The sequence below is a fragment of the Streptomyces populi genome (assembly GCF_002911015.1).
Classification (GTDB): domain Bacteria; phylum Actinomycetota; class Actinomycetes; order Streptomycetales; family Streptomycetaceae; genus Streptomyces; species Streptomyces populi.
In genome coordinates this window covers 1-102,123 of the sequence record NZ_KZ626859.1, presented here as the reverse complement: position 1 = coordinate 102,123, position 102,123 = coordinate 1, and the positions used below count along the sequence as shown (strand labels likewise).

The 102,123-nt window shown below is 71.2% G+C and carries 82 protein-coding genes and 1 riboswitch; of the genes, 59 read left to right on the top strand and 23 right to left on the bottom strand.

Annotated features, from left to right (window positions below):
- The 3 genes from CW362_RS13375 to CW362_RS13365 all read left to right on the top strand — a co-directional run.
- Positions 1 to 530 (top strand): IucA/IucC family C-terminal-domain containing protein (locus CW362_RS13375; RefSeq protein WP_276313664.1); only part of this gene is annotated, 530 nt, incomplete at its 5' end.
- Between the two features lie 57 nt (positions 531 to 587).
- Positions 588 to 1,427, top strand: a complete 840-nt coding sequence (locus tag CW362_RS13370; RefSeq protein WP_103549646.1) for a GNAT family N-acetyltransferase — start codon at positions 588 to 590, stop codon at positions 1,425 to 1,427.
- Between the two features lie 358 nt (positions 1,428 to 1,785).
- A complete protein-coding gene (locus CW362_RS13365) occupies positions 1,786 to 3,801 on the top strand; it encodes an ATP-dependent DNA helicase (protein ID WP_103549645.1) in 2,016 nt (671 codons plus the stop codon).
- A gap of 580 nt (positions 3,802 to 4,381) precedes the next feature.
- On the opposite strand, the gene lexA is transcribed toward CW362_RS13365, so the two are convergent.
- A complete protein-coding gene (gene lexA, locus CW362_RS13360; protein WP_103549644.1) occupies positions 4,382 to 5,158 on the bottom strand; it encodes a transcriptional repressor LexA in 777 nt (258 codons plus the stop codon).
- A 519-nt stretch (positions 5,159 to 5,677) separates the two neighbouring features.
- Here lexA and nrdR point away from each other — a divergent pair.
- From nrdR to CW362_RS13340, 4 genes are all read left to right on the top strand, one after another.
- The gene (gene nrdR / locus CW362_RS13355) at positions 5,678 to 6,229 is read left to right on the top strand and encodes a transcriptional regulator NrdR (protein ID WP_103549643.1); all 552 of its coding nucleotides are present in this window, start codon (positions 5,678 to 5,680) and stop codon (positions 6,227 to 6,229) included.
- Positions 6,230 to 6,391: 162 nt separating this feature from the next.
- Positions 6,392 to 9,289: a vitamin B12-dependent ribonucleotide reductase gene (locus CW362_RS13350; protein WP_103549642.1), complete on the top strand. Its 2,898-nt coding sequence runs from the start codon at positions 6,392 to 6,394 to the stop codon at positions 9,287 to 9,289.
- A 195-nt stretch (positions 9,290 to 9,484) separates the two neighbouring features.
- Positions 9,485 to 10,585, top strand: coding sequence for a hypothetical protein (locus CW362_RS13345; protein WP_206300949.1), 1,101 nt, complete (start codon positions 9,485 to 9,487; stop codon positions 10,583 to 10,585).
- 351 nt (positions 10,586 to 10,936) lie between these two features.
- Positions 10,937 to 11,617 (top strand): DUF6215 domain-containing protein, encoded by a 681-nt coding sequence (locus tag CW362_RS13340; protein WP_103549641.1) that lies wholly within the window; start codon positions 10,937 to 10,939, stop codon positions 11,615 to 11,617.
- Between the two features lie 70 nt (positions 11,618 to 11,687).
- On the opposite strand, the gene CW362_RS13335 is transcribed toward CW362_RS13340, so the two are convergent.
- Positions 11,688 to 12,221, bottom strand: a complete 534-nt coding sequence (locus CW362_RS13335; RefSeq protein WP_103549640.1) for a TerD family protein — start codon at positions 12,219 to 12,221, stop codon at positions 11,688 to 11,690.
- A 154-nt stretch (positions 12,222 to 12,375) separates the two neighbouring features.
- On the opposite strand from CW362_RS13335, the gene CW362_RS13330 reads away from it, so the two are divergent.
- The 4 genes from CW362_RS13330 (at position 12,376) to CW362_RS13315 (ending at position 17,073) form a co-directional block, all read left to right on the top strand.
- Positions 12,376 to 12,981, top strand: coding sequence for a YdbC family protein (locus tag CW362_RS13330; protein ID WP_103549639.1), 606 nt, complete (start codon positions 12,376 to 12,378; stop codon positions 12,979 to 12,981).
- Positions 12,982 to 13,088: 107 nt separating this feature from the next.
- Entirely contained in the window at positions 13,089 to 13,772 is a 684-nt protein-coding gene (locus CW362_RS13325; protein ID WP_103549638.1) for a histidine phosphatase family protein, read from the top strand.
- A complete protein-coding gene (locus CW362_RS13320; protein WP_103549637.1) occupies positions 13,762 to 14,691 on the top strand; it encodes an ADP-ribosylglycohydrolase family protein in 930 nt (309 codons plus the stop codon). Before CW362_RS13325 ends, CW362_RS13320 begins: the two co-directional genes overlap by 11 nt.
- Before the next feature lie 927 nt (positions 14,692 to 15,618).
- On the top strand, positions 15,619 to 17,073 hold the full coding sequence (locus CW362_RS13315) for a DUF4153 domain-containing protein (RefSeq protein ID WP_103549655.1): 1,455 nt from the start codon (positions 15,619 to 15,621) through the stop codon (positions 17,071 to 17,073).
- A 120-nt stretch (positions 17,074 to 17,193) separates the two neighbouring features.
- On the opposite strand, the gene CW362_RS13310 is transcribed toward CW362_RS13315, so the two are convergent.
- Positions 17,194 to 18,741: an MFS transporter gene (locus CW362_RS13310; RefSeq protein WP_103549636.1), complete on the bottom strand. Its 1,548-nt coding sequence runs from the start codon at positions 18,739 to 18,741 to the stop codon at positions 17,194 to 17,196.
- A gap of 187 nt (positions 18,742 to 18,928) precedes the next feature.
- Between CW362_RS13310 and CW362_RS13305 the strand changes: the two genes are divergently transcribed.
- The 3 genes from CW362_RS13305 to CW362_RS13295 all read left to right on the top strand — a co-directional run bounded on the left by CW362_RS13305 (position 18,929) and on the right by CW362_RS13295 (position 21,095).
- Positions 18,929 to 19,552, top strand: a complete 624-nt coding sequence (locus CW362_RS13305) for a TetR/AcrR family transcriptional regulator (RefSeq protein WP_103549635.1) — start codon at positions 18,929 to 18,931, stop codon at positions 19,550 to 19,552.
- A 146-nt stretch (positions 19,553 to 19,698) separates the two neighbouring features.
- Positions 19,699 to 20,400 (top strand): ribonuclease HII, encoded by a 702-nt coding sequence (locus CW362_RS13300; RefSeq protein ID WP_103549634.1) that lies wholly within the window; start codon positions 19,699 to 19,701, stop codon positions 20,398 to 20,400.
- A 68-nt stretch (positions 20,401 to 20,468) separates the two neighbouring features.
- Complete coding sequence (locus CW362_RS13295) at positions 20,469 to 21,095, top strand: hypothetical protein (RefSeq protein ID WP_103549633.1); 627 nt, start codon at positions 20,469 to 20,471, stop codon at positions 21,093 to 21,095.
- A 464-nt stretch (positions 21,096 to 21,559) separates the two neighbouring features.
- Here the strand turns inward: CW362_RS13295 and CW362_RS13290 are convergent, their stop codons facing one another.
- Together CW362_RS13290 and CW362_RS13285 are read right to left on the bottom strand one after the other, a co-directional pair.
- Entirely contained in the window at positions 21,560 to 22,192 is a 633-nt protein-coding gene (locus tag CW362_RS13290; protein WP_103549632.1) for a hypothetical protein, read from the bottom strand.
- 224 nt (positions 22,193 to 22,416) lie between these two features.
- Positions 22,417 to 24,621 carry a RecQ family ATP-dependent DNA helicase gene (locus tag CW362_RS13285; protein ID WP_103549631.1) on the bottom strand — a complete coding sequence of 735 codons (2,205 nt, stop codon included), beginning with the start codon at positions 24,619 to 24,621 and terminating at the stop codon, positions 22,417 to 22,419.
- 132 nt (positions 24,622 to 24,753) lie between these two features.
- Between CW362_RS13285 and CW362_RS13280 the strand changes: the two genes are divergently transcribed.
- From CW362_RS13280 to CW362_RS13250, 7 genes are all read left to right on the top strand, one after another.
- Positions 24,754 to 26,463, top strand: coding sequence for a DUF4192 domain-containing protein (locus CW362_RS13280; RefSeq protein WP_240657772.1), 1,710 nt, complete (start codon positions 24,754 to 24,756; stop codon positions 26,461 to 26,463).
- A 575-nt stretch (positions 26,464 to 27,038) separates the two neighbouring features.
- Entirely contained in the window at positions 27,039 to 28,979 is a 1,941-nt protein-coding gene (locus CW362_RS13275) for a glycogen debranching N-terminal domain-containing protein (RefSeq protein ID WP_338069056.1), read from the top strand.
- 128 nt (positions 28,980 to 29,107) lie between these two features.
- Complete coding sequence (locus CW362_RS13270) at positions 29,108 to 29,866, top strand: NUDIX hydrolase (protein WP_103549630.1); 759 nt, start codon at positions 29,108 to 29,110, stop codon at positions 29,864 to 29,866.
- A 121-nt stretch (positions 29,867 to 29,987) separates the two neighbouring features.
- Positions 29,988 to 31,748: an ABC transporter ATP-binding protein gene (locus CW362_RS13265; protein ID WP_103549629.1), complete on the top strand. Its 1,761-nt coding sequence runs from the start codon at positions 29,988 to 29,990 to the stop codon at positions 31,746 to 31,748.
- Between the two features lie 162 nt (positions 31,749 to 31,910).
- Positions 31,911 to 32,798, top strand: coding sequence for a FadR/GntR family transcriptional regulator (locus CW362_RS13260; RefSeq protein ID WP_206300948.1), 888 nt, complete (start codon positions 31,911 to 31,913; stop codon positions 32,796 to 32,798).
- A 407-nt stretch (positions 32,799 to 33,205) separates the two neighbouring features.
- Complete coding sequence (locus CW362_RS13255; RefSeq protein ID WP_103549652.1) at positions 33,206 to 34,741, top strand: RNA polymerase sigma factor; 1,536 nt, start codon at positions 33,206 to 33,208, stop codon at positions 34,739 to 34,741.
- Between the two features lie 133 nt (positions 34,742 to 34,874).
- Complete coding sequence (locus CW362_RS13250; RefSeq protein ID WP_103549627.1) at positions 34,875 to 35,693, top strand: S1 family peptidase; 819 nt, start codon at positions 34,875 to 34,877, stop codon at positions 35,691 to 35,693.
- Between the two features lie 109 nt (positions 35,694 to 35,802).
- Here CW362_RS13250 and CW362_RS13245 read toward each other — a convergent pair whose 3' ends face one another.
- Positions 35,803 to 36,033, bottom strand: coding sequence for a DUF7455 domain-containing protein (locus CW362_RS13245; protein WP_103549626.1), 231 nt, complete (start codon positions 36,031 to 36,033; stop codon positions 35,803 to 35,805).
- 441 nt (positions 36,034 to 36,474) lie between these two features.
- On the opposite strand from CW362_RS13245, the gene CW362_RS13240 reads away from it, so the two are divergent.
- The 6 genes from CW362_RS13240 (at position 36,475) to CW362_RS13215 (ending at position 43,505) form a co-directional block, all read left to right on the top strand.
- Positions 36,475 to 38,598 carry a DNA gyrase/topoisomerase IV subunit B gene (locus CW362_RS13240; RefSeq protein WP_103549625.1) on the top strand — a complete coding sequence of 708 codons (2,124 nt, stop codon included), beginning with the start codon at positions 36,475 to 36,477 and terminating at the stop codon, positions 38,596 to 38,598.
- 365 nt (positions 38,599 to 38,963) lie between these two features.
- The gene (locus CW362_RS13235) at positions 38,964 to 39,491 is read left to right on the top strand and encodes a DUF1453 domain-containing protein (RefSeq protein ID WP_103549624.1); all 528 of its coding nucleotides are present in this window, start codon (positions 38,964 to 38,966) and stop codon (positions 39,489 to 39,491) included.
- Complete coding sequence (locus CW362_RS13230) at positions 39,488 to 40,639, top strand: sensor histidine kinase (RefSeq protein ID WP_103549623.1); 1,152 nt, start codon at positions 39,488 to 39,490, stop codon at positions 40,637 to 40,639. Before CW362_RS13235 ends, CW362_RS13230 begins: the two co-directional genes overlap by 4 nt.
- Positions 40,636 to 41,322 carry a response regulator transcription factor gene (locus CW362_RS13225; protein ID WP_103549622.1) on the top strand — a complete coding sequence of 229 codons (687 nt, stop codon included), beginning with the start codon at positions 40,636 to 40,638 and terminating at the stop codon, positions 41,320 to 41,322. The genes CW362_RS13230 and CW362_RS13225 overlap by 4 nt, the downstream gene beginning before the upstream one ends.
- Before the next feature lie 105 nt (positions 41,323 to 41,427).
- Positions 41,428 to 41,916: a DUF485 domain-containing protein gene (locus CW362_RS13220; protein ID WP_162684060.1), complete on the top strand. Its 489-nt coding sequence runs from the start codon at positions 41,428 to 41,430 to the stop codon at positions 41,914 to 41,916.
- Positions 41,913 to 43,505, top strand: coding sequence for a solute symporter family protein (locus CW362_RS13215; protein WP_103549620.1), 1,593 nt, complete (start codon positions 41,913 to 41,915; stop codon positions 43,503 to 43,505). Before CW362_RS13220 ends, CW362_RS13215 begins: the two co-directional genes overlap by 4 nt.
- Before the next feature lie 98 nt (positions 43,506 to 43,603).
- Here the strand turns inward: CW362_RS13215 and CW362_RS13210 are convergent, their stop codons facing one another.
- Positions 43,604 to 44,296: a response regulator gene (locus tag CW362_RS13210; RefSeq protein WP_103549619.1), complete on the bottom strand. Its 693-nt coding sequence runs from the start codon at positions 44,294 to 44,296 to the stop codon at positions 43,604 to 43,606.
- Positions 44,297 to 44,458: 162 nt separating this feature from the next.
- On the opposite strand from CW362_RS13210, the gene CW362_RS13205 reads away from it, so the two are divergent.
- The 3 genes from CW362_RS13205 to CW362_RS13195 all read left to right on the top strand — a co-directional run bounded on the left by CW362_RS13205 (position 44,459) and on the right by CW362_RS13195 (position 47,296).
- Positions 44,459 to 45,274 (top strand): ABC transporter ATP-binding protein, encoded by an 816-nt coding sequence (locus CW362_RS13205; RefSeq protein WP_103549618.1) that lies wholly within the window; start codon positions 44,459 to 44,461, stop codon positions 45,272 to 45,274.
- Complete coding sequence (locus CW362_RS13200) at positions 45,264 to 46,127, top strand: ABC transporter permease (protein ID WP_103549617.1); 864 nt, start codon at positions 45,264 to 45,266, stop codon at positions 46,125 to 46,127. Before CW362_RS13205 ends, CW362_RS13200 begins: the two co-directional genes overlap by 11 nt.
- Positions 46,128 to 46,240: 113 nt before the next feature.
- Positions 46,241 to 47,296, top strand: a complete 1,056-nt coding sequence (locus CW362_RS13195; protein ID WP_103549616.1) for an ABC transporter substrate-binding protein — start codon at positions 46,241 to 46,243, stop codon at positions 47,294 to 47,296.
- A gap of 109 nt (positions 47,297 to 47,405) precedes the next feature.
- Here the strand turns inward: CW362_RS13195 and CW362_RS13190 are convergent, their stop codons facing one another.
- The 4 genes from CW362_RS13190 to CW362_RS13175 all read right to left on the bottom strand — a co-directional run bounded on the left by CW362_RS13190 (position 47,406) and on the right by CW362_RS13175 (position 52,339).
- Positions 47,406 to 48,089 (bottom strand): response regulator, encoded by a 684-nt coding sequence (locus CW362_RS13190; RefSeq protein WP_206300946.1) that lies wholly within the window; start codon positions 48,087 to 48,089, stop codon positions 47,406 to 47,408.
- A complete protein-coding gene (locus CW362_RS13185; protein WP_103549650.1) occupies positions 48,086 to 49,771 on the bottom strand; it encodes an ATP-binding protein in 1,686 nt (561 codons plus the stop codon). Before CW362_RS13185 ends, CW362_RS13190 begins: the two co-directional genes overlap by 4 nt.
- Positions 49,772 to 49,970: 199 nt before the next feature.
- Positions 49,971 to 50,915, bottom strand: a complete 945-nt coding sequence (locus CW362_RS13180) for a sucrase ferredoxin (protein WP_103549615.1) — start codon at positions 50,913 to 50,915, stop codon at positions 49,971 to 49,973.
- Between the two features lie 164 nt (positions 50,916 to 51,079).
- The gene (locus CW362_RS13175; protein WP_206300945.1) at positions 51,080 to 52,339 is read right to left on the bottom strand and encodes a citrate synthase; all 1,260 of its coding nucleotides are present in this window, start codon (positions 52,337 to 52,339) and stop codon (positions 51,080 to 51,082) included.
- A gap of 97 nt (positions 52,340 to 52,436) precedes the next feature.
- Here CW362_RS13175 and CW362_RS13170 point away from each other — a divergent pair, with 97 nt between their 5' ends.
- The gene (locus CW362_RS13170) at positions 52,437 to 53,699 is read left to right on the top strand and encodes a citrate synthase/methylcitrate synthase (RefSeq protein WP_376453602.1); all 1,263 of its coding nucleotides are present in this window, start codon (positions 52,437 to 52,439) and stop codon (positions 53,697 to 53,699) included.
- Positions 53,700 to 53,982: 283 nt separating this feature from the next.
- Here the strand turns inward: CW362_RS13170 and CW362_RS13165 are convergent, their stop codons facing one another.
- Both CW362_RS13165 and CW362_RS13160 read right to left on the bottom strand, forming a co-directional pair.
- Positions 53,983 to 54,219: a hypothetical protein gene (locus CW362_RS13165; RefSeq protein WP_103549613.1), complete on the bottom strand. Its 237-nt coding sequence runs from the start codon at positions 54,217 to 54,219 to the stop codon at positions 53,983 to 53,985.
- A 145-nt stretch (positions 54,220 to 54,364) separates the two neighbouring features.
- On the bottom strand, positions 54,365 to 54,919 hold the full coding sequence (locus CW362_RS13160; protein WP_103549612.1) for a DUF6082 family protein: 555 nt from the start codon (positions 54,917 to 54,919) through the stop codon (positions 54,365 to 54,367).
- Between the two features lie 322 nt (positions 54,920 to 55,241).
- Between CW362_RS13160 and CW362_RS13155 the strand changes: the two genes are divergently transcribed.
- The gene (locus tag CW362_RS13155) at positions 55,242 to 56,345 is read left to right on the top strand and encodes a CobW family GTP-binding protein (RefSeq protein ID WP_103549611.1); all 1,104 of its coding nucleotides are present in this window, start codon (positions 55,242 to 55,244) and stop codon (positions 56,343 to 56,345) included.
- An 8-nt stretch (positions 56,346 to 56,353) separates the two neighbouring features.
- On the opposite strand, the gene CW362_RS13150 is transcribed toward CW362_RS13155, so the two are convergent.
- Positions 56,354 to 58,813 (bottom strand): DNA gyrase/topoisomerase IV subunit A, encoded by a 2,460-nt coding sequence (locus CW362_RS13150; RefSeq protein WP_103549610.1) that lies wholly within the window; start codon positions 58,811 to 58,813, stop codon positions 56,354 to 56,356.
- A gap of 354 nt (positions 58,814 to 59,167) precedes the next feature.
- On the opposite strand from CW362_RS13150, the gene CW362_RS13145 reads away from it, so the two are divergent.
- The 4 genes from CW362_RS13145 to CW362_RS13130 all read left to right on the top strand — a co-directional run bounded on the left by CW362_RS13145 (position 59,168) and on the right by CW362_RS13130 (position 63,955).
- Complete coding sequence (locus CW362_RS13145; RefSeq protein ID WP_103549648.1) at positions 59,168 to 60,523, top strand: M16 family metallopeptidase; 1,356 nt, start codon at positions 59,168 to 59,170, stop codon at positions 60,521 to 60,523.
- A complete protein-coding gene (locus CW362_RS13140; RefSeq protein WP_103549609.1) occupies positions 60,520 to 61,908 on the top strand; it encodes a M16 family metallopeptidase in 1,389 nt (462 codons plus the stop codon). Before CW362_RS13145 ends, CW362_RS13140 begins: the two co-directional genes overlap by 4 nt.
- 215 nt (positions 61,909 to 62,123) lie before the next feature.
- Positions 62,124 to 62,283, top strand: a riboswitch (cyclic di-AMP (ydaO/yuaA leader).
- A gap of 12 nt (positions 62,284 to 62,295) precedes the next feature.
- A complete protein-coding gene (locus CW362_RS13135) occupies positions 62,296 to 63,066 on the top strand; it encodes a M23 family metallopeptidase (RefSeq protein ID WP_103549608.1) in 771 nt (256 codons plus the stop codon).
- Positions 63,067 to 63,262: 196 nt separating this feature from the next.
- On the top strand, positions 63,263 to 63,955 hold the full coding sequence (locus CW362_RS13130) for a GntR family transcriptional regulator (RefSeq protein ID WP_103549607.1): 693 nt from the start codon (positions 63,263 to 63,265) through the stop codon (positions 63,953 to 63,955).
- Positions 63,956 to 64,179: 224 nt separating this feature from the next.
- Here CW362_RS13130 and CW362_RS13125 read toward each other — a convergent pair whose 3' ends face one another.
- Positions 64,180 to 64,461 (bottom strand): HPr family phosphocarrier protein, encoded by a 282-nt coding sequence (locus CW362_RS13125; protein WP_103549606.1) that lies wholly within the window; start codon positions 64,459 to 64,461, stop codon positions 64,180 to 64,182.
- A gap of 175 nt (positions 64,462 to 64,636) precedes the next feature.
- Between CW362_RS13125 and CW362_RS13115 the strand changes: the two genes are divergently transcribed.
- The 4 genes from CW362_RS13115 to CW362_RS13100 all read left to right on the top strand — a co-directional run bounded on the left by CW362_RS13115 (position 64,637) and on the right by CW362_RS13100 (position 70,252).
- Entirely contained in the window at positions 64,637 to 67,465 is a 2,829-nt protein-coding gene (locus CW362_RS13115) for a bifunctional acetate--CoA ligase family protein/GNAT family N-acetyltransferase (protein WP_103549605.1), read from the top strand.
- 319 nt (positions 67,466 to 67,784) lie between these two features.
- Entirely contained in the window at positions 67,785 to 68,372 is a 588-nt protein-coding gene (locus tag CW362_RS13110) for a DUF5998 family protein (RefSeq protein WP_206300944.1), read from the top strand.
- A complete protein-coding gene (locus tag CW362_RS13105) occupies positions 68,372 to 69,559 on the top strand; it encodes an alkaline phosphatase family protein (RefSeq protein WP_103549603.1) in 1,188 nt (395 codons plus the stop codon). The genes CW362_RS13110 and CW362_RS13105 overlap by 1 nt, the downstream gene beginning before the upstream one ends.
- Before the next feature lie 45 nt (positions 69,560 to 69,604).
- Positions 69,605 to 70,252 carry a thymidine kinase gene (locus tag CW362_RS13100; RefSeq protein ID WP_103549602.1) on the top strand — a complete coding sequence of 216 codons (648 nt, stop codon included), beginning with the start codon at positions 69,605 to 69,607 and terminating at the stop codon, positions 70,250 to 70,252.
- A gap of 117 nt (positions 70,253 to 70,369) precedes the next feature.
- On the opposite strand, the gene CW362_RS13095 is transcribed toward CW362_RS13100, so the two are convergent.
- A complete protein-coding gene (locus tag CW362_RS13095; protein WP_103549647.1) occupies positions 70,370 to 71,170 on the bottom strand; it encodes a VOC family protein in 801 nt (266 codons plus the stop codon).
- 314 nt (positions 71,171 to 71,484) lie between these two features.
- On the opposite strand from CW362_RS13095, the gene CW362_RS13090 reads away from it, so the two are divergent.
- Positions 71,485 to 72,312, top strand: a complete 828-nt coding sequence (locus CW362_RS13090; protein WP_103549601.1) for a sulfurtransferase — start codon at positions 71,485 to 71,487, stop codon at positions 72,310 to 72,312.
- A gap of 82 nt (positions 72,313 to 72,394) precedes the next feature.
- Here the strand turns inward: CW362_RS13090 and sepH are convergent, their stop codons facing one another.
- Positions 72,395 to 73,447, bottom strand: a complete 1,053-nt coding sequence (gene sepH / locus CW362_RS13085) for a septation protein SepH (protein ID WP_103549600.1) — start codon at positions 73,445 to 73,447, stop codon at positions 72,395 to 72,397.
- A gap of 472 nt (positions 73,448 to 73,919) precedes the next feature.
- Between sepH and CW362_RS13080 the strand changes: the two genes are divergently transcribed.
- The gene (locus CW362_RS13080; protein ID WP_103549599.1) at positions 73,920 to 74,714 is read left to right on the top strand and encodes a hypothetical protein; all 795 of its coding nucleotides are present in this window, start codon (positions 73,920 to 73,922) and stop codon (positions 74,712 to 74,714) included.
- On the opposite strand, the gene CW362_RS13075 is transcribed toward CW362_RS13080, so the two are convergent.
- Both CW362_RS13075 and CW362_RS13070 read right to left on the bottom strand, forming a co-directional pair.
- Entirely contained in the window at positions 74,638 to 75,957 is a 1,320-nt protein-coding gene (locus CW362_RS13075; RefSeq protein ID WP_103549598.1) for a D-arabinono-1,4-lactone oxidase, read from the bottom strand. The two genes, CW362_RS13080 and CW362_RS13075, sit on opposite strands and share 77 nt — an antisense overlap.
- Positions 75,917 to 77,155, bottom strand: coding sequence for an MFS transporter (locus tag CW362_RS13070; protein WP_103549597.1), 1,239 nt, complete (start codon positions 77,153 to 77,155; stop codon positions 75,917 to 75,919). Before CW362_RS13070 ends, CW362_RS13075 begins: the two co-directional genes overlap by 41 nt.
- Positions 77,156 to 77,420: 265 nt before the next feature.
- Between CW362_RS13070 and CW362_RS13065 the strand changes: the two genes are divergently transcribed.
- Both CW362_RS13065 and CW362_RS13060 read left to right on the top strand, forming a co-directional pair.
- Positions 77,421 to 78,548, top strand: a complete 1,128-nt coding sequence (locus CW362_RS13065) for a ferrochelatase (RefSeq protein ID WP_103549596.1) — start codon at positions 77,421 to 77,423, stop codon at positions 78,546 to 78,548.
- A gap of 8 nt (positions 78,549 to 78,556) precedes the next feature.
- Complete coding sequence (locus CW362_RS13060; RefSeq protein WP_103549595.1) at positions 78,557 to 79,372, top strand: inositol monophosphatase family protein; 816 nt, start codon at positions 78,557 to 78,559, stop codon at positions 79,370 to 79,372.
- Positions 79,373 to 79,516: 144 nt separating this feature from the next.
- On the opposite strand, the gene CW362_RS43750 is transcribed toward CW362_RS13060, so the two are convergent.
- Positions 79,517 to 79,690 carry a hypothetical protein gene (locus CW362_RS43750; protein ID WP_167455614.1) on the bottom strand — a complete coding sequence of 58 codons (174 nt, stop codon included), beginning with the start codon at positions 79,688 to 79,690 and terminating at the stop codon, positions 79,517 to 79,519.
- Between the two features lie 413 nt (positions 79,691 to 80,103).
- Between CW362_RS43750 and CW362_RS13055 the strand changes: the two genes are divergently transcribed.
- From CW362_RS13055 to CW362_RS13040, 4 genes are all read left to right on the top strand, one after another.
- Complete coding sequence (locus tag CW362_RS13055; RefSeq protein WP_103549594.1) at positions 80,104 to 80,757, top strand: response regulator transcription factor; 654 nt, start codon at positions 80,104 to 80,106, stop codon at positions 80,755 to 80,757.
- Positions 80,758 to 80,763: 6 nt separating this feature from the next.
- Positions 80,764 to 81,996 carry a sensor histidine kinase gene (locus tag CW362_RS13050; protein ID WP_103549593.1) on the top strand — a complete coding sequence of 411 codons (1,233 nt, stop codon included), beginning with the start codon at positions 80,764 to 80,766 and terminating at the stop codon, positions 81,994 to 81,996.
- Between the two features lie 393 nt (positions 81,997 to 82,389).
- Positions 82,390 to 82,686 carry a DUF4193 domain-containing protein gene (locus tag CW362_RS13045; protein WP_003997302.1) on the top strand — a complete coding sequence of 99 codons (297 nt, stop codon included), beginning with the start codon at positions 82,390 to 82,392 and terminating at the stop codon, positions 82,684 to 82,686.
- Between the two features lie 13 nt (positions 82,687 to 82,699).
- Positions 82,700 to 83,614 (top strand): hypothetical protein, encoded by a 915-nt coding sequence (locus CW362_RS13040; RefSeq protein WP_167455613.1) that lies wholly within the window; start codon positions 82,700 to 82,702, stop codon positions 83,612 to 83,614.
- A 101-nt stretch (positions 83,615 to 83,715) separates the two neighbouring features.
- Here CW362_RS13040 and CW362_RS13035 read toward each other — a convergent pair whose 3' ends face one another.
- Positions 83,716 to 84,195, bottom strand: a complete 480-nt coding sequence (locus CW362_RS13035; protein ID WP_103549591.1) for a DUF3093 domain-containing protein — start codon at positions 84,193 to 84,195, stop codon at positions 83,716 to 83,718.
- Between the two features lie 58 nt (positions 84,196 to 84,253).
- On the opposite strand from CW362_RS13035, the gene CW362_RS13030 reads away from it, so the two are divergent.
- From CW362_RS13030 to CW362_RS12995, 8 genes are all read left to right on the top strand, one after another.
- Positions 84,254 to 84,838 carry a PaaI family thioesterase gene (locus CW362_RS13030; RefSeq protein ID WP_103549590.1) on the top strand — a complete coding sequence of 195 codons (585 nt, stop codon included), beginning with the start codon at positions 84,254 to 84,256 and terminating at the stop codon, positions 84,836 to 84,838.
- A gap of 44 nt (positions 84,839 to 84,882) precedes the next feature.
- Entirely contained in the window at positions 84,883 to 85,374 is a 492-nt protein-coding gene (gene dut, locus CW362_RS13025; RefSeq protein ID WP_103549589.1) for a dUTP diphosphatase, read from the top strand.
- 1 nt (position 85,375) lies between these two features.
- Positions 85,376 to 86,140 carry a DUF3710 domain-containing protein gene (locus tag CW362_RS13020; protein WP_103549588.1) on the top strand — a complete coding sequence of 255 codons (765 nt, stop codon included), beginning with the start codon at positions 85,376 to 85,378 and terminating at the stop codon, positions 86,138 to 86,140.
- Positions 86,141 to 86,410: 270 nt separating this feature from the next.
- Positions 86,411 to 87,631: an alginate lyase family protein gene (locus CW362_RS13015; RefSeq protein ID WP_103549587.1), complete on the top strand. Its 1,221-nt coding sequence runs from the start codon at positions 86,411 to 86,413 to the stop codon at positions 87,629 to 87,631.
- A 316-nt stretch (positions 87,632 to 87,947) separates the two neighbouring features.
- Complete coding sequence (locus CW362_RS13010) at positions 87,948 to 90,491, top strand: sensor histidine kinase (RefSeq protein ID WP_103549586.1); 2,544 nt, start codon at positions 87,948 to 87,950, stop codon at positions 90,489 to 90,491.
- Positions 90,488 to 91,171, top strand: a complete 684-nt coding sequence (locus CW362_RS13005; protein ID WP_103549585.1) for a response regulator — start codon at positions 90,488 to 90,490, stop codon at positions 91,169 to 91,171. Before CW362_RS13010 ends, CW362_RS13005 begins: the two co-directional genes overlap by 4 nt.
- 238 nt (positions 91,172 to 91,409) lie before the next feature.
- A complete protein-coding gene (locus CW362_RS13000; RefSeq protein WP_078943188.1) occupies positions 91,410 to 91,808 on the top strand; it encodes an OB-fold nucleic acid binding domain-containing protein in 399 nt (132 codons plus the stop codon).
- Between the two features lie 3 nt (positions 91,809 to 91,811).
- Entirely contained in the window at positions 91,812 to 92,579 is a 768-nt protein-coding gene (locus CW362_RS12995) for a DUF3159 domain-containing protein (protein WP_103549584.1), read from the top strand.
- Between the two features lie 165 nt (positions 92,580 to 92,744).
- On the opposite strand, the gene CW362_RS12990 is transcribed toward CW362_RS12995, so the two are convergent.
- Both CW362_RS12990 and CW362_RS12985 read right to left on the bottom strand, forming a co-directional pair.
- Complete coding sequence (locus tag CW362_RS12990; RefSeq protein WP_103549583.1) at positions 92,745 to 93,425, bottom strand: potassium channel family protein; 681 nt, start codon at positions 93,423 to 93,425, stop codon at positions 92,745 to 92,747.
- Positions 93,425 to 94,096: a potassium channel family protein gene (locus CW362_RS12985; protein ID WP_103549582.1), complete on the bottom strand. Its 672-nt coding sequence runs from the start codon at positions 94,094 to 94,096 to the stop codon at positions 93,425 to 93,427. Before CW362_RS12985 ends, CW362_RS12990 begins: the two co-directional genes overlap by 1 nt.
- 433 nt (positions 94,097 to 94,529) lie before the next feature.
- Between CW362_RS12985 and CW362_RS12980 the strand changes: the two genes are divergently transcribed.
- The 3 genes from CW362_RS12980 (at position 94,530) to CW362_RS12970 (ending at position 101,748) form a co-directional block, all read left to right on the top strand.
- Positions 94,530 to 96,578, top strand: a complete 2,049-nt coding sequence (locus tag CW362_RS12980) for an APC family permease (RefSeq protein ID WP_103549581.1) — start codon at positions 94,530 to 94,532, stop codon at positions 96,576 to 96,578.
- Positions 96,579 to 96,707: 129 nt separating this feature from the next.
- Positions 96,708 to 98,036 carry a class I SAM-dependent RNA methyltransferase gene (locus CW362_RS12975; RefSeq protein ID WP_103549580.1) on the top strand — a complete coding sequence of 443 codons (1,329 nt, stop codon included), beginning with the start codon at positions 96,708 to 96,710 and terminating at the stop codon, positions 98,034 to 98,036.
- Between the two features lie 211 nt (positions 98,037 to 98,247).
- The gene (locus CW362_RS12970) at positions 98,248 to 101,748 is read left to right on the top strand and encodes a WD40 domain-containing protein (RefSeq protein ID WP_103549579.1); all 3,501 of its coding nucleotides are present in this window, start codon (positions 98,248 to 98,250) and stop codon (positions 101,746 to 101,748) included.
- The last annotated feature ends 375 nt before the right edge of the window (positions 101,749 to 102,123 follow it).

The window sequence follows — 102,123 nt, the reverse complement described above, 5'->3', positions numbered from 1 at the left end:
ACCTCGAGCAGGTCGTACGCCCCGTGCTCTGGCTGGACGGCGAGGCGGGCATCGCGCTGGAGGCGCACCAGCAGAACACCCTGCTCCTGCTGGACACGGAAGGCTGGCCCACCGGCGGCCGTTACCGCGACAACCAGGGCTACTACTTCCGCGAGTCCCGGCGCGCGGAACTCGACGACCGGCTGCCCGGCATCGGGACGCACAGCGACACCTTCGTCCCCGACGAGGTCACCGACGAACGCTTCGCCTACTACCTCGGCATCAACAACGTGTTCGGCCTCATCGGCGCGTTCGGTTCCCAACGGCTCGCCGACGAAGGCCTGCTGCTCTCCGCGTTCCGGCGCTTCCTCGGCGGCGCGGCCACCGGTCCCGCCCGGCTGCGGACGCCGCTGCCCGCGCTGCTGCTCGACTCACCCGTCCTGCGCTGCAAGGCCAACCTGCTCACCCGGTTGCAGGGCCTCGACGAACTCGTCGGTCCCGTCGACACCCAGTCCGTCTACGCCACCATCTCCAACCCCCTCCATTCCTGAGGGCCCCTTCCTTCTTGAGGAACCTGCCCCACCCCGTCTCCCGAGAGGAGCGTCGTCGTGCCTCCCACCGATGAGAGCACCGACGCCGGCACCGCCCGCGCCACCCGGACCGACCGGGGGCCCGGGCCCGGATCCCGTGCGGCCACCGGTCTCGACCCGGGCGCCGGAACGGACTGCGAGGACACGCTCGACCTGCGCCTCTCCGACGAGCTGATCGCGCTGTTCGCAGGGGACACCGGATCCCGGCCCGGGACCGCGGAGGGAACCCGGGACGGGACCGTGGAGGGCGCTCCGGACAGGTCCTCCGAGGGGACCCCGGCCGGGGACGACCTGCTCGACCGCGTCGGCGGCTGGGGGCCGGCCAGGACACCCGCGGGCGTTCTCCTCCTCGTCCCCGTGCGCCCCGGCCGCGACCTCCCCCTCGTCCACCGCTGGATGAACGACCCCGCCGTCGCGGAGTTCTGGGAGCTGGCGGGACCCGAGTCCGTGGTCGAGGAACATCTGCTCCGGCAGCTCGACGGCGACGGACGCAGCGTTCCGTGCCTCGGGGTGCTGGACGGCACCCCGATGAGCTACTGGGAGATCTACCGGGCGGATCTCGACCCCCTGGCGCGCCATTACCCCGCCCGGCCCCACGACACCGGGGTCCACCTCCTCGTCGGCGGTGTCGCCGACCGCGGGCGAGGCCTCGGTTCGACCCTGCTCAGAGCCGTCGCCGACCAGGTGCTGGACAAGCGTCCTTCGTGCGCCCGTGTCGTCGCGGAACCCGATCTGCGCAACACCCCTTCCGTGTCCGCGTTCCTGAGCGCCGGCTTCCGGTTCTCCGCCGAGGTCGACCTGCCCGACAAACGGGCGGCCCTCATGGTCCGGGACCGGGCCCTGCGCGATCTGCTGTAGAGCCGTCGCCCGTGGTCCACCGGTCGACCGCCCCCGATCAGGTCCCCTGCCGAGGAGTCTTGGTGCCCCGACCGTCCGACAGCCCGGACGCCCGAGAGACGCCGGTCCCGCACGTCCCGTCCCTCCCGCACGTCCCGCCCCTCCCGCACGAGGACCGCGCGACCGGGGCCGGACCGCGGCCCGCCATCCCCGGACGGCTGCCGCGAGCGTCCGGCGCGCCCGCGCGCCGCCGCCCACGGCACCGCTTCGGCCCCCCTCCACGGGCCGGGACGCCCCGGCCCGTGCCCCGCTCGACCACACCGTCGGTTCCGGACTTGATCGCTCGGTTGTCAGTGGCGCCCCGTAGGCTGGCAGCGCTATGACGAAGCCCTCACTCCGTGAACTCCTGCACGCTGCCGTCACCGCTGTCGGCGGTACGGAGCGCCCCGGCCAGGTGACGATGGCCGAAGCCGTCGCCGGTGCCATCGACGACAGCTCCCACCTGCTGGTCCAGGCGGGCACCGGTACCGGAAAGTCGCTCGGTTACCTGGTGCCCTCGCTCGCCCACGGCGAGCGGGTGGTCGTGGCGACCGCCACCCTGGCGCTCCAGCGCCAGCTCGTGGAGCGGGACCTGCCGCGTACCGTCGACGCGCTGCATCCGCTGCTGCGCCGCCGCCCCGAGTTCGCGATGCTGAAGGGCCGGTCGAACTACCTGTGCCTGCACCGCCTGCACGAGGGCGTGCCGCAGGACGAGGAGGAGGGCCTCTTCGACCCGTTCGAGGCGGCCGCGCCCTCCAGCAAGCTGGGGCAGGACCTGCTGCGGCTGCGCGACTGGTCGGACGAGACCGAGACCGGTGACCGCGACGACCTCACACCCGGTGTCTCCGACCGGGCCTGGGGCCAGGTGTCGGTGTCCTCCCGGGAGTGCCTCGGCGCCACCAAATGCGCCTACGGGGCGGAGTGCTTCGCCGAGATGGCCCGTGAGCGGGCCAAGCTCGCCGAGGTCGTCGTCACCAACCACGCCCTGCTCGCGATCGACGCCATCGAGGGCGCGCCGGTCCTGCCGCAGCACGAGGTGCTGATCGTCGACGAGGCCCACGAGCTGGTCTCCAGGGTCACCGGCGTCGCCACCGGCGAGCTCACACCGGGGCAGGTCAACCGTGCCGTGCGCCGCGCCGCGAAGCTGGTCAACGAAAAGGCCGCCGACCAGCTCCAGACCGCCGCCGAGGGCTTCGAGCGTCTGATGGAGCTGGCCCTGCCGGGCCGTCTGGAGGAGATCCCCGAGGACCTCGGGTACGCGCTGATGGCGCTGCGCGACGCCGCCCGGACGGTGATCACCGCCCTCGGTTCCACCCGGGACAAGTCCGTCCAGGACGAGGACGCCGTGCGCAAGCAGGCCCTGGCGTCCGTCGAGTCCGTGCACGCCGTGGCGGAGCGCATCGCCAACGGCTCCGAGTACGACGTCGTCTGGTACGAGCGTCATGACCGCTTCGGAGCCTCGCTCCGGGTCGCCCCGATGAACGTGTCCGGGCTCCTCAGGGAGAAGCTCTTCGCCGACCGCTCGGTCGTCCTGACGTCCGCGACCCTCAAGCTCGGCGGTGACTTCAACGGCGTGGGAGCGTCGGTGGGGCTCGCCCCGGAAGGCACGGTGGGCGAGGACCTTCCCCAGTGGAAGGGCGTCGACGTCGGCTCGCCCTTCGACTATCCCCGGCAGGGCATCCTCTACGTCGCCAGGCATCTGTCGCGCCCCGCCCGGGACGCCGACCGGGGCGACATGCTCGACGAACTCACCGAGCTGATCCAGGCCGCCGGCGGGCGCACGCTCGGTCTCTTCTCCTCGATGCGCGCGGCCCAGCTCGCGGCCGAGGAGCTGCGGACCCGCATCCCCGAGTACCCGATCCTGCTCCAGGGCGAGGAGACGCTCGGCGAGCTGATCAAGAACTTCGCGGCGGACCCGAAGACCTGTCTGTTCGGCACGCTCTCGCTCTGGCAGGGCGTGGACGTGCCGGGCCCCAGCTGCCAGCTGGTCGTCATGGACAAGATCCCCTTCCCCCGCCCCGACGACCCGCTGATGAGCGCACGCCAGAAGGCGGTCGAGGAGAACGGGGGCAACGGCTTCATGGCCGTCGCCGCCACCCACGCGGCCCTTCTCATGGCCCAGGGCGCCGGCCGTCTCGTCCGGGCCTCGGGGGACCGGGGCGTGGTCGCCGTGCTGGACCAGCGGCTGGCCACGGCCCGTTACGGCAGCTATCTGAAGGCCTCGCTCCCCGACTTCTGGTACACCACGGACCCGGGTCAGGTCCGCAGGTCCCTCGCGGCGATCGACGAGAAGGCCCGGATGACCGAGGAGTCGGCCCCGAAGGCGGACGACGAAGGGGAGACGGAGGACGCGTAACGCCTCCCGGCCTCCAGATCAGGGGGCCGTCCGCGAGTGCTGGGGAACCTCGGGAGCCGGACGGAGGAGGTCCGACGGGTTTCGGAGCCCGCGCCCCGACTTCCTGGAAGCCCCGGCCTCCCGCACCTCCGGACACCCAGCCCTCCGGGCACCCAGCCTTCCGGACACCCAGCCCTCCGGGCACTCAGGTCTCCGGACTCCCAGGTCTCCGGGCACCCAGGTCTCCGGGCGCTCAGGTCTCCAGGCTCCCGGCCCTCCGGGTACTCAGGTCTCCGGACTCCCGCACCTCCGGCCTTCGAGGCTCCGGGCTTCCAGCCCCGAGACTTTGGGCGCCCAGGTCCCCGCGACCCCGGACTTCCGGGCCGTGACCCCGGACCTCCGGCCCTCGAGGCTCCGGACTTCCGGACCCCTGCTTCCGGAGTTCCGCTCCAGGACTTCGGGTACCCCAAGCCTCCGGCCTGGAGCGGAGGCCGTTCTCCGGTCAAGGCCCCCGGCCAGGAAACGCACAGGACCCCGGAACCGGCGCAGTTGGTTCCGGGGCCCGGTCAGGGGCGGGGGCGGTGGGACGCCCGTCGCGGTGTCACACCCGGCGGAGTACGGCGACGACCTTTCCGAGGATGGTCGCCTCGTCACCGGGGATCGGCTGGTACGCCGAGTTGTGCGGCAGCAGCCACACGTGTCCGTCCTCGCGCTTGAAGCGCTTCACCGTGGCTTCGCCGTCCAGCATCGCGGCGACGATGTCGCCGTTCTCGGCGACCGGCTGGCGGCGGACCGTCACCCAGTCCCCGTCACAGATGGCGGCCTCGATCATCGAGTCGCCGACGACCTTCAGGACGAACAGCTCTCCGTCGCCGACCAGCTGGCGGGGGAGGGGGAAGACGTCCTCCACCGACTCCTCGGCGAGGATCGGGCCACCGGCGGCGATACGGCCGACGAGCGGTACGTAGGACGCGGCCGGCTTGCCCGCCGTGTCCGTCGGCTGCACCGACGACTGGTCGGAACCCCGTACCTCGTACGCGCGCGGCCGGTGCGGGTCTCGCCGCAGGAAGCCCTTGCGCTCCAGTGCCATCAGCTGATGCGCCACGGAGGAGGTGCTGGAGAGGCCGACGGCCTGCCCGATCTCCCGCATCGACGGTGGGTAGCCGCGCCGCTGCACGGAGTCCCGGATCACCTCGATCACCCGGCGCTGCCGGTCCGTGAGTCCCGAGCTGTCGGCCCGGATGCCTGGAGGTCGGCCAGGCAGGGAGCGCTTTGGCCCCTCATGATTCGCGGCTTCGTTCATCACATGCACCGGCTCGAGTCGGCCCTGGGAGCGGTCCTGGGCGGTGATGGTGGCGCTGTCTGCGGTGGTGGTCACGTCGGCCCCTCTCGATGGTCTCCCTGCTGAACAACGGTAGTTGCTTTCGAAAGGTTGCGCCAAACACACGTTCGAGTGAAAAAACGTGAATCGCCTGACGTGAGCATGTGTCTGGGTGTATGGCTGGTGACGCGCCTGGCGGGCGAAAGAGTCCCCTGCTGTACCCTTCACCGCCGGAGGCGGCCGTCGCGCCGGCCGGCCCGAGCCGCCGCCCAGTCTGCCATCCGATGGCCGACCGGCCGGGAACCGGCCTCCTTCCGTGCGTCGACCACGCTATCCCCGTGTGTCCGGGATGGGTATGCCTGTGCGGCACGTGCCCTTACGTGTACGACACGCGCGCCGTGGGAGGAATTCGCGAATCGATCCCCACATCTAGTGGTTGGATTGCGCAGACATCCCAGAAGTTGTGGTCCCCCGGGTCTCCGGGCCCCCGGGCATCGCCTATGCTTGGGGCTGCTTCGAGGGGCCGGTGAGGCCCCGCGAGGTCCCTGAGTCGTGCTGTGAAGGAGGGTTGGAGCCATGCACTGCCCCTTCTGCAGGCACCCGGACAGCCGCGTCGTCGACAGTCGTACGACCGACGACGGCACGTCGATCCGCAGGCGCCGCCAGTGCCCCGACTGCTCCCGTCGTTTCACGACCGTGGAGACGTGCTCGCTGATGGTGGTGAAGCGCTCCGGTGTGACCGAGCCCTTCAGCCGCATCAAGGTCATCAACGGCGTGCGCAAGGCCTGCCAGGGACGGCCCGTCACCGAGGACGCGCTCGCCCAGCTCGGGCAGCGGGTCGAGGAGGCCGTGCGAGCCACCGGAAGCGCCGAGCTGACCACCCACGACGTGGGGCTGGCCATACTCGGACCCTTGCAGGAACTCGACCTCGTGGCCTACATGAGGTTCGCGTCCGTGTACCGGGCCTTCGACTCGCTCGACGACTTCGAAGCCGCCATCGCGGAACTCAGGCAGGTGAATCAGCGCCCCTCCGCGGACGACGACGTCCCGGACGCGGTGTGCCAGGAGACCGACCACGGGCCCGGTGGAACCGCGGAGGTTCCCGTGCCCGCCACCGCCGCCGACTGACCGCGGACCGGACCCTTCGGGGTGTCCGGGCCCGCCCGCGGGCGGCGATCACAGACTTGCAGCGCACGGCCGTACCAGCGGCGCGCGCGGCATCAGACACAGACCGTGCCGCGGGAAGTTCGCGGCACTTGAGCGCGTTTTAGCCTGTTACAGGGAGGCGGCATGACAGAGACGGCGAGCGGTCCGGCACGAGGTTCCCGCGCGAAGAGCGGAGCCAAGGGCAGCAAGGGACTGCGCATCGAGCGCATCCACACCACCCCCGGCGTGCACCCGTACGACGAGGTGGAGTGGGAGCGCCGTGACGTCGTCATGACCAACTGGCGCGACGGCTCGGTCAACTTCGAGCAGCGTGGCGTCGAGTTCCCCGGCTTCTGGTCGGTGAACGCGGTCAACATCGTCACCAGCAAGTACTTCCGCGGTGCCGTCGGCACCCCGCAGCGCGAGGTGAGCCTCAAGCAGCTCATCGACCGCATCGTGAAGACGTACCGGAAGGCCGGCGAGGACTTCAAGTACTTCGCGTCGCCCGCCGACGCCGAGATCTTCGAGCACGAGCTGGCGTACGCCCTCCTGCACCAGATCTTCAGCTTCAACAGCCCGGTCTGGTTCAACGTCGGGACCCCCCAGCCCCAGCAGGTCTCCGCCTGCTTCATCCTGTCCGTCGACGACTCCATGGAGTCGATCCTCGACTGGTACAAGGAAGAGGGCATGATCTTCAAGGGCGGCTCCGGCGCCGGCCTGAACCTCTCCCGCATCCGCTCCTCCAAGGAGCTCCTCTCCTCCGGGGGCAACGCCTCGGGTCCCGTCTCCTTCATGCGCGGTGCCGACGCCTCCGCAGGAACGATCAAGTCGGGCGGCGCCACCCGCCGCGCGGCCAAGATGGTCATCCTCGACGTCGACCACCCCGACATCGAGGACTTCATCGAGACCAAGGTCAAGGAGGAGGAGAAGATCCGCGCCCTCCGTGACGCGGGCTTCGACATGGACCTGGGCGGCGACGACATCACGTCCGTCCAGTACCAGAACGCCAACAACTCGGTCCGCGTGAACGACGAGTTCATGAAGGCGGTCGAGCAGGGCGGCACGTTCGGCCTCCGCGCGCGGATGACCGGCGAGGTCATCGAGGAGGTCGACGCCAAGTCCCTCTTCCGCAAGATGGCCGAGGCCGCCTGGGCCTGCGCCGACCCGGGCATCCAGTACGACGACACGATCAACCACTGGCACACGTGCCCGGAGTCCGGCCGTATCAACGGCTCGAACCCGTGCAGCGAGTACATGCACCTGGACAACACGTCCTGCAACCTCGCCTCGCTGAACCTGATGAAGTTCCTGAAGGACGACGGCAAGGGCCACCAGTCCTTCGACGTCGAGCGCTTCGCCCAGGTCGTCGAGCTGGTCATCACCGCGATGGACATCTCCATCTGCTTCGCCGACTTCCCGACCGAGAAGATCGGCGAGAACACCCGCGCCTTCCGTCAGCTGGGCATCGGCTACGCCAACCTCGGCGCCCTCCTCATGGCGACCGGCCACGCGTACGACTCCGACGGCGGCCGCGCGCTCGCCGGCGCCATCACCTCCCTGATGACCGGTAGGTCCTACAAGCGGTCCGCCGAACTCGCCGCGGTCGTGGGCCCGTACGACGGCTACGCCCGCAACGCGCAGCCCCACCAGCGCGTCATGAAGCAGCACGCCGACGCCAACACCACGGCCGTCCGCATGGACGACCTGGACACCCCGATCTGGGCCGCCGCCACGGAGGCGTGGCAGGACGTGATCCGCCTCGGCGAGAAGAACGGATTCCGCAACGCGCAGGCCTCCGTCATCGCCCCGACCGGCACCATCGGTCTCGCGATGTCCTGCGACACCACCGGCCTCGAACCCGACCTCGCGCTGGTCAAGTTCAAGAAGCTGGTCGGCGGCGGCTCGATGCAGATCGTCAACGGCACCGTCCCGCAGGCCCTGCGCCGCCTGGGCTACCAGGAGGAGCAGATCGAGGCGATCGTCGCCCACATCGCCGAGCACGGCAATGTCGTCGACGCCCCGGGCCTCAAGCACGAGCACTACGAGGTCTTCGACTGCGCCATGGGCGAGCGCTCCATCTCCGCGATGGGCCACGTCCGCATGATGGCCGCGATCCAGCCGTGGATCTCCGGCGCGCTCTCCAAGACGGTCAACCTGCCGGAGACGGCGACCGTCGAGGACGTCGAGGAGGTCTACTTCGAGGCGTGGAAGATGGGCGTCAAGGCGCTCGCGATCTACCGCGACAACTGCAAGGTCGGCCAGCCCCTCTCCGCCAAGACCAAGGAGAAGGAGAAGGCCGAGGTCACGGCCAAGGCCGAGGAAACGATCCGTACCGCGGTCGAGAAGGTCGTCGAGTACCGCCCGGTCCGCAAGCGTCTGCCCAAGGGCCGTCCCGGCATCACCACGTCCTTCACGGTCGGCGGCGCCGAGGGCTACATGACCGCCAACTCCTACCCCGACGACGGTCTCGGCGAGGTCTTCCTGAAGATGTCGAAGCAGGGTTCCACCCTCGCGGGCATGATGGACGCCTTCTCGATCGCCGTCTCGGTCGGTCTGCAGTACGGCGTGCCGCTGGAGACGTACGTCTCGAAGTTCACCAACATGCGCTTCGAGCCGGCCGGCATGACGGACGACCCGGACGTGCGGATGGCGCAGTCGATCGTCGACTACATCTTCCGCCGCCTGGCGCTGGACTTCCTGCCCTTCGAGACGCGCTCCGCGCTCGGCATCCACTCCGCCGAGGAGCGTCAGCGTCACCTGGAGACGGGCTCCTACGAGCCCGCCGATGACGAGGTCGACGTCGAGGGCCTGGCCCAGTCGGCGCCCCGCGCGCAGGAGCTGAAGGCCGTCGCCGCCCCCAGGGCCGAGGTCGTCGCGGCCGAGCCCGCCCCGAGGCAGGTCCACACCAGCGCCGAGCTGGTGGAGATGCAGCTGGGCATCCAGGCCGACGCCCCGCTCTGCTTCTCCTGCGGCACGAAGATGCAGCGGGCCGGCTCCTGCTACATCTGCGAGGGCTGCGGTTCGACGAGCGGTTGCAGCTGATCCCGGGCGCCGTTGAGGCGTAGATGCCTGTTCAGGGCGGTGGAGCCGGTCTCGCGGCTCCACCGCCCTCGGCGCGTGTGACGCCTGGCCGTTGTGTTCGACGCAACGCGCCGCCGCGTCGAGGGCCTGGTACCGCGATCGCCGGCGTGGCATGCTCCGGGTCATGATCAAAAGAATCGAGCCCTCCGTCCGCCGATGAGCGAGACGACCGGGACGGGACTGCCCGGATCACCGACAACGCTGTTCGACCACGCGCTCCGGCTGCATCGGCCGGCTCCCGGAGAGCCGCTTCGTCGCGACGGGGAGCCGTATCCCGACGACGGCTTGCACCGTCATCGGAAAGGCCCGCCGATACCTGAGGACCGGCACTCGGTCGGCAAGGACGCGGCACTCATCCTCGACGCGCATTTCGCGCGGGCCTCCGCCCTTCCCGGTGAATTGGCCGATGCCTTCCACGACGTCCACATCCCGATCCACCCCAACGAGCACATCGCCGCCGCGGCCGAGCGGGCGGACGGGGACCGCGTTCGCCGAACGGGCCGCTGGCTGGTCCGACATGGCACCGACCGATGCTCGGTCACCGTGGGACTGGCCTTGCTCGCCGCCGTGGGAACAGCCGACGACATCCCGTTGATCCGGACGATCGGTCTGCTCTCCAACCGCTTCGGACCACTGGCGGCGCACGCTTTCGAGCGTCAGCCGGCCGGAGTCGAGGCCCTGCTGTGGCTCGCCGAGCGGGTCACCGGCTGGGGACGCGTGTATGTCGTCGAAGCCCTCTGCAGACTCGACGACCCGACTGCCCGGCCGTGGCTGCTTCGCAGGGCCTGCGACGGCGACGTCCTCAACGGGTACTTCGCCGGCACGGTCGCCACGGTCGCGAGGCTCCATGAGGCGCTTGCAGACCTCGACACCGACAGCGAGATGGTCGACCACGTCGGCCGGCTGCTCCATCTGATGAGTGACTGCGGGGGGATGGGGCTCACTCTCGCCCACTACCCCCATGCGGGAGCGGTCCTGGAAGCTCATGCTCGCCGTGCGGGTTCGCTCAGTCCGACCGTCGAGCGCTACTTCACGATCGCGATGCTCGCTCAGCACCTGACCACGGAGTCCTCCGAGGCCGCGGGTTGCACGGTGGCGCAGCAGCAGGCGCTCCGAGAGGCGTATCTCGAAGTCCTCGACCGAGAGGAGTGGATCCGGACCGCACGCGCCGGGCTCGCGGCGGACGACAGCGGGATGCGGTGGCTCGCCGACCACCGGGCGCCGCGGTTGAGGCTGCGTGCGTTCCCCGACGGATAGGCGAACGCCGAGGAACAGCACACGCCGAGGAACAGCGCACGCCAGAACATGGGGTCTCCGCCAGTACGCCGGGCAACGGTTCGGTGAGCGGTCGCGGTTGACACCGGGCGCACTTCGGGCGTGAAGGGCTGGTCAGGGCGGTGGAGCGGGCAGTCGGCTCCACCGCCCTCGGCGTCCTGGGCCAAGGGCGGTCGCGCCCGGAGGCGGGCCCGTCGCGCGGACCGGCTCAGGACGTTCCGCGTGCCGGTGCGCGAAGGCCGCGGACCGTGGTGGAATTCGCCTTTCCCGCGAAACGATCAACGGTTAGTCTCCCTCCGCGCGCACGGAGCGCGACGGGGAGAGCGGGGGGACATGGCCGACAAGGTGGCCGGATCGAGGAGAGGCCTGAACGCGGGGGTCCAGACCTTCGCGGCGGTGGCGCTGGTCGCGGGCGTCGCGGGGGGCGTAGGGGGGCTGTGGCGGATCATCCCGAAGGGCGACGGTGCCGATGGACCGGCCACCTGCGCCGACGGGCACGGCACCCCGCCGGCGAAGCGCGTCTCCGGCGCGCAGTTGTGCCGGGCGCTGAACCGTTCGGACCTGCCGGTCCTCCTCGGGACGCCCGACGAGCACGCGCGGACGGCCGACGGCGACGACGGCTGGATCACCCTCGACGGCGGAACCAGGATCGCCAGCCCCGAAGCGAACGTCACGCTGAAGACCTACTCCGTGAAGCTGTCGGCTTCCGAGGACCGGTTCTCCGTCTCCCAGGGCCTCGATCTGCTGCCGAAGGCCGAGCCGAGGCAGATCCTCGGACACCCGGCGGTCCTCTACTCGGACCGGACGGCCGCCCTCACCCTCGATTCCGGCAAGGCCGGGAGCGGCCCGGGCGGCACCGCCCGCAGCCTGCTGGTCGCCAGGGACGTGAAGGACGGGGGCGGTTCGTTCGAGATCTCCGTCCGGCGTCAGGACGGAGCGGCACCCGACGACGCGGCGCTGTTCCGCGTCGCCGAGCTGGTGCTGCCGACGGTCCCGGGCTGGAAGAGCGGCTGAGGACCCGCCGCCGGGCGAGCCCGCGACCGGGGGCCGGCACGGCGCGGGTACGGAGTCACCCGGCTGGGTCTCAGGCCTCCTGCGGGCTGCCCATGACCCGGGCGAAGGTCGCCGGGTCGGTGTCGTAGCCGCGGACACCCGCGTGGAACGTCCACTCCCCGGAGTGGTCGCGCACGAACTCCCCGATGGTCGCGGCCGTCGAGCCCAGGACGTCGCCGAAGTCGCCCTGGGTCAGCACGGTGTAACCCTCGCGCAGACGGAAACCGGGATTGAGGACACCGGCGAAGGTCCGCGACTCGGTGCGCTGCTGGATGAGGACGCCGACGACCACGCGCGCGTAACGGCCGTCCAGGCGGTCGAGCTCCAGGGTCATGACCTCGTCCCAGCCGAAGCCCTTGCCGTCCTTGCTGTCACGGTTCAGATAGATGGTGCCGTCCGGCGAGCGGCTGCCGAAGTACACCACGTAGTCGGGGTTCCCGTGCGGCGCGGACGCCAGATACGTCGCCGCGACGATGTCGAGATCGGTCGCGGGCTCGCCTGTGGGACTGGGGTCCCACTTGATCGCCAACTCGGCCTTGCGGATCCCCTTGTTGAGACCGTTCACCGGATGTCCCCTCCCCGTTCCTCACCACTTGCCGAGCCAACTCCCCTGATAGCGGGGCAGGTTGTCCATCGTGCCACGCGTGCCGGGACACACGCCCGGATCCACTCCGCCGGAGCGTGACCGGCGCCACGTTCCGGGGCCTTACGATGGCGCGGTGCTGGTCAAGTGGATTCGCTGCACCGTGGTCGACCGCCGCGGTTTCGAACGGGGGCAGCGAAAGTGGGCGGGGCTTCTGGGGGAGCCGGGATTCCGGGGGCAGGGGGGAGGGTGGAGTGTGGGACGGACCGGCGTCGCGCACATCTTCTCCTTCTGGGAGAGCCGTGCCTTCTACGACTCCTTCATGGCCCGGTCCCATGACCGGCTCGCCGCCTCGCAGTCGGGCACCTTCAAGGACTCCCAGGTCAAACTGTTCGACTACCGCTTCGACGTGAAGACCGGCTTCGAGCCGCGCTTCACGGACTCCGACGTGGTCCGGGTCGCGCACTGCCGTGTCCGCGAGGAGCGCGCGGAGCACTTCGCGCTCATGCAGGAGAAGGTCTGGAACCCCGCGATGGCCGGTTCGCCCGGCATGGTGAGGGGCATGTTCGGCGAGGCGCCCGGCAGCGAGTTCCTGGTCCTGTCCATGTGGCAGTCGGCCGCGGAGCACGGAAAATACCGGGCCGAGCGGGTGGAGAGGCTCGCGCTGCGCGCCCAGATCGAGGCCGACATAGCCGCCCTCGCGGGCGACATCGTGCAGCTGGAACCCGGCTGGATCGTCTGACGGCACCCTCCCGCCGAGCGAACTGGCGTGCGAGACGGTGTGTGACCTGCGCCGTATGTGACCCGTACGGCTCCTCGAACGGCGTCGGCACGATCTAGGGTTTTGGCATGGCACGACCACGGCGCATCGTCCTTGTCCGGCACGGCGAGTCGGTGGGCAATGCCGATGACACCGTGTACGAACGTGAGCCCGACCACGCACTGGCGCTCACGGAGACAGGGTGGCAACAGGCGGAGGACACCGGCAAGCGGCTGCGCGAGCTCTTCGGCAGGGAGCGGGTGAGCGTTTACGTCTCCCCCTACCGCCGTACCCACGAGACCTTCCGCGCCTTCCACCTCGACCCGGGGCTCGTCCGGGTGCGCGAGGAGCCCCGGCTGCGGGAGCAGGACTGGGGCAACTGGCAGGACCGTGACGACGTACGTCTCCAGAAGGCCTACCGCGACGCGTACGGGCACTTCTTCTACCGGTTCGCGCAAGGAGAGTCCGGCGCCGACGTGTACGACCGGGTCGGCGGCTTCCTGGAGAGCCTGTACCGCAGCTTCGAGGCCCCCGACCACCCGCCGAACGTGCTCCTGGTGACCCACGGCCTGGCCATGCGGCTGTTCTGCATGCGCTGGTTCCACTGGACGGTCGCCGAGTTCGAATCGCTCTCCAACCCGGGGAACGCGGAGGTGAGGATGCTCGTTCTGGGGGAGGACGGCCGGTACACCCTCGACCGTCCCTTCGAGCAGTGGCGTGATCCGGAAGTCGTTCGGAGCCACCGGATAGAGTGGCAGGGCGATGATCGCTGACACCTCTCCCGACGGGCGCTTCGAGCGCGCCCTCGCCAGCCTGCGCGGACTCGCGGTGGGAGACGCGCTGGGCTCGCAGTTCTTCGTGCCCGCGAACTACCCGCTGCTCAAGCGCCGGGAACTGCCGCCCCGCCCCTGGCAGTGGACCGACGACACCGAGATGGCCTGCTCCGTGGTCGCCGTCCTGGCCACGCACCACCGCGTCGACCAGGACGCACTGGCCCACTCCTTCGCCGACCACCACGACTTCGACCGGGGCTACGGCCCTGCGGTCAACCGGCTGCTGCGGCTGGTCCGCGAGGGCGGCGACTGGCGTGAGCTCGCGTCCGCCCTCTTCAAGGGGCAGGGCTCCTGGGGCAACGGCGCAGCGATGCGGATCGCCCCCCTGGGCGCCTGGTACGCCGACGACCCGGAGCAGGCGACCCACCAGGCGGAGATCTCCGCCTATCCGACACACCAGCACCGTGAGGCCGTGGTCGGCGCCATGGCCGTCGCCGCGGCCGCCGCGCTGGCCGCCGACCCGGCGGGCCCCCCGAGCGCCGAGGCCCTGCTCGACGGCGTCATCGCGCTCGTACCGCGCAGCGCCGTGGGGGCCGGGCTCAGACGCGCCCGGGACATGCTCGACTACGGGGACGCCGCGACCGTGGCCGCCGTGCTGGGCTGCGGACGGCGTACGTCGGCCCACGACACCGTTCCCTTCGCCCTCTGGTCGGCCGCCCGCGCCCTGGGGAAGTACGAGGAGGGCTTCTGGGTCACCGCCCAGGTCGGCGGCGACGTGGACACGACCTGCTCCATCGTCGGCGGTGTGATCGCCTCCGGGAAGGCGGGAGCGCCTCCCGGAGCGTGGCTGGAAGCCACGGAGGCGCTGCCGGAATGGCTGCCGGGGCTCGCGTCCGGGCGTACGGCCGGCGGCGCGTAAGGGCGTACGGCCGGGCAAGGGGGTTCCCGGGCCGTTGCCGGGCCGTGGAGGCGACCCCGGACGGTGAGCGATGGGCAGCCCTCGTGCGGGCGCAGAGGCCCTCGTGCGGGCTCGGGGCCCTCACGGACGGGCTGCCCCAGGCCTTGCGGACCGGCGATGGCTCCGGGCGGGCCGTCGGGGGCCGCGGGGCCGTCACGGCGGTCTCCGCGAAGGGAGCGCGCAGCGGTCGTCGGGAGCTGTGTCACAGGCTTGCTACAGCCCCGCAGCCCCGTCGTGAGCCGCTTTGCCCGTGGATACCCTGTGCGCCACGCCGTCCGTTGATCATGGCGGGCGTGTGCCGACGAGACACCGGACGACAGCCCCTCCGCCGCCGTGGCGCGATCCGGGCTGCCCGGTGACCGGCTGGGAGGGGATCCCTTGTCCGACATACCGTCCAAGCCCGAGCCCGGAGACGAGGCATCGGAGCAGCGGAAGAGTCCGGAGGCGAGCGGGGCGGTCCCGGGATCCGGATCCCGGCTCCCGGAGCCGGCGGACCCGGAGGACTCCACGGATCCGGCCGCACCGGGATTCGCGGGGCGGCGGCCGGACACCACCGGTTCCGGCGCCACGGCGAAGGCGGACGGCCCCGGGGACGCGGACGGCCCCGGGGCCGGGGAAGAGCCAGGGGGCGGCGAGGGGGCCGGGGAAGAGGAAGAGCCCGGGGGAGACGGCGAGGGGACCGAGGGCGGTGACGAGTCCGGCGGTGACGAGTCCGGCGGTGACGGGGGCACCGGTGACACGCGAGGACTCCGCCCGCAGCCCAGGACCGAGGGGGTGACCAGGGCCGACGGCGCGGTGCGCTCCCAGGCCGCCAGGTCACCGCACGCGGACACCGGCAAGGCGTCCCCGCCGTCCGCCTCCGGCTTGTGGTCACCGGAGCTGTGGGCCATGAGGGCCGCCCCGGTGGGCACGTCCACGCTGTGGGCCGTGCTCGCGACCGGAGTGCTGAGCATGCTGCTCCTCGACGGCGGTCTGGCCGTCAACCTCCTGCTGGTCGCGGTCCCCGCCTCGCTCGCCGCGTACTTCGCGGGCCGGGACGCGAGACGCCGCACGCGCGCGTGGAGCCTGGTCTGGGGCATCGGCGGCATCGGTCTGCTGGCCGTGCCCGCTCTGCGCGACGCGGACTGGCCCTCGTTCCTGGCCGTCGTGACGGCGATCGGGCTCGGCTCGCTCGCGCTGAACGGCGGCCGCACCTGGCCCGCGGTCCTGCTCGGCCCCATCGGTGTGGTCAACTCCGTGATCACCGGAGTCGCCTGGGGCTGGAGCGGGCTGCGGGAACGATTCGGCGGTGCCCGTCGCGGGGTGGGTGTCGGGCTGCGCGCGTTCGTGGTGAGCGCGCTCCTGCTGCTGGTCTTCGGGGCATTGTTCGCCGGAGCCGACGCGGCCTTCGCCGATCTGCTCGGCGACCTGGTGCCGGACGCCTCCGTCGCCGACGGGCCCTGGCGCGTGGTGCTCCTGGTGGGGGGCCTGGCCGTGGCACTGGCCGTGGCCCACACGGCGGCCGCGCCCGTCCGGCTGGACCGGGTCGTGGTGCGCCCCGGACGTGCGCGCAACCGCGTCGAGTGGGCCCTCCCGCTGATCGTGCTGATCGTGCTCTTCGCGGCCTTCAACGCGGTCCAGCTCGTCGTCCTCTTCGGTGGCTACGACGCCGTGCTGGAGAAGACCGGCCTGTCGTACTCCCAGTACGCGCGGCAGGGCTTCTGGCAGCTTCTGTTCGTCACGCTGCTGACCCTGCTCGTCGTGGTGTTCGCGCTGCGCTGGGCACCGCGGGACGGGGCGGGCGACCGGAAGCTGGTGCGGAGCGTGCTGGGAACCCTGTGCGCGCTGACGCTCGTCGTCGTGGCATCCGCCGTGCGGCGCATGGACATGTACGTGGATGCCTACGGGCTGACGCGGCTGAGGATCTCGGTGCTGGCCGGGGAGCTGTGGCTGGGCCTGGTCATCGTGCTCATCATGGCGGCCGGTGTGTGGGGCGCCCGCTGGCTGCCCCGCGCCGTCGCGGCCGGCGCGGCGGCCGGCGTCCTCGCGTTCGGACTGATGTCGCCCGACGGCCTGATCGCCGAGCGGAACGTCCAGCGGTACGAGGAAACGGGCAAGTTCGACCTCCTGTACGCCCGTGACCTGTCGGCCGACGCCGTCCCCGCCCTCGACAAGCTCAAGGAGCCGATGCGTTCCTGCGTGCTGAGGTCGATCGCCGACGACCTGAGCCAGGACGACGCGCCCTGGTACGCGACCAGTTGGGGCGAGGTCCGGGCCCGGGACATCCTCCGCGACCACCCGCTGGTCGAGCCCGCCAACGGGAGCGTGTGCGACTCGCTGGCGGGGATCCCCGAGTACCGCTGAGCGGCTCGCTCCGACGTCTCGACGGGGCCGGTCGCCAGCCCCGTGCCGCGGACGGCCGGACCGCGGTCGCCCCGGGTCTTCCCGACCCGGACCGCGCCCCGGCCCTCCGCGGCTCCGCCCTCAGCCCGCGGCCGGTCCCGCCGTGCCGGCGAGAGCCTCCAGGTCGCTCCTGCGGACCCTGATCACCAGCGCTGCGGTGGCCAGGGCGAGCAGGGCCATGCCCGCCGCCGGTACGAAGGCGGTCGAGATGCCGTGGGCGAGCACGTCATGGCCCCAGGGAGCCGGCAGTTGGTGGGTCTTGGCGAACGCCGCCTTCTGCTCGGCCGAGCCGTCCGCCAGGAACTTCGGCACCTGCTTCCGCGCCTCGTCGCGGCTGGCCGAGCCGAAGACCGTGGTGAGGATGGAGAGGCCGAGCGAACCACCCACCTGCTGCGTCACATTGAGCAGACCGGAGGCCGCGCCCGCCTCGTGCTGGGCGACGCCGGAGACCGCGGTCACCGTCAGCGTCACGAAGTTCAGGCCCATGCCGAACCCGAACAGCAGCATCGGGCCGAGAACTCCGCCCGCGTACGAGTCGTCGGGGCTGATGAAGGTCAGCCAGCCGAGCCCGAGGGCCACGAGCGACGAGCCGGTGACCATGAACGGCTTGGGGCCGAGCACCGGCAGGAAGCGCTGCGACAGACCCGCGCCGACCGCGATCGCGACGGTCACCGGGAGGAAGGCCACACCGGCCGAGATCGGGGTGTACCCCAGCACGTTCTGCACGAAGAGCACGATGTAGAAGAACATGCCGAACATCGCGGCCGCGAGACTCAGCATGATCAGGTACGTGCCCGAACGGTTGCGGTCGGCGAACATCCCCAGCGGGGTGATGGGCTCCCGAGCCCGCGTCTCGATGATCCCGAAGGCCAGCAGCAGGGCCGCCGCCGCGCCGAACGACCCGATCGTGAGGCTGTCCCGCCAGCCGTTCTCCGCCGCGCGGATGAAGCCGTAGACCAGGGACGCCATACCGGCCGTCGAGGTGAGCGCGCCCGCGATGTCGAAGCGCCCCGGATGGCGCTGGGACTCGTTGATGTACATCGGCGCCAGAACGGCGATCAGGATGCCGATGGGCACGTTGACGAAGAGGACCCACCGCCAGTCGAGCCACTCGGTGAGCATGCCTCCGGCGAGCAGACCGATGGCGCCGCCGCCGGCCGAGACCGTCGCGAAGACGGCGAAGGCCCGGTTCCGTTCCGGCCCCTCCGGGAAGGTCGTCGTGATCAGGGCCAGCGAGGTCGGCGAGGCGATCGCGCCGCCCACGCCCTGAAGGGCCCGCGCCGCCAGCAACTGCCAGGGTTCCTGGGCGAGTCCGCCGAGCAGCGAGGCGAAGGTGAACAGCAGGATGCCGGTCATGAAGACCCGCCGCCGGCCGAGGATGTCACCGGCCCGTGCGCCGAGAAGCAGCAGGCCACCGAAGGTGAGGGTGTACGAACTGACCACCCATGTCAGGTCGGTCGTACTGAAGTCGAGAGCGTCTTGAATGTGCGGGAGCGCGATGTTCACAATCGTCGCGTCGAGTACCACCATGAGTTGGCAGGCCGCGATGACGGTGAGCGCGATGCCGGGATGCCCCTCCCGGCGGGCCGCACCTGGCTTGCTGTCCTGAATCAACTGAGAGGTTGTCACTATGCTTCCCCCACAAGTGTGTTAGTGAACGCTCGCGTTCACTTCCGCGTCAACGGTAGTGACTCCCCGTCAGTGAACGCAAGCGTTCACTGAAGTCGCCGTCCGATGGCGTCGGTCCGATCGCCAGCTCCGCACGAAAGTCCGGATCTCCCCGAATTCCGCTCCTCAGCACGACGGAGACACTCTGATGGTTACTTCGCGTTGGACGGCCGCCCCCGCTCAGGCGCCCTCCTCGCGCCGGCGCGGTGCCGTGCTCGAGCGCGCGATCCTGGAAGCCGCGCTGGAACAGCTCGGCGCGGTCGGCTGGAACGGCCTCACCATGGAGGGGGTGGCCGCGGGTGCCCGGACCGGCAAGGCGGCGGTCTACCGCCGCTGGTCCTCGAAGGCGGACCTGGTCGCGGACGCGCTCCGGGCCGGACTGCCGGACCTGACCCGGGCTCCCGACCTCGGCAGTGTCCGGGAGGACCTGCTGGGGGTGTGCCGGCGTGTCCGTGAGGCGATGTTCTCGCGGCCCGGGATCGCGCTCCGCTCGGTGCTTCACGAATGCGACGCGAAGCAGGCCGAACGTTTCAATCAGGTCATCCTCGGCGGGGTCGTCGAACCCACGCTGCATCTGCTCCGCGAGGTCGTTCAGCGTGGTATCGAGCGGGGTGAGGTGCGCCCTGACGCCGCGAACTCGTACGTCTTCGACGCCGTCCCGGCGATGATGATGTACCGGTCCAAGGTGTGCGCGAGCGAATGGAGCGATCTGGATCTCCAGGAGATGATCGACCAGATGATGGTTCCGCTCCTGGGCGTACGCGTCGGCTGACCGGCCTGCGCGGTGCGGTCGACAGGCCCGCGGGGATCGGCCGGCCCGCGTGCGCGAGCCGGCCGGTCGGCTCGGGGAGGGCTTTCCGGCGGCTCGGGGAACCTGGGTGTCGCGAGAGGCTCCGGGCGGCGTACTCTGAGGGCGCCATGCCGTACGAACCCCCCACCCACACCGTCGAGCGCTCCCTCCGCGCCACGACCGGAGCGAAGGTCATTGCCGGTGTCGACGAGGTGGGGCGCGGTGCCTGGGCCGGCCCCGTCACCGTCTGTGCCGCCGTCACCGGCCTGCGCCGCCCGCCCGAAGGGCTCACCGACTCCAAGCTCCTGACCGTCAGGCGCCGGACCGCGCTCGCCGTGGAGTTGGAGGAATGGGTGACGGCGTACGCCCTCGGGCACGCCTCCCCGGAGGAGATCGACCGGCTGGGAATGACGGCCGCGCTGCGCCTCGCGGCCGTGCGCGCCCTGGAAGCCTTGCCGGTCCGTCCCGACGCGGTCATCCTCGACGGGAAGCACGACTATCTCGGCGACCCCTGGCAGGTCCGTACGGTGATCAAGGGCGACCGGTCCTGCATCGCCGTCGCTGCGGCCTCGGTGATCGCCAAGGTGCGGCGCGACAAAATGATGGCCGAACTGGGTGTCGGCCATGCAGACTTCGGCTTTGCGGCCAACGCCGGGTATCCGTCACCGGTCCACAAAGCCGCGCTGGAGGAGCGGGGACCCACCCCGTACCACCGGTTGTCGTGGGCGTATCTTGATGCGCTGCCCCAGTGGCGGCACCTCAAGAAGGCCCGCAACGGGGCGGACGGAAACGTTCCGGAGATCGAAGGCCAGCTCGGCTTCGATTTCTGACGACTCCGTTCGCACTCATGTGCCACCCGCCGGGGCGAGTCGCACCGGCGTTTGATAGATATCAGCTCATGCCTCTCATTCCCGAGGAGCCTCAGATTCACGAGAGTGCCCAGGGTCCCCGCGTTACCCCGGCCAGTGGCCGCACCGCGCCGACCCCCCGCCCCGTACCCGGTCCCCGTCCCGCAGCTCCGCCGCGTCCCGGCCGTCCGGGTCCTGTCCGGCCGATGCCGGCCCAACGCACCCCGCGCGAGCCGGTCGTGGCCACGCCGGGGCCGTCCGCCAAGCCGGCCGCGCCCGCGGCCGTCACCCCGCAGATCCAGCTCGTCCCGGCCTCGGCCGACGGCGCGCTGGACGCCGCGGAGGAAGCCGTCGACCTGCTGCTGGAGTCGGGCCGCGCTCCCGGTGAGGTGCTGGTGGTCACCACCGGCGATCCGCACCCGTGGGCCGCGCACGAACTCTCCTTCGGCGAGGCCGCCTACTGGGCGCAGCACGACGCCGGTGACGACGTCTTCTACACCGACGCCGCTGCCGTGCGCCGGGCCGCCTCCCGTCCCGTGGTCGTGGTCGCGGTCAACGGTGGTTCCGGCGAGGCCGCCGCGGCCGCCCTGCCCCTGGCCCTCGGCCGGGCCGGTGCCCTGCTGATCGTCTGCGGCGACCCGCAGCAGATCAACTCGGTCCTGGCCGCGGGCGTCTGAGCGCGTTCCGGACCCGGTCCGGAATGCGCCCGGCGGGACGCCGGGGGTGCCGCCACGGCGGCACCTGCACGGCGGTCGGTTCCGCGTGCCCGCGTGCGTTCACGACCGCGCGACGGATGATCCGTCGCTCGTTCGTGCGGTGCGAGGCGGCCCTGCCGCGCCCGCTTCCGCCTGCGGACCTTCCGGCCTCCTGGGGGGTGTCGCGAGGCGGGGACCGGCCGTCCCCCGTGCCCGCCTCACGGGTCCGCCGTCTGTGCCGGCGCGGGTGCTTCGCACGGCATGCGCGCATTCGCCCGATGCGCGGCCCGTTGCCCGGTGCGCGTCCTCTTCGGCGCGGTCCCGGACCTGAGCCGCGTGTCCGCGGCACACCCGTGCTCGAGCTGTACGGTCCCGGCGTGGACCAGGCCCGGACGTGTGCGGCCCGCCTTCCCCCGGGCGGGCCACCGCCCGTTACGTGCCCGCCTCTAGCGGGCGGCCGCCCTGCGCATCACCTCGGACGCGACGCCTCCGGTGCGGGGCAGGGGCGGCATTACCTCGCCCACGTAGAACTCCGGCGCCGACTCCGAGTTGGGGCGGCGTCCGCCGCGGCCCTCGCCGAGAACCTGCCAGCCGTCACGTGTCAGTGTGATGTACGCGCCGCACCGCAGCCCGTGGAGCGTGCAGGCGTCCCGCAGCCCCCACATCCAGGCCCCGTCCTCCTCCGTCCAGCGCGCGTCGCCGTCCCGGCAGTACAGCAGTACGGCCGTGCGCGCGGGAGTACGGCGCCGCAGGTCGTGCGGGATGACCCGGCGCAGCTGCGCGAGCAGCGCGTTGCGGAACATCCAGCCGTCGGCCGGTGCCGAACGCCGCGTGAAGGAGGCGCTCGCCATCAGCCGTTCGTCCTGGTCGAGCACCGCGACGACCGCCGTCGACGGTCTGGGCCGGTGCCGGGCGTGAAGGCCGCTCACGACCTCACGGGGATCGCGCAGAAGCGGAATCCCGGCCGAGGCCCATTCGGCGGGTTCCAGCATGCGGGTCAGTGGAGTGGTGGAAGCGGCGGACAGGTCGGGAGACGTCGACATGGTTGCCGCCGAGGACGGAGCGAATCCGAAGGTCACGGTCCTCCCTTCGGCTACGTGCCCATACGGTGGGCGGGGTCGGACTTGGGGGAATGGCACGCCGCAGCAGAGCCCTACCGGACCACGGGCAAACCGTGCGGGGAGCGGACCTCAATTCTTCCTGTCGAACTGGGTTGCGGCAACGAGCAATCGGAGCCGCAGACCTTTTTCGGATGATTAGAGTCCTATATACCTGCCCGGTGTTTCGAATCGCGACACGCGAGTCACGCTTGTACGGCGAGGACCAGCGGCAATACAGCCTGAGCGCCCGCTCTGCGAAGCATCCGCGACGCCACCGCCAGCGTCCAGCCCGTCTCCGTGGCGTCGTCCACCAGCAGGACCGGACCCCCCGCGTCCTTCAGGGCGTCGGCCAGCCGTGACGGCACGGTCAGGGCTCCGTCCAGCGCCTTCAGCCGCTGTGCGCTGTTGCTCCGGGAGACCGGGGCCGCCTCGCCGACGTACTCCACGGATCCCAGCAGTGGCAGCCGGCCGATCTCCGCGATCCGCGTGCCGAGCGAGTGGATCAGCTGCGGCCGTGAGCGCGAGGCGATGGTCACCACGCCCACGGGACGCGGCTGCGCGTCGGGCTGCCCCGACGCCCAGCCGCCGGGGCCCCTCGCCCAGTCGGCCAGGACGCCGACCACGGCCTGGGCGACATCGTCAGGAACAGGCCCGTCCGGAGCCTGCGGGGCGAGCATCGGCCGCAGTCGGTTGCCCCAGCCGATGTCCGAGAGCCGCCCCAGGGCGCGCCCGGGAGCCGCCTGTTCACCGGCCGGGATGCGGCCTTTCAGTTCGACGCCGACCGCGGCCAGCCCGGTCGGCCACATCTTCCGGGGCTCGACCTCGACGCCCGCGCGGTCCAGCTCGCCGTTCGCCGCGTCCAGCGCGGCGGCGGACACGGATGCCTGGAATCGTCCGCCGGCGCAGTTGTCGCAGCGCCCGCACGGCGCCGCGCCCTCGTCGTCCAGCTGCCACCGCAGGAACTCCATGCGGCAGCCGGTCGTCGACACGTAGTCCCGCATCGCCTGCTGCTCCGCCGCCCGCTGCTTGGTGACCCAGGCGTAGCGCTCGGTGTCGTACGTCCAGGACGTGCCCGTGGAGATCCAGCCCCCCTTGACCCGGTGCACGGCCCCGTCCACGTCGAGCACCTTGAGCATGGTCTCCAGGCGGGACCTGCGCAGTTCCACCAGCGGTTCCAGCGCGGGCAGGGAGAGGGGGCGCTCGGCCCGGGCCAGCACGTCCAGCGTGCGGCGCACCTGCTCCTCCGGCGGGAAGGCGATCGAGGCGAAGTACTCCCAGATCGCCTGGTCCTCCTTGCCCGGCAGGAGCAGGACCTCCGCGTGCTCCACACCACGGCCCGCGCGTCCCACCTGCTGGTAGTAGGCGATCGGGGAGGAGGGGGAACCCAGGTGCACCACGAAACCCAGGTCGGGCTTGTCGAAGCCCATGCCCAGCGCCGACGTGGCGATCAGGGCCTTGACGCGATTGGCGAGCAGGTCCTCCTCGGCCTGCTGGCGGTCGGCGTTCTCGGTCTTCCCCGTGTACGACGCCACGGTGTACCCGCTCTGGCGCAGGAACGCGGTGACCTCCTCGGCCGCGGCCACGGTGAGCGTGTAGACGATCCCCGAGCCCGGAAGGTCGTTCAGGTGCTCGGCCAGCCAGGCCATGCGGTGCGCGGCGTCCGGCAGCCGCAGCACGCCGAGGCTCAGGCTCTCCCGGTCCAGGGGACCGCGCAGGACCAGGGCGTCGGTGCTCACGCCGGTGCCCAGTTGCTCGGCCACGTCGGCCGTCACGCGCGCGTTGGCCGTCGCGGTGGTGGCCAGCACCGGGGTGTCGGGCGGGAGGTCGGCGAGCATGGTGCGCAGGCGTCGGTAGTCCGGCCGGAAATCGTGGCCCCAGTCGGAGATGCAGTGCGCCTCGTCGACCACCAGCAGGCCGGTGGCCGCGGCCAGCTTGGGCAGCACCTGGTCACGGAAGTCGGGATTGTTCAGTCTTTCCGGACTCACCAGGAGGACGTCGACCTCGCTCGCCGCCACCTCGGCCTGGATGGTCTCCCAGTCCTCCGTGTTGGAGGAGTTGATCGTCCGGGCGCGGATTCCGGCGCGGGCCGCCGCCTCCACCTGGTTGCGCATCAGCGCCAGGAGCGGTGAGACGATCACCGTGGGCCCGGCGCCCGCCTCGCGCAGCAGCGCGGTCGCGACGAAGTACACCGCGGACTTGCCCCAGCCGGTGCGCTGCACGACCAGCGCTCTGCGCTTGTCGGCCACCAGTGCCTCGATGGCGCGCCACTGGTCCTCGCGCAGCCGTGCCTCGCCCGCCCGCGCGCCGACCAGGCGGGCCAGGACGGCGTCGGCCGTGGCCCGGAGGTCTTCTCGGGCGTCGTCGTACGTGTTGTCGGGGACTGTGGGTCGCGGGTCTTCGTTGGTCATGGCTCCATGCAACCGGATGGGTCCGACACAGCGCGAACGAGCCGTCGAGCTGTGGACAACTTCTGTCGTGATCATGGGGACTGTTATCCACAGGCTCAACCGGAATTTCGTGATCCGCGAGATGGTCACCGCATGACGAATCACGACGAAGCGACCGGCACGTCCGGCGACGAGAACACCCGCCCGGTCGATGGACGCGGCTGGGGCCAGGGGAGCGACCGATCCGGTGGCGAAGGCGACCACGGCGGCCGGAGCGGTCCGGGCGGCCGGGCCGGCGACGGGTGGGGCCCGGACGGCGGGGCCGGACACGAGAGCCGGGACCGGCCGGTGCCGACCGTCCCGGAGGTCCCCGGCGGTACGGCCGTTCTCGGCGGGCTGCGCCACGGCCGCGACGACCGCTGTGCGGGCGTCGTCGGTCTTCCGGACGGGGAGCATCAGGTGACTCTCCGTACCCCGGCGGAGCTGGCCGATGCGCTGCCCTATCTCCTCGGGTACCGCCCCGACGACAGCATCGTGCTGGTGGCCCTGCACGACCGGGAGCGACGGGGCCGGTTCGGCGGCCGGGCCCGCCTCGGAATCCCGGCCCACGCGGAGGACTGGCCGTCCGCCTCCGACCAGCTCGCGCAGGGGCTGGTGAAAGGGAGCGAGCGCCGAGGCGCCCGCCCCGAGAGCATGGTGGCGTACCTGTGCCAGGAACCCGGGAGCGGTGAATCGGGGAGGGAGGTGATGGAACGCCTGCGCCCGCTCGCGCAGTTGCTGCGGACGGCCTGCGGACGCCTCGACGTTCCGGTGGTCGAGGCCCTCTGCATCTCCGACGGTCGTTTCTGGTCGTACACCTGCCCGGGCCAGGGGTGCTGTCCGGTGGAAGGCACGTCGATGGGGCTGCCGGGTACGTCCGTCCTCGCCGCCGCCGCGACGTACGCCGGCCTTCAGGTGCGCGGGTCCCTGAAGGACCTGACAGCCAGGCTCCTTCCCCGGGAGTCCGCCGCCGTGCCGGGCCAGGAGGCGGCGCTCGACACGGCCAGCATGGCCCTCGTGCCGAGGATCCTGGAGGAGGACAGCCGGGCCGGGGTGGCCGAGGAGGCCCTCGCGCTGGCCCGGCGGCTCAGGGACCGGTTCGCGGCGTCTTTTCCCGTGTCGGGCACACGCCCGTCGGACCTGCGCGACGACGGACTCCTGGAGAACGACGAGGCCGCCACGCTGATTCTCGGCCTGCAGGACCGTACGACCCGTGACCGTGCCGCGCAGTGGATGGAGGGTGACGAGGCAGCCCCGGCGCTGCGCCTGTGGCGAGCACTCGCCCGTCGCTGCGTCGGCCCCTACCACGAGCACGCGGCGGCGCCCCTCACCCTCGCGGGGTGGGTCGCCTGGTCCATGGGCGACGAACTGGAGGCACGGGAAGCGCTCGCCATGGCGCTCGGCGCCGACCCCGACTATCTGTTCGCCCGTCTTCTCCACCAGGCGTGCAACGAGGGCCTGGATCCGGAGTCCGTCCGGCGCTGCCTGCGCGCGGAGCGTGCGGGCAGCGGGTCGGCCGACGCGGGCCGGCCGACGGGCTCCGGCACGCGGCCCGAGACGGCCGGTCCGGCGTCCGGTTCCCGCGCGCCGGACACCCCACCCCCGGCAGTTGCCGCTCGTCGCCGCCGCAGGCCCCGGACGACCGCCAACGGCGCCGGCCGGCCGGGGCGACGCGGCCCCGGGACGGCGGATGCCCAGGGGCGCCGACCGGCGGGCGACGCCTCGTCGGTCAAGGACCGGCCGCGGCGGGCGGCGGACCGGGCGGGCGGCCGGTTGCGTGGATGGGGCGACGGCGAGCGGCACGGCGCCGGGGAGAACGGGTGAGCGGGCGGGGCACGGTACAGCGGGCCGAATCCGTAACGAAGGCAGGTCGGACCATTAGGCCGGAGCCGGGCGGGATTCCCGGCGCCCCGCGGGCGGGCCGCGCCCCGTTCCTTCCGCTGTCGGGCAGCGTGTTTTCCGGCCACGTCGCCTTCCGTGCCGTCGGCCACCGTTCGTCCGGTGCCCGTGGAACCGGCGGGCCGCCCCACCACCGTTCGGTCGGCTTCCGGCGGCAAACGCGTGACCCCGGGCAAGGCTGTCCCGTTCACCTGAGTGGTGGAATCCGTGGCCGGATTGCGCCGCCGCAAAGCCCGCGACCCCGCGGAGCCCCCATCAGGAGCCGAGCGCGCTCCAGGCGCGCCGAGCGCGGAGGAAGCCACCCCATGCCCATGCCCCATCTGTCCTCGGCACCCGACGGCGGCCGTCCGCCCGGGCACGAGCCCGCTCGGCCCGCCGGACGCGGGGGTGCTCCGGCGGCCCCACGAGCGGGCCGCGACGCCGGTGCGCCCTTCCTCCCGGCGGGGCGCGGTCCCGTCGTTCCCCGGGCACCCTTTCCCGTGCCGGGCCGACCGGCGGACCTGCCGCCCGTGCACACCACCCTGATCTGCGTCGCTCTTCCCGGCCTGGTGATCTCGACGGAGGAAGGTCAGCTGACCGGCCGCGGGCTGGGGGGCTTCTACACGGCGGGCCGGCGGATCCTGTCCCGCTGCCGGGTCCGGGTCGCGGGCCGGGAACCGCTCGCGATGCAGGCCCGGATGCTCGCGGCCGACCGGGCCCGCTTCGTGGGTACGCTGCGCGCTTCCCCCGACGCCGGCCCGGACCCGGACGTGGTCGTCGAAAGAACCCGCCATGCGGACGGCGTCGAGCGGATCACCCTGCACAGCTCGGCCCCTCGGGCCCTGCGCCTGCCCGTCGAGATCGCCCTCGGGACGGATCTCGCGGAACTGGGCGACGTCGCCTCGGGCCGGGCCGGGCCGGAGCTGCCCGCCAGCGTCCACACGGCCGGTCTGCGCTGGTCCTGCCCGACGGGCCACGTGACCGTCACCGCCGACCCGCCGCCCACCGACGCCCTTGCCTCGGCCGGCTTGCTGCGCTGGGAACTCGAACTGCCACCGGGCGGCACCCTCACCGTGGAACTGCGCGTCGGACCGGACGGCCCGGGGCCGGTCAGAACGGTGGGCCGCGGCGCGGCGGGCCCGTTCGCCGAGGCCAGGGCGGTGAGCGACGAGCCCGGTGCCGAAGCGCTCCTGCGCGTCTGCGTCGATGACCTTCGGGCCCTGCTGCTGCGCGACCCCCGGTATCCGGCCGACACGCACCTCGCGGCGGGAGCCCCCTGGCGCTGCGGGCTGGCGCCGGCCGAGGCACTGGCGGCGGCCCGGATGGCCCTGCCGCTTGGCACGCGTCTCGCGGTGGGCACGCTGCGCACCCTCGCCCGTGCACAGCTCGCCGGTCCGGGACCGCGTTCCGGTCTGATTCCGGGGCCGCTGCGGGACAGCGGGCCACACCTGCCGCCGGGCTGCACGGCGACCGAGGCGACACTGCTCTTCCCCGTGCTGCTCGCGGAGGCCCGGCGCTGGGGGCTGGCCGAGCAGGAGGTGGAGGAACTGCTGCCCGCGGCAGAGCGGTGCCTGGACTGGCTGCGGACCACGGTCGGCGACAGCACGTATCTGCCCGACCCGCAGCCGGGCGGACCGCTCCGCTGCGAGACGCAGGCACACGCGCATCGCGCGGCGCTGCTCGGCGCCGATCTGCTCGACGCGCACGGCCGGGCCGGTGGTGCGGGGCTGCGGCAGTGGGCCCGGGCGTTGCGGACGGCGTTCTGCGACGACTTCTGGATCGAGGACCCGTCCGGTGGCCGACCGGCCGCCGCCCGGACCAGGGACGGGCGCCCCGTGCCCCAGCTCGGTTCGGGCGCCGCTCATCTTCTCGACACCGGCCTGGCGGATTCCGGCGGGACGGCTCCCGGTCTGCTCGACAAGACGCGGACCGAACAGCTCGCGCGGTTGCTCGGCAGCCCGGCCATGGACTCGGGCTGGGGGCTGCGCAGCCTCGGGGCGCAGGAGGCGGCGTACAACCCGTTCGGGCATCGCAGCGGGGCCGTGCGCGTCCACGAGACGGCCGTCGCCGTCACGGGGCTCGCCGCCGCGGGTCATGAGGAGGAGGCCGGCTCACTGCTGCGGGGGGTACTGGCGGCTGCCGGGTCCTTCGGCGGCAGACTGCCCGAGATGTACGCGGGGGAGCGGCGCACGCGGGGAGGCGCCCCGCTTCCCCATCCGGCCGCCTCCCGTCCCGCGGCCACCTCTGCCGCGGCCGGGGTGCTGCTGCTCTGCTCCCTGGCCGGGATCCGCCCCGACGTGCCCGCGGGAACCGTGACCCTGCGCCCGTTCCGGGCCGCGCCCCTGGGAGAGATCGTGCTGACGGGCCTGCGGATCTCGGGTGCCCCGTTCTCCGTACGCGTCAGCAGACTCGGGCTCGCCATGGTGGAGGAGGCGGGAGACGGACTGCAGTTGGGAGTGTGACGTCGGGGGACGTGTCACCGGCCGGTGGTCCTCGGCGACGCGGCGCCGTACGGGACGGAAGTCGATCGACCATGGACCAGGCCTCTGAAGGAGGTGTTTATCGTCAGGCAGACGACTATGATCGCGGCATGCCCTACGACCCGTCAGCCTTTCCGCCCTTCGCCGTGACCGTGGACCTGGTCGTGCTGACCGTGCGCCGCCATGCCTTGTGCGCGCTGGCGGTACGGCGGGGCGAGCAGCCGTTCCAGGGGCGGTGGGCGCTGCCCGGCGGCTTCGTACGGATCGACGAGGACCTCGCCCAGGCTGCGGCGCGCGAGCTGGTCGAGGAGACGGGACTGTGCGCCCACGACCCCTCCGTGCCCGCGCAGGACAACGGTGCCCACCTCGAGCAGCTCGCGACCTACGGCGACCCCAAGCGCGACCCCCGGATGCGTGTGGTGAGCGTCGCGCATCTCGCCCTCGCCCCCGACCTGCCCGCTCCCCGGGCGGGCGGCGACGCGAACAGCGCACGGTGGGCGCCGGTCGAGGAACTGCTGCAGCAGGGCGGGTACGGGCGCGACGGGGAGCAGGCGGCGCCCCTCGCCTTCGACCACGCGCAGATCCTCTCGGACGGCGTGGAGCGCGCCCGGTCCAAGATCGAGTACTCGTCGCTGGCGACCGCCTTCTGCCCGACCGAGTTCACCGTCGGCGAGCTGCGCCGCGTCTACGAGGCGGTGTGGGGAGTGGCGCTCGACCCGCGCAACTTCCACCGCAAGGTGACCGGTACGCCGGGCTTCCTCGTGCCCACCGGGGGCACGACCACACGCCAGGGTGGCAGGCCCGCGCAGCTGTTCCGCGCGGGCGGTGCCACGCTGCTCAACCCGCCGATGCTGCGTCCCGAGGTCTGAGGAGGGCCGCGAACCCGGTTCGGGACCCGTTCCCGGGAGTGTTCGCCGACCCCGCGAGGCTCGGCGGAGGTGATCCGCATGGTGCCCGGAAAATCCGAAATGTAGCGCTATCTTGCTTTGGGTGATCCAGGCCATCGGACTGACCAGCAACACCCGCAAGGCGCGTCCGCCCGCCGTCGACGACGTGTCCTTCGAGGCGCGCGCGGGCCACGTCACGGCGCTCGTCGGAGCCCCGGGCGCGGGCAAGACGACGGCGCTGAGGCTCATGCTCGAACTCCAACAGGGCCGCGGGATCACCTACTTCCGAGGCAGGCCGCTGCACCGGATCGCCCACCCCTCGCGCGAGGTCGGCGTACTCATGGGCGAGGTGCCGGGTCATCCGGCACGCACGGTCCGCGGCCAGCTCCGCATGCTGTGCGCCGCAGCCGGTGTACCCGCGCGCCGCGCGGACGAGGTCCTCGAAGCGGTCGGACTCGTCAGCCTCCGGGACGAGAGCCTGGGCACGCTGTCCCGCGGCATGGACCGCCGGCTCGGACTGGCCTGCGCACTCCTGCCCGCTCCCCACTCGCTCGTGCTCGACGGCCCCTCGGACGGACTGGCCGTCAGGGAAGGGCGGTGGCTGCACGGGATTCTGCGCGCCCACGCGACACAGGGCGGCACGGTGCTGTTCACCACGGACGACCCCAAGGAGGCCGCACGGACCGCGGACCGGGTCGTCACGCTGGACCAGGGCCGCCTCGTCGCCGATCAGGAGGCCGCGGAGTTCGCCCGTACCCGGCTCCGCCCGCGGGTCGCCGTCCGCAGTCCGCACGCCGCCCGGCTCGGCTCCCTCCTGACCAAGGAGGCCCGCACGGCGCAGCGCTCCGTCGAAGTCGTGCGTGAGGAGGGCAACCGTCTCTCGGTGTACGGCAGTACCTGTGCCGACATCGGTGAGACGGCCTTCCGGCACGGCATCCTCGTACACCAACTCGCCGACGAGACGGGAGACATGGGGCCCGCACCGATCGTCCCGCCGGAGGAGGGCGAGCACCCCGCCGCCGAGCCGTGCCCCGCCGAGGCGCCGGCCGCGGACGTCCTTTCCGCCCTCCGGCCCCCCATCGCCGTGCGCCAGGTCCGGAGTCCGCTGCGCCCCCTGCGCTACGAACTGCGCAGGGCCGCCGGCGTCGGTACCGGCTACTTCACCGCGGCCGCCGTTCTCATCACCTCGGTCCTCCTGTCCGTCCTCCTGGCCAGGATCGGTCATACGCCTCAGTCACGTCTGCTGGCCGCGTGGCCGCGGGAACTCCCGCTGCCGCCCGCCGCGCTCGGGGCCGGGCTGCTGGGCGCCGTCGCTTTCGGCGAGGAGTTCCGTCACCCCGCCCTGGCCGCGGACCGGGGCACCGTCCCGCGCCGGCTGGGACTGCTGGCCGCCAAACTCCTCGTCGCCTCGGTCACCGCGCTGATGCTGGCGTTCCTCACGGTGGGGTGCAACCTCGAAGTGCTCTACCTCGTCTACGGGCGGGAGGTCGCCGGAGTCCCGTCGGACTGGCTCTCGCTGAGCGCGAGTTGGTCCGGTCTCGTGGTGGGCTGCGCGTGGGCGGGCGTGCTGGCGGCCGGCATCTTCCGGTCCACCGCCGCCGGGCTCGCGGCGGTGCTCGCCGTGCCGGTCGCCGTCGTACCGCTCGTACAAAAAGCCTTTCAGGGGCCGTCCGTGCGGTCGGCGGCCGGATTTCCGGAGCGGCTCCGGGAACTGGTTCTCGTGCAGTGGCCGTTCGGCGGGGGGCGCTACCTGGCCGCCGGTGTACGGATGCTCGCCCAACCCGTCGGCGGAGCACTGTTGTTGTCGCTGGTCGCTCTGCTCTGTGTGTATCTGCTCACGACTCTGCGGAGCCGGGTCCGATGACGACCGTCCGCACCCTTCCGTTCCCCCTGTGTGCACAACTCCCCGAAGAACGCCCATTTCTTTCCGATAAGGCGTCAATTGCGACGGTGTGAGCGATCACCCTTTCGTGTGCTTTTCACCAAAGACCTCAAGGCAGTTGGAGTCGGCGCCGACAAAAGACCCGTGAGTACCCTTGCGCAGACCATGATGACCGCCGCCCGTTCCGCCGATTCCGGCCTGGCCGGACCGGGTGAACTCGACCGTTACCCCTACACCGACGCTTCCGGCGCGGACCGTGTGGGTCCTCCCGTGTGGGAGAGCGCCGAGCCGGAACTCGGCCGCGTCGGCCGACGCGCCGCAGGCAGCCGCGGGCGCGGGCTGCACGGCCAACTCGTCCAGCAGCTCGGCCAGATGATCGTTTCCGGAGACCTCGGCGCGGACCGTCCGCTCGTGCCCGAGGAGATCGGCCAGCGGTTCGAGGTCTCCCGGACCGTCGTCCGTGAGTCGCTCCGCGTCCTGGAGGCGAAGGGGCTGGTCAGCGCCCGCCCGAACGTCGGCACGCGCGTGCGTCCCGTCAGCGACTGGAACCTTCTCGACCCGGACATCATCGAATGGCGGGCCTTCGGACCGCAGCGGGACGACCAGCGGCGCGAGCTGAGCGAGCTCCGCTGGACCATCGAGCCGCTCGCCGCGCGCCTCGCGGCCGGACACGAGCGCGAGGAGATCAAGCAGAGGCTCGGCGACATGGTCGAGATCATGGGGCACGCCATGTCGCAGGGCGACGCCCTCACCTTCTCCCGGGCCGACGTCGAGTTCCACGCGCTGCTCATCCAGCTCGCGGGCAACAGGATGCTGGAGCACCTCTCCGGGATCGTGTCGGCGGCGCTCCAGGTCTCCGGCGGCCCGGTCACAGGATGTGACCGGCCGAACGAGGCCTCGCTGGGGCACCACGCCCGCATCGTGGACGCCCTCGTGGCGGGCGACGGCGCGGCGGCCGAGACGGCCATGCGGCAGCTCCTCACCGTCCACCCCGAGGTGGAGCGTGTCGTGCCCGCGCCGCGCGAGCACTGATCGCGCGCCGCGGGTGGCGCGGTCCGGAGCGGGTGGGCGTCCGTGGCGGCGTCGGACCCGTGAGCGTCACCCGTCGGGACCTCACCGAATCCCTCGTGGATTCGGTGAGGTCCCGACGGTACGACCGTGCGGCGGATCATGAACTAACCTGGCTTGATAGGATCTGTCATCTTTTGAGCGCTTACGGGGTGTGACTCGGGCCACGCAGATTGGGCGTAACGCTCTTCGGGGCAGCGCGATGACCTAAGAGGTGACAGCCGAGGAAGGAATACAGACGCCGTGTGTGGCGCTGTGAATCTTCCCGGTCCCCGCCCGCGCCGTCGGCCCATCCCCAGTCGGCGGTCGTCGGTTCCTGTCCGCAGTGGACGGAGCCGGAAGCCGTTTTCCAACGTTCCGAGAGGTTGTTCGTGTCGGCCAGCACATCCCGTACGCTCCCGCCGGAGATCGCCGAGTCCGTCTCTGTCATGGCGCTCATCGAGCGGGGAAAGGCTGAGGGGCAGATCGCCGGCGATGACGTGCGTCGGGCCTTCGAAGCTGACCAGATTCCGGCCACTCAGTGGAAGAACGTACTGCGCAGCCTCAACCAGATCCTCGAGGAAGAGGGTGTGACGCTGATGGTCAGTGCCGCGGAGCCCAAGCGCACCCGAAAGAGCGTCGCAGCGAAGAGTCCGGCCAAGCGCACCGCCACCAAGACCGTGGCGGCCAAGACGGTGACCACGAAGAAGGCCACCGCCACCGCGGCTCCGGCTGCCCTCGCCGACGATTCGGCCGAGGACGCCTCCGCAGGCAAGCCCACCGCAGTCAAGAAGGCGGCGGCCAAGAAGACCGTCGCCAAGAAGACAGTCGCCAAGAAGACGGCGGCCAAGAAGACGAGCGCCAAGAAGGACGACGCCGAGCTCGTCGACGACGAGACGGTCGAGGAGACCCCGGGCAAGCCCGGTGCGGACGAGCCCGCCGAGGACGGCGCCCAGGGCTTCGTCCTGTCCGACGAGGACGAGGACGACGCGCCCGCGCAGCAGGTCGCCGCCGCCGGTGCCACCGCCGACCCGGTCAAGGACTACCTCAAGCAGATCGGCAAGGTCCCGCTGCTCAACGCCGAGCAGGAGGTCGAGCTCGCCAAGCGCATCGAGGCCGGTCTGTTCGCCGAGGACAAGCTGGCCAACGCCGACAAGCTCGCTCCCAAGCTCAAGCGTGAGCTCGAGATCATCGCCGAGGACGGCCGTCGCGCCAAGAACCACCTCCTGGAGGCCAACCTCCGCCTGGTGGTCTCCCTGGCCAAGCGCTACACCGGTCGCGGCATGCTCTTCCTGGACCTCATCCAGGAGGGCAACCTCGGTCTGATCCGCGCGGTCGAGAAGTTCGACTACACCAAGGGCTACAAGTTCTCCACGTACGCCACCTGGTGGATCCGTCAGGCGATCACCCGCGCCATGGCCGACCAGGCCCGCACCATCCGTATCCCGGTGCACATGGTCGAGGTCATCAACAAGCTCGCGCGCGTCCAGCGCCAGATGCTCCAGGACCTGGGCCGCGAGCCCACCCCGGAGGAGCTGGCCAAGGAGCTCGACATGACCCCCGAGAAGGTCATCGAGGTCCAGAAGTACGGTCGTGAGCCCATCTCGCTGCACACCCCGCTGGGTGAGGACGGCGACAGCGAGTTCGGTGACCTCATCGAGGACTCCGAGGCCGTGGTCCCCGCCGACGCGGTCAGCTTCACGCTCCTCCAGGAGCAGCTGCACTCCGTTCTCGACACCCTGTCCGAGCGTGAGGCGGGTGTCGTGTCGATGCGCTTCGGTCTCACCGACGGTCAGCCGAAGACCCTCGACGAGATCGGCAAGGTGTACGGCGTGACCCGTGAGCGGATCCGCCAGATCGAGTCCAAGACCATGTCGAAGCTGCGTCACCCGTCGCGTTCCCAGGTGCTGCGCGACTACCTCGACTAGGCCTCGGCCGCACGTCGGAGAGGGCCCGACCCCCTTTCGGGGGGTCGGGCCCTCTCCGTGTGCGCGGAGTGCGGGCCTTCGTCCGCTGGATCACTCTGGGTGTTCCACGACCCTCCCAGTGTGAGGAGCGCACATGCGCCGTCCCTACGTCCCGACGCTGGCCCTCGCGGCCGCCACAGCGGTGATATCCCTGACGACCCCCGCCCTGGCGTCCCCTGACAGCGTTGTCATCGGAAGCCGTCCGGTCCAGATCTCCGAGAGCCCGTGGACGGTCGCGCTGTCCAGCCGTGACCTGTTCGGGGGTACGCGCGCGGGCCAGTTCTGCGGAGGGGTGGCCATCGGCCCGACCACGGTCCTGACCGCCGCCCACTGCCTCGGCGACGACGTGCTGGGGGCGCCGCCGCGCCGGGCGGGCGACCTGAAGGTCATCGCGGGGCGTGGAAATCTCACGTCCGACGACGGCAAGGAGATCCCCGTACGCGACATCTGGGTCAACCCGCGCTACGACAGCGATACGAACGCCGGGGACTTCGGCGTGCTGACGCTCGCCGAGCCGCTGCCGGCCGCCTCCGTGATCCGCATGGCCCCCTCGGGGGACCCGGCCTACGAGCCGGGAACCGCGGCCGTGGTCTACGGCTGGGGCGACCTGACGGGCGGCGGCGACTACGCGACCAGCCTGCGGGCCGCGGACGTGCACGTGCTGTCCGACGCCTCCTGCGAGCGCGCCTATCCGGGCGACGAGTCCGGGACCTATGACGCGGCGTCCATGGTCTGCGCCGGAGAGGCGAAGGGCGGCCGTGACGCCTGCCAGGGGGACAGCGGCGGGCCGCTGGTCGCCCAGGGGCGCCTGATCGGCCTGGTGTCCTGGGGGAGCGGCTGCGGGCGCGCGGGGAGCCCGGGTGTCTACACACGGGTCTCAGAGGTGGTCCAGGCGCTGGACGCGGGACGCTGAGAGCTCTTGACGATGCGATACGAGTGCGGGCGGCCACTCCCTGTGTCCAGGGTGTGACCGCCCACTCACCGGCCTGTCGCCGGCACCCGCTCGTCGTTGATGCGAAGGGTCAGCGATCTTCGTCGTTGACGCTCTCGGGAACGGACGTGAGCCGCTCCGTCTCGTCCTGTATCTCAGCGGCGATCTTCTTGAGTTCCGGCTCGAACTTGCGACCGTGGTGGGCGCAGAAGAGCAGTTCTCCGCCGCTCAGGAGGACGACGCGCAGATATGCCTGGGCGCCGCAACGGTCGCAGCGGTCAGCGGCCGTCAGCGGGCTCGCGGGGGTCAGAACAGTAGTCACGTCGCCTCTTCTCTAGCTCGACGAGCTGTCGTACCAGGGTCAACATCCAACCAGGCCGAAAACGTTCCCGCTCGCGGCTTTTCCTCGAAATTTTCTTTCGGGGCGGCTGTCTGCTGCCGGGTGGCGGCGAATGAGCCGTATTGCGTGTCTTTGTGTCTGTACGGGTTCGCGCTGTCTGTCAGGTGTCCGTCCTCCCGGCTGGATTGCCGGTTGTTCATGAGGACGTGCCCGGAGCCTAAATGGTTCATGCCTCGAAGGGAACGTGATATGTACTTCACTCCATCGAGGGATCGAACACTCATGCGATCCTGGACTAGGGTGAGTTCATGCAAGGGTGGTGCTACAACGGCTCTACCAGGCCTCGGTACCCTCTGAGCGGCGACCGAAGCCGGGCCCTTACCCAAAAGGGCCTCCCATGAAATTCAGCGAGGAGCGAACCGCGTGACCGCCGAGACGTCCGTGCCGTCCACAGCGCTGCTGACCGGAGCAGACCGTGACGGTTCCAACTACACCGCGCGGCACCTGCTCGTCCTTGAGGGGCTCGAGGCAGTGCGGAAGCGCCCGGGCATGTATATCGGGTCGACCGACAGCCGTGGCCTGATGCACTGCCTGTGGGAGATCATCGACAACTCCGTGGACGAGGCCCTCGGGGGTTACTGCGACCACATCGAGGTCATCCTGCACGACGACGCCTCCGTCGAGGTGCGGGACAACGGCCGTGGCATCCCCGTCGACGTGGAGCCCAAGACCGGTCTCTCCGGCGTCGAGGTCGTCATGACCAAGCTGCACGCCGGCGGCAAGTTCGGCGGCGGCTCGTACGCGGCCTCCGGCGGTCTGCACGGCGTGGGCGCCTCCGTGGTGAACGCGCTCTCCGCCCGCCTGGACGTCGAGGTGGACCGCAACGGCCAGACCCACGCCGTGAGCTTCCGCCGCGGCACCCCGGGCGCCTTCAAGGCCGACGGGCCGGACGCCGCCTTCGACGCGACGGGCGGGCTGCGCAAGCTCAAGCGGATCCCGAAGACCCGCACCGGCACGCGCGTGCGCTACTGGGCCGACCGCCAGATCTTCCTCAAGGACGCCAGGCTCTCCCTGGAACACCTCCACCAGCGCGCCCGCCAGACGGCCTTCCTGGTGCCGGGCCTGACCATCGTCGTCCGTGACGAGTTCGGGCTGGGTGAAGGCGGCAGCAAGGGCGAGGAGTCGTTCCGCTTCGACGGCGGAATCAGCGAGTTCTGCGAGTTCCTGGCGACCGACAAGCCGGTCTGCGACGTCCTCCGCTTCACCGGGCAGGGGACCTTCAAGGAGACCGTCCCGGTCCTGGACGAGCACGGCCAGATGACCCCGACCGAGGTCACCCGCGAGCTGGGCGTCGACGTCGCGATGCGCTGGGGCACCGGATACGACACGACCCTGAAGTCATTCGTGAACATCATCGCCACGCCCAAGGGCGGTACCCACGTCGCGGGCTTCGAGCAGGCCGTGGCGAAGACGATGAATGAGGTCCTGCGGACCAAGAAGCTGCTGCGGGTCGCCGAGGACGACATCGTCAAGGACGACGCGCTGGAGGGCCTCACAGCCGTCGTCACCGTGCGTCTCGCCGAGCCGCAGTTCGAGGGGCAGACGAAGGAGGTCCTCGGCACCTCGGCCGCCCGCCGCATCGTGACGAACGTGGTGACCAAGGAGCTCAAGGCGTTCCTGACCTCCACGAAGCGGGACGAGGCCGCGCAGGCGCGGGTCGTCATGGAGAAGGCCGTCGCCGCCGCGCGCACGAGGATCGCCGCCCGCCAGCACAAGGACGCTCAGCGCCGGAAGACGGCCCTGGAGTCCTCCTCGCTGCCCGCCAAGCTCGCCGACTGCCGCAGTGACGACGTCGAGCGCAGCGAGCTGTTCATCGTCGAGGGCGACTCCGCGCTGGGTACGGCGAAGCTGGCCCGGAACTCCGAGTTCCAGGCGCTGCTGCCGATCCGGGGCAAGATCCTCAACGTTCAGAAGGCGTCCGTGACGGACATGCTGAAGAACGCCGAGTGCGGAGCGATCATCCAGGTCATAGGGGCCGGCTCCGGGCGGACCTTCGACATCGACGCGGCGCGTTACGGGAAGATCATTCTCCTCGTCGACGCCGATGTCGACGGAGCGCACATCCGGATTCTGCTGCTGACGCTGTTCCAGCGTTACATGCGGCCCATGGTCGAGGCGGGACGGGTGTTCGCGGCGGTTCCGCCGCTGCACCGGATCGAACTCAGCCAGCCCAAGAGAGGGCAGGACAAGTACGTCTACACGTACTCGGACCGTGAGCTGCGGGAGACGCTGCTGGAGTTCCAGCGCAAGGGCGTGCGCTACAAGGACTCGATCCAGCGGTACAAGGGTCTCGGCGAGATGGACGCCGATCAGCTGGCCGAGACGACGATGGATCCGCGGTTCCGGACGCTGCGCCGGATCAACATCTCCGACCTGGAGGCGTCCGAGCAGGTGTTCGACCTGCTGATGGGGAACGATGTGGCTCCGCGCAAGGAGTTCATCTCCAGCTCGGCCGCGACGCTGGACCGGTCGAGGATCGACGCGTAGCCCTCCGGGGTGTCACCGGGTGCGGTTCTGCCCCGATGGGGAGTCGGGACCGTGCCGGTGCATCCGCCCGTCGCCGTTGGAACGGACGTCGACCTCCCCGGGATCCGTCACTCGATCCGGACGGGAGCGACGGGCAGGTGATGTGCCGGCACGACCCTTCACGCCGGTGTTCGGCCGCGACGTCCGGGATCCGGTGTGTGAGCTGGTGCGGGGGCCGGGTCCACCCATGGGTGGAGAGACGGGGCACCAGGGATCCACCCGAGGTCCACCCCGGCTCCGATCTGCGGAGAACGCGATGTCCGTAGCGTCGATGGGGTCGGCAGCGCTCGCTGCGGGCACCCGTTTCTCGCTCACGGAGGCCGTGCATGTCCGGGCTCATGAATGCCGTGGTGATCTTCGCGGTCGCCGTCGTGGTGATCGCGCGCCAGTTCGGTGCGCGCCGGATCGATTCGGACCGGCGCTGGTGGGTCGCGCCCGTCGTTCTCGCCGTCGTGGCCCTGCGCGAGCCCGGTGTGATCGACCCGCACCATCAGGTCGAGGCGTCCCTCCTGCTGGGCGCGGAACTGGTGACGGCGCTGGCCGTCGGAGCCGGGTGGGCATGGACGACGCGGATATGGACCGAGCCGGACGGCTCGGTGTGGAGCAAGAGCACCAAGGCCGGCGTGGGCGTCTGGATCGCGGGCGTCTGCTTGCGGCTGGGTCTGTTCGGCATCGGTTCCCTGCTCGGTGTGCACCAGGACTCCTCCGCCCTGATGCTCGGCCTGGCGGCCACCCTGCTGGTCCGTTCCGGGCTGCTGATCCGTCGGACGCAGTCCCTGCGGCCGACGGCGACCGGGCAGAGCCCGGCGTACGGTGACGGTGTGCACCGGGCCCTGCGGAAGGAGCGTCTGTGACGGACAACGTCTGGACGCGCTGGCCCTCTCGGGAGGCGCTCTCCCGCGCAGGGGTGCACAGGGCCCGCCGAGTGCTCGCCTGGGTCACACGCGCCATCGTCCTCACCATGCTCGTCGCCACGACGCTCACGAACTCCGAGCTCGGCGGCTGGGCGGTCGCCGGAGGGGTCGCGGGAGTCGCGGTGTCCGGGCTCCTCGCCTGGGGGTTCTGGCGGACCACACTGGAGCATCGCCTGCCGGTGTCCCTGGCCCTGCTCGCCCTGCTGCTGGCGGTCGCGGCCGCGGGATACGGCGCGGGCTTCCGGATTCCCTCACTCGTCCTGCTGTGCGGCTGTGCCGTCGCCGCCATCGAACGGCTGCCCCTCGCGGCGGCCCTGCCGGCCTCGGTGGTGGCGCTGAGCGCCTACGCGGCGTTCGACGACGACGTCTGGCTGACCACCGCGGCCACCACCGCGGGGCTGGCGCTCGCGGGATACGTGCTGCGCCTCGACGCGGAGGCGCGGGCGAGTGCGCAGCGGCTGCTGACCCAGGAGCGCGCGGCCCACGCGGCCGAGGCGGAGTCGGCGGCCCTCGCGGAGCGGGCGCGGATAGCCCGGGAGATCCACGACGTCCTGGCTCATAGCCTCTCGGCGCAACTCGTGCACCTGGAAGCGGCACGACTGCTCATCGAGAGGGGAGCGGACCGGGAGATCGTCCTCGAGCGGGTCGTGGCGGCACGGGGAATGGCCCGGGAGGGGCTCTCGGAGACCCGGCAGGCGCTCTCCGCGCTCCGGGGCGAGATGTCTCCGCTGGAGGACTTCCTCGGTGAACTCGTCGCCACCGCCGACCGCGCCGGTGTCACGGTGACCGGTGAGCGTCAGCCGCTGTCGGCGGAGGCCTCCCAAGCGGTGCGCAGGGCCGCGCAGGAGGCCCTGACGAACGTACGCAAACACGCTCCGGGAGCCGAGATCCACATCCGTCTGGACTACGGCGAGCACGAAGTGACGCTGGATGTACGGGATTCGGGTGGAAAACCGGGCGAGCTCAGCGGTTCGGGAGCCGGGTACGGTCTGCTGGGCATGCGGGAGCGCGCCGAGCTGCTGGGCGGCTCGCTGGATGCCGGACCGGGCGAGGAGGGGTTCGTGGTGACGTTGAGGGTGCCGGTATGACCGAGCGGGCGGAGGGCGGGCGGCCGGCGCGGGTCGTGGTCGCGGACGATCAGACGGTCGTGCGCGAAGGCATCGTGATGCTGCTGGGACTGCTGCCCGGGATCGAGGTCGTCGGAGCGGCGGGCGACGGGGCGGAGGCGGTGGAGCTGGTGGCCGAACTCGCCCCCGACGTCGTGCTGATGGATCTGCGCATGCCCCGTTGTGACGGGGTCGAGGCGACCCGGCGCATCCGTGCCGAGTATCCCGGGACCCAGGTCGTCGTGCTCACGACGTTCGCGGACGACGAGTCGTTGTTCCCCGCGCTCCGTGCCGGGGCCCGCGGCTATCTGACCAAGGACGCGGGAGGCGACGAGATCGTGCGGGCCGTGGAAAGCGTGCTCTCCGGGGACGCGGGACTCTCGCCGAGCGTCCAACGGCGTCTGCTGGAGCGGTTGTCGGAACCGGAACCGGAGCCCGGCGCGCCTCCGGAGGCTCCGGACGGGCTCACCTCGCGCGAGACGGAGGTTCTCCTGCTGATCGCCGAGGGCCTCAGCAACCATGAGATCGCCCGCAAGCTGCATGTGTCCACGGCCACGGTGAAGACCCACATCAACAATCTCTTCGCCAAGGCGGGTCTCAAGGACCGTGCCCAAGCGGTCCGTTACGCCTATGGGAAAGGTCTCGTACGGCCGCCCGCGGGATGAGGTCACCTGATGGGGTGAAGAGCGCCGAGAGAGAGGTCAGGGGGCCCTCCGATCTGCACATCCTTGGGTACGCGGCAGAAACAGGTCGCGGACAAGGAGAGTTCGGTGGACAAGCACGACGGCGGCGACACGGGGGACGTCCGGTTCGACGACCCCTGGTACGACGCGCTCGCTTCCGGCTGGGGTGAGTTGGACGGCACGGGTGCGCTCGCTCCCACCGTGCCGGCCGCCCGCTCGGAACACGAAGGGCGATCGGGCGGGACCGCCCACGTCTATCTGGAGGTGCAGCGCAGTGCCGCCTTCCAGGAAGTGCGCGGCCGGTACCGCAGGTTCGTGATTCCGGCCGTCGCCGTCTTCTTCCCCTGGTACGTGGGCTACGTGGTGACCGCGACCACCGCGCCGGGGTTCATGGCGCGACCTGTCGCAGGGGTGGTGAACGTGGCACTGCTCGCGGGACTCGGGCAGTTCCTCACGACGTTCCTGCTCGCATGGGCGTACGCGCGGCACGCGCGGCTGCGCCGGGACCGCGCGGCTCTGGAACTGCGCTGGGACACCCAGGAGATGACGCGGAACGCGAAGGGTGGCGAGCGGTGAACGGGCATCACCAGACCCTGGCACTCGTGCTGTTCAGCGCGTTCGTCGCGGTGACGCTGGCGATCACGACATGGGTGAGCCGCAACCGGCACGGTTCGGCGGAGGAGTTCTACGCGGGCGGGAGGTTGTTCTCTCCGATGGAGAACGGCTTCGCGCTCTCCGGGGACTACATGTCGGCCGCTTCCTTCCTCGGCATCACGGGACTCATCTCCCTGTACGGCTACGACGGTCTGCTGTACGCCGTGGGATTCCTGGTGGCCTGGCTGGTCGTTCTCTTCCTCGTCGCCGAACTCGTGCGCAACTGCGGACGGTTCACGCTGGCCGACGTCGTGGCGGCCCGGATGGACGAGCGGCCGGTGCGGATCGCGGCCGGATCGTCCTCGGTGGTGGTGTCCGTCATGTACCTGGTGGCGCAGATGGTGGGCGCGGGCAGCCTGGTCTCGCTGCTGCTGGGAGGCACGAGCGACGCGGCACGCAACTGGACGGTCATCGGTGTCGGCGCGCTCATGGTGATCTACGTGTCGATGGGAGGGATGCGGGCGACCACCTGGATCCAGATCGTCAAGGCGGTTCTGCTGATCGGTGGGGCCATCGCGCTCACCGTGCTGGTCCTGCTGCGGTTCCACGGTGACATCAACGAACTGCTGCGTGCGGCTGCTGGGCGCAGTGGGCACGGCAAGGACTTCCTCGCGCCCGGACTGAAGTACGGCGGCGACTGGACGGCACGCTTCGACTTCATGAGTCTCGGGCTCGCGCTGGTGCTCGGCACCGCAGGCTTGCCGCACATCCTGTCGCGTTTCTACACCGTGCCGACCGCGCGGGCCGCTCGGCGCTCGGTGGTGTGGTCGATCGGGCTCATCGGCGGCTTCTATCTGATGACGATCGTGCTGGGCTTCGGCGCGGCCGCCGTCGTCGGTCCCGAAGCGGTGCGGGGAGCGAACGCCGCGGGGAACACCGCCGTTCCGCTGTTGGCCCTGGATCTGGGCGGCGGGGCCGACTCCACGGGGGGAACGATCCTGTTCGCGGTCGTCGCCGCGATCGCCTTCGCCACCATTCTCGCGGTCGTCGCCGGAGTCACCCTCGCGTCCTCGGCGGCCGTGGCCCACGACCTGTACGCCTCGTTGCGTCACCGCCGCGCGAAGCCGCACGGCGAGGTCGCGGTGGCGCGCGTCGCGTCGGTCGGCATCGGTGTGATCGCCATCGCCCTGAGCCTCCTCGCCCGCGATCTCAACGTCGCCTTCCTGGTCGGTCTCGCCTTCGCCGTCGCGGCGTCCGCGAATCTGCCGGTGCTGCTGTACTCCTTGTTCTGGCGGTCCTTCACGACACGCGGTGCCGTGTGGGCGGTGTACGGCGGTCTGGTGCCCGCGGTGGTGCTCGTACTGCTCTCGCCGGTGGTGTCGGGCAGCCCCGAATCGCTGTTCCCGGGCGTGGATTTCCAGTACTTCCCGCTTCAGAACCCGGGCCTCGTCTCGATCCCCCTGGGCTTCGTCGCCGGCTGGCTCGGCACCATCACCTCGGCGGAGCCGCCGGACGAGGCCAAGCACGCCGAGATCGAGGTCCGCGCGCTCACGGGCGCCGGGGCCGTCTGAGCCGGGGCCGTCTGAGCGGCCGCGTGCGTCCCTCGTGATGCTCCGAGACGGCATATGTGGGCCCGCACGGCAGCCCCTGGCCGGGGGAGAGTGCCGTCTCAGGGCGTCACCCACGCGTAGCGGTGTTCCGGGCGCCCTGTGTCGCCGTACTTGAGGGAGAGGCGCAGCCGCCCGGCCTGCTCCAGGTGCCGCAGATAGCGCTGGGCGGTGGATCGGCTGAGGCCGGTCTCGGAGGCCACCTCGTGGGCCGACAGCGGTTGGCCCGCCTGGTGCAGCACGTCGCAGATCAGGTCCGTGGTCGGCTCCGAATGACCGCTGGGGAGTCCGGGGGAGGCCGGCGCGGGTGCGGTGCGCAGGGCCCCGAAGATCCGGTCGACCTGTTCCTGGCCCGTCATACCGTGGCCGCCCACCCGGTCGACGGTGCGGCGCAGGGCGGCATAGGAGTCGAGGCGGGTGCGCAGGGCGGTGAAGGTGAACGGCTTGATCAGGTAGTGCAGGGCGCCCAGACGCATCGCCGCCCGTACCGTGGCCACATCGCTCGCCGCGGTGATCATGATGACATCGGTGCCGTGACCGTTCTCCCGCATCTGGTGGACGAGTTCGAGCCCCGTCCGGTCCGGCAGGTAGTGGTCGAGCAGCACCAGGTCGACGGGAGCGCGCTCGATCGCGGCCAGGGCCTGGGCGGCACTGTGCGCGCGGGCGGTCACCCGGAATCCGGGAACCTTGCTCACGTACTTCGCGTTGATCTCGGCGACGCGGAAATCGTCGTCCACGACCAGGACGTCAATCATCGGGCCTCTTCCTCTCAAGGCCTGGGCGAGTGTTGCGCCCGTGTTTCGGCTCCGTTGTTGTAGCGCGAGCAAAATGAGCACAACAGACCCTTGCGAGCAGAAGAACGCCTTGCGCCCAGAAGACTGATGCTGTGGCCCGCACCACACCTACGGTCCCGGGCCATGAGCACAGACACCGGCCCCGCCATCGAGCTGCGGGGCGCGAGCAAGATCTTCAAGACCCCGTCAGGGGGTTTGCACACGGCCGTCAGGGAGCTTGACCTGACTGTCGGCCGGGGCGAGTTCGTGGCCGTCGTCGGACCGACCGGCTGCGGCAAGTCCACCACGCTGACCCTGGTCAGCGGTCTCGAGGAGCCCACCGAGGGCGAGGTCCTGGTCGCCGGAGAGCCGGTCGCCGGCGTCGGGGACAAGGTCGGATTCGTCTTCCAGCAGGACGCCACCTTCCCCTGGCGCACGGTTCTGTCCAACGTGATGGCCGGGCCCCGGTTCCGCGGTGTGCCCAAGGCGGAGGCGAGGGAGCGGGCCCGGGAATGGCTCGCCCGGGTCGGGCTCGCGGCCTTCGAGGACCGTTACCCCCACCAGCTCTCCGGTGGTCAGCGCAAGCGCGTCGCCCTCGCCGCGACCTTCGTCAACGACCCCGAGATCCTGCTGATGGACGAGCCCTTCTCGGCGCTCGACGTGCAGACCAGGGCGCTGATGTCCGACGAGCTGCTCGAACTGTGGGAAGGCACGGGCGCCTCGGTCGTCTTCGTCACCCACGACCTGGAGGAGTCCATCGCGCTCGCCGACAAGGTCGTCGTGATGACCGCGGGTCCCGCCACCGTGAAGCAGGTCTTCGACATCGATCTGCCGCGGCCGCGCAAGGTCGAATCGGTGCGCCTGGAGCCTCGGTTCATCGAGATCTACCGCGAGATCTGGGAGTCCCTGGGCGAAGAGGTCCGTATCACCCGCGAAAGGGGTGCCGCACATGTCGCCTGAGGTCCTCAGCGCCCCGGTCGTCGACACGGCCAAGTCCTCGGACCGTGCGCACTCCCGTGCCCGTGCCGCCCGTCGGCGCAAGCTCGTGGTGGGCGCCGCCCGGGTGCTGCTCCTGGTCGCCGTGCTCGGCCTGTGGGAGGTGCTCTCGCGGACCGAGGTCATCGACCCGTTCAACTTCTCGATGCCCTCGAAGATCTGGGAACAGATCCAGACCTGGGTGATGCACGGGACCGCGCTCGGCCCTCTCGGCGAGCAGATCTGGTACACGCTTCACGAGGCGCTGCTCGGCTGGGTCATCGGTGTGGTCGCCGGCGTGCTCTTCGGCATCGCCCTGGGACGTGTCACCTTGCTCGCGGACATCCTCGGTCCGTACATCAAGGTGCTCAACTCCATACCGAGGATCGTCCTCGCGCCCATCTTCGTGATCTGGTTCGGGCTCGGGCCCGCCTCCAAGGTCGCCTCGGCCGTGGTGCTCGTCTTCTTCCCGGTGTTCTTCAACGCCTTCCAGGGCGCCCGGGAGGTCGACCGGAACCTGGTGGCCAACGCCCGGATCCTCGGCGCCAGCGATCGCCGGGTGACCCTGCAGGTCGTCATACCGTCCGCCACCTCGTGGATCTTCACCAGCCTCCATGTCAGTTTTGGTTTCGCGCTCATCGGCGCGATCGTCGGCGAGTACATCGGTGCCACCAAGGGCGTCGGCCTGCTCGTCGCGCAGTCGCAGGGCACCTTCAACGCCGCCGGGGTGTACGCGGCGATGGTCATCCTCGCCGTCGTCGCTCTGCTCGCCGAAGGGCTGCTGACGTTCGGCGAACGCCGCATCTTCCGCTGGAAGCCGTCGGACTCCGACCGCTGACCCCACCCCGGCAAGCACACCCGATCTCACCCTCACGCACGTACGGGCCCGCCCGTGCGCACGATCCCGCCGTACGCACGGCCTCCCCTCCACTCACAAGGACGTGAACCACCATGCGCAAGACCGCCAGATACTCCGCGCTGGCAGCCGCCGGTCTGCTCGCCCTCACCTCGCTCACAGCCTGCGCCAACGACGCGGCGAGCACGACGGCCGACTCCGGAAACGGCGGCGGCAAGGGGGAGCACGTCAAGATCATGGTCGGTGGGCTGGACAAGGTCATCTACCTTCCGGCGATGCTCACCCAGCGGCTCGGCTACTTCGCGGACGCGGGTCTGGACGTCGAGCTCCTCAGCGAGCCGGCGGGTGTCCAGGCCGAGACAGCCCTCGTCTCGGGACAGGTGCAGGGCGCGGTCGGCTTCTACGACCACACGCTCGACCTGCAGACCAAGGGCAAGGCCGTCGAGTCGGTCGTGCAGTTCTCGCACGCACCGGGCGAGGTCGAGATCGTCTCGGGCAAGCGCGCGGGAGACATCACCTCGCCCAAGGACTTCAAGGGCAGGAAGCTCGGCGTCACCGGGCTCGGCTCCTCGACCGACTTCCTCACCAAGTACCTCGCCGTCAAGAACGGGGTTCAGGTCAGCGAGTTCACGCCGGTCGCCGTCGGCGCCGGACCGACGTTCGTCTCCGCCCTCGAGAAGGGCGCGATCGACGGCGGCATGACGACCGATCCCACCGTCGCCACGGTCATGGAGAAGAAGCTCGGCAAGGTACTCGTCGACATGCGCACGCCCGAGGGATCGCAGAAAGCGCTCGGTGGGCCGTACCCCTCGTCAAGCCTGTACATGCAGACGGACTGGGTCAACGGTCACAAGGAGACGGTCCAGAAGCTGGCCGACGCCTTCGTGAAGACCTTGAAGTGGATGTCCGGGCACAGCGCCTCCGAGATCGCCGCCAAGATGCCCGCCGACTACTCCCAGGGCGACAAGACGCTGTACGCCGGGGCCATCGAGAGCACGCTGCCGATGTTCACCGACGACGGGGTGATGCCCGAGAACGGGCCCGAGACCGTCGAGAAGGTCCTCAAGGCGTTCAACCCGAACATCAAGAACGCCGACGTGGATCTGAGCAAGACGTACACCACGGAGTTCGTGAAGAAGGCGGCCGGCTGACCGTCCGCGGCCGGGACCGCGCCGAGCCGCCCCGTCGTGCGTACGACCGGTCTTTCCCGCCGGCCGTACGCGCGACGGGGCGGCCGTTCGCGTGCCGTCGGCCAGGTCATCAGCCGCGGGGCGCCCAGACGTAGCGGTGCTCCGGGCGGCCCGCGTCGCCGTACCTGAGGGTCAGGCCCGCCTTCCCCGTGCGCTCCAGGAGCTTCAGATAACGCTGTGCGGTCTGCCGGCTCAGCCCGGTCTCCTCCGCGACCTCCTGGGCCGACAGCGAGCCCTCCGCGTTCACCAGCGCGCGCCGTACGAGTTCGGCGGTCGGAGGGGAGTGTCCCTTGGGCAGGCCGGGCACGGTGCCCGCCGAGAGGGTCCCGAAGATCTTGTCCACTTCGGACTGCTCGGCCGTGCCGCCGCGGTCGAGGGTGCGCCGCAGATCCGCGTACGTCTCCAGCGCGGAGCGCAGCCCGGCGAACGAGAACGGTTTGACCAGGTAGTGGAGCACGCCCTGGCGCAAAGCCGTCCGTACGGTCGTGAGGTCACGTGCCGCGGTCACCATGACCACATCGATCTGAAGTCCCCGTCGGCGCATCTCCTGGACGACCGCGAGCCCTGTCTCGTCCGGCAGGTGGTGGTCCATGAGGACCAGGTCCGGGCGCGGCGCCACCTCCATCGCGCGCAGCGCCTCGGCGGCGCTGTGCGCCAGGCCGGCGACACGGAAGCCGGGCACCCTTTCCACGTAGGCGGCGTTGACGCGAGCGACCCGGGTGTCGTCGTCCACGACCAGGACCTCGATCGTCACGACTCTCCGCGGGTGTTCCCGGCGTTCCAGGTGCTCCTGGCGCCCCCGGCGGTGTCCCTCGGCGCGAGCGACGGGTCCGTCAGCGCCTCCGGCAGGACGACGGTGAACTGCGCGCCGCCGCCGTCCGCGTCGGCCACCTCCGCGCTGCCGCCCTGCCGCTCGGCGAGGCGCCGCACCAAGGAGAGGCCGATCCCGCGCTTGCCGTGCGCCGGCGGCCGCTTCGTGCTCCAGCCGTCCGTGAAGATCACCTCCCGCCGATCCTCCGGGATGCCGGGCCCGGTGTCCCGTACCCGCAGCACGGCGGTCCGCCCCTCGACGCGCAGTTCGACCTCCACGCGCGCGTGCGGCGTGCCCGCGACGGCGTCGAGCGCGTTGTCGACGAGGTTGCCCACGACCGTGACGAGTCCCCGCGGGTCGACCAGCCGGTCCGGCAGTGTCGTCCGGTCCGAGATCCACAGCGCCACGCCACGCTCGGCCGCCACGGTCGCCTTGCCGACCAGAAGTGCGGCGAGCAGCGGATCGTGGATCTTCTCGGTGACCTGTTCCGCGGTGACCCTATGGTCCCCGACCACCTCCCCGATGAACTCCATGGCGTCGTCGTACATCTCCAGCTCGAGCAGCCCCAGAAGCGTGTGCATCCGGTTTGCGTGCTCATGGTCCTGCGCGCGCAAGGCGTCGATCAGTCCGTGCGTGGAGTCGAGCTCGCGACCGAGCTGCTCCAGTTCGGTCCGGTCGCGCAGGGTGGCCACGGCGCCGCCGTCCTCGGTGGGCATCCGGTTGGCGACCAGGACGCGCTGGCCGCGGACGGTCAGCAGGTCCTTCCCGGTGACGCGTCCGGCCAGCACGTCCGTCGTACGCCCCGGACCCAGCGCGTCGTCGAGCGGCTGCCCGACGGCCTCGTCGCCGACCCCGAGCAGCCGCCGCGCCTCGTCGTTCAGAAGACGTACGCGACCGCCGAGGTCGAGGGCGACCACGCCCTCCCGGATGCCGTGCAGCATCGCCTCACGTTCCGCGAGCAGCGCGGAGATGTCGGAGAAGGCCAGGTCACGGGTCTGGCGCTGGACCCTGCGGGAGATCAGATACGCGGCCAGCGTGCCCACGGCCATGGCCCCGCCCGCGTACGCGAACAACCCCGGGATCGCGTCGATCAGCCGGGCCCGCACGCTGTCGTACTTGATCCCCACCGACACCGCGCCGATGATCCGGCCGTCGGCGTCACGCAGCGGCACCTTGCCCCGCGCGGAGCGCCCCAGGGTTCCGGTGTCGATCTCCATGACGTCCCTGCCGGCCAGGGCCTGCTTCGGGCTCGTCGAGACCGGTCTGCCGATCTCGGCTGGGGCCCTGTGCGACCAGCGGATGCCCCGCGTGTCCAGCACGACGACGTACTCGGCACCACTGGCCTTCCGTATCCGCTCGGCCTCGGCCTGCACGGGGCCGGTCCTCGAGGGGGCCGTCCGCCGGAGGTCCACGGCGATCTGCGGCTGGGCGGCCGTGGTCTGCGCGATCGCCAGGGCACGCCGCATGGCCTGGTCGTCCAGTTGCGCACTGAGCGGCGCCAGGAACAGCCCGGTGGCGAGTACGGCGACTCCCGCAGCGATCGCGATCTGCATCAGCAGCACCTGGGCGAACACCCGCCGCGGCAGACCGAGGCGCAGTCGTCGTGCGAGGGGAGTGGGGCTCATGCCCATGACGGTACGGGGGCGTGCGCGCCCCTCCGAAGGGAGTGTGGCGTGGATCTCTTGGCCAACGGTCGAGGTCGTCGCGTCGCGAGGGCGTCGCGGATCCGGTCGCGGAGAACCGGACACGGCGCGGGGGCGGCCCTTGCGGCGGACCCGCGGCCGGTCGGACCCGGCTCCGGCCGTGTGTTCGGGATCCGCGCCGTCAGCAGGCCACGGGGACGGCCGTCTGCTCCAGCTGCCGCACGGCCACCACGTCCATCCGCGCGGGTGAACCGAGAGCCGAGCCACAGCTCTCCGGGCGGGGCGGCAGTGAGGCGCCCTGCGCGACGACGACCCGCCACAGGCGGCCGTCGGAGTGGGCGACGGTCACCTCCCAGCGCGGCGCGGTGCCGTCCGTGCGGATCACCGTCAGGACATCGGCGGCCCGCTCGCCCGACGACGCGCGTACGGCCAGCTCGGCCGCCTGGCCGGGGCGTTCCCAGGCGGAGTTCCCGCGACACCCCTCGGTGACGACCCGGCCCTCCCGGACGCCCTGGAGGATCTCCTCGACGGCGTGGGCCTCGGTGCGCCCGTACGCGTAGCCGTACGGCAGGACCAGCACGGTGGGCGAGAAGCGATGACCGCCCAGATGGGTGACCTCCCAGGTGCCGTCGACGCCGGAAGCGGCCAGTTCCGCCGCCAGGGGGCGGCCGAGCAGGGCGCAGCAACGGTCGCGTTTGCCGTTGGTGCAGACGAGGGCCAGGGGGTCGCCGGTATGGGGCCGTCCTCGGAGAACGTCGTCGAAGGAGCGCGGATCTCCCGCGCCGAGCGCGGTGAGGTCGAGGTCGAGCAGCCGCCCGGGATCACGCGTCATGGCGCTGTGCAGCCACACGCCTCCCGGGGTGGTGTGGGCCGCGTACACATGCCGTTCGGAGGGCGAACCGCAGTCGGCGTGGCGGCCGGGGCGCCGGATGAGCGCGATCCGCACCCCGGTGTCCTGCGCGGCCGCTTCGAGGGCGCGGCCGAGCGCGGGGTCCAGGTGGCTCGAGGTGAGCGCCTTGGCACCCCAGGGCCCGGGCTGCTCGATGAGCAGCCATGTCCTCGCGGTGGCCGCGGTCCCGGAAAGAGGCTCGTCGAGCTGCCGTGACGCGGTCGTGCACGTACTCACAGAGGTGAGCCTAACCTGACTTCCTCCGGAGTGGCTTCCCGCCGTCCCCATGGGGGCGCATCGGGGGTGGTCCAGGGGCGCGACCGGGTGCGCGGAGGCATGGCCGGGAGACCAGCACTCATGAGGAGCGCACGGGCCCGTTCTCCGCGCCCGGCGTGCGCCGTCTAGCGCGGCAGCGGCTGGGGCGGTCGCTCGCCCACGTAGTGTCCGCTCGGCCGCATCCGCAAGGGGCGTTCCGCGTACTCCTCCAGGGTGTGGGCGATCCAGCCCGCCGTCCGGGCGACAGCGAAGATCGTCTCTCCCGCCGAAGCCGGCATGCCGGAGGAGGCGGTGAAGACGGCCAGGGCGAGATCGACATTGGCGTGCAGAGGCGCGTGCCGGGCCGTGGTGGCCACCACGTCACGGGCCGCCGCCAGCGCGGGCGCCGCGCCGGGCACCTCCTCCAGGAGGGCGAACAGGGCACGCGCGCGCGGATCCTCGCCCGAGTAGAGCCGGTGGCCGAGTCCGGGGACACGGCGCCCGGCGCGCAGTTCGTCGGCGACCACGGGAGCGGCGGTTCCCCGGTCCAGGACGTCCAGCAGCAACCGGTGGGCGAGTCCGCTGGCCGCCCCGTGGAGGGGTCCTTCGAGGACGCCGAGGCCCGCCGACACGGCCGCGTACGCGTGGGCGCGGGCCGACGCCGCGACCCGGACCGCCAGTGTCGAGGCGGCCAGATCGTGGTCGACGAGCAGCCCGAGTGCCGTGTCCAGAACGCGCAGTGACGCGTCGTCGGGTGTGCGTCCACTGAGCCGGTCCCACAGCCGTTGAGCCAGTGGGCCTTCGTCGCGGCGGTCGCCTCGCACGGTCGGGAGCGCGGCGACGAGGGTGGGGATGAGGGTGCGACCGGTCCCGAGGACGGCGCTCTCGGAGAGGTCGAAGCGCAGCGGGTCGGCGGCAGCCGCGGCGATCGCCGCGACGCGCAACCGGTCGGTCGGTCCGCTGTGTTCGGGCAGGGCGTCGACACCGCGCCGTGCTGCGGCCACGGATGCCTCCGGGGCCGTGAACGTGATGCCGGGACGCAGTTCGCCGGTCCACAGCCACTCGGCGATCTCCTCGTAGGAGTGCCGCGCGGCCAGTTCCGTCGCGTCGACGCCCCGGAAGTAGTACCGGTCCTTGTCGATCAAGGTGATGCGAGTGCGGACGGAGAGTTCGCCGCCGCCGCTCGAACTGACGTCGCTCTCCCGCCTGTTGCGCCGCGCGAGTGCCTCGACCTCCTTGGCGTCGAACGTGCTCCCGCGGCCTCCCGGCTCCCGCCTGCTGCGGAGCTGGCCGCGGCTCACGTACGCGTACACGGTCTCCGGCTTCACGCCGAGCAGTTCGGCGGTCTCCTTGGTGCTGAGCCGTCGGCCTTCGTGTGCCGGCGTCGCAGCTTCTCGATCCCTCATGGGCGCCACCGTATCCGTGGATCGTTATATTGATTCAATCAATATTGACAGTTATAGAGTCAAGCATGGACAGTCGAATCAAGTCCAGGGAGGAAACATGCCGATCAACCAAGCCGCGTCCATCTCCGTCGACCGTTCTGCCGACGTGCTCGCCGACGTGCCGCGGGGACTCGCGGGCGTCGTCGTCACCGACACCGAACTGGGTGACGTCAGGGGGCGGGAGGGCTTCTACCACTACCGTCAGTACTCGGCCGTCGATCTCGCGCAGGCCTGCGGCTTCGAAGAGGTCTGGCATCTGCTGGCCCACGGCGAGCTGCCCGACGAGGCTCGCCGTGCAGCCTTCGCCGCGCGGACCGCGCGGCTGCGCCGACTGCCGGACGACGTGCGCGCCGCGCTGCCCGCGATCGCGGCGGCGACCGGGCCGTCGGGGCCCCTCGCGGGGCTGCGTACCGCGTTGTCGCTGCTCGGGGCCTCGCTGGGGTTCCGTCCGGTGTACGACATCGACGCCGGGCGCCGCCGTGACGACGGCCTCGCGGCGACGGCGGCCGTGCCGACACTGCTCACCGCGCTGTACCGGATCGGACAGGGTCTGGACCCGGTGGAGCCGCGCGACGATCTGGGGTACGCCGCCAACTACCTGTACATGCTGACGGGTTCGGAGCCGGACGCCGCCCGCGCCCGTGCGGTGGAGCGATACCTCATCTCGACCATTGACCATGGATTCAATGCGTCAACGTTCACGGCGCGGGTGATCGCCTCCACCGGAGCGGATGTGGCGGCCTGTCTCGTGGGGGCGGTCGGGGCTCTCTCCGGCCCTCTCCACGGCGGCGCCCCCAGCCGCGCCCTGGACACCCTCGACGCGATCGGGACCCCCGACCGCATCGACCCCTGGATCCGCGAACGCGTCCTAGCCGGCGAGCGCATCATGGGTTTCGGGCACCCCGTCTACCGCACGGAGGACCCGCGCTCGCGGATGCTCCGCGGGATCGCCCAGGAGTTCGGCGGCCCGCTCGTGGAGTTCGCGGTGGAGGTGGAGCGGCAGGTGGAGGCGATCCTGGCCGAACTCAAGCCGGGCCGCGAACTGCACACCAACGTGGAGTTCTACGCCGGGGTGGTCATGGAACTCTGCGGGTTGCCCCGCGAGATGTTCACCCCCACCTTCGCCGCCGCCCGCGTGGTCGGCTGGAGCGCGAACATCATGGAACAGGCGGAGGACTCGAAGATCATCCGCCCGGCGGCTCGCTATGTGGGGCCTCGGGCGCCGGTGACGGTGCCGAGAGGGTCTGTCCGGGTTCCGTCGTCGACGGGTTCGGGTTCAGGTCCGCTGCCGTCCGTTCGGACTCCTCGCGTGGCGCCGTGAGGCGGGATCGGTGATCGCGGGAGCCGGGACAAGGAGCCGGGACAAGGAGCCGAGACAAGAGGTCCAGCACCGATCGGGGCTGGACCTTGGGAAGCTTCTGTCGAGCGGTGCGGCGCGGGGTGGGCGCCGGTGCGGCTCGGCCTCCGGCGACAGGGGTGCTGTGCGGGGCGTGTGGGTGGCTGCGGGGCGGGCCGGTGGAGAAGCGCGCTCTCCGGAGGGGGGTCGGGGTGGCCGACGGATCTCGACGGACCGCGCATGTGCCCTGTCTCGGCCCCGTGACCGCTTACCGCTCGGGGATGTCCTTCTTCGCGCGGAGGAGCGTCTCCCTGCTGATGATCACAATGCGCTCGTGGTCCGCACGTGCCGCGTCGTGGGGGAGCTGGCCGTCGAGGGCAGCCGTCGCCTCCGTGCCGATGACGGCGAAATTCCCGTCGCTCAGCTCGAAGATGTCAGGGCAGGTCTCGCCCGACAGGCTGCCTCGTTCGCGTGGAGATGCGCCGATACGGCGCACGATCTTCAACTGGATCCCGGTCCTCAAGTTTAGACAGTGAAAACTGGGACAGATTAGGAAAAAACGGAGAGGTAGTAAAGTTGGCGACCTGCCTCGTGAGGATGTTGAGCCACGGAGTCAACTCGCTTGCCAGAGTTGCCAGTTGGGTCAAATGTTAACCCTGCTCCGGAGGTAACTCGCCCACCACCCACCACTCCTCCGTATCCGATTCATCCAAATCGCGGATGAGCGTGTCCACCATTCGGCCCACTCGTGCCTCCTGCGAGGCCGATCGAAGGCTCGCGCGATGGTGGCGTGTCGCGTCCCAGTAGTCGCGAAAGATCGCGCTCTGGCAGATCACTCGAAGGTGGCCGTGCAGTTCGTCCCAGGTGACGTCCCCGGCCCGGTGGGCCCGCAGGGCGTTGGTGTAGATGGCGTTGGCGAAGAGGTACTGGCGCCGTTTGGTCGGGTCCACCTTGTTGATGGTGCTCAGGACCTCGGCGAGATCCGGGTCGTTCAGCGCTTTGTCGAGGAGGTAGGTCTGAAAGCGTTGCTGTTCCGCCAGTCGCGCGTTCCGGTCGTCGGCCTCCAGCGCCTGCGTGACGCGCAGGCGAAGTGCCTCGAACCGGCGCTGCTGGGCGACCAGGACCGCGAGGACCCCTACCGCGAACGCGAGCCCTGCCGTGGCGGCAGAACTCAGCCTCCGCACCCCATGGTTCTGTGTGGTCATGTCAACCCCCGAATCAGGCGACCGTCCGCAGGTCGTCGGTCGTGGGGCGACAGGGAGCGGACCGACGAGCGTTGGGCGGCGCGCTTGCCGCATCCCAGTGTTGCCGAGCGGCTCTGATCGGCGGGGAGGCGGAGAGGAGGCGCACGGAAGGATGTGCGGGTCGCATCCACCGGCGCCATGTCCAACGTGTGCCCCGCGAGCGCCGCCGACAATCGTTCAGTTCGGGGTGTTTCCGCCCACTCGTATGCTGGAGCGGCATTCATCATCCGCGTGAGCGCCGGCCCCGTGAGCCGGTGCGCGCACAGGTTCAGAAGAGGGGCGCATGGTGAGTTTGTCGAGTACCCGGCAGATCCCGGTCGTCGTTCTCGCCGGCTTCCTGGGTTCCGGCAAGACCACGCTGCTCAACCATCTCCTGCACCGCAGCGGTGGCAGCCGTATCGGAGCCGTCGTCAACGACTTCGGCGCGATCGAGATCGACGCGATGGCGGTGGCCGGAGCACTCGGCGACTCCACCGTCTCCCTCGGCAACGGGTGTCTGTGCTGTGCGGTCGATGTCAGTGAACTCGATCAATATCTGGATCGGCTCGCTCGGCCCTCTGCGGGGATCGACGTCATCGTCATCGAGGCGAGCGGGCTCGCCGAACCCCAGGAACTCGTGCGCATGGTGCTCGCCAGCGAGCACCCGGGGATCGTGTACGGAGGGCTCGTCGAGGTCGTCGACGCCGCCGAGTTCGCGGGCACCCGCGAGAAGCACCCCGAGATCGACCGGCACCTCGCCCTCGCCGATCTCGTCGTCGTCAACAAGATCGACCGGGCCGGCGACGCCGGGCGTGTGCTGGCGGCCGTCGGGGAGCTCACCGACGGGGCCGCGATCGTTCCCGCCACCTACGGCCGGATCGATCCCGAGTTCCTCTTCGACTGCAGGCCCGGTGAGGAGCGCATCGGACAGCTGTCCTTCGACGATCTCCACCGGCACGACGGGGGCGACGGCAGGGAGGGCGATCCGGGGGAGTGCGGCCACGAGGACCGCGGACCGGAAGAGCGCGGTCACCTCGGCCATCTGCACTCCGCCTACGAGTCCCTCTCCTTCCGCTCCGAAGTACCGCTCGGGCCACGGAGGTTGATGGCCTTCCTCGACACCCGGTCCGAAGGGCTCTACCGGATCAAGGGGCACGTCGACTTCGGCGTCCAGGACGTCCGCAACCGGTACGCCGTGCATGCCGTCGGGCGGTTCCTGCGCTTCTACCCGGAGCCCTGGAACGGTGCGGACGAGCGGTGCACCCAGCTCGTCCTCATCGGCTCCGGGATCGACACGGTGGCACTGGCCAAGGAGCTGGAGGCATGCGAAGAGGACGCCCCGCACGCCGACGAACACAGCATGTGGGGCGTCCTCCGCTACGTACAGGAGCCCAGCCCGGAGGGCTGATCGCGGGGCTACACCGGGCCGGCCACCACCGACACGGGCTTGCCCAGCGACACGCCCGAACCGTCACGGCGCGGGTCGATGTCCGGCAGGTCGACGGGCATGCCGGTCTTCTGTGCCGCGCGCCCCGGCGTCGCACCGGCCCAGGCCAGCGACAGGCAGTCCTCGCCCTTCAGGAACCGCTGGCAGCGCACACCGCCCGTGGCGCGGCCCTTGCGCGGGTACTGGTCGAAGGGAGTCAGCTTGGCCGTGGTCTGGACGGAGTCGTCCAGCGTCCCGCGTGAACCCGCCACCGTGAACACCACCGCGTCGACCGCCGGGTCGACCGCGGTGAACGAGATCACCTTCGCGCCGTCCGTCAGCTTGATGCCCGCCATGCCGCCCGCGGCACGGCCCTGCGGACGTACCTGAGAGGCCTGGTAGCGCAGCAGCTGGGCGTCGTCCGTGATGAAGACCAGGTCCTCCTCGCCGGTGCGCAGCTCGACGGCGCCGACGATCCGGTCGCCGTCCTTGAGGGTGATGACCTCCAACTCCTCCTTGTTCGAGGGGTAGTCGGGCACCACACGCTTGACGACACCCTGCTCCGTGCCGATCGCGAGGCCCGGCGACGCCTCGTCGAGGGTCGTCAGACAGATCACCGTCTCGTCCGGCTCGAGGGAGGACAGGAACTCCGAGACCGGAGCACCCCCGGAGAGGTTGGGCGCCGACGCCGTCTCGGGCAGCTGCGGGAGATCGATCACGTTCAGGCGCAGGAGACGGCCGAGGGACGTGACGGCACCGACCTCGCCGCGTGCCGTCGCGGGCACCGCGGAGACGATCACGTCGTGCTTGGTGCGCTTGCCGTCCGGGTCCTCCCCGAAGGGGGCGGCGGTCACCGTACGCGCCAGCAGTCCCGTGGAGGACAGCAGGACGCGGCACGGGTCGTCGGCGACCTGGAGGGAGACGGTCGCGGCCGGCGTGCCCGCGGACTCCAGGAGCACCGTGCGCCGGTCGGTGCCGAACTTCTTGGCGACCGCGGCCAGTTCACCGGAGACCAGCTTGCGCAGCTCCGTGTCCGACTCCAGGATGCCGGTCAGCTCGTCGATCTCGCCGTTGAGGCGGTCGCGCTCCGACTCCAGCTCGATGCGGTCGAACCGGGTGAGCCGGCGCAGCGGAGTGTCCAGGATGTACTGCGTCTGGATCTCGGAGAGGGAGAAGCGCTCGATCAGCCGCTCCTTGGCCTGCGCCGAGTTGTCGCTGGAGCGGATGAGGCGGATGACCTCGTCGATGTCCAGGAGGGCGACGAGTAGTCCCTCGACCAGGTGCAGCCGGTCGCGCTTCTTGCCGCGGCGGAACTCGCTGCGGCGGCGCACGACGTCGAAGCGGTGGTCGAGGTAGACCTCCAGCAGCTCCTTGAGGCCCAGGGTGAGCGGCTGGCCGTCCACCAGCGCCACGTTGTTGATGCCGAAGGACTCCTCCATCGGTGTCAGCTTGTAGAGCTGTTCGAGGACCGCCTCCGGCACGAAGCCGTTCTTGATCTCGATGACCAGGCGCAGGCCGTGCGCACGGTCGGTGAGGTCCTTGACGTCGGCGATGCCCTGGAGCTTCTTCGAGCCGACCAGGTCCTTGATCTTGGAGATCACCTTCTCCGGACCGACGGTGAAGGGCAGTTCGGTGACGACGAGGCCCTTGCGGCGCGCCGTGACGTCCTCCACCGACACCGTGGCGCGGATCTTGAAGGTGCCGCGGCCCGACTCGTAGGCGTCCCTGATCCCGGAGAGGCCGACGATCCGGCCGCCGGTGGGCAGGTCGGGTCCCGGGACGTGCTTCATCAGCGTCTCGAGGTCGGCCCCCGGGTAGCGGATGAGGTGCCGGGCGGCGGCGATGACCTCGCCCAGGTTGTGCGGCGGCATGTTGGTGGCCATACCGACGGCGATGCCCGACGAGCCGTTGACCAGCAGGTTCGGGAAGGCGGCCGGGAGGGCCACCGGCTCCTGCTCCTGGCCGTCGTAGTTGGGCGAGAAGTCGACGGTGTCCTCGTCGATCGACTCGGTCATCAGCGACGTCGCGTCGGCCATCCGGCACTCGGTGTAACGCATCGCGGCCGGAGGGTCGTCGTTGCCGAGCGAACCGAAGTTGCCGTGGCCGTCGACCAGGGGCAGGCGCATGGAGAAGGGCTGCGCCAGACGCACCAGGGCGTCGTAGATCGACGCGTCGCCGTGCGGGTGCAGCTTACCCATGACCTCGCCGACGACGCGGGCACATTTCACGTAGCCGCGGTCGGGGCGCAGGCCCATCTCGTTCATCTGGTACACGATGCGGCGGTGGACCGGCTTGAGGCCGTCGCGGGCGTCCGGCAGGGCTCGAGAGTAGATGACCGAGTACGCGTATTCGAGGAAGGAGCCCTGCATCTCGTCCACGACGTCGATGTCGAGGATCTTCTCCTCGTACGAGTCGTCGGGCGGCGGGGTCTTCGTGCTGCGGCGGGCCATCGCTGCTGCGGCTCCTTCACAGTCTCTGCCGGGGCATGAACGGGTTCTGACGCGCACCATTGTGGACCGCCCCACTGACAACGCCGACCGCGACCCGTCCGTAGCGCCTCCCGGGCGCGCTCCGCGGGCGCCTTCGGGACCGGCCCCGGGTGGCCGTCGAGCCCGGTGCCGGGCGGCCCCCGGACGCGTTCACGGTGGTTCCCGGAAGGGTTTCCCGGATGTGCCGGGGACACGCGCAAGTCTCGCTCTCGGCGTACGAGGTGCGGGAACTTCGCCAGGCGTCCGCGCGCTTGCATACAGTGGCAGGACCGACAGGAATGACGCAGTTCCGCGATCGAAGGGACGTACATGCCCATGGGTCACACGGCCACAGCTGAGGCAGGCTCCGGCGGTCTGACAGCGACCGAGCACCGCCTGGCCAACGGCCTGCGCGTGGTGCTCTCCGAGGACCATCTGACCCCGGTCGCCGCGGTGTGCCTCTGGTACGACGTCGGCTCGCGCCACGAGGTCAAGGGCCGGACCGGACTCGCCCACCTTTTCGAGCACCTGATGTTCCAGGGCTCCAAGCAGGTCCACGGAAACGGCCACTTCGAGCTCGTCCAGGGAGCCGGCGGCTCGCTCAACGGTACGACGAGCTTCGAGCGCACCAACTACTTCGAGACCATGCCCGCCCACCAGCTGGAGCTCGCCCTCTGGCTGGAGGCCGACCGCATGGGATCGCTGCTCGAGGCGCTGGACGACGAGTCCATGGAGAACCAGCGCGACGTGGTGAAGAACGAGCGCCGGCAGCGCTACGACAACGTTCCGTACGGCACCGCCTTCGAGAAGCTCACCGCGCTCTCGTACCCCGAGGGCCACCCGTACCACCACACCCCGATCGGGTCGATGGCGGATCTGGACGCGGCCACCCTGGAGGACGCCCGCGCGTTCTTCCGCACCAACTACGCGCCCAACAACGCGGTCCTGTCGGTCGTCGGCGACATCGACCCGGAGCAGACGCTCGCCTGGGTCGAGAAGTACTTCGGTTCCATCCCCGGGCACGACGGCAAGCCCGCCCCGCGGGACGGCTCGCTGCCCGACATCATCGGCGAGCAGGTGCGCGAGGTCGTCGAGGAGGACGTTCCGGCGCGTGCTCTGATGGCCGCCTACCGGCTCCCGGAGGACGGCACGCGCGCGTGCGACGCGGCCGACCTGGCACTGACCGTCCTGGGCGGCGGAGAGTCCTCCCGCCTCTACAACCGGCTCGTACGCCGTGACCGCACCGCCGTCGCGGCCGGATTCGGTCTGCTGCGGCTCGCCGGGGCGCCCTCCCTGGGGTGGCTGGACGTGAAGACGTCCGGTGACGTGGAGGTCCCGGTCATCGAGGCCGCCGTCGACGAGGAGCTCGCCCGGTTCGCCGAGGAGGGCCCCACCGCCGAGGAGATGGAACGCGCCCAGGCCCAGCTGGAGCGCGAATGGCTGGACCGCCTCGGCACCGTCGCGGGCCGCGCCGACGAACTGTGCCGCTACGCCGTCCTGTTCGGCGACCCGCAGCTCGCCCTGACCGCCGTGCAGCGCGTCCTCGACGTCACCGCGGAGGAGGTCCGGGAGGCCGCCGAGGCCCGCCTGCGTCCCGACAACCGGGCGGTGCTCGTCTACGAGCCGACCGCCGCCGAGGCCGCCGACGCGGCCGACTCCGCCGACGAGACCGACGAGGAGGCGGCGAAGTGACCGAGCTCGCCACCATGGACTTCCACCCGCAGCCCCAGGCCGGCCAGCCCAAGCCGTGGGCGTTCCCCGCCCCCGAGCGCGGCACCCTGGACAACGGCCTGACCGTGCTGCGCTGCCACCGCCCCGGCCAGCAGGTCGTCGCCGTCGAGGTGATCCTCGCCGCGCCGCTGGACGCCGAGCCCGCGGGCCTGGACGGCATCGCCACGATCATGGCGCGCGCCTTCTCCGAGGGCACCGACAAGCACTCCGCCGAGGACTTCGCCGCCGAGCTGGAGCGCTGCGGCGCCACGCTCGACGCGCACGCCGACCACCCCGGCGTCCGCCTGTCCCTCGAAGTGCCCGTCTCGCGCCTGGCCAAAGCCCTCGGCCTGCTCGCCGACGCCCTGCGGGCCCCCGCGTTCGCGGACAGCGAGGTCGAGCGGCTGGTGACCAACCGGCTGGACGAGATCCCGCACGAGACGGCCAATCCGGCCCGCCGCGCGGCCAAGGAACTCTCCAAGGAACTGTTCCCGGCGAGCACGCGCATGGCGCGCCCGCGCCAGGGCACCGAGGAGACCGTCCGGAACATCGACGCGGCGGCCGTCCGCGCCTTCTACGAGAAGCACGTGCGTCCCGCCACGGCCACCGCCGTCGTCGTCGGCGACCTGACGGGCGTCGATCTCGACGAACTGCTCGCCGACACGCTCGGCTCCTGGACCGGCTCGTCCGCCGAGCCCCTTCCCGTGCCGCCGGTGAGCGCCGACGACACCGGCCGCGTGATCATCGTCGACCGTCCCGGCGCCGTCCAGACGCAGCTGCTCATCGGCCGTGTCGGCGCCGACCGGCACGACCGGGTGTGGCCCGCCCAGGTCCTCGGCACGTACTGCCTGGGCGGCACCCTCACCTCGCGCCTCGACCGCGTCCTGCGCGAGGAGAAGGGCTACACCTACGGCGTACGGGCCTTCGGCCAGGTCCTGCGCTCCGCGCCGGACGGCACGGGAGCCGCGATGCTCGCCATCAGCGGCTCGGTCGACACGCCCAACACCGGTCCGGCGCTCGACGACCTGTGGAAGGTGCTGCGGACCCTCGCGGCCGAGGGGCTGACCGACGCGGAGCGCGACGTTGCCGTGCAGAACCTGGTGGGTGTCGCACCCCTCAAGTTCGAGACGGCGGCGGCCGTCGCGAGCACGCTCGCGGACCAGGTCGAGCAGCACCTGCCGGACGACTACCAGGCGACGCTCTACCGGCAACTGGCCGCCACCGGCACCGTGGAGGCGACCGCGGCGGCCGTGAGCGCCTTCCCGACGGACCGGCTGGTGACCGTCCTGGTGGGGGACGCGGCGCAGATCGCGGAGCCTGTCAGGGCCCTCGGAATCGGTGAAGTCACCGTGGTGGCAGCCGAGTAGAACCCGTGCGACCCAGGAGGGCCCTGACGGCTGAAGAGCCGTCAGGGCCTTCTTCTTCCCGTACGCCGTTCCCAAGATGTCCCCATTCGTACGGCGGTTGCCCTTCTGCCCTGTGGGATGCGTTACAAAAATCGTGATCCGTTTGTTGTTCGAACGACGCCCCGCTTAGCGTCGTTCCGGCTGTCCGTCAGGCAGTGCGCCGCGCCCGCGGCACCGGACAGTCATCGCCGAGTCCCCCATGGCGCGAGCCAGGGGAGCCGGGGACCCATACGCAGTCCCTGGGGTGAATCGGACGCCCTCCCCCGAGGGGGTCCGTAGGAGACCTTCCTGCTCCGAACCCGTCAGCTAACCCGGTAGGCGAGAGGGAAGGAAAGGATCAGCCTCTACATGGCGTTCTCCTGTGGCACCGGCAAGCACCGTCGTCCGAGCCGCGTGCACAGCACGACCACGACCGCCGTCGGGGTCGCGGCACTCACCACCACCGGTGTGGTCGGAACCCTGGCCGCCCCCGCGCTCGCCGCGGAGGCCTCCGTCGACCAGACGCAGACGGGGCTGACCCAGGCCGTCGACCTCAACGACACGGTGGCCGACCAGATCGACGCCCAGGCTTTCGCGCAGCAGCGCGCCGCCGAAGAAGAGGCCGCGCGCAAGCAGGCCGAACAGACCGCGCGCAAGCAGGCGGCGGAGCAGGCGGTCAAGCTCCGCGAGGCCAAGGAGCGCGCCGCCCGTGAGGCCGAGCGCAAGCGTCTGAACACCTTCGTCATGCCGATCACCGGCTCCTACGTCTCCACCGGCTACCAGGCGAGCAGCAGCCTCTGGTCGTCCGGCAGCCACACCGGCGTCGACTTCCACGCCGGGACCGGCACGTCGGTCCACGCCGTCGGCGCCGGCACGGTCGTCACGGCCGGCTGGGGCGGCGCGTACGGCAATCAAGTCGTGATCAAGATGCACGACGGCACGTACACCATGTACGGCCACCTGTCGTCCATCGGCGTGTCCGTGGGGCAGGCGGTCACCCCGGGGCAGCAGATCGGCCTCTCCGGCGACACCGGCAACACCACGGGGCCGCACCTCCACTTCGAGGCCCGTACGACCGCGGAGTACGGCTCGGACATCAACCCGGTCGCGTACCTGCGCTCGCACGGCGTCAACGTCTGACGACCGCTTCGCGGCTTCTCCACCGCTTTCGATGCCCCGGCTCACCGAGTCGGGGCATCGTCGTTTCCGGAGGCCCTCTGTCCAAAAAATATCCATGGATTCGGGACCGCCATCGGAAATTCAGGCTTCCTGCAATAGAGTCACTGAACAAGCGTCAATCGATGGCGTTTCGCGGGGATTAAAGCGGAGGTCGGTCATGCGTATTCCGGCGCACTCGGTGTGCACGGCGATCCGTGACGACATCGTCGCGGGTGTCTACGGACGCGGCGGCCGGCTCACCGAGGAACTGCTCGCGCGGCGCTACGGCGTCTCCCGCGTCCCCGTCCGCGAGGCCCTGCGCACCCTGGAGGCCGAAGGCTTCGTGGTCACCCGACGGCACGCGGGCGCGTGTGTCGCGGAGCCCACCGAACAGGAGGCCGCGGACCTCCTGGAGATGCGCATGCTGCTGGAACCGCTGGGTGCCGCGAGGGCGGCGCAGCGGCGTACGGAGGCCCACCTCAAGGTGCTGCGAGGCCTGGTCAGGCTCGGGCAGGAGCGTTCCAGGAAAGGGAACAGCGAGGATCTCCGCTCGCTGGGCGGCTGGTTCCACGAGACGCTCGCGCAGGCCTCGGGCAGTCCCGCGCTGACCTCCACGCTCGCCCAGCTGCGCCACAAGATCGCCTGGATGTACTCGGTGGAGGCGCCGGCCGACCCCGCGGAGTCCTGGGCGGAGCACGGAGGCATCGTGGACGCGGTCGCCCGCGGCGACAGCGAGCGGGCCCGCGCGATCACCGCCCTGCACACCGAGCGCGCGACGGCCGCGCACCGGCTCCGTTTTCCCGGCGGCGACCGGTCGGACCGTGTGAGAAGTTCGCAACATCCCGTAAACACGACGGGCCCGTGTCATTAACACGGGCACCGTATACAAAGAGGGATATTCGACAGGGGCTCTTTTCTGATGCCCTTTTATTCGTGTGTCCGTAATTTCGGCGCACGCCATTCGCGTGTCCATGGCGCGAGGGTCGCACGGGACGCGTGGGGAATTCCCGGGCGGACGCGGAAAACGGCCGAGCCGCGCCGCCCGGTGAAGGGGAGGCGCGGCTCGGCCGTGTGCCGCTCGAGTACCTTGCGGGCTCAGACGGTCTCGGGGAGCTCGTCGAGGCCCTCGGCGACCAGCTTCGCCAGGCGGTCCAGGGCGGCGTCCGCGCCCTCGGAGTCCGACGCGAGAACGATCTCCTCGCCACCCTCGGCGCCCAGGCCGAGGACCGCGAGCATGGAGGCCGCGTTGACGGGGGTGCCGTCGGTCTTGGCGATCGTCACGGGGATGCCCGAGGCCGTGGCGGCCCTGACGAAGATGGAGGCGGGGCGGGCGTGGAGGCCCTCGGTCCAGCCGACGTTGACGCGGCGCTCAGCCATGTGATGCTGCCCTTCAGGTGCTCAAGGTTGTCTAGACCAGTGTTCCATATCGCGAGGTGTGCCCGAACGGTCCCGGACCTCACCCGCGGCGGTGTCGGCCGGAGACCGGCCCCGACGTCCGTCACCCTCAGACTGCCTCGCGCCGTTGTCGTGCGCGAGCCGTAGTCTGGGGCCCATGCAGACCTCGGCGGACCGGCACGAGTACCCAGCCCACTGGGAGGCCGACGTGGTGCTGCGCGACGGCGGGACCGCACGCATCAGGCCCATCACCGTCGATGACGCCGAGCGCCTGGTCAGCTTCTACGAGCAGGTGTCGGACGAGTCGAAGTACTACCGCTTCTTCGCGCCGTATCCGCGGCTCTCCGCAAAGGACGTCCACCGCTTCACCCACCACGACTTTGTGGACAGGGTGGGGCTCGCGGCCACGGTGGGCGGCGAGTTCATCGCAACAGTACGCTACGACCGGATCGACGCCGACGGGATGCCCGCCTCGGTGCCCGCCGACGAGGCCGAGGTCGCCTTCCTCGTGCAGGACGCCCACCAGGGCCGGGGCGTCGCCTCCGCGCTGCTCGAACACATCGCCGCGGTGGCCCGCGAGCGCGCCATCCGCCGCTTCGCCGCCGAGGTGCTGCCCGCCAACAACAAGATGATCAAGGTGTTCACGGACGCCGGCTACACCCAGAAGCGCAGCTTCGAGGACGGCGTCGTACGCCTGGAGTTCGACCTCGAACCCACCGACCGGTCCCTCGCCGTGCAGCGCGCGCGGGAGCAGCGGGCCGAGGCCCGCTCCGTGCAGCGGCTGCTCGCCCCCGGTTCGGTGGCCGTCATCGGTGCCGGGCGCACACCCGGCGGGGTCGGCCGCAGCGTCCTCGACAACCTCCGCCAGGCCGGCTTCACCGGACGCCTGCACGCCGTGAACGCGGCGCTCCAGGAGAAGGAGCTCGACGGGGTCCCCGCCCACCGCTCCGTGAGGGACATCACCGAACCCGTCGACCTCGCCGTCGTCGCCGTGCCCGCCGAGCAGGTCCCCGGGGTCGTGACGGAATGCGGGGAGCACGGTGTGCAGGGGCTCGTGGTGGTCTCCGCCGGGTACGCGGAGAGCGGCCCCGAGGGACGCGAGCGCCAGCGCGAACTCGTGCGGCACGCGCGCACGTACGGGATGCGCATCATCGGTCCGAACGCCTTCGGCGTCATCAACACGTCGCCCGACGTGCGTCTGAACGCGTCGCTCGCCCCGCAGATGCCCCGCCCCGGACGCATCGGCCTGTTCGCGCAGTCCGGCGCCATCGGCATCGCCCTGCTGTCCCGGCTGCACCGGCGCGGCGGCGGCGTCACGGGCGTCACCGGTGTGTCGACCTTCGTCTCCTCCGGGAACCGGGCGGACGTCTCCGGCAACGACGTACTGCAGTACTGGTACGACGACCCGGACACCGACGTCGCCCTGATGTACCTGGAGTCCATCGGCAACCCGCGCAAGTTCACCCGCCTCGCGCGGCGGACGGCGGCGGTGAAGCCGCTGGTCGTGGTCCAGGGGGCGCGGCACGGCGGGACGGCACCCCAGGGACACGCCGTACGGGCCACCCGGCTGCCGCACGCCACCGTCTCCGCGCTGCTGCGCCAGGCCGGAGTGATCCGGGTGGACACGATCACCGAACTCGTCGACGCGGGCCTGCTGCTGGCCCGCCAGCCGCTTCCCCGGGGACCCCGCGTGGCGATCCTCGGGAACTCCGAGTCGCTGGGGCTGCTGACGTACGACGCGTGTCTCGCCGAAGGGCTCCGGCCGCTGCCGCCGAGGGACCTGACCACGGCGGCCTCGGCGGAGGACTTCCACCGGGCCCTGTCGCGGGCCCTCGCCGACGACGGCTGCGACGCCGTCGTCGTGACGGCCATACCGGCGGTGGGGGAGACCCAGGCGGCCGACGCGGCCCTCGCCGAGGCGCTCCGCTCCTCCGCCCTGGAAGCCCCGGCGAAGCCGGTGCTCGTGGTGCACGTCGAACTGGGCGGACTCGCCGAAGCGCTGTCCGCCGCCGCGAGCACCGCCCCGCAGGCCCCCGGGACGGCGACCGGCGCGACACCCGGCGCCCGCTTCCACCCCTCGGACGCCTCGCCCGCCGCGGAGCGCGCCGAACCCGCGCCGGACTCCCGGCTCATCCCCGCCTACCCCGCCGCCGAACGCGCCGTCCGCGCCCTCGCCGAAGCCGTCAAGTACGCCCAGTGGCGCCTGGACGCCGGCGAGCCCGGCAAGGTGCCCGAGTACGAGGACATCGACGAGAAGGGCGCGGCCCGGCTGATCGACGACCTCCTCGCGCGCGGGGAGGGCCTGACCCTGGGGGGCGAGCAGACGGCGGCGCTGCTCGGGCGGTACGGCATCGACGTGCACCACGCCCTGCCCGCCCCCACCCCGGACGACGCCGTGGCGGCCGCGCGGACCATCGGATACCCCGTGGCTCTCAAGACCACCGCCCCGCATCTGCGCCACCGCGCCGACCTCGGCGGCGTGCGCCTGGACGTGGCGGACGAGGAACAGCTGCGCCGGGCGTACACGGAGCTGACCGAGCTGTTCGGGCCGCCGACGGTGTTGCGCCCGGTCGTGCAGGGCATGGCGCCGCGCGGTGTCGACACGGTCGTCCGCGCGGTGATCGACCCGGCCGCCGGGGCGGTGCTCTCCTTCGGGCTCTCCGGGGCCGCCTCCGAACTGCTCGGGGACACCGCGCACCGGCTGGTCCCGGTCACCGACCGGGACGCGGCCTCCCTGGTCCGGTCGATCAGGACGGCACCGCTCCTGTTCGGCTGGCGGGGCTCCGCGCCGGTCGACACGGCGGCCCTCGAAGAGCTCATGCTGCGGGTCTCCCGGCTGGTCGACGACCATCCGGAGGTCGTCGCGGTCTCGCTGGAGCCGGTGGTGGTCGCCCCGGCCGGCCTGAGCGTCCTGGGTGCCACGGTACGGCTGGCCCGTGCCCCGCTCCGGGACGACCTCGGTCCCCGGACCCTGCCCGTGGTCTGAGCCGTCCGGGCCGTCCCCGCCGTCCGGGCCGCCCAGGCCGTCCCGCTGTCCGGGATCCCCGAAGGGGACGTCTCCGTGACGGCGGGCGGTCCCGGTCCGGACGCCCGCCGTCACCCGAGCGGTGCCGTCGGCGGTCTGACCGGCCCGGACGCCCGGGGCCGCCCCGCGCGCCCCGCCCGTCCCGTCCGTAGCGCCCGCGCGGCGGCCCCCGCCGTGCCCGCGTCCGGCCGGCCGCCTCGCGCGGTTCGGTCTGATCCGTCCACGACAGACCCGTGCGAGCGGTGCCTCGCAGTCAGTGGGCCCCCGTAGGATGGACGACATGGCCAAGACCAGTACGACGACCCAGGGGCTGCGAGCGGCGATCGAGCGCAGCGGCTACTACCCGGCCCTCGTGGCCGAGGCGGTGGAGGCCGCGATCGGCGGCGACACCATCCGGTCGTACCTGGTCCACCAGGAGACGACGTTCGACGCGAACGAGGTGCGGCGGCACGTCACCGTGCTGGTCCTCACCGGCAACCGTTTCATCGTGAGCCACACCGACGAGCAGAACGCGGACACCACGTCCCCGACCCCGTACGCCACGACCTCGACGGAGTCGGTCAAGCTCGGACGGATCTCCTCGGTCGTCGTGAGCCGTGTCGTCGCGAACCCCGAGTCGTACACGCCCGGCACGCTGCCCCGGGAAGTGGTCCTGACCATCGGCTGGGGCGCGGTCTCCCGCATCGACCTGGAGCCGGCCGCCTGCGGTGACCCCAACTGCGAGGCGGATCACGGCTACACCGGCAACTCGACGGCGGACGACCTGAGCCTGCGGGTGAGCGAGGCGGGGGACGGTCCGGAGACCGTCCGCCAGGCCCTCGCCTTCGCGCAGTCCCTCTCCGAGGCGACCGCGGACGTCGCCCGCTGATGGCCCTGCCCACCTGGGACCACCCGGAACCGCTCGCCGTCGACTCCGCCCCCGTTCCCGAGTACGGCGCCGGTTCGCTGGCCGATCTGCTGCCCACGCTCGCCGCCGGCATGTCCGTGCCCGGTGCGACCGCCGCCATGACCGAATTGACCGCGGCCGACCGGAACTGCGTGTTCCTGATCGACGGTCTCGGCTGGGAGCAGCTCAAGGCTCACCCGGACGAGGCACCCTTCATGACGTCGCTCCTCGCGTCCTCGCGCGGCGGCACCGGACGTCCGATCACCGCCGGCTACCCGGCCACCACCGCGACCTCGCTCGCCTCCGTGGGCACCGGCCTGCCCCCGGGCGCCCACGGCCTGCCCGGCTACACCGCGCGCAACCCCGCCACCGGCGAGCTGATGAACCAGCTCCGCTGGAACCCGTGGACCGAGCCGCGCGCCTGGCAGCCCTACCCCACGATCTTCCAGCTGGCCGACGCGGCCGGTGTGCACACCGCCCAGGTCTCCTCGCCGACCTTCCAGAACACGCCGCTGACGAAGATCGCGCTGAGCGGCGGGACGTTCCACGGCCGGCTGTCCGGCGAGGAACGCGTGGACCTCGCCGCCGAGCAACTGGCCGCCGGTGACCGCTCCCTGGTCTACACGTACTACGCGGAGGTGGACGGCAAGGGCCACCGCTTCGGCGTCGACTCCGATCCCTGGCGCGGCCAGCTCATGTACGTCGACCGGCTGGTCCAGCGCCTCGCGGAGCAGTTGCCGCCGCGCTCGGCGCTGTACGTCACGGCCGACCACGGCATGATCGACATCCCGTTCGACGAGCAGCACCGCATCGACTTCGACGAGGACTGGGAGCTGCGCGCCGGGGTCGCCCTGCTGGGCGGCGAGGGCCGCGCCCGCCACGTGTACGCGGTCCCCGGGGCCGAGGCGGACGTGCTGACCTGCTGGCGCGAGGTCCTGGGCGAGCAGTTCTGGGTCGCCTCCCGCGACGAGGCGATCGAGGCGGGCTGGTTCGGTCCCCGGGTCGACGAGCGGGTGTACGGCCGGCTGGGCGACGTCATCGCCGCCGCCCGGGACGACGTCCTGATCATCGCGTCCGAGCGGGAGCCGAAGGAGTCGCTGATGGTCGGCAACCACGGCTCGATGACCCCGGCCGAGCAACTGGTGCCCCTCCTCCAAGTACGCTCCTGACGCCCCACCCTTCTTTCCCCCTTGCCGAAAGGTGCTCAACTCTCCATGCCCGAGCTGGTGTTCTTCTCCGGAACGATGGACTGCGGGAAGTCCACGCTGGCTCTCCAGATCGAGCACAACCGCTCGGCGCGGGGCTTGCAGGGCATGATCTTCACGCGTGACGACCGCGCCGGCGAGGGCAAGCTCTCCTCGCGCCTCGGTCTGGTCACCGACGCGGTCGAGGTGGCGGACGACCAGGACCTGTACGCGTATCTGGTGGACCACCTCTCGCAGGGCGGCCGGGCGGACTACGTGATCGCGGACGAGGCGCAGTTCCTGGCCCCCGCGCAGATCGACCAACTGGCCCGTGTGGTGGACGACCTGGATGTCGACGTCTTCGCCTTCGGGATCACCACCGACTTCCGCTCCAAGCTCTTCCCGGGCTCCCAGCGCCTCGTCGAGCTGGCGGACCGGGTCGAGGTCCTCCAGGTCGAGGCCCTGTGCTGGTGCGGCGCCCGCGCCACGCACAACGCCCGCACCGTGGGCGGCGAGATGGTCGTCGAAGGCGCCCAGGTCGTCGTCGGCGACGTCAACCAGCCCGAGAACATCGGCTACGAGGTCCTGTGCCGCCGGCACCACCGGCGCCGTATGACGGCCGCCACGGCCCGCGCGAGCGCCCTGTCCCCCGACGTCCTGCCGATCGCCTCGGCCTGAGGCCCGTTTCCGGGAGCGGTTCCCGAAGGTCCGGCCCCGAGCCCGGTGCTCGTCCCGGTGTCCTCCGTCCGGCCCGGTGCCGGGCCGCCGGAGCACCGGGCCGGACGGCTCGCGGAATCAGGTGACGGTACGGATCAGCGAGAAGACCGCGCCCTCCGGGTCCGCCACCGTCGCCACGCGGCCGTACGGGGAGTCGTGCGCCGCCCGCAGGAGACGCCCGCCCAGTTCCGTGACGCGGCGGACGGCGCCGTCCACTTCGGCGGCCTCGAAGTACGTCAGCCAGTGCGGGCCCCGGTCGCGCGGCAGGGCGTTCCCGACGCCGTGGACGCCGGCCACCGGCCGGCCGTCGATGCGCAGGGCCACATGATCGAAGTCGGCCGAGACGGCCGGTTCCAGTTCGTAGCCGAAGACCCCCTCGTAGAACTTGACGACGCTCTCGGTGTCGCGCGTCACGAGCTCGTTCCACGCCGGGGTGCCGGGCACGCCGGTGATCCCCGTGCCCGGCCGGGCCACCCCCTGCCAGATGCCGAAGACGGCGCCCGACGGGTCGGAGGCGATCGCCAGGCGGCCGGCCCCGGCGTCCAGCGGGCCCACGCCCACGGTTCCGCCGCTGTGCCGTACCGTCTCGGCGGTCCGGTCCACGTCGGCCGAGGCGAAGTAGGGCGTCCACGCGACCGGCAGGTGCCGGTCCGGCGGCAACTGGCCGATCCCGGCCACCTCGTGGCCGTCGAGAAGCGCCCACGCGTAGGAGCCGGTCCGCGGGGGACGGGGCTGGAACTCCCAGCCGAACAGTGTTCCGTAGAAGTCCTGGGTCGCGGCCGTCTCATGCGTCATCAGGCTCACCCAGCAGGGTGACCCGGGCGTGTGCCGGGCGTGCGTGGTGCCGTTCGGGTCGGCCGATTCCCGTGCCTCGGTCATCGTCACTCTCTTCTCGGCCCCTCGCGGTGGCCGGTCACCTTCCGCCTGCGAACACGCGTACCCGGTCGCGTCCGTGCACGCCCCGTGCCGATGCCCGCACCACCGGTCATGCCGTGCGTCCCGTCCGTGCCGCCGTCGAGCTGTGCGGGACGGGGGACGTCCGATCCGCCGTCCGTCGCGGAGCGATCGCCGTGTGGTGGCCATCAGTTGTACAGCATGTGCCCGATCCCATACGTCCGGTGATCGGGGCCGCACGGCGGAGCAGAGTAGCCCGACACGGTCGAAGCGGCCACCCCGTGCGCGAGGATGGGGTCATGAACGCCATCATCACGGCACCCGAACTCGCCAGTGACCTGGCCGGGCCGAACCCGCCGGTGCTCCTCGACGTCCGCTGGCGGTTGGGCGGTCCCAACCTGCGCTCCGAGTACGAGAACGCGCACATCCCCGGTGCCGTCTTCGTCGACCTGGACTCCGAACTCGCTGGTCCGGCCGGTGCGGCGGGCCGGCATCCGCTCCCCGACCCCGAGCTCTTCGGCGCGGCGATGCGGGCCGCGGGAGTGTCCGAGAACCGTGACGTCGTCGTGTACGACGGCGGGCAGGGCTGGGCCGCCGCGCGCGCCTGGTGGCTGCTGGGCTATTCGGGTCACCCCTCGGTACGCGTGCTTGACGGCGGGTTCGCCGCCTGGAGCGGACCGGTGTCCTCGGAGATCCCCTCACCCGCGCCCGGGACGTTCGTGCCGACGGCCGGTGCCCGGCCGTCGCTCGACGCGGACGGTGCGGCCGCGCTCGCCCGCACCGGGCTGCTGCTGGACGCCCGCGCGGGGGAGCGGTACCGGGGCGAGGTCGAGCCGATCGATCCGGTCGGCGGTCACATCCCGGGTGCCGTCTCCGCGCCCACCTCCGAGAACGTCACGGAGGACGGACGGTTCCTGCCGTCGGCCGAACTCGCCGACCGCTTCAAGTCCTTCGGCGTGACACCGGCGACCGAGGTCGGCGTCTACTGCGGCTCCGGGGTCTCGGGCGCCCATGAGGTGCTGGCCCTCGCCGTGGCCGGGGTTCCCGCGGCGCTGTACGTGGGTTCGTGGTCGGAGTGGTCCCGGGACGGAGACCGCCCCGTCGCGGTGGGCCCCGACCCGCAGTGACGCCTGCGGCGTCACTCGCGCCGACGCGCACGGCGACGGGTCCCGCACCGATCCGGTGCGGGACCCGTCGCCGTGACTCCGGTCAGTCCTGCTTCTTCCGCCGCGTGCCGAAGACGATCTCGTCCCAGCTCGGGACGGCCGCCCTGCGGCCCGGACGGACCCCGTCGGCCTCGGCCTGGCGGTCGGTCGCCCCGACGAGCCGGTCGCGGTGACTGCCCACCGAGCGGGGCATGAGCACGTCCGCGTACGCGGAACCGGCACCCGCCGAGGCCGCGGGAGCCGGGGGCTCCTCCTCCTCGGACTCCGGTGCGGGCTCCTCGGCGTCGGTCCGCTCGGCGGGGGCGGGCCGTTCGGGCACCACCATGTCGCCCCGGAAGCTGGGCACCGCCTCCAGGAGACTGGTCAGCGAGTCCCGGTCCTCGGTCTCCTCGGCCGGTTCCGGGGAGGCCGGGGGCAGGCTCGGACGCTCCGACTGCCGGTCCAGGGCGCGATCCAGCGGACGGTCGCGGGGCAGCCGTGCGATCCGCGGCACGAACGGGAAGCTCGGCTCGGGCGCCGCGAGGTCGTCGGACTCGCCGATCAGCGAGCGCGCCTCGGCGTCGACGGCCTGGACGAGCCGCCGGGGCGGGTCGTAGGTCCAGCTCGCGGCGTGCGGTTCGCCCGCGACGCGGTAGACCAGCAGGACTTCCCAGGTGCCGTCGTCACGGCGCCAGGAGTCCCACTGGACGGTGTCCTTCTCGGCACCCCGGATCAGCAGCCGCTCCTGGACGGCCTCGCCGAGCTGGGGACCGGCGTTCTCCCCGGGACGGCGCACGGGAGTCTTCCGGGCGCGCTCGGCCATGAAGGCGCGCTCGGCCAGCACGGGTCCCTCGAAACGGCGTACGCGGTCGACGGGGATGCCGGCGAGCTGGGCGACTTCCTCCGCGGAGGCGCCGGCGCGTATACGCGCCTGGATGTCACGGGGGCGGAGATGGCTCTCCACCTCGATCTCGATCTGGCCGAGGCGGGGACGGTCGCCGCGTACGGCGGCGCGCAGCCGCTCGTCGATCGGAAGCGTGTATTCCGTACTGTCCGCAGCCTTCAGCACCAGCCGTGTGCCGTCGTTAGAGACGGCCACGACACGCAGTTCGGGCATGGGGACCTCCCGGGTGGTGCCTGCCGACGTCACGTGCGTCGCTGCTTCCGCTAGTCGAGTGTGGCCTGCCCGGGTGCAGCCTGCCACAACCTTGCCGAGTTGCCCGGCGTGTCGGGCGCGGGCCCGGGGTTGCCGTTATGGCACGGTTACCTATTCGCAACGCTAAGTGACGAACTCCATCACCCTGTGCAACGAGCCCCCCTCCCGGTGGTCCTGCAGGCCCCGGACACCCTGGCGGGAGTCCGGACCCAGGGCTCGCAACAGTACTCCATTCGGGCCACATGCGTGGATCGGCACGCGGCCCAACTTCTGGCGAGGGGTGCCAGTTGGCCGATCCGGACGTCCTTTCGGTGGGTGTCGGGCGTGGCGCACTTCACGTAATCGGCAGAAACGGAACCAATCGTTTCGCCCGTACGTCCCTTTCTCGTACGATCGGTCGATCAAGTACGGGAAAGGCAGGCAAGGTCCGGGAATGCGTGAGAAGCCGGATGTCGGCGGCGAGCAGCCGGGTGCCGACGTGGAACCGAGGAAGAGGCGACTGGACCTGAGCGTCCCTCAGGTGGCGGGGAGCGCGGTCGCCGCGGTGGTCGCGGCGAAACTCGCGTCCTACTTCGGCGTCTACGGGACGATCCTGGGCGCCGGGCTGGTCAGCGTGGTCGCCACCTGCGGGGGGACGCTCTTCCAGCACTTCTTCAGGCGCACCGGCGAACAGATCCGTGACGTGACGGTGCCGGCGAGACCGAAGCCCCGGCCGCTGCCCGGTCCTCTTGGCGAGTTCACCGAAGGGACCGTCTACCGCGCGCGGGTCAAGAGCTGGAAGAGGCCGCTGGTCGCGACCGCTCTCGTCTTCGGCGTCACGATGGCCGGAATCACCACGTACGAGACGGTCTCGGGGCGGAGCTTCAGCGGCGACGGCGCGAGCACGACGGTCGGCGACGCCTTCAAGGGGCACACCGCGGGCTCGGGGAGCTCGGGGTCCGGTACGGCACCGTCGACCGGGTCCTCGCCGTCCTCGCCGTCCGTTTCCCGGGAGGAGCCGACGCCGTCCGCCGACGGTGCCGGCTCGGCCGGCACGGGCGACGGCGGCGGTGCCGACGACGGCGCGACCGCCGTGCCGACCCCGGGGGACGGCGCGTCCTCGGCGCCGGAGGCCGGGGACGGGACCCCGGCTCCCGCACCCAGCGCGACCGTCACGGCCCCAGAATCCTCCGCAGGTAGTCATTCGCGAAGCGCCGGTCCGGATCGAGTCGATCCCGCAGCGCGGTGAACTCGCCGAAGCGCGGATAGACCCGGGAGAAGTACTCCGCGTCGCGGGTGTGCACCTTGCCCCAGTGCGGTCGGCCCTCGTGCGCGGTGAAGATCCGCTCGGCCGCGGTGAAGTACGCCTGATAGGGGGTGCCCCTGAACATGTGGACGGCGATGTACGCGCTCTCCCGCCCGGACGCCGTCGAGAGGGTGATGTCGTCGGCGGGAGCCGTCCGCACCTCCACGGGGAAACTGACCCGCAGGGTCGAACTGTCGACCATCGACTTCAGCTCGCGCAGCGTCTCGACGAGGGCCTCGCGCGGAACCGCGTACTCCATCTCCACGAACCGCACGCGGCGGGGAGAGGTGAAGACCTTGTACGGGATGTCGGTGTAGGTCCGGGCGGACAGCGCGCGGCTGGAGATCCCGGCGATCGAGGGGATGGCGGCGGGAACGGCCCGGCCGAGCAGATTGGCCACCTGGAAGGCGCCGTTGGAGAGGAACTCGTCCTCGATCCAGCCGCGGACGGGGCCCACCGGGTTCTCGGGACCGGCGCTGCGGTTGTTGCGCTTGGTGTTGCAGTTCCCGGTGTGGGGGAACCAGTAGAACTCGAAGTGCTCGTTCTCGGTGAAGAGTTCCTCGAAATCGGTCATGACCTTGTCGAAACTCATCGGCTCCTCGCGGGCCGTGAGCAGGAAGAGGGGCTCCACGGAGAAGGTGATCGCGGTGACGATCCCCAGGGCGCCGATGCCTATGCGGGCCGACGCGAAGATCTCCGGGTTCTCGCTCTCGGAGCAGGTCAGCACCGACCCGTCCGCCGTCACCAGTTCGAGCCCCTTGATCTGCGCGGCGATCGAGGCGGAGTCGCGCCCGGTGCCGTGGGTTCCGGTGCTGGTCGCCCCCGAGACCGTCTGCTCCATGATGTCGCCCATGTTCGTGAGCGACAGACCCTCGCGCGCGAGAGCCGTGTTGAGCCTCTTGAGCGGGGTGCCCGCCTCGACCGTGACCGTCATGGCCGTACGGTCGATCTTGCGGATCCCGGTCAACAGCTGAGGCCGGATCAACACGCCGTCGGTCGCGGCGGCGGCCGTGAAGGAGTGCCCGGTGCCGACGGCCTTCACCGTCAGACCGTCCTCGGCCGCCTTGCGCACGGCGGCGGAGAGTTCGTCCACCGAGGCAGGGGTGACCTCCCGTGCGGGAAGGGCGGTGACGTTTCCCGCCCAGTTACGCCACGTGCCGCTCTTCTCGCTCACTGCGGTGCTCATGAGACCCTCCCCGCTGCAGAACCGGCCTGCTGAGCCGGCGGTACCCGAGGAAACCGACCGCGACCGCGACGGCCCCGGACACCGCCGGAACCCCGTACCCGGCTTTCGCGCCGGCGGAGTCGATCACCCAGCCGGCCACGGAGGAGCCGAGCGCGACCCCGACCGCGAGTCCTGTGCTCACCCAGGTCATGCCTTCGGTCAATTTCGCGCGAGGTACGTGCTGCTCGATGAGGGACATCGTCGTGATCATCGTGGGAGCGATGGACAGGCCCGCAACGAACAGCGCCACGGCCAGGAACGGCAAGTTTCCGACCAGTAGGAGGGGGATCATACTCACGGCCATCGCGCATATGCCCAGCAGCCACCTTCCTTCCGCGGCCCCCTTGAAGTGCAGCAGTCCGAAGACGGCTCCCGCGAGGCAGGAGCCCGCCGCGTAGAGGGCCAGGACGACGCTCGCGGCGCCCTTGTGGCCCTGCTCCTCGGCGAACGCGACGGTGACCACGTCGACGGCTCCGAAGATCGCCCCGGTCGCCACGAACGTGGCCACGAGGACCTGGAGTCCGGCCGAGCGGAGCGCCGAGCCGCCGCTGTGCTGTTCGCGCGGGTGCGGCCGGGGCTCGGTGGCGCGCTGGGAGGTCAGCCAGAAGACCCCGGCCGTCAGGAAGCAGGCGGCGAGCAGCGGTCCGGCCTCCGGGAACCACACCGTGGACAGGCCGATGGAGATGATCGGCCCGAAGATGAAGCAGATCTCGTCCACCACGGACTCCAGGGAGTACGCGGTGTGCAGCTGCGGGGTGCCTCCGTAGAGCGCCGCCCAGCGGGCCCGGATCATCGCGCCGATGCTCGGGACGGAGCCGATGCCGGCCGCGCACGCGAACAGGACCCAGTCCGGCCACCCGAAGTGCGCGGCGAGCAGCAGCCCCCCGGCGGCCGTGAGCGCGAAGAGCGTCACCGGGCGCAGGACCCGCCGCTGACCGTGCAGGTCCACCAGTCGCGAGACCTGCGGGCCCATCGCCGCGGCCGCCAGCGCGATGGTCGCCGACAGGGCGCCCGCGAGGCCGTAGCGCCCGGTCAGCTGGGAGATCATCGTGACGACGCCGATGCCCATCATGGACAGCGGCATCCGGCCGAGCAGGCCCGCGGCGGAGAAGCTCTTGGAACCGGGGGCGGCGAACAGGGCGCGGTAGGGGCTGGGCACGCGGGTCTCCGTCGGCTCGGCTCGGCCGGGCCCCTCCCCGGCACGGCGGGCGGCCCGAACATCGGTAAGGCATGTAGCTGGCCTATACAGCTTACTGGTTAGGTAACCCTAATACAGCCCCCCGATGCGGCCCCCGTGTCCGTCCCGCCGCCGGGTGCGGGCCGTGTCCGTCCAGGTCGGGCGACAGCCGTGCGCCGCGCCGCCGTCGCCCGCCCGCCGCCCCGCCGGTTCTCGACCGCCGGTGACGGGTGGCAGGATCGGACACATGCCAGAAGCGCTCGATGCCACCCCCTACGACGCCCTGCTCCTGCTCTCCTTCGGCGGTCCGGAAGGCCCGGACGAAGTGGTCCCGTTCCTGGAGAACGTGACGCGGGGCAGGGGTATCCCGAAGGAACGGCTCAAGGAGGTCGGGCAGCACTACTTCCTGTTCGACGGGATCAGTCCCATCAACGACCAGAACCGCACCCTGCTCGACGCGCTGCGCAAGGACTTCGCCGAGCACGGTCTGGACCTGCCGGTCTACTGGGGCAACCGCAACTGGGCGCCGTACCTCACCGACACCCTGCGCGAGATGGCCGCGGACGGGCGGCGCAGGATCCTGGTGCTGGCCACCAGCGCGTACGCCTCGTACTCGGGCTGCCGTCAGTACCGAGAGGATCTGGCGGGGGCCCTGGCCGTGCTGGAGGGGGAGGGGCTCGGGCTGCCGCGGGTCGACAAGCTGCGGCACTACTTCAACCATCCCGGGTTCGTGGAGCCGATGACCGAGGGCGTCCTGAGGTCGCTCGCCGAGCTGCCCGAGGAGGTCCGGGAGGGCGCGCACCTGGTGTTCACCACGCACTCGATCCCGGTCGCCGCGGCGGACACCTCCGGCCCGGCCGAGGGGCACGGGGACGGCGGCGCGTACGTCCGGCAGCATCTGGACGTGGCCCGGCTGATCGCGGAGGCGGTGCGCGAGGAGACCGGCACCGACCGCCCGTGGAAGCTCGTGTACCAGTCGCGCTCCGGGGCCCCGCACGTCCCGTGGCTGGAGCCGGACGTCTGCGACCACCTGGAGGAGCTGCACGGGGCGGGGGCCCCGGCGGCGGTGATGGTGCCGATCGGGTTCGTCTCGGACCACATGGAGGTCCTGTACGACCTGGACACCGAGGCGCGGGTGAAGGCGGAGGAGCTGGGGCTGCCGGTGCGCCGTTCGGCCACGGTGGGCTCCGATCCCCGGTTCGCCGCGGCGGTCCGTGATCTGGTGCTGGAGCGCGCCGCGGCCGAGAGCGGCCGCCGGGTGACACGGTGTGCCCTGGGCGCGCTGGGCGCGAGTCACGACCTGTGCCCCGTGGGCTGCTGCCCGGCCCGCACGCCCAAGCCCGCCGCCGCGGGCACCGACAGTCCCTACGCATGAGGAGCCACGTGACCGACCCCCTGCACACCGAACTCCTCCAGCTCGCGCACGAGGCCGCCCGCCGCGCCGGCGAGCTGCTGCGCGACGGCCGCCCGGCGGACCTCGCGGTCGCCGCCACCAAGTCCAGTCCGATCGACGTCGTCACCGAGATGGACCTCGCCGCCGAGAAGCTGATCACCGCGCTGATCGCCGAGCACCGCCCCCACGACGGCCTCCTCGGCGAGGAGGGCGCCGCCACCGAGGGCACCAGCGGGGTGCGGTGGATCGTCGACCCGCTCGACGGCACGGTCAACTACCTGTACGGGCTGCCGACCTGGGCGGTGTCCATCGCGGCCCAGCAGGACGGCGAGACCGTCGTCGGCGTGGTGGCCGCGCCCATGCGCGGCGAGACGTACCACGCGGTCCGCGGCCGGGGTGCCCGGGCCTCCGGGGCATGGGTCGGCGAACGCCGGCTGGCCTGCCGCCCGTCCCCGCCGCTCGACCAGGCCCTCGTCTCGACCGGCTTCAACTACGTCACCGCGGTCAAGACCCACCAGGCCGACGTGGCCCAGCGACTGATCCCGCTGGTGCGCGACATCCGGCGCTCCGGCTCGGCGGCGATCGACCTGTGCGACGTCGCGGCCGGCCGTCTCGACGGCTACTACGAGCGCGGTCTGCACCCCTGGGACCTCGCGGCGGGGGACCTGATCGCCCGGGAAGCGGGTGCGGTGACCGGTGGACGCCCCGGAGAGCGCCCCACGGGTGAGCTCGCGGTGGCTGCCTCCCCCGGCGTCTTCGAGCCCCTCCAGCGGCTTCTGGAGGACTTCGGCGCCTGGCACGACTGACGGCCCGCCCGGAGGAACGGCCGACGGCGGACGGCCGTCGGCCAGGACGCGCGACAGCCAGGACGTGCGACGGCGGAGCGCGACAACGGAACGGGGCCCCGGTGCTGGATCGACACCGGGGCCCCGCTCTCGTTCACGTGCTGATCAGACGCGTGTGGCGCCGACCTCCACACCGTGCTCCGCGGCAAGGCGGTGCAGGTCGTCCAGCTCGGCCTGCTCGACCTCCGCGAGGAAGTCGTCGCCTGTCTCGCGAGCCCGCGTCAGGTCGGACTCGGTCGTCCTTATGCGCTGCAGAAGTCCTGTGGTGAAAGCGTCCATGCTGCGCCCCCTCGTCCTGGGTCGTGGGTCGGGTGGCACGGGGGTGTGCCGATGGAAAGGGGCGATCACGTCTCCGAATGGGGTGCCCAGCGCTGCCCGGGCTGGGCGGCGACGGTGCCGGACACCCACGCCCGCCCTGCGGAAGCGTTGGACGTACCACAATGTGGCTTGCCACATGCAGAGCGTGATCGCGGGGTGTAAAGCCGTCCTCCCCCAGCTCTCCAGCGCGGAAACCTCACCCGACGAGAAAATCCCGCCTTCCCGGTCCTCCGGGCACGCCTCCTCGGGCCTCCCTTGCCTTACAGCCGGTTTATGGCCGAAACGGGCAGGATGGAGCTCTCACCCGTGACGGACCTGCCTGCGTGGTGCGCTCGAACGCGCCCCCGCCGGTGGACAGAGGAAGGACAAGCGACGTGCGTGTACTCGTCGTCGAGGACGAGCAGCTGCTCGCCGATGCGGTGGCCACCGGACTGCGCCGGGAGGCCATGGCCGTCGACGTCGTGTACGACGGCGCGGCCGCGCTCGAGCGCATCGGGGTCAACGACTACGACGTGGTCGTCCTCGACCGCGACCTCCCGCTCGTGCACGGCGACGACGTCTGCCGGAAGATCGTCGAACTCGGCATGCCCACGCGCGTGCTGATGCTGACCGCGTCCGGCGACGTCAGCGACCGTGTCGAGGGCCTGGAGATCGGTGCCGACGACTACCTCCCCAAGCCGTTCGCGTTCAGCGAGCTGACCGCGCGCGTGCGTGCCCTCGGACGCCGTACGAGCGTGCCGCTGCCGCCGGTCCTGGAACGTGCCGGGATCAAGCTCGACCCCAATCGCCGTGAGGTCTTCCGCGACGGCAAGGAGGTCCAGCTCGCCCCCAAGGAGTTCGCCGTCCTGGAGGTGCTGCTGCGCAGCGAGGGCGCCGTGGTCTCCGCGGAGCAGCTCCTGGAGAAGGCCTGGGACGAGAACACGGACCCGTTCACGAACGTCGTGCGCGTGACCGTCATGACGCTGCGCCGCAAGCTCGGCGAGCCCGCCGTGATCGTCACCGTGCCCGGCTCCGGTTACAGGATCTGATCCGCCGTGACCACCACCCCCGCGCCGCCCGCGGCGCCTCCGAAGCCCACCTGGGACCCGAGAAGGGCGGAGCCGCCCTTCCCCTGGCTGCGCCCCACCATCCGCATACGGCTCACGCTGCTGTACGGCGGCATGTTCCTGATCGCCGGCATCATGCTGCTGTCGATCATCTACCTGCTCGCGGCCCAGGCGCTGAACGTCGGCAGCGAACTCCCCTTCAAGATCATTTCCGGGCAGGTCGGCAGCAGTACCTGCAATCTCCCGAGGGAGCCGTCCGCGGACGAGCTCAACAGCGCGATGGCCGCCTGCGTGAACCAGCAGCGCCAGCACGCCCTCGACGACCTGCTCAGCCGCTCCCTGCTGGCCCTGCTCGGCCTCGCGGTCATCGCCTTCGCGTTCGGCTACGCGATGGCGGGCCGCGTCCTCTCGCCGCTCGGCCACATCACCCGCACCGCGCGCGCGGTGGCCGGCTCCGACCTGTCCCGGCGGATCGAGCTGGACGGCCCGGACGACGAGCTGAAGGAGCTCGCGGACACCTTCGACGACATGCTGGAGCGGTTGCAGCGGGCCTTCACCGCCCAGCAGCGGTTCGTCGGCAACGCCTCGCACGAACTGCGCACGCCCCTCGCGATCAACCGCACGCTCCTGGAGGTGCACCTCTCGGGCCCCGGGGTGCCCTCGGAGATGCAGCAGCTCGGCAAGACGCTGCTCGCCACGAACGAGCGCAGCGAGCAGCTCGTCGAGGGACTGCTGCTGCTCGCCCGCAGCGACAACCAGATCGTCGAACGCAAACCGGTGGACCTCGCCGAGGTCGCCTCGCAGGCCATCGACCAGGTGCACGCCGAGGCGGAGGCCAAGGGCGTGGAGATCCGCGGGCGGCGGGCCCCGGTGGTCGTCCAGGGCAACGGCGTCCTCCTGGAGCGGATCGCCCTGAACCTCGTCCAGAACGCCGTCCGGTACAACGTGCCGCAGGACGGCTGGGTGGAGGTCACGACCGACACGGAGCACGGCCGGGCGGTCCTGGAGGTGTCGAACACGGGGCCGGTCGTTCCCGCGTACGAGGTCGACAATCTTTTCGAGCCCTTCCGGCGGTTGCGCACGGAGCGCACGGGCAGTGACAAGGGCGTGGGTCTCGGCCTGTCGATCGTCCGGTCGGTGGCCCGCGCGCACGGGGGGCACATCGTCGCCCAGCCCCGTGAAGGAGGGGGGCTCGTGATGCGCGTCACCCTCCCTGTCTGAGAGCATGTCGCGACACGCGGCGATGTTCGCTTTGCGCGGAATTTTCGGATCACCCATCCGAGTGACCCGTGTGTGATCGATCACAAAAGCGATTTTCGGTCCATCTACTCTCCGTGATCATGTGGACAGCCGGAAAGCCGGGAAAATCCGGGTTTTCGGGGGTCCTGATCACGGGAAGTACACGGTGGGGCGCCTTTGAAGTGCAGCCTTGGGACCGTGTACGGTCCGCATCGCCATCCAAGCCGATCACTCTTCATGAGTCCGGTTGGGTGTCGATTGAGTAACAGACCTTGATGTGAGGCAAAATCTCCGCCTCGGGTCGGGCACAAGTCCGGCCTCTCACGCGTTACGTGCGCTGGAGACACCGCAGACACCCAGAGGGGGAGAGCGACAATGGCAACGGATTACGACACCCCGCGCAAGACCGACGACGACGTCGACTCGGACAGCCTTGAAGAACTGAAGGCTCGCCGTAACGACAAGTCGACCTCGTCCGTCGACGTAGATGAGTTCGAGGCCGCGGAAGGCCTGGAGCTGCCCGGTGCGGACCTCTCGAACGAGGAGCTGGCCGTCCGGGTGCTGCCCAAGCAGCAGGACGAGTTCACCTGCATGAGCTGCTTCCTGGTGCACCACCGCAGCCAGCTGGCCCGCGAGAAGAACGGTCAGCCGATCTGCCGCGACTGCGACTGAGGCAGGGTCGGCCGTGACCGGCTCGACCCCACCTTGGAAGCGCCGCTTCCCCTTCCGGGCGGCGGACGAAGGGCTCCTCGAGGGCTCTGAAGGCGTGCGTGACGACGAGCGGGGCTCTTCCGGACAGGGATCAGCCTCGCTCGACCGACCGGGCGCCACAGACGGCCTGACGGCCCCCACGGACACTTCCTCGACCGCAGCGAGGCGTCGTCGCGTGGAGGCTGTCCGGGACGGGGTCAGGAGGGGCGTCACGAGGAGTGGCGTCCGGGCCAGGGCGGGCCTGGCGTATGTCACCGACCGCATCATCGACATCGCCCCGCGGGTTCCCGTACGGGACCTGGCCACCCTCCGCAGACAGTTCCCGGGCCTGGGCCCCGAGGAGATCGCGGACAAGCTCGTCGCGGGCGCCGCCGCCGCGACGTCAACCGTCGGCGCCGGGATCGGCGCTGCCGCGATGCTGCCGGTGCCGCCCGCCATCCCCACGGAGCTGGCCGCGGAGATCACCGCCGTCGCCGCGATCGAGCTGAAGCTGATCGCCGAACTCCACGAGGTCTACGGCCTGCGTCCGCAGGGCAACCTCAGACAGCGCAGCACGGCCTACCTGCACTCCTGGTCGGGCGAGCGCGGTATCGACGTGGCCAGGCCCCTGACGATCAATGCCGCGCTGGGTGGCCAGATGAAGCGCGAGCTGCGCCAGCAGATCATGAAGCGAACGGTCCGGGACCTGCCCAATCTGATGCCGTTCATGGTCGGAGCGGCTGTGGGGGCGGTGATGAACCGCCGCGACACCAGACGCGTGGCGGGCCACGTCCGCAAGGACCTGCGCAAGATGCAGGTGCCGTGGGACGCGCTCCCGGAACTGCCACCGCTGGAGAAGCCGACGGATCCGGTGCGGATCGGAGAGATTCCCACGGACCTGGGGCACTGAGGCCGTGCGCGCGGCCGGCTCCGGCGGGCGGAACCCGCGCGAGGCGAGGGACCCGTGCCGTGCCCCGCGTCCGTGGTGCGTCCGGGCCCGGGGCGGCTGCCTCAGCCGCTCTCCGCGGACCGGGCCGACTCCCGCGCCGTCTCCAGGGCGGCGGCCAGGCGCTCCGGCTCCCGTGTCGACAGGTACAGATAGGGCGTCGGGTCCGCGGGGTCCGTGACCTGGACGCGCAGCGCCGTGGGGATGTACGAGCGCAGGAGCATGAAGGCGCGGGTGTCGGCCTTGTAGGTGCGCCAGGCGCGCGCCTCCTCCGGGTCCATGACCTCCGTGCCGCCGAGGGCCGAGACCGGGATCCGGGCGTCCCCGGCGATCAGGGAGTCACCGACCACGCGGATGCGGATCGAGCCGTACGCGCTGGCCGCGACCGCGGCGACCGCGGTGCCGCCGACGAGCGCTCCGAGCATCGGCAGCGTGCCGAACGGAAGGAAGACCAGGGCCAGCGCGAGCCCGACCAGGAAGCTGATCACCCACCACGACCGCGGCGCGGTGAGGCGTTCTTCGTACGGGGAGGCGGAGAGCTGCATGACGCCAAGCTTGGCACGGTGCGAAGTCTTGGTGGACGCGCGGGTAAGGTCTGCGGCTGTGAGTGGTACTTCCGCAGCTCTGACGCCTCCCGCCGACGCCGTCGCGCCGGTGCGGCACCCCGACGCGCCCGCCCCCGGGGAACTCCTCGGAGCACACTACGAACACTGTTTCGGGTGTGGTGGAGCGCAGCCCCACGGACTTCATCTGGAGGCCCGCGCGGGCGAGGGAGTCAAGGTCACGGCGGAGTTCACCGTGCGCCCCGTCCACCAGGGCGCCCCCGGACTCGCGCACGGCGGAGTTCTCGCCACCGCGCTCGACGAGACGCTCGGCTCCCTGAACTGGCTGCTGCGGACGATCGCCGTGACGGGACGCCTGGAGACCGACTTCCGGCGCCCCGTGCCCGTGGGCACCGTGCTGCATCTGGAGGCCGAGGTCACCGCGGTGGCCGGCCGGAAGATCTACTGCACCGCCACCGGACGGATCGGCGGCCCCGACGGGCCCCTCGCCGTCCGCGCGGACGCCCTCTTCGTCGAGGTGAAGGTCGACCACTTCATCGACAACGGCCGCCCGGAGGAGATCCGCGCGGCGATGAGCGACCCGGACCAGATCCGGCGAGCCCGTGCCTTCGAGGTGAACCCGTGAGCCACAGCCCCGGGGCCGGCGCGCCCCGTCCGGAACTCCCCGTGATGATCACCCGCGTCGATCCGGAAGTACCGCTTCCCGAGTACGCGCACCCCGGTGACGCGGGAGCCGATCTGCGCACCACCGAGAGCCGCGAGCTGAAGCCCGGCGAACGGGCCGTGCTGCCGACGGGGGTGTCGATCGCGCTGCCCGAGGGGTACGCGGCCTTCGTGCACCCGCGGTCGGGCCTCGCCGCCCGCTGCGGCGTCGCCCTCGTGAATGCCCCGGGGACGGTTGATGCCGGGTACCGTGGGGAGATCAAGGTGATCGTGGTGAATCTCGATCCGCGCGAGTCGGTGCGGTTCGAGCGCTTCGACCGGATTGCTCAACTGGTCGTCCAGCAGGTCGAGAAGGTTCGCTTCCACGAGGTCGCGGAACTTCCCGACTCGGCGCGGGCCGCAGGGGGCTTCGGGTCCACCGGCGGCCATGCCGTCGTGGACAGCACAACGGGTGGGAATCGATACGCTTCGGTCGTATCCGACCGGGAAGGACAGTGACGTGTTCGGACGTCGCAAGAAGGGCAGTGCCGCCGAGGACGCGGCGGGCGAGGCCGAGCAGGTCGTCGACGGCGTCGACACTGAGGCGGACGAGGACGCGGAGCGTGAGCGCGTGAGGCTCGAACCCGAGCCGCGCCCCGACGGGCCCTGGGACAGTTCGGAGGTCCGTGACCCGGCCGAGGGCCGGGTGGACCTCGGTGGTCTGTTCGTGCCCGGGGTCGACGGCATGGAGCTGCGGGTCGAGGTCGCGGGTGACGCGATCGTCGCGGCGACCGTCGTCGTCAACGACAGCGCCGTGCAGCTCCAGGCCTTCGCCGCTCCCAAGCGCGAGGGCATCTGGGGCGAGGTGCGCGAGGAGATCGCCACCGGGATCACCCAGCAGGGCGGTGTCATCGACGAGGTCGAGGGGCCGCTGGGCTGGGAACTGCGGGCGCAGGTACCGGTCCAGCTGCCGGACGGCACGGGCGGTTTCCAGGTCGTGCGGTTCGTCGGCGTGGACGGTCCGCGCTGGTTCCTGCGCGGAGTGATCTCCGGGCAGGGCGCGGTGCAGCCGGGGGCCGCGGGCCTGCTGGAGCAGATCTTCCGGGACACGGTCGTCGTCCGCGGCGAGGGCCCGATGGCCCCGCGCGATCCGATCGTCCTGAAGCTGCCGAACGACGCGCAGATGGTCCCCGAGGGTGTTCAGCAGGAGGACCAGAGCGGCTCCCGCTTCTCCGGAGGCATGGGGCAGTTGCAGCGCGGACCGGAGATCACCGAAGTCCGCTAGACGGACGAGGGACAGCCGAAGAGACGGGCCACGGGAAAGGGCCGCATCCTCAGGGATGCGGCCCTTTCCCGTGCGCGGGGCCTGCTCGGGCCCCCGTGTCCGGGCCTTCGGTGGAGCATGCCCCGCCAAGTTCTCGTATGTGAACGATGGCTGAGTGACAGATCTTTCTTCAGGCCTTGACGGAAGTCTGGTCCGTACCTATGGTCACCGGCCAGCGCGACATGTTCAGCACCGCGTGCATGGTTCACATACAAGAATGGATGGCTCTGCATGTCCGACACCCCCACTCGGCATCACCGCAGACGGCGCCCGGCCCTCCTCGTCACCGTCGCCGCCGCGACCGCGGCCCTCGTCGGCACCCTCCTGTCCTGGCCCGGCGCGCACCGGGCCGACGCGGCACCCGCCGCCTTCGTCCACCCCGGAGTCACCGTCTCCAGGGGACAGCTGGACTTCGCCCGCACCGAGGTCCTGGCCGGCGCCCAGCCCTGGAAGGGCGCCTACGACCAGATGATGGCGAGCAAGTACGCCTCGCTCACGCGCACCCCCACGCCCCGTGCGACCGTCGAGTGCGGCTCGTACTCCAACCCCAACTACGGCTGCACGGACGAGCGCGAGGACGCGATCGCCGCGTACACCGACGCCCTCGCCTGGTACGTCACGCGCGACGACCGGTACGCCAGGAAAGCCATCGAGCTGATGGACGCCTGGTCCGCGGTGATCAAGGACCACACCAACAGCAACGCGCCCCTGCAGACCGGCTGGGCGGGTTCTTCCTGGCCCAAGGCCGCCGAGATCATCAAGTACACGTACACCGGCTCCTGGGCCAACTCCGGCCGCTTCGCGACCATGTTGCGCGACGTCTACCTGCCCGAGATCATCAACGGCTCCAACTCCAACGGGAACTGGGAGCTGTCGATGATGGAGGCCGCGGTCGGCATCTCCGTCTTCCTGGAGGACAAGACCTCGTACGACAAGGCCATGGCGAAGTTCCGGACGCGCACCGCGGCGTACGTCTACCTCTCCACCGACGGCGCCGTGCCGAAGACCGTACCGAGCCAGAACCTCGACACCACCGCGAAGATCGTCGGCTACTGGCAGGGGCAGTCCACCTTCGTCACCGGGCTCACCCAGGAGACCTGCCGCGACCTCACCCACACCGGGTACGGCATCTCGGCCATCTCGCACATCGCCGAGACCAGCCGCATCCAGGGACAGGACCTGTACGGCACCGACGTCGGCGAACGACTGCGCCAGGCGCTCGGCTTCCAGTCGAAGTACCAGCTGGGCACGGCCGTGCCCAGCTGGCTGTGCGGCGGTTCGCTCAACCTCGGGCTCGGCCCGGTCACCGAGGTCGGCTACAACGCCCTGCACAACCGCCTGGGCATCGCGATGGCCAACACCCAGGCGCTCACCGTGCAGAACCGGCCGGCCGGCAGCAACAACCTCTTCGTCGCGTGGGAGACGCTGACGCACGGTGACAATCCCTCGTGAACCGGAACCGGGGTCCCGTCCGATGAAGCAATGAGGGACCGGGCGTCGGCCGGGAGGTCGGCGCCCGGTCCACGGGGATCACCGGGAGGGAACATGAGCCAGTCCGTCACCAGCACCAGCACCGTTGCCGACACCGGCGGTGGCACCGTCACCCGCACGGGGCCCCGCGGGGCCGCGTGGAACCGCGCGAGGCCGCGCGGGGCATCAGGGTTGCGTCAAGGACGTCCTCCGGCGGGACGTTCGTCGCCTTCGCCGGGAATCCTGGCCGTAAGGTCGACGCTGCGTGCGCAGTGGTGACGGGAAGACAATAGGGCTCATGGGACGCGGCAAGCTTCGGATCTACCTCGGTGCGGCACCGGGCGTGGGCAAGACCTACGCGATGCTCTCCGAGGCGCATCGACGCGTCGAACGCGGGACGGACTGCGTGGTGGCGTTCGTCGAGCACCATGACCGGCCCCGCACCGAGGTGATGCTGCACGGCCTGGAACAGGTGCCGCGCAAGGGGCTGGAGCACCGGGGTGGCGTCTTCACCGAGATGGACGTCGAGGCCGTGCTCCGGCGTGCCCCGGCCGTCGCCCTGGTGGACGAACTGGCCCACACCAATGTGCCCGGCTCCCGCAACGACAAGCGCTGGCAGGACGTGGAGGAGCTGCTCGCCGCCGGCGTCGACGTCGTCTCCACGGTCAACATCCAGCACCTGGAGTCACTGGGTGACGTCGTCGAGTCGATAACGGGCGTACGGCAGCGCGAGACCGTGCCGGACGAGGTGGTGCGGCGGGCGGACCAGATCGAGCTGGTCGACATGTCGCCGCCCGCGCTGCGCCGCCGGATGGCGCACGGCAACATCTACAAGCCCGACAAGGTCGACGCGGCCCTGTCCAACTACTTCCGTCCGGGCAATCTCACGGCCCTCCGCGAGCTCGCGCTGCTGTGGGTCGCCGACCGGGTCGACGAATACCTGACCGAGTACCGCAGCGAGCACCAGGTCTCCAGGATCTGGGGATCCCGGGAGCGGATCGTCGTCGGGCTGACCGGAGGCCCGGAGGGGCGGACGCTGATCCGGCGTGCCGCGCGGCTGGCCGAGAAGGGGGCGGGCGGCGAGGTCATGGCGGTCTACATCGCCCGCAGCGACGGCCTCACCTCCGCCTCGCCGAACGAACTGGCCGTCCAGCGCACGCTGGCCGAGGACCTCGGCGGCACCTTCCACCACGTGGTCGGCGACGACATCCCCGCCTCCCTGCTGGACTTCGCGCGCGGTGTCAACGCCACCCAGATCGTGCTCGGCTCCTCCCGCCGCAAGGCCTGGCAGTACGTCTTCGGACCGGGCGTCGGAGCCACCGTCGCCCGGGAGTCAGGCCCCGACCTGGACGTCCACATCGTCACCCACGAGGAGGTCGCCAAGGGGCGCGGTCTGCCGGTGGCGCGCGGAGCACGGCTCGGACGCTCCCGGATCATCTGGGGCTGGGCGGTCGGCATCGGCGGCCCCGTGGTCATGGCCCTGCTGCTGAACACCATCGACCTCGGCCTCGCCAACGACATGCTGCTGTTCCTGGCGGTGACGGTCGCGGCCGCGCTGCTCGGAGGTCTCCTGCCGGCCCTCGCCTCGGCGGCCTTCGGCTCGCTGCTGCTGAACTACTTCTACACACCGCCCCTGCACCGTCTGACCGTCGCCGATCCGGAGAACATCGTCGCCATCGTGGTCTTCGTGGGTGTCGCCGTCTCCGTGGCGTCGGTGGTGGACCTGGCGGCCCGCCGTACCCACCAGGCGGCGCGGCTGAGAGCCGAGTCGGAGATCCTCTCCTTCCTCGCCGGCAGCGTGCTGCGCGGGGAGACCAGCCTGGAAGCCCTGCTGGAGCGCGTCCGGGAGACCTTCGGGATGGAATCGGTCGCGCTGCTGGAGCGCGCGGGCGACGTCGACCCGTGGACGTGCGCGGGCAGCGCCGGACCGGCGCCCGCGACCCGCCCCGAGGACGCCGACGTCGACATGCCGGTCGGCGACCACATGGCGCTCGCCCTGTCCGGACGGGTGCTGCCCGCCTCCGACCGCCGGGTGCTGGCTGCCTTCGCCGCGCAGGCCGTGGTGGTCCTGGACCGCCAGCGCCTCCAGCACGAGGCGGACCAGGCCAAGGAACTGGCCGAGGGCAACCGCATCCGCACCGCCCTGCTGGCTGCCGTGAGCCACGACCTGCGCACCCCCCTCGCCGGGATCAAGGCGGCGGTCTCGTCCCTGCGCTCCGACGACGTGGCCTGGTCCGAGGAGGACAGCGCCGAGCTCCTGGAAGGCATCGAGGACGGCGCCGACCGCCTCGACCACCTGGTGGGCAACCTGCTGGACATGTCCCGGCTCCAGACCGGCACGGTCGCCCCGCTGATCCGGGAGATCGACCTCGACGAGGTCGTCCCGATGGCGCTCGGCGGTGTCCCCGAGGGCAGCGTGGACCTGGAGATCCCGGAGAGCCTGCCGATGGTCGCCGTCGACGCCGGACTCCTGGAGCGCGCCGTCGCCAACCTCGTCGAGAACGCGGTCAAGTACAGCCCCTTCGACGAACGGGTCCTGGTCGCCGCGAGCGCCATCGCCGACCGGGTGGAGGTGCGCGTGGTGGACCGGGGCCCCGGCGTCCCCGACGAGGCCAAGGACCGCATATTCGCGCCCTTCCAGCGCTACGGGGACGCCCCGCGCGGCACCGGAGTGGGCCTCGGCCTCGCGGTCGCCCGCGGCTTCGCCGAGGCGATGGGCGGCACCCTCAACGCCGAGGACACCCCCGGCGGCGGACTCACCATGGTGCTCACGGTGCGGGCGGCGGGCCGCCGGCCCGCCCCGGCCGCCCGAGCAGCAGTCGCAGAAAGGCAGGCTTCATGACCCGGGTCCTCGTGGTCGACGACGAACCGCAGATCACCCGAGCCCTCGTGATCAACCTGAAGGCACGCAAGTACGACGTCGACGCGGCCTCCGACGGAGCCACCGCGCTCCAGCTCGCCGCCGCCCGCCACCCCGACGTCGTCGTGCTCGACCTCGGCCTGCCGGACATGGACGGCGTCGAGGTGATCAAAGGGCTGCGCGGCTGGACCCGGGTGCCGATCCTGGTGCTGTCCGCCCGCCACTCCTCCGACGAGAAGGTCGAGGCCCTCGACGCGGGCGCCGACGACTACGTCACCAAGCCCTTCGGCATGGACGAACTGCTCGCCCGGCTGCGCGCCGCCGTCCGCCGTGCGGAGCCCACCGGGGGCGGTGAGGACGACGTGATCGTGGAGACGGCGGGGTTCACCGTCGACCTGGCGGCGAAGAAGGTGCACCGTGACGGGCGGGACGTCCGGCTCACCCCCACGGAGTGGCATCTGCTGGACGTGCTGGTGCGCAACACGGGCCGGCTCGTCGGCCAGAAGCAGCTGCTCCAGGAGGTCTGGGGACCGTCCTACGGGACGGAGACGAACTATCTGCGGGTCTACATGGCCCAGCTGCGCCGCAAGCTGGAGGTGGACCCTTCGCACCCGAAGCACTTCATCACCGAGCCGGGGATGGGATACAGGTTCGAACGGTGACGCGGGCATGATCCGCCGGTGTCCGTCCGGGCCGCCGCGGGAGCCGGGTGACCCGAGCGGCGCGAGCGGTCCGGGTGGCGCGTGCGGGCCGGGTGACGACGGGTGCGTCGGTGCGCGAAACGGTGCGCGTGCCTGTCCCCGGGGTGGCGCGGTCGCCCGATCGGGCGGAGTCCGCGGCCGGTTGAGGCGGCGGTGCCGCGGGTACGAAGCTGTCAGCACCCCCCGGTACGCTTTCGGTATGAGTGCTGTTCCTCGTTCAGAAAAGCCGGCGGGCCGCTTCCGGCGCATGATGGACCGGCTCTCCTCGTCCCAGGAGGACCTGGAGTCCGAGGAGCTGCGGGAGGACACGGCGACCGCGGGCTGCACCCGTATCGGTGACTGCCACGACCGGCAGATAGTCACGGTTACTGGTACCTTGCGCACGGTCACTCTGCGGCCGAGGGCCGGTGTCCCGGCCCTGGAGGCCGAGCTGTTCGACGGCTCGGCCGCCCTGGACGTGGTCTGGCTCGGCCGCCGTTCCATCGTCGGCATCGAGCCCGGACGCAAGCTGATCGCCTCGGGCCGTATCTCGATGAGCCGGGGCCGTAGGGTGTTGTTCAATCCGAAGTACGAACTCAGACCCCTCGGACGGGAGTAGCCGGTGACGTCGCTCGACAAGCCGACCGAAGACGCCCAGGACGCCCAGGACGATGCACGGGCGGTGACCGAGGCCGCACTCTTCGAGGCGTTCGGCGGCGTGCGGGGCATGGTCGAAACCGTGGTGCCGGGCCTGCTCTTCGTCACCATCTTCACGATCAACAAGGACCTGCACTGGTCGGCGATCGCCGCCCTCGCCGTGTCCCTGCTGCTGGTCGTGGTCCGCCTGGTGCGGCGCGACACCGTGAAGCACGCCTTCAGCGGTGTCTTCGGCGTCGCCTTCGGCGTGGTCTTCGCGATGATGACGGGCAACGCGAAGGACTTCTACCTTCCGGGCATGCTGTACACGCTCGGGCTCGCCGTCGCCTACATCGTGACCACCCTCGCGGGCGTTCCCCTGATCGGCCTGATGCTCGGTCCGGTCTTCAAGGAGAACCTCTCCTGGCGCACCCGCAACCCCGGCCGCAAGAAGGCGTACGCGAAGGCAAGTTGGGCCTGGGGCCTGATCCTGCTCGCCAAGTGCGCCGTGCTCTTCCCGCTCTACTGGTGGGGCGACACCACCCAGTTCGGCTGGGTCCTGATCGCCCTGAAGATCCCGCCCTTCCTGCTCGCCGTCTGGCTCACCTGGGTCTTCCTGGCCAAGGCTCCGCCGCCCATCGACGTGTTCGCGGAGATGGAGGCCGAGGAGCAGGCGGAGAAGGAGCGCAAGGCCACCCTCGCGAAGGAGCGCGGCGACGCCCCGGCCCCGGCCCGGCACCGCCGAGAGGCGTGAGTCCGGCCCCGGCCGAGGGCGGCTGAGCAGGAAGCGTCCTGCGCCTGCGGCGCACCTGTCGTACGACGAAGGGGGCGCCCGGAGGATTCTCCGGGCGCCCCCTTCGTCGTACGACAGCGCGGGGCCTCCCCGCCGACGGCCGTGCCGTCGGCGGGGAGGCAACGGCTAGGGCGTCGTGCTCGTGTCGCGGCGCACCGACAGCAGGTCCTCGAGCTGTTCCTCACGGGCCTGGGCGGCCACGAAGAGGAGTTCGTCGCCCGCCTCCAGGGAGTCCTCCCGGGAGGGGGTCAGGACACGGGTGCCGCGGATGATGGTCACCAGCGAGGTGTCCTCCGGCCACGCGACGTCACCGACGGTCGTGCCGGCCAGGGCGGACTCCGGCGGCAGGGTCAGCTCGACGAGGTTGGCGTCGCCGTGGCTGAAGCGCAGCAGCCGTACCAGGTCGCCGACGCTCACCGCCTCCTCCACGAGTGCCGACATCAGGCGCGGGGTGGAGACGGCGACGTCCACGCCCCAGGACTCGTTGAACAGCCACTCGTTCTTGGGGTTGTTCACGCGGGCGACGACGCGCGGGACCCCGTACTCGGTCTTCGCGAGCAGCGAGACCACGAGGTTGACCTTGTCGTCACCGGTGGCCGCGATGACCACGTTGCAGCGCTGTAGCGCGGCCTCGTCCAGGGAGGTGATCTCGCAGGCGTCGGCGAGCAGCCACTCCGCCTGCGGGACGCGCTCGACCGAGATGGCGGTCGGCGCCTTGTCGATCAGCAGGATCTCGTGGCCGTTCTCCAGCAGTTCGCCCGCGATCGAGCGGCCCACGGCACCGGCACCGGCAATGGCGACTCTCATCAGTGCCCCGCCTCCCCTTCAGGGCCCTTGGCGAACGCCGCCTCGACCTTGTCCACCTCGTCGGTGCGCATCATCACGTGCACCAGATCGCCCTCCTGCAGCACCGTCTGCGAGCTGGGCAGGATCGCCTCGCCCAGCCGGGTGAGGAAGGCGACGCGCACGCCCGTCTCGTCCTGGAGGCGGCTGATCTTGTGGCCCACCCACGCGACGGAGGTGTGCACCTCGGCGAGCTGCACACCGCCCGTGGGGTCGCGCCACAGCGGCTCGGCGCCCGAGGGCAGCAGCCGGCGGAGCATCTGGTCGGCCGTCCAGCGGACGGTGGCGACGGTCGGGATGCCGAGGCGCTGGTAGACCTCGGCGCGACGCGGATCGTAGATGCGGGCGGCGACGTTCTCGACGCCGAACATCTCGCGGGCCACGCGGGCGGCGATGATGTTCGAGTTGTCACCGCTGGAGACCGCCGCGAACGCACCGGCCTCCTCGATGCCCGCCTCGCGCAGGGTGTCCTGGTCGAAGCCGACTCCGGTGACACGACGGCCGCCGAACCCGGAGCCCAGCCGCCTAAAGGCGGTGGGGTCCTGGTCGATCACGGCGACCGTGTGCCCCTGTTGCTCCAGGTTCTGGGCAAGAGCGGAACCTACTCTTCCGCAGCCCATGATGACGATGTGCACGACCGTCCTTCCGCATGAATGGTTACGGCTCAGGCTAAACAGGGTCTCAGACCGCCGCCCAAGCTACACACGCACGGTCGGCCGGGGGCATCGTTGCCCAGGTTCGCCTGTGCCTTTTTCGCGGAACGTCCGTGGCCCGGCGGTGAAAGGCCGCAGGCGCGGGGGATTCAGCGCCGTGTGATGCTGCGAACACTCGCGAGGGTCAGGATTCCGAGGCCGGCCAGCGCGACGGCGGCGCCGATGAGCTCAGCGGTCAGGTGCACGGGTCCTCCGGGGCGGTCGGGGGTGGGGTTTTGTCATATAGACACGTGGATCTCCGGGGCTGCGGAATCCGCAGCGGAGTCCGCCCCGTTTTCACCCGGAGAGCAGACGACGGGCCGAAGAGGGGCGGCGGGTGGGCGATTGCCAGTTCGAACCCTTACGATTCCCTGTTGTGTCCAAACTGACCGACGTGCCCAAGCGGATCCTCATCGGGCGCGCACTGCGCAGCGACCGGCTGGGGGAAACGCTTCTGCCGAAGCGCATCGCCCTCCCCGTTTTCGCATCCGACCCGCTCTCCTCCGTGGCGTACGCGCCCGGGGAAGTGCTGCTGGTCCTCTCCATCGCGGGCGTGTCGGCCTACCACTTCAGCCCCTGGATCGCGGTCGCGGTCGTCGTGCTGATGTTCACGGTGGTCGCGTCCTACCGGCAGAACGTGCACGCCTACCCGAGCGGCGGCGGTGACTACGAGGTCGCCACCACCAACCTCGGTCCACGGGCCGGCCTCACCGTCGCCAGCGCGCTGCTCGTCGACTACGTCCTCACCGTCGCCGTCTCCATCGCCTCCGGCATCGAGAACCTCGGCTCGGCGGTGCCGTTCGTGGTGGAGCACAAGGTGTTCTGCGCGGTCGCCGTCATCGTGCTGCTCACGCTGATGAACCTGCGCGGGGTCAAGGAGTCCGGAAAGCTCTTCGCGATCCCGACCTACGTCTTCGTCGCCGGCGTCTTCATCATGATCGCCTGGGGTGCCTTCCGCGGACTCGTGCTCGGCGACACCATGCTGGCGCCGACCGCCGAGTACCACATCAAGGCCGAGCACCAGGGGCTCGCGGGCTTCGCGCTCGTCTTCCTGCTGCTGCGCGCCTTCTCCTCCGGCTGTGCGGCGCTCACCGGCGTCGAGGCCATCTCCAACGGCGTCCCGGCCTTCCGCAAGCCCAAGTCGAAGAACGCCGCGACCACGCTCGCCGCGATGGGCCTGCTCGCCGTCACCATGTTCTGCGGCATCATCGCCCTGGCCATGACCACCAAGGTGCGCATGGCCGAGAATCCGGCCACGGACCTGATCCACAACGGTGTGGCCGTCGGTGCCGATTACGTCCAGAACCCGGTGATCTCCCAGGTCGCCGAGGCCGTGTTCGGCAAGGGCAGCTTCCTGTTCATCCTGCTCGCCGCCGCCACCGCCCTCGTCCTGTTCCTGGCCGCGAACACCGCGTACAACGGCTTCCCGCTGCTCGGTTCGATCCTCGCCCAGGACCGCTACCTGCCGCGCCAGCTCCACACCCGCGGCGACCGCCTGGCCTTCTCGAACGGCATCGTGCTCCTGGCCGGCGCCGCGAGCATGCTCGTGATCATCTACGGGGCCGACTCGACCCGGCTGATCCAGCTGTACATCGTCGGCGTCTTCGTCTCCTTCACTCTCAGCCAGACCGGCATGGTCCGCCACTGGAACCGCCACCTGGCCAGTGAGACCGACCAGGCCAAGCGCACCCACATGATCCGCTCGCGCGCGATCAACGCCTTCGGCGCCTTCTTCACCGGGCTTGTCCTGGTCGTCGTCCTCGTCACCAAGTTCACCCACGGCGCCTGGGTCGCCCTGCTCGGCATGGTGATCTTCTACGCGACGATGACCGCGATCCGTAAGCACTACGACCGCGTCGCGGAGGAGCTGGCCGCCCCCGAGGGGCCGACCGACGACAGCGTCCGCCCCTCCCGCGTCCACTCCGTCGTCCTGGTCTCCAAGATCCACCGGCCTGCGCTGCGCGCCCTCGCCTACGCCAAGCTGCTGCGCTCCGACACGCTCGAAGCGCTCAGCGTCAACGTGGACCCGGCCGAGACGAAGACCCTGCGCGACGAGTGGGAGCGGCGCGGCATCGACGTACCGCTCAAGGTCCTCGACTCGCCCTACCGCGAGATCACCCGCCCGGTCATCGAGTACGTGAAGGGCCTGCGCAAGGAGTCGCCGCGCGACGCGGTCTCCGTGATCATCCCCGAGTACGTCGTCGGCCACTGGTACGAGCACCTGCTGCACAACCAGAGCGCCCTGCGCCTCAAGGGCCGTCTGCTGTTCACCCCGGGTGTCATGGTGACCTCCGTGCCCTACCAGCTGGAGTCGTCCGAGGCCGCGAAGCTGCGCGCCCGCAAGCGCCAGGACTGGAACGCTCCGGGCGCGGTGCGCCGCGGACCGGCCCAGGAGCGGCCCAAGGAGCCCACCCAGAAGAGCTGACGGGGGCGGGAAGCACGTCGCGTGCTCATGGCCGAGGCGGGAAGCGGTGCCGTGAGCACGTAGACTGGACGGCTGTTGTCCGGCCGTGTTCTCCGGCCGTTTCCCCCTCTCATCTGGAGTCACCCCACCATGCAGGCAGAACCGAAGAAGTCGCTGGTGGGGGACGAGTACGAGGTCGAGATCGGCCCCGTGGCGCACGGCGGGCACTGCATCGCCCGGACCGACGAGGGCCAGGTCCTCTTCGTCCGGCACGCGCTGCCCGGTGAGCGCGTCGTCGCCCGGGTGACCGAGGGCGAGGAGGGGGCGCGGTTCCTGCGCGCCGACGCCGTGCGGATCATCGACGCCTCCAAGGACCGCGTCGAGGCGCCCTGCCCGTACGCGGGCCCCGGCCGCTGCGGCGGCTGCGACTGGCAGCACGCCAAGCCCGGCGCCCAGCGCCGTCTCAAGGGCGAGGTCATCGCCGAGCAGTTGCAGCGCCTCGCGGGCCTCACGCCCGAGGAGGCCGGCTGGGACGGCACGGTGATGCCCGCCGAGGGCGACAAGCTGCCCGCCGGCGAGGTCCCGCAGTGGCGCACGCGCGTCCAGTACGCCATCGACCCGGACGGCAACGCCGGCCTGCGCCGCCACCGCTCGCACGAGGTCGAGCCCATCGAGCGCTGCATGATCGCCGCCCCGGGCGTCACCGAACTCGGCATCGAGGAGCGCGACTGGTCCGGTATGGAGGCCGTCGAGGCGATCGCCGCGACCGGCTCCCAGGACCGCATGGTGATCCTGGAGCCCCGGCCCGGCGCCCGTCTGCCCCTCGTCGAACTCGACAAGCCGGTCTCCGTGATGCGCGTCGAGGAGAAGGACGGCGGCATCCACCGCGTCCACGGCCGCGCGTTCGTGCGCGAGCGCGCCGACGGCCGTACCCACCGGGTCGGCAGCGGCGGCTTCTGGCAGGTCCACCCGATGGCCGCCGACACGCTGGTCAAGGCCGTCATGCAGGGCCTGCTGCCCCGCAAGGGCGAGATGGCCCTGGACCTCTACTGCGGTGTCGGCCTCTTCGCGGGCGCCCTCGCCGACCGCCTGGGCGACCAGGGCGCGGTCCTCGGCATCGAGTCGGGCAAGCGCGCGGTGGAGGACGCCCGGCACAACCTCGCCGGCTTCGACCGCGTCCGCATCGAACAGGGCAAGGTCGAGGCGGTCCTCCCGCGCACCGGCATCACCGAGGTCGACATCATCGTCCTCGACCCGCCCCGGGCGGGCGCCGGCAAGAAGACGGTCGAACACCTGTCGTCCCTGGGCGCGCGCCGCATCGCGTACGTGGCCTGCGACCCGGCGGCCCTCGCCCGCGACCTGGCGTACTTCCGCGACGGCGGCTACAAGGTGCGGACGCTGCGTGCGTTCGACCTGTTCCCGATGACGCACCACGTGGAGTGCGTGGCGATCCTCGAACCGGCCGCGAAGGGCTCCTGACCTTCGCCGACCGCCGCACGGCAGGTCGTACGCCGACCGGAGCGACGAGGGGCCGTATCCGGAAGGAGTGACGGTCGGCCGTATCCGGAAGGAGCGGCGGCCGCGGTCGGCTGGGCGATTGTTCGCCGGGGTGCTGTGGAACGGCACAGGCCAGTTGTCCGGTGGCGAGGGACTGGCGTCGATCCGGGGTCAGAGGGAATGATCAGGGCCCATGGGATCACGGGGACGCTGGGGGACACGTGCTCTGATCGCCGTATGCGTGGCGGCCGTGGTGTGGCTGCTGGTGACGACGGCGCGTGATGGCTGGGGTGTCGCCGATCCGGTGGCGAGTGTCTTCGGCTCGGTGGCGGGACTGGTCGCTCTGGCGGTCTCCTTACGGGCGGTCCCTGGCGCGGCGTCGGCTGCGACCGGTCGTCCGGCGCCGCCCGAGGTGCCGGAGTGGTGGGTGGACCGAGACGAAGCGGCCGCCGTCATCAAGGCCGTCCGCAGGCGTACCGGGCGTTGGGGGAACAGCGATCCGGTGGCGATCACGGCTGGGTTGCACGGGGCCGGCGGGTTCGGCAAGACCAGTCTGGCGAGATACGTGGCCGCCCAGCGTTCGGTGCAGCGCCGGTTCCCGGGTGGTGTTCACCTGATCACCATGGGGCGGGAGGTGCGCGGCCGTGCGGCCGTCGCCGCGAAGGTCGCGGAGGAAACCCGCCTGATCACCGGCGATACCACCGAGAGCGGTTCGGACCCCGAGCGCGCCGGAGCCCACCTCGGCACGCTCCTCGCGGGGCGGCCGCGCACCCTGCTCATCATCGACGACGTCTGGGAACGAGAGCAGCTCACCCCGTTCCTGCGGGGTGCCGAGCGGTCCTGTGTCCGGTTGGTGACCACGCGCAGGGCCGATGTGCTCCCGGCCGCCGCGGTGCGGATCGAAGTCGACCGTATGACGGTGGAGCAGGCCCGGCTCCTGCTCACCCACCGGCTCCCCGCCCCACCGCGGCGCGAGGCGGTGGAGGAACTGGTCGAGGCGACGGGACGGTGGGCGCTGTTGCTGGGCATCGCGAACAAGTTCCTTGCCGATCAGATAGCCACCGGAGCGGATCCGACCGCCGCAGCCGGAACGCTCCTGCGGCGGCTGCGCGCTGACGGTCCCGCCGTCCAGGACCCCGACGGCACCCTCGACCTCGACAACCCCGACCAGCGCAATACCGCCGTACGGGCCAGCATCCGCGCCGCCTCGACGCTCCTGCCGCACGAGCAGGCCGAGCAGCGCTTCAACGAACTCGGGGTGTTCGCCGAGGACGAGAGTGTGCCCATCGACCTTGTGGCGACGCTGTGGCACGCCACCGGCAACCTCGACGAGACCGCCACCCGCGCCCTGTGCAAGCAGATGGCCGACCTGTCGCTGCTCGGCATCCAGACCACCGTGGCCGGCGGAGCCGTCACCGTCCACGACGTCGTCCGCGACTACCTGCGTACGGAACTGGGTCCCGCGGGGCTGAGCAACGCGAACGCCGCTCTGCTCGACGCCGTCGCGGCCTCCCTGCCCGCAGCCGAGGACGGAGCGGTGCCGTGGTGGCGGGTCACGGTCGGCTACCTGCTGGACCATCTCGTCGAGCACTTCCTCGACGCTCGCCGTTCCACACAGGCACTCACCCTCGCAGGGGATTTCCGGTGGATCCGCACGCGCCTGCATCAGCGTGGTCCCACCGCCCCCTGGCGCGATCTCGACCTCCTGGGAGTTCCGGCCCGGCCTCTCGCCCGCCAACTGGCCCAAGCCGCCCACCTGCTCACCCCCACCACCCCGCCGCACGCCCTCGACACGGTCCTGCGCAGCCGCATCACCGGCGCTCCGCACTGGCCCGCCCGCCCGCTTCCCGCCGGCACTCCCGCCCTCCTCGACCGCTGGCCTCCTCCGGACCTGCCCGACCCCGCCCTGATGCGCACCCTGACCGGCCACCGCGGGCCGATCCACGCGGTGGCGTACAGCCCGGACGGTGCCCGCATCGCCACTGGCAGTCGGGACACGACCGTACGGATGTGGAGTTCCGTCACAGGGGAGGCCCTTCACACTCTGACCGGCCACCACGGGCCGGTACGCGCCGTGGCCTTCAGCCCCGACGGCCGTTTGCTGGCCACCGGCGGCCGTGACGCGACCGTGCGGATCTGGGACGCGGCCACCGGTCAGGCGATGCGCACCGTGAGGGGGCACGACGGGCCGGTCGTCGCTGTGGCGTTCAGCCCGGACGGCTCTCTCCTGGCCACCGGCAGCAGTGACACGACGGTGCGGATCTGGGATCCGGCGACCGGCGAGATGCTGCACACGGCGACTGGTCACGGGGGCCTCGTGTCCGTGGTGGCGTTCGGTCCGGACGGCTCGCTCCTGGCCAGTGGCGGTGCGGATGCGACCGTACGGATCTGGGACGTCGTGCCCCTCGGTCCCGACAGGTCGGGAGACGGGCCGGCCACCGGTCTCCGGGCGTCGCGCGTGCTGACCGGACACAGCGGGCCGGTGCGCGCGCTGGCGTTCGCCCCTGACGGTTCCCGCATGCTGACCTGTAGCAATGACCGCACACTGCGGATCTGGGGGCCCGGTGGAGTGGAGGGCGTACACGATCTGTCGGGGGTGGTGCGGGCCGCGAGCTTCAGCCCGGACGGCTCCCGCCTGGCCACCGGCAGCCATATCGCCGTGGTGCGGATCTGGGACACCGGCACCGGCCAGGCGGTGCACACCCTGACCGGGCATCGAGGGGCGGTGCTCGCTGTGGCTTTCGGCCCGGACGGCGCTCGCCTTGTCACCGGCGGAAACGATCGCATCGCCCTGGCGTGGGACCCGACGTCCAGCGGCACACCGGTAGCGCTGACCGGCCGCACCGACCAGTTGCGCGCGGTCGTCTCCAGCCCGGACGGCTCCTGCCTCGTCAGCAGCAATCGCGACACCGTCGTGCCGATCTGGGACCCCGTCACCGGCGAGATCACACGCACCCTGCGGGGACACCAGGGCGCGGTGCTGGCGGTGGCGTTCAGCCCGGACGGCGCCCGTCTGGCGACCAGCAGCAGCGACAAGACACTTCGGTTGTGGGACATGGCCACCGGCGAGACGGTCCGCACCCTGCGGGGACGCACCGACCAGCTGCACTCGGTGGCGTTCAGCCCGGACGGCTCCCGCCTGGCCACCGGCAGCAGCGATACGACGGTGCGGATCTGGGACCCGTCCACCGGGGCCAGGGTGCGCATGCTGAACGGTCATCGCGGGCCGGTGCGCGCGGTCGCCTTCAGCCCCGACGGCACGTTCCTGGCCACCGCCAGTCACGACACGACGGTGCGGATCTGGGACCCGTCCACCGGCGAGGTGGTTCGCACCCTGGTCGGCCACACCGACCAGCTGCACTCGGTGGCGTTCAGCCCGGACGGCTCCCGCCTGGCCACCGGCAGCAGCGATACGACGGTGCGGATCTGGGACCCGTCCACCGGGGTCATGGTGCGCATGCTGAACGGTCATCGCGGGCCGGTGCGCGCGGTCGCCTTCAGCCCCGACGGATCCTGCCTCGCCACCGGCGGCGCGGACGAGACCATACGGATCCACGCCCCCTCGAGCGGCGAGGTCCTGACCATGATGCGCACCGACAGTGCCGTGTGGTCGTGTTCCTGGTCCGCGGACGGCCGAGCGTTGTTCGCGGGTACGACGGCGGGGTTGTTCGCCTTCGAGTACGTAGTCGCCTGATGCGGCTGGAGGCCGTTGATCCGTTCGTGCGGCCATGAAGTCCGTCGCTGATCCCCTGAGCGTCCGTTCCCGGTCCCGGCGAGGTCGCCGCGCCGGCCGAGGTCTTCCACCACCCGGATCCGATCGAGCCCCGGCTCCTCCGCCCGTCGCGCGCGGGGCAGCACGTCACGGACGGGGAGATCGAGGGGCAGCACGACACCGGCACGGCCGGTGCGGCACGGGGGTCAGGACCGTGCCGCACCGGCGGTCAGCCGCTGGTGGGGGCCATCTCGTCATGGGGTGCGCGGTCGGATCCGGTGCGCAGGACTCCGGCGGCCGCGGCGGTGGTGAGGCACAGCAGGGTCAGCAGGACGAAGGCGTGGTCGAGGGCGACGA

What these genes read in the sequence shown, in the direction of transcription:
- CW362_RS13365 (WP_103549645.1), top strand. Translation starts at nt 1,786, where the DNA reads ATGACGAAGCCCTCACTCCGTGAACTCCTGCACGCTGCCGTCACCGCT.
- nrdR (WP_103549643.1), top strand. Translation starts at nt 5,678, where the DNA reads ATGCACTGCCCCTTCTGCAGGCACCCGGACAGCCGCGTCGTCGACAGT.
- CW362_RS13350 (WP_103549642.1), top strand. Translation starts at nt 6,392, where the DNA reads ATGACAGAGACGGCGAGCGGTCCGGCACGAGGTTCCCGCGCGAAGAGC.
- CW362_RS13345 (WP_206300949.1), top strand. Translation starts at nt 9,485, where the DNA reads ATGAGCGAGACGACCGGGACGGGACTGCCCGGATCACCGACAACGCTG.
- CW362_RS13340 (WP_103549641.1), top strand. Translation starts at nt 10,937, where the DNA reads ATGGCCGACAAGGTGGCCGGATCGAGGAGAGGCCTGAACGCGGGGGTC.
- CW362_RS13325 (WP_103549638.1), top strand. Translation starts at nt 13,089, where the DNA reads ATGGCACGACCACGGCGCATCGTCCTTGTCCGGCACGGCGAGTCGGTG.
- CW362_RS13320 (WP_103549637.1), top strand. Translation starts at nt 13,762, where the DNA reads ATGATCGCTGACACCTCTCCCGACGGGCGCTTCGAGCGCGCCCTCGCC.
- CW362_RS13315 (WP_103549655.1), top strand. Translation starts at nt 15,619, where the DNA reads ATGAGGGCCGCCCCGGTGGGCACGTCCACGCTGTGGGCCGTGCTCGCG.
- CW362_RS13305 (WP_103549635.1), top strand. Translation starts at nt 18,929, where the DNA reads ATGGTTACTTCGCGTTGGACGGCCGCCCCCGCTCAGGCGCCCTCCTCG.
- CW362_RS13300 (WP_103549634.1), top strand. Translation starts at nt 19,699, where the DNA reads ATGCCGTACGAACCCCCCACCCACACCGTCGAGCGCTCCCTCCGCGCC.
- CW362_RS13295 (WP_103549633.1), top strand. Translation starts at nt 20,469, where the DNA reads ATGCCTCTCATTCCCGAGGAGCCTCAGATTCACGAGAGTGCCCAGGGT.
- CW362_RS13285 (WP_103549631.1), bottom strand. Translation starts at nt 24,621, where the DNA reads ATGACCAACGAAGACCCGCGACCCACAGTCCCCGACAACACGTACGAC.
- CW362_RS13280 (WP_240657772.1), top strand. Translation starts at nt 24,754, where the DNA reads ATGACGAATCACGACGAAGCGACCGGCACGTCCGGCGACGAGAACACC.
- CW362_RS13270 (WP_103549630.1), top strand. Translation starts at nt 29,108, where the DNA reads ATGCCCTACGACCCGTCAGCCTTTCCGCCCTTCGCCGTGACCGTGGAC.
- CW362_RS13250 (WP_103549627.1), top strand. Translation starts at nt 34,875, where the DNA reads ATGCGCCGTCCCTACGTCCCGACGCTGGCCCTCGCGGCCGCCACAGCG.
- CW362_RS13235 (WP_103549624.1), top strand. Translation starts at nt 38,964, where the DNA reads ATGTCCGGGCTCATGAATGCCGTGGTGATCTTCGCGGTCGCCGTCGTG.
- CW362_RS13225 (WP_103549622.1), top strand. Translation starts at nt 40,636, where the DNA reads ATGACCGAGCGGGCGGAGGGCGGGCGGCCGGCGCGGGTCGTGGTCGCG.
- CW362_RS13210 (WP_103549619.1), bottom strand. Translation starts at nt 44,296, where the DNA reads ATGATTGACGTCCTGGTCGTGGACGACGATTTCCGCGTCGCCGAGATC.
- CW362_RS13205 (WP_103549618.1), top strand. Translation starts at nt 44,459, where the DNA reads ATGAGCACAGACACCGGCCCCGCCATCGAGCTGCGGGGCGCGAGCAAG.
- CW362_RS13200 (WP_103549617.1), top strand. Translation starts at nt 45,264, where the DNA reads ATGTCGCCTGAGGTCCTCAGCGCCCCGGTCGTCGACACGGCCAAGTCC.
- CW362_RS13195 (WP_103549616.1), top strand. Translation starts at nt 46,241, where the DNA reads ATGCGCAAGACCGCCAGATACTCCGCGCTGGCAGCCGCCGGTCTGCTC.
- CW362_RS13185 (WP_103549650.1), bottom strand. Translation starts at nt 49,771, where the DNA reads ATGAGCCCCACTCCCCTCGCACGACGACTGCGCCTCGGTCTGCCGCGG.
- CW362_RS13175 (WP_206300945.1), bottom strand. Translation starts at nt 52,339, where the DNA reads ATGAGGGATCGAGAAGCTGCGACGCCGGCACACGAAGGCCGACGGCTC.
- CW362_RS13170 (WP_376453602.1), top strand. Translation starts at nt 52,437, where the DNA reads ATGCCGATCAACCAAGCCGCGTCCATCTCCGTCGACCGTTCTGCCGAC.
- CW362_RS13160 (WP_103549612.1), bottom strand. Translation starts at nt 54,919, where the DNA reads ATGACCACACAGAACCATGGGGTGCGGAGGCTGAGTTCTGCCGCCACG.
- CW362_RS13155 (WP_103549611.1), top strand. Translation starts at nt 55,242, where the DNA reads ATGGTGAGTTTGTCGAGTACCCGGCAGATCCCGGTCGTCGTTCTCGCC.
- CW362_RS13150 (WP_103549610.1), bottom strand. Translation starts at nt 58,813, where the DNA reads ATGGCCCGCCGCAGCACGAAGACCCCGCCGCCCGACGACTCGTACGAG.
- CW362_RS13145 (WP_103549648.1), top strand. Translation starts at nt 59,168, where the DNA reads ATGGGTCACACGGCCACAGCTGAGGCAGGCTCCGGCGGTCTGACAGCG.
- CW362_RS13135 (WP_103549608.1), top strand. Translation starts at nt 62,296, where the DNA reads ATGGCGTTCTCCTGTGGCACCGGCAAGCACCGTCGTCCGAGCCGCGTG.
- CW362_RS13130 (WP_103549607.1), top strand. Translation starts at nt 63,263, where the DNA reads ATGCGTATTCCGGCGCACTCGGTGTGCACGGCGATCCGTGACGACATC.
- CW362_RS13125 (WP_103549606.1), bottom strand. Translation starts at nt 64,461, where the DNA reads ATGGCTGAGCGCCGCGTCAACGTCGGCTGGACCGAGGGCCTCCACGCC.
- CW362_RS13115 (WP_103549605.1), top strand. Translation starts at nt 64,637, where the DNA reads ATGCAGACCTCGGCGGACCGGCACGAGTACCCAGCCCACTGGGAGGCC.
- CW362_RS13110 (WP_206300944.1), top strand. Translation starts at nt 67,785, where the DNA reads ATGGCCAAGACCAGTACGACGACCCAGGGGCTGCGAGCGGCGATCGAG.
- CW362_RS13105 (WP_103549603.1), top strand. Translation starts at nt 68,372, where the DNA reads ATGGCCCTGCCCACCTGGGACCACCCGGAACCGCTCGCCGTCGACTCC.
- CW362_RS13100 (WP_103549602.1), top strand. Translation starts at nt 69,605, where the DNA reads ATGCCCGAGCTGGTGTTCTTCTCCGGAACGATGGACTGCGGGAAGTCC.
- CW362_RS13095 (WP_103549647.1), bottom strand. Translation starts at nt 71,170, where the DNA reads ATGACCGAGGCACGGGAATCGGCCGACCCGAACGGCACCACGCACGCC.
- CW362_RS13090 (WP_103549601.1), top strand. Translation starts at nt 71,485, where the DNA reads ATGAACGCCATCATCACGGCACCCGAACTCGCCAGTGACCTGGCCGGG.
- sepH (WP_103549600.1), bottom strand. Translation starts at nt 73,447, where the DNA reads ATGCCCGAACTGCGTGTCGTGGCCGTCTCTAACGACGGCACACGGCTG.
- CW362_RS13080 (WP_103549599.1), top strand. Translation starts at nt 73,920, where the DNA reads ATGCGTGAGAAGCCGGATGTCGGCGGCGAGCAGCCGGGTGCCGACGTG.
- CW362_RS13075 (WP_103549598.1), bottom strand. Translation starts at nt 75,957, where the DNA reads ATGAGCACCGCAGTGAGCGAGAAGAGCGGCACGTGGCGTAACTGGGCG.
- CW362_RS13065 (WP_103549596.1), top strand. Translation starts at nt 77,421, where the DNA reads ATGCCAGAAGCGCTCGATGCCACCCCCTACGACGCCCTGCTCCTGCTC.
- CW362_RS43750 (WP_167455614.1), bottom strand. Translation starts at nt 79,690, where the DNA reads ATGGACGCTTTCACCACAGGACTTCTGCAGCGCATAAGGACGACCGAG.
- CW362_RS13045 (WP_003997302.1), top strand. Translation starts at nt 82,390, where the DNA reads ATGGCAACGGATTACGACACCCCGCGCAAGACCGACGACGACGTCGAC.
- CW362_RS13035 (WP_103549591.1), bottom strand. Translation starts at nt 84,195, where the DNA reads ATGCAGCTCTCCGCCTCCCCGTACGAAGAACGCCTCACCGCGCCGCGG.
- dut (WP_103549589.1), top strand. Translation starts at nt 84,883, where the DNA reads ATGATCACCCGCGTCGATCCGGAAGTACCGCTTCCCGAGTACGCGCAC.
- CW362_RS13015 (WP_103549587.1), top strand. Translation starts at nt 86,411, where the DNA reads ATGTCCGACACCCCCACTCGGCATCACCGCAGACGGCGCCCGGCCCTC.
- CW362_RS13010 (WP_103549586.1), top strand. Translation starts at nt 87,948, where the DNA reads ATGGGACGCGGCAAGCTTCGGATCTACCTCGGTGCGGCACCGGGCGTG.
- CW362_RS13005 (WP_103549585.1), top strand. Translation starts at nt 90,488, where the DNA reads ATGACCCGGGTCCTCGTGGTCGACGACGAACCGCAGATCACCCGAGCC.
- CW362_RS13000 (WP_078943188.1), top strand. Translation starts at nt 91,410, where the DNA reads ATGAGTGCTGTTCCTCGTTCAGAAAAGCCGGCGGGCCGCTTCCGGCGC.
- CW362_RS12990 (WP_103549583.1), bottom strand. Translation starts at nt 93,425, where the DNA reads ATGAGAGTCGCCATTGCCGGTGCCGGTGCCGTGGGCCGCTCGATCGCG.
- CW362_RS12975 (WP_103549580.1), top strand. Translation starts at nt 96,708, where the DNA reads ATGCAGGCAGAACCGAAGAAGTCGCTGGTGGGGGACGAGTACGAGGTC.
- CW362_RS12970 (WP_103549579.1), top strand. Translation starts at nt 98,248, where the DNA reads ATGGGATCACGGGGACGCTGGGGGACACGTGCTCTGATCGCCGTATGC.